Genomic DNA, 115,343 nt, shown 5'->3' with positions numbered 1-115,343 from the left:
TACTTTGGGCTCATTAATACCTCGACTAATCAGTTGATCTTTGTCCTTGATAATTGTTACTTGATAAACGGACTTCAAGTTGCAACTTTTTGAGATAGAGATAGAATAATCATTAATTTGATCAAATGGATTTATTTTGTTACAATTGGCGTTAATTTCGAGTTGGCTTCTGGCTTCAATCTGAATCGAAACTTGAAATACAACGACTTATCTTCTCCCCTAAGGATAGTTGGAGAACTGATTATCTAGTTTTAATGAATAAACGGGTTTGTCGCTGAGATAAAGGTCAGGAATAAATAAATTCAGGTTTGTTTAGTCCTTAAGATTTTAATTCAGTGATAAAACGACTCGTTTTAATCCATCAAGTCTTACTTTATCTCCTGTTAAAACAAGTTCCGCTGCTCTTGAAGTAGTAGTTTTAAATTTTTTTTAGGAGTATTGACCATGGCAATAATGAAACATGAATCAATAAAGCCATCCCCGGCTGTTGAGGGAATGAGCAGTGGCTGGATCACCATTCGCGTTGTAAATAATGATGTATACCATTACCAGATGCAGAAAAAAGAAATGTCACCTACTATTGATATTTTTGTTTCTGTCGAGGAATTTAATGAAAATCCATATCAGGCTATTGAAATAGCGATTAATGAACAGTCTAAAATCTGCCCCGTTTTATTTACTAAAAAAATGGAACGTACCAGTACCTGTGGTCAGGAAGCAACGTCTGTATTCTTTGATAGTAATCTTGCGACTTATATAGTAGAGGTCCAATTTCCATCCTCTACTGTGAACGGTGCAAAAAAAGCGGAAGGTACCGTTTATGAAAACGCCTTTGAATTACCCCAAGGAAGTCAAATTCAATCTGACCAGATGAAACGTATGGTGCTCGATGTATTGAGCTTGGAGCGTCATTTAATCGTTTCTTTGCACAAAACAAGTAAAAATTTGGAACGCCATGAAATTTGTCTTTTCAAAGAAAATGACAGCTGGTTTTATTGCCTCCCTGGGGAAGATCAAGCTCATATAGTACCAGATGTAATTTTGAAATTTAATGAGTGATACATTTATAAGATTCTAAATATCATTGCAAAGAATTTACCCACTCGTACACCACAATGGAAAGATCTATCAAGTGGAAACTATGGAGACTTGGGTATAGCACTTACCATGGAGCTATTCGAATTGATGGTTTCTGCAGGGCATATTCCCAAAGATTTTGGACTGGATTATCATTTTCCCTTGGAATTAGATTGGAACTATGATCCTACCAATCTGGCAATGGTGTTGATCCAAGGTTCGATGCAGCCAGAATCGAACTTATCCAAATTACCTGCGGACCTAATCAATAGAATTTTTGCAGACTCTGTCGATCAAAAGCCCGAAGAGGTCAGCGCTTACATAAACACAGTAAGAGAATCCGTTAAGAATACTTATGCTGCCAGTATTGTTCCCCAGCTTATTTGCAAAGGAAGCTGGAACAATACTCCAAGCATCAGTATTTCTTGTCCCAATGATCCATCCCTTATTGATAAATTTTATCAATCGAACCTGCAGCCGTTCCATCACATGGTGCATCTTGATCCGAAAAATCATCAAATTATCATGAAAAGCTCCAAGGGCGTTGGTGATCATGGTGTTTATTCAGCCAATGCTGGACATGAACTGGCTATTGCTTTTGCATCTCAGGAAGAACGGGACAACTGGGCTGAATTAATGGGTTTTCAACATGATTATTACAATCAAGGAATTGGAATCTGGGCTGATCACCCTCAATGCATCTATTTCACGCGCCGGTTTTTTCTGATTCAGGAATTAAAACAATACATTCAGGAACAATCCCAAAAGGCCGAAGCCATTGTGCAAGCACTTGATACCCTCTCAACAGAACCTACCAGCATTCTTACGAAATTTAGTCTCTTTGTGCAGCAATTTTATAGGAATGAACAAGAGGAAATGAAATCAAAGCTGAAATGCTGCAATGAGCAAATTTTAGCTGCAAAACTATTGATCGAAGTTTTAAGTAATAAAATCGATGTTAGCGAGTTAAAAGAGGAATACCCTGCTTATGTTTCAATCATTGAACAAGATGAAGGGCTTCATGATATTCTGGCACAAATTGAGGAGAACAGTTCTGCACCACAACCAATGTAACATAAAATACAAACTGAATTGGTTTTATTCAGCCATATTAATCCATAATATGGCTGAATAACTGTCCAGTCAGCACCGGTTATTTTTGCACGTTATTTGGGGGATATTCGTGAATTTGAAGCAGATAATTCAATAAACGAGCTGTAATGTAACCTATTGATTTTCTGTTTTTAATTATTCAATCTTCTTATTCTTGCATTCCTCAATGATGCCAGGAAACGACTTGAGTTTTACTTTTTGGTTGATAATCTACTAATTTGTTCGGCTATTTCGGGCTCATTAATACCACGAATAATCACTTGATTCGTTTTCTTGATGCTTGTCACTTCATAGGGAATCTTACCGCCTAAGGTTTTACCTAGATTCGTCAAGAAATCTGAGGATTTTACTCGTCGTGTCTGCTCAATTTTTTCGAGAGGAATAAGTGCATCGACACGAAGTTGACCGTCTTTGCGCAAATGGGCTGAAACTTCCGGGCCTATTAGAGATTTCAAAATGGATGCGGTCGATGTGTGAAGCTCCTCTGGTTCGTAACTATAACAATGAGCACTTATTTGATCCCATAACGCTGTATCCAACTTTGGATCGGAACTTAGAAACGTATTAATCCCCAGTGGAAAATAAGTGCCATAACCTCCTTTTGCATAGGCCGCAATCAATTCTTTGTGAACTAAAGTTTCATTAGCCGGATTGTGAATATGGAACCAAAGGAATTGATTTGCATTTTCAGCGTATCGTTTAATCATTTGTTGGAATATACAATGACCAAATCCCAGAACAACTATAACCCCGCCGTCATTTTTTTTAACTTCTTTTAAGGTATTATCAGTCAGTGTTTTTTCTCTTTTTTCAGAATTTAAACTTTTTTCTTTAAGTTGCTCAGAGACAGGTAAATCAATTCCCCCAAGTTTGAAACATTGCTCTTTCATTGCCTCAAAAAGTTCCAGTTTAGCAACAATGCTTCTTAACTTTTCAGCTTCGTGCGTATACTCAGGACGTGAAAGCGGTAGTTGCTCTACTTTTTTTACTTGTATACAGATGAGCGTTTTTATTATTGTAATATTTTGCTCCAGCGATGCTCCAGGCTCCATTCCATCGACACAAATTGTGGTATAACCTGTTTTTTTTAAATGAGGTAGATGTTTGATAAGAAATTCGCTTGTTGCTCTATCTGCATGGCTTTCATATAACACAACCGGAGGAAGCTCGTATTTGGCATACATGATAGTTCCAATCTAATTGTATTATTTCAATTATAGCAGGCCTAGGTTGATCATTTTGACCCAACATTAGGATGTTTGATTTGTGTGTTGGGTTATCAATGAAAAGAGAATGTCCATTATTATGTGATGCATGAAGGGTTCCTATAATATCTGTAGTGTTTTAACGAATGATGCTCTTCTATTAATTTATCAAGAGCATCAATAATTCTAAACATGCGAAATTGAAATTCTTGCACGATGAATCGAAACAATAAAGGAATTTTTTATTTTTAGATAATATTACAACATGAAGGTGAAGTTATTTTATCTGCATCATCTTCTTCATCTACTTCATCTGCAGCGCTCAAGATATTTAATTCATCCTGTAAGTCTTCAGGAAGATTTGTTGTAGGCAATCTATACGCTTTCACTGCAAATAAAGAGTGACTCAATAAAGAAGAAGAATAAATTGTGTTAAAACACAAAAATTGTTCTTGGTTCCATTTATGAAATGTATTACCAGTAGGTAAATTTGGAGGAATAAAATCATTACCAAGCTTTATGTAATACTCAAAAAATAAATTTAAAGTGTGGGAGAGGCAAGGGGTGATATATAAGCAACCCTTAGAAGCTCGCTCAATAATGGGGATTGCTAATCTCAATGCGTCCTGATCGGATAATCCCTGATAATTGTTTAATGCGGTATTGTAACCTGTAAACCAATAATTAGCTTCACGAATGTATTTATCATAAAGAGTGCTCTCTACAATTTCCGGAGAAAGAGTACCATATTTGGTAATTTGCAGGGTTATTGCCATATTCATGGTCCCTATCATGATTTGATCTAAACTGAGACCTGTATATTTTCCAGGTTCTTTCAATAAAGAAAGAGCTGGATTTAATACTTGATGAATAACTTCTGCACTATGGTTACTTGTGTGCAGATCAAGCTCAAGTGCTTCAATAAATTTTGGATAATATGTATTTTCTAATTCATATAAAGGGATTAAAGGCATTGTTTAAATTTAATTGGCTCAAAAGGGGGGATGATTATATTGTTTTAAAATCAAATGGTCAATTAATTACTCTCTTTGGTTATATAAATACCTACTTCGATGATCAAGATGAACGTACCATGACCTAACAATAGATAAGCCGAATCAGTATAATTTTATCAAATCTTCTTAATAAAATTCAAAAAAATTGTACGGATTACAAAAAATGTACTTAAATTTTTTAAAGAGCATGACAAAAATACTTATGAAGTCATGAAGAAATGGAGTCATTATGGCCAATCGAATCTGTTCGGCATCAAGCAGCATTACTTTAAGAGCTCGCGTAAAAAATACTCCAGGAACTTTTGGTAAATTAGCAGCGGTTATCGAAAAAGAAGGAGGGCAACTCAATGCGATTGATACTGTTCGTGTTGAGGATGGATATCAGATTCGTGATTTTACCATTTTTACATGCGGCCCAAAACATGCTGAAATCATCGTAAAGCAATTGAGTATGATTCCTGAAGTTGAGGTGCTCCAAGTTTCTGATCGAACTTTTCTTGCGCATCTGGGTGGGAAAATTAGAATTAAAGGTCGTATCCCATTAAAAACCCGAGATGATTTATCAATTGCTTATACACCTGGTGTTGCGCGAATTTGTGATGCAATTCATAAAAAACCAGAAGATGTATTTAATTTGACTATTAAAAAAAATATGGTTGCAGTTGTTTCAGATGGAAGCGCTGTATTAGGTTTGGGAAATATAGGACCTTATGCAGCGATCCCAGTTATGGAGGGAAAAGCATTATTGTTTAAAGAGTTTGCTAATGTTGATGCATTTCCTATTTGTCTGGATACTCAAAATGTGGATGAAATCGTTGCCACCATCAAACATATTGCTCCTGTATTTGGGGGAATTAATTTGGAGGATATCTCCGCTCCTCGCTGCTTTGAAGTGGAAGAACGACTTAAAAAAGAGTTGGATATCCCAGTATTTCATGATGATCAACACGGTACAGCAGTAGTACTTGCTGCTGCGATGATTAATGCACTCAAATTGGTTCAAAAAAAACTGGAACAGATTAAAGTGGTTGTAGTAGGCATTGGTGCTGCGGGTACGGCATGTACTAAAATGCTAATCAATTTAGGCGTAAAAAATATTATCGGTTGTGATTGTGACGGTGTGCTTTATCAAGGTAAACCAGGATTACACCCATCACATCAATGGTATGCCGAACATACCAATCCTAATCTTGAACAAGGTACGGTGCATGAAGTAATCAAAGGAGCTGATGTTTTTATTGGCGTTTCAAAACCCGGAGTTATTACGGCCAAAGATGTAAAAAAAATGAATAAGGATGCAATTGTCTTTGCAATGGCAAATCCTATACCTGAAATAATGCCAGAAGATGCAAAAAAATACGCTGCTATCGTTGCAACAGGGCGAAGTGATTACCCTAATCAAATTAATAATGTATTGTGTTTCCCCGGTATGTTCCGCGGTGTTTTAGATTGTATGGCGACCAGGATTAACGAAGAAATGAAGCTTGCCGCAGCTTATGCTATCGCAAACTCTATAGAAGAGCAGTATTTGAGCTGCAGTTACATTATTCCCAGCGTATTTGATACTCGTGTTGTAAAAAATGTCGCTCAAGCGGTTAAAGATGCAGCCATTAAAACAGGAGTAGCTCGTAAATTAATAAAATACAATTTTTAGCGCCATGCAGCACAAACCTTTAAAATAATCGCACCTACAGAAAGGGTGTATTAAAGACATCAATGAAAAAGGAGCGCTCTAAAATGCCAAACATTGAAATCAAAAGAATTTATGAGGCGCCTAAAAAGACAGATGGATTTAGAATACTGGTAGATAAATTGTGGCCACGTGGCGTTAAGAAAGACGATGCTGCTATTGATTTGTGGCTTAAAGAGATTGCACCTAGTGATTCGTTACGCAAGTGGTTTAACCATGATGATCAAAAATGGACGGAATTTCAAAAACGTTATGCAAAAGAATTGGAAGACAAGCACGATTTACTCGATTCCATTAAAGAAAAAGCAAAACAACAACAAGTAACCCTGCTGTTTGCTTCTAAAGAAACTGAGCACAATAATGCGGTTGCATTACTCAATATGCTTCTACATCGTATACAGTAGTATGGAAGAGAGTAGAAATACCAATAAAAAATGCATGGATTGCCTTAAAAGTGCCAAATTTAAAAACACACAGCAATAACTTCAATCTAAAGGTATTGCCGCAAATATCAAACTGATGAAATAGTAGGGCGTTGTTAAAGAAAAGGATCGCTAAAAATATGTTTAGAAGGAACTCCTGCGAGAAAGATAGTGGTTTTAAGTTTATTGGTCGTTTCTTTAGGTCCACACACATATACCCTGGTATCATGAGGATTATTGATGTGTGTTAATGCTCTTCGTTCAATTAACGCTTCAGGATAACGTCCCTGGCTTTGCACCACACAAGGGTCATAAACAAAGGAACTGAATACTATCGATAAGGATTCCAATTCTTCACGATAGTAAATGTCCTCATCGGTAAGACCGCCATGAACTAAAGTGATACGTCCTTGATGATTTTGGCTGAGTGCGCTTCTAATAATGGCAATGAGCGGCGCAAGCCCCGTACCCGTTCCAGCCAATAACATATCAAAAGTTAATTGGTCGGGATTATAGTAAAAACAACGGCCAAAAGGTCCTCTAAGTTTAACCTCCATATTCTTTTTTGCCTTACTCACAAGCCATTGCCCCATACTCCCGCCTGGATAGATTTTAACGTGTAACTCAATAAATCTTTCTTGCATAGAGAGGTTGGCGATTGAATAACTTCGCATGGTGCCTTCGGGATTAATCAGGCTAAGATATTGGCCAGGGATCCAATGTTGTAACTCGTCCACACTAAGTTTAACTTGCACCACATTGTAGTTAAGTGGTTTAAGCTCAATGATTTTCGCATTGACCTCACACTCTACGCTTTCTGGGGCAACAACTTGAAGGGCTGCTTCTGGTTGTGCCAGACATGCCAGAAAATAGCCTTGAGATTTAAGTGTTTCAGGTAATCCTTCTTGCCACGATGGATGAACTACACCATCTTTAGCTTTAATCAGACAGGACTGACATATTCCCGCCTGGCATGAGTTGGGGTAATTCACACCATGACGCAGAAGACACTGTAATACATTTTCCTGAGGTTCTAGGACATATGATTGATTGTTAAAGTCTATAATACTCATGAGCGCCCCAACACTTCATCGCGAACACTATTGGCAATAGCTGCCACTTGTTTAATATCCTCTGCTGCGGCCCCTAACTCCTTAAGCGTTGCTCCTAAATGTTCTATAACAATATCCACGTGCGTATCATTTAATCCTCGCTTGAGTAAATGGGCATGTCCTTCACTCATGCTTTTTCCACTGTAATGATTGGGTCCACCAAAGACCATGGTTAAAAAACCTTTTTGCTTCAAGATTTGTTGATCCATATCAATATCATCAAAAAAATGACTTACACGCTCATCCATTAACATTTTGCGATAAAAAATATCAACTGCGGTATTTACTGCATCTTGGCCTCCCAAGCGCTCAAATAATGACTCAAACATGGTATACTCCTTAAAGATGTATTTGCAATGCATCTTATAAAAAGAAATAATCGGAGTCAACTCACAATTTGGATTTATTTATGCAACTTACACAATTTACGGATTACTCATTACGCGCATTAATTTACATAGCCCTTCGAAAAGAGTCATGTACGATTAAGGATATAACCGAGGCTTATGATATTTCGAACAATCATATGATAAAAATCATTCACAATTTATCGAAATTGGGGCTGATTAAAACAATCCGGGGGAAGAATGGCGGTATTTTAATGGCAGCCCAACCTGAATCAATTAATTTAGGACAACTCATTACGCAGCTGGAGCCTCATTTTGATTTGGTACCTTGTTTTAATAGGGAAAAAGCCAACTGTTGTATTGCTCCTGTATGTAAATTAAAGGGGGTCTTGTATGAAGCTCAAGCCGCATTTATGGATATTTTGGGGCGCTATACTTTAGCTGATGTATTACACAACAAAAATGAGTTGTCTGTTATCTTGAACATTAAATAGGGCAGACTGGAGTTATACGATTTTTTGTGCGAGCAAAAGACCAAATAAACCTGATATGGGTCTTCCCAGTTCATCTTGTTTATGTAAATGACCTACCGATTCTTTATATTCAAGTATCGACCATCCACTGTCTTGATACACGTGATAGAGTTCTTCTTTTTGCGGAAGAAACGTGAAGAATTCTGGCAGCGAATAAAGTTCTGATTGAATGGGAAATACTAAAAAATGATATCCATCGTTTTTAGTTACTCCCTGAAGCTCGGTGAGCAATCCTGGAATGCGTTGAGGGTTTAAAAACTGCAACGTGACTGTTGAGAGAACTAAATCATAAAGTTCGGATCCAAGATTTAAGGGTTGATTTAAATCATGCAGCAGCGTATCAACCCCAGATAACGCTTCTTTCTGGACAATCTCTTCAATTGTTTCTAATGCCGGTTTGTTATGGTCAATTCCTATCACACGATGTCCCATTTTTGCCAAATAAAACAAATTTCTACCCGAGCCACAGCCTACATCAAGAATTGATGCGTTCTTCAAATGGTGTAAATAAGTCTGATAGGCATACACTAAGTCACTATGTGCTGCTCCTAATCCGTATTTTTTATTGAAATATCGTTGAGGCATGCAATAAAACTCAAGATTTGCTTTAAACGTGTCACTGATTGGAATAATTTTATGCCATGCAGCAGGGGGGATCAGTAATTGAGGGTGCTCCGTATCGATTCGAGCTCGGGAACATTCATGCCCCTGGCCATTTAGGAATACAAAATCAATAATTCCTTCCTGGAGGGAAAGCTTACCCCAAGTTCCTTCTTTGGTACTGTGTTTTTCCAAGAAAAATTTCAGTTTTCCATGGCTATCAATTTCGATTTGCTTATAGCACATTAACTCGCTGTATTCTGATATCATGATGCACCTTTTATTTCTGGTTATCGATAACTCTCTTATTGGTTGATATTCTTATTCTCAGTAAGCTCTGGTTCCAGCCTAGTTAAAAGAGTACGCTCGTTCACTAATTTATCAGCTAACTGATGATTTACATCTCGATGCCCTTCCTCATCAATACGTACGGCCAATAGCACATCTCGCAGACGTGCATCAGTAGCTAATCCCCAGTAGTTTTTAGCAATCTCGGGAGCCGGGCAATTTTCAATGCGGCCATCATCCAACTCTTGTAAATAATGGGTATAGCTAATCACTGCCTCTTCTTCAAGATAACCTACAAATCGATGGGCTGTTTTGGAAGAAATAACATACATCAATAAATATAAAACCACAAAAATAGCTTGTGCTACAAAAATAATAAATCGTTCAAACCAATTTGGTTTGGCGATATACATGAAAGTAATCAAATGCATCCGTTCATTTTCTGCTTCATCGAGCAACGTTTTAATCCAGCCCTCATCATTTTTGATTTTTCTTAAGCAACGTAGATGCAGTAATGCCGCTCCAACCATCCCAGGTACTGCCGCTACTGTTTCGAGTACTATCGCGCGATTTCCATAGCGTTTTTGAAAGAAAGTATCAGCAAAAAATCGAAAAAACTTCACAAGACCAAAGGCAAATTTATCACTGATGGTTTTAGTCGGTTTATGACTTGCTGACATGATATGCTCCTTTAGAGTATGTTACACCAGATTATTATAATAAAGATGTATTTTAAATGCAACTTTAAGTGAATACCTATCTATCAGGAGTTACGAAAAACCCCAAGGTCGAGGCAAAAAATGTTTTTAATGAGGGAGTTTAGATAGACTAAATGACCGAATTAAAAACATTTTTTAACGAAGAGATGGGGGTTTTTCGTAAGTCCTGATTATAAGAGATAGAAGTCTTGCATCGGTTCGTTTTAAACGAACTCAAGATGGCCTGCCGTTTGATGACATCTAGCTGCGCATTTTTATCGGCGGAATGGAACCTGGATGAACGTTGGGGAGGTTTAAAACACCGACTTTGAATAAATTGGAGGAGAATGCTGGATGTGCAGATTTTTTTATTTTTATCGAATTCAGATAGGATGGTTTATGTTCTTAATTGTCTAAGTATTCTAATTTATTACAAAAAATCCAGCTGATGCCATTCCATTCATCATTCTTTTTAAATGAGTCGTATTGTTGGTTTAATAACTATTAACAGCAAATCAAGATTACCCAAAATTGTTGTTTGGAGCGTTGTCCTGAGTTTTATCCTTATTCAAAGAATTAATAAACTCCTTAACACTTTCAGGGTTGTTAAGTTCAAGCTTTGCTAAATTTTGATAAAACTCTTCAACCTCAGGGGCTCTTCCACGCATCTTGTTGTGCCATCCTTTGGTAAAATCAGAGTCTGATTTTTTCCAGTCGGCTAATTGAATCACTTCAATCAATGATTGCATTGGTGAGTCAGAGTATGTTGCTATATCTTTCATTTTTTTTAAGCCATCTACGTTAGAATATGGTTCACAAAATTGGCGTATTTTCTCTAATAATTCACTGTGCATCTCTTTCATTCTAGGGTCTTGGGATTTAATTGCTGCCAAATCGGCTTTAACTTGAGAAGTGTTTGTTCTGGTTACTTTTGATTTTAGTGCTGTATCGATTTTTGAATGTAATTTCTCAAGATCTGTCCCGTTACTATAACTCGCTTTAATTTCAACTTGATTTGTCTGCCCATCTTTTTCTTTTATACTTGTAATTTTTGGTTTAACAGGAACTTTCAAAAAAATATCATTATGTGATCGTTGAGCATGATCTTGTTTCGCGCGGTTTAATAAAGGTGCCTCTGCATACTTGTATCCACTCGTATCTATATCCAGGGTAGTAGTGGAAAAAACCCCATCAACATCAGAGTCCCATTGAACATTATCATTTTTCATTAACTGTATTAATTTGGAGGCAATATTTTTATTTTCTTCTTCGATCGCTTGCTGATATTTCTCTGCCATTTCCTGTTCTTCTATTTTTTTTAAAAACTCGATAAGTTCGGAAGGCTTCGTGTATACAGCTTCATATGCAGGAGGCGACTCTTGAGTTTTAGAAAGTTTTTCCCCAAATAGCACGTTATGATGGATATTATCTTTATCATAATCTTCCTTAGCGATTTTATAGGCTACCCCATCGGCATTGGCAGTCCACTTCCCCTTAAAATTCCACGTTTCTTGCATTTTCTTATTTAAAAACTTAGCAATGTCTTGATTAATTTTTTCTCTACTCATAACAGGCTCACAGAATTAATAGAATATCTTTCATAAATATAGTTCAATTTTTGTTACTTTTGTAATCTTTGGTAAGTAGGACCTGAATTTTGCATGAGCCTAGGTGTTTCATGCTGGACTTGATGGACTTGTAGCTCAATTTCTAATATTTATAAGTGAAGATGAGATGGAAACAAGCTTAAAAAGAATCTATTTAGTATGCAGTAATTTCGCTTTTTCATTTAGTTGCCAATTAAGATAGAGGGAGCATGAAAGCCATCTATTGTTCTACCGCTTTTTCAAGATTTTTTAGGCAATTTACATGATTATCAAATAATAGGATCTTGTTGTTGCTGTTTAATAGTGTTTTTAAATTCCACAAGCAATATCATTAAATTATTTTGGGGGGCTCGATTGATTGTTTCGATATTTGGATTAAATCAATCGAGTCTGAGCCTATTAATTCCTTCAAGGATTGTTCGCGTTTAAAATCATGTTTTGTCCTATTGTTGCTATTGCAGGCGGGGATTTAATATAGGGTTTTAAGCTTCCATCGGTTTTTGCTGCTCCAGTATTGAATAAAATAATAATTCCATATTGCTGTTGCATGGTAAAGCCAAGAAAACTTCGGAAATCCTTATGGCTACCGTTTGTTACAAGCTAGTATCGCCGCGCATTTACTGAATTATGCAAGTTGGGTAAAATAATTGTATCAACAAAAAGGAGAGCTTATGAAAAATAGGAACGATTTATTTACAGCAAACCAAAGTAAAACTGTAAGTTATGGAATGAAATGAACCTTAAACTCATTTAAACCTTCTTTTCTATTTTTACGGAATTTTTCCTATTTCAGTATGTGCTAATTGAGCTATTAGCCCATGCTCGGAGTGTCATGAGGTATTTCTATTTCAAGCTCAGGATTCTTTTCCTTAATTCCCAGACACTTCAAGAAATTGTTCCACATTTCGCTAAGAAGATTATAATCTTTGGATATCGCTTCAAAAACTTCTTTTGCAATTTCACTTTTACCTGTATTGGTATAGTTCATCTCTTCTATATACATGGAATCGTTTGTGATACTTAACTCACAAGACAAGTGTCCTATTTTTTCTCTGCCAAGATCAGTAGCTGTCGGAATTTGAATTGGTGTTTCAATTTTTAACTGGATTTTGTCCTTATTTCTAACCTCAAGACTAATTTGCATTTCTTCTGTCATAGCAGTGACAACAATCCCTGACTTGGTATTATCAGAAATAAGGGATTGGAGAGGAACTACAATACCAAAAGGTACAGCTCCGCGGCCTTGAAGTAAAAGGTTAATTGTCAAATTACGCAAATTAGGATCCATGACCCCTCGTTGTAATAAACTATCGTGTAGTGCAAAAACATTGATTTTTTTCCCTTGAAGTTCAGGGAATACAGCATAACTCTCTCCACGTGTTGCTTCGGTTAATGCAGCAGCGTCATAAAAATTAATAGGGATTTCCGATTCTCCATTCGGTTCTGGCTCAGGGATTATCTCCTTAGGATGGTCAAAATCTACCCTGACACTATCCAAGAATTTTAGTTTCTTTAAAAAATTAACTACAGGTTCCTTAAACCATGAGAGCTGTTCATTAAAAAATTTATAATTATGTTTTAAATCGACTCTATCTGCCATGATTATAAAATATAAAAGTTGGTTATTATTTAATTGTATTGTTTATTTGTTAAGGAAATATTAACAACTGATGGAGCAATAGGAAAAGTTTGTCTTTTCTAATAATACAAAAAAAATTCTAAGAGATATTAATAAATTCATTAAGTTACAAATGTCTATAATTTATGGTAATTAAAAGATAATACACAATTTTTTTGATGAGCAGTGGCAGGAATTTCATTTTTTTCTGGATACTGGCTCTGTTGGTTCTTAAATAATTAATCTGAAAGTTGTTAAAAATAGATTTATTGGATTTTTAAGAACCATAGGAATAAGCTTAAGCTTTTTACATTTTATAGATTGAGGTCCTTAGTTTTTTAAACTAAGGATTGTTAGCGTTTAAAATCATGTTTTTTCCTATTGTTGCTATTGTAGGCGGGGATTTAATATAGGGTTTTAAGCTTCCATCGGTTTTTGCTGCTCCAGTATTGAATAAAATTATAATTCCATATTGCTGTTGCATGGTAAAGCCAAGAAAACTTCGGAAATCCTTATGGCCACCGATTTTTCCACAAATTACTTCTCCATTGATTGGTTCACAGACCCAAGCATAGCCTTGTCCACCGACAATTGGTTCTTGTTTTCCAATATTGGGTAGAACAATCTTTCCTGCGGGTACAGGCAGATAATTATTGGGTGCATGAGCGATTTGCATCCCTTTTAAGAGCGTTAGTTGCTTGGGATCCTGATTGGTGCTTATATTCAAATTGGCACGAATAAAGTTAATCATATCGCTTGCATTGCTGCGAATACATCCTGCACCTGCCCAGGGCACATATGGGAAAGGATTTCCTAATTGATATTCATGAGTGAGCTTGTCGATATGGTATCCAGATGCATATTGAGCATTTTGCCACTGGCTTGTATTGCAAGGAGTTGCGCCGGCAGGAGTTATGACTGGGCACGTTCCATTATGTGCTTCGTCTGGAAGACAAGCACTTGTTAAAGGCATGTTGAGAATGTTTGTAATATTGTTACAGACCCATCCATTAAAATCACCCTCCAAAACATTGGGGAAGCCATCCCGATTCATGAGTGCCTGAGTGATTAATCCTACGCTGCTGTTCGAGTAAAAATTTCGGGTTGGCAAATAATGGGGGGATCCATATACCAAGCGCACTTGTGGCTTGCCATCACCAATACAGGTAGCAAGCGCAGTATTCAGTTTATTTACATCTTTAACGAAGTTCGATTGATTTAAATTCTGATCACCACTGTTTTGATCAACGCTTGGAGCATCTGAAAAACAGAAACCTCCCGAAAAAGTAGCGAGTTCTTGATAAGTCACTGGGGACTCATGGGAGGTTAAATCAAAACTTTTTCCTACCCAACTTTTAGACGGCAGATCGGGTTTGATCGGTGACAATGGATTGATTTGTTTTTTATAGATTGAAGCACCCAGACTCGCTGTAGTAAATGTTTTAGTCACTGAGGCGAGTTCAAAAAGAGTATTTTCATCTGGAGGCGTATCGTTTAAAGCACGAAGTCCACAGCTTATATAACAAATCTGTTCTCCAGAAGCCGTTTTTTTATAAATGCCGAACACTCCTCCCAGGGTTTGTTCTTCGACAACTTTTTGATTTGCTGTATTAAATACATCGGGTGTGAAGGTTAAGGCATGTTGATATTGAGCTTGGCAAAAGGAGGTTTGCCAGCTTTTCTTTTTTAGGAGGGTACAAGCAATATCCTTATTGATATTGATATTAATCGTATTCACTAAAGGGGTTCGCCCTTGATAGTTGATCTTAATGGTAAGTGGTACTGATTTAACTGTATTGGGGGCGTGATAGGCAATAGCTAATGTACAGTTGCTCTTTGCATTGATGAATGTACCACAGCTGCCTAAATTGGTATCAACCGACGCTAATGGGCTCGATAACTTAATGCCTAAGGGCAAATTAACCTTCGTATTATTACGTACTGTGTAATATAAGATAAGTTCTTCCTGTGGTAAAACCTGTTGCGAAGGTGTGGGCGTATTAATGAACTCCACCAGTGGCGTGGCACTATAAATTTGTTCGGTAATACCAAACATCATTAAAGCAGGAAGAAGCAGGGTTATTTTTTTCATAAATAAGACTCATAAAGAATTAAAGCTTAACCCAATATAAAATGCTTGGTTATTGAGTGAAAGCTTAATGGGTTCTAGTAAATTATGATTATTTGATAATGATGAATGTGCTGTATCACTTTGCGAATAGAGATAACGAGCGAATACATCAAATTTCTTATTTAGATGCACGGCAACGCCAGCACCTGCTGCTCCTGCAAATTGGTTATTGATTTTAGCTGGAAGTCGCAAGCTGCTTACAGGTGTGATACCAGGGAGCGCCTGATCATGATAGGTTACTTTGCTTACACTTAATCCCGCACCTAATGTGATAAACGGTGAGATTCTCTCGATAGGAGAGAATAAGTACAAATCACCCTGGAGTACTAGATTGAAGATATTTCCAGATTCTTTATAGGTGTAATTAAAAAATTCTGGATCATTGAGCTCGTAAACATCCCCAGTGAATCGTGCTTGTTGATAATAAATAGCGGGTCCTATGAGGATTTTTTTAAGCAACTGGCTATTCACAGAGATATTTCTTTGAAAAGAAAATGAATAGGTTGCTTGCGTTTTCTGGTGGGAATTAACCAGTGAATCAGTAATATAATCACTGATGATAATGGTTTGGTCGTTACTTTTTGTAAAACGGCTTGCACCGACTGCAATAGAGGTGCTCCATGAACTTTGATTTGCTATGACAGAAGAGGAGAGCAAACCACAAAAAATAGAAAGCAGGTATTTAATGTTCACAAACGATCCTTCAACATAGGGTATGCATCCATTCTTATTAATCACAAAGTACTATTTTCAAAGCGTCTGAAGTGGCCTTAGATAGATCTTCAAATCAACAGACTTGTAACCAATTTAGAACTATACATCAATATACAATGCACTATCAATTTTATAAATGAGGCAAGGGTACCTTAGTCCGATTGCTACAACTCTATGCATCAGAATCGCATCATATTTTGGTTGATAAATTAATTAATTTTATGCACCTGACTCACTGGCTGTTGTGCCGGCTTGTATTGAATTTGACAATTACCTGCTCCTGTCGACTCAATGGTTATTTCATCTTTATCGGCACTAATCGTCATTAATCCCGTGTAATACGTACTCATTCCCCTAACAAAAGCTTGTGTTACGGAAGATGTTGTTGGAATGGCAGGAACAAAATGGGTCAAAACCAAATGCTTTACTTTAGCTTGTTGTGCCATTTTTGCAAGCTCTAGTGAATCAGAATGGTAGTTCTTGGTTTCTAGCGAGAATGCAGCATCCAATGTATCACCTTTTACTATTGCTTGTTGGTAGATTGCTTGATTCAATGGATTACTTAGCACTTCATTAATCAAAAGATCGGCATTTTTAGCGTGAGTAGCGAGTGTAGGAGTAACTTTGGTATCACCACTGATGACGATTTTACATCCTTTATAGTGGACGACATAACCTAGCGCTGGATAGACGGGTTCATGAGAAACTGGAAACGCGGTAATTTTAATATCTGAGGTATCATAAACGATTTTATCTTGCTTCACCGCATCCACTAATTTGGGGAGCCCAAATCCCATTTGTGGATCGAGTCTTCCTTGGCTATTTGAAGCTCGAAACATAACATCCAGTTGATAGGCTTTAGCCAATCCTTTTACAACTTGCTTGACCCCGTAGGGTCCATAAATATTGATGGGTTCGTTACGTCCATTATTCCAAGTAGCGTTAATAACCTGACCCAAGCCACTGAAATGGTCAGAATGCCAATGTGTTATAAATACATTATGAATTGTTGGGTAAGGTAATCCCATCGAAGCCAAGGTTTGAATCGCTCCTTCGCCCGCATCAAATAGCATAAACTGCTTATTCGCAATCAGAGCAAGGCAAGCTGGTTTGCGAATCTCTTGCATGGTAACTTCCGGATCTCCAGTTCCACAGAGATAAAGATGCATCTTACCATCAGTTAATAAATTCTTTTGAATAGGATTCTCTAAATACAAAGCAGCGAATGAATGGCTGGCATAAGCAAATAAAACCAAGCTAAATGTTTTTAAGCATTTAATGGGCATGGGAAAGTCCTTTAAAATTGAGAATAGGGAAAACATTCAGTCCAGTTGTAAATCTTCCAATTCCCTAATCGCCAATTTTCAAATCCCTTCAAAATCGGTTGGCAGGAAGGAACATCTAAACGAATAAACGCTACATTGACTACTGCTTTAGTCGGAATCGGTTTTCCTTTGAATGCGTTATCTTCTTTTAATTCTACTTTTAAAGTTTTTAGTGCATATAAATGTGCAATACCTTTAATTAAGTCGATATCGACCTCAATATTGGAAACTTGAAACGTTAATTTCTTAAAATTAGAAAAATTCCTTTGAGTGAAGTTTATAATATTAGTTTTACCTCTAATAGGCGTATCAAAAGAGGGAACAATTAAACAGCTTTCTGCCTTATCCAACCAGAGTGCATCGATATCTGTTATATCTTGATTTTCTAATCCGTGCACATATTGCATAAATAAATGTGATATATATTTTTTTGTTTTCTCAAGCCTGTTAAGGTAGTTCTGATGATAATCCAATGTTTCTTCAATTAGAGTTTGCGTAATGGGATTAAGCTTATTCTTTATGTGGAGTAAGCGTTGTTGTAATTCAGGGGATAGTTTATTAGGGTATTGCTGCAACATCAGCAATGCGGGCATCATTCGGCCTTCTTGTTTCTCATCTGCTAACCAATCTGCTTCTGGGAAAAAAGAAAAATATAATCCTACTGCCATCATATTGGTAATAAATCGTTGATCATTGATTGCAGTTTGAATTTCAGGATGAGCGATGTCTTTCACACCCCTATCGATTAATGCTTGATACTTTTTAGCATTATCAAATGTTGCTAACGATGTCCCTTTACGATAAAACGTTCCATTGTCAGTAATCATTCCTTGTTTGTTATCAGGAATCAACTTATCTGGATCTATTGCAATAGATGAGTAGTTCATGCTGAAAACTCCTGTAAAATCTTATCAACCATTTTTTGTAATGTCGGAGTGAGCGTTGAATATTTTTCTTTTAATCGGTTTACAATTTCTGGCGTAACTGCTTCAGGTTGTTGCGAAAAGTAAAGCAAAATAATCATTAATCTACCTTGGTGTTCGCTTTGCAACCACTCCTCCGGAGAAAAAAAACCAATGATATCCAAAGCCTTTAAAGAAGGTATAAGTTTGGATTCGGTTTCAATAATTTTTAATAGGTTGTCCTCTTGGCTGATAGGGTCAATTTGTGACAATTCATCAAAGAAATAAGCGTTAATCATGCTTACGCCATATGAAGCAGCACGAGTAAAAGTGCCATCTTTTTGCAATTCACCAATTTGGTTATCCGGTATCCACTTTATAGTCATAGAGTCTTCTCACGTAAGTTAGAGAAAATTAGCTGTAAAAAGAGAATAATTTGCAGTAATTACAATAAATTAAACTATAAGAGTAAACTTTGCCAGTTAAATAGAAAATGAAAGACCTATATCATGATGTGGTCTATAAAACCACCTCGAGATGAATTTATATACTACATTTAGATTGATAGATGAGCCTATGAGTTTCTTCAGAGGTGTCCGCAATGCCACACCCATTATATGAACAATTAAAAAGTATTATTCTGGATGATAGGCTTATCTATGATGAACAGTATGCCTCTGAAAAATTACCTTGTGGGCTAACGAACTTGCAATTTGCGGGATTACTGTTGCTAGTAGAATATGAGCTTCCACATAAGCAAAAACAAGATTTTAAAATCAATCCAGAGGTTTTTCATAAACCCGGAATTATGAACTTCGTCAAACTTAATGCACCTATTCAATTTGTTTCAAAATGCTTGAGTTAGAATATTTTGTTTCTCGATGGAGGAGTAAGAACAAACAAGATGACTATTGGCAATAAAATTAGAAATGTGATTATAATGTTTTAAGGGATAATATTTATTACATGGAAGGTGCCCAATGAGAAATATATTTCAATGGTTAATTGAATTTCTTGATGCGATTGTTGGTGTTGAGGGAGATAAACCGAACAACCGTTATCTCAATGCTTACGAAGCTCAAGAAAAATATGATGCCGGCTTGATTCGAATGCGCGAATATAATAAAGAATTTGAACGCAAGGATAGGTTTTAAGCGATAACTGAATATCATATGACTGCTATGAATTTCATCGATTTGGTTATGGATCTTTCTGTACACGTGTAGCCTGGTTGTTTGCAACTGTCTCTTGCCCACATCTGTGCCTAAGCCGCTGGATATTCGAAAAGAGACAGACTGCTTTTTCTGCGATGGGTAGAATATTTAGGGCTGTTTGGGAGTTTCATAGAGAACTAAAGTGAGTGTACTTATCTGCCAATTCATCCAATGCCTGACCGCTAACCCGATGTACTGTCCATTCATCCATTGGTTTGGCGCCGAGTCGTTCATAAAATTTAATAGCAGGTTCATTCCAATCTAAAACCCACCATTCAAAACGTCCACAATTTCTATCTTTAGCTAACTTAGCTAAGTAGGCCAGCATAATTTGTCCTATTCCACAGCCTCGTGCTTCGGGTTTAACATATAAATCTTCTAAATAAAGGCCTGGCTTTGCTAAAAATGTTGAATAATTATGAAAGAACAAAGCAAAGCTAACTGGTTTTTCATCAAGATAACCAATGATAACCTCTGCATGAGCTTTAGAGCCAAATAAAGTTTCTAACAATTGTTCCTCAGTTGCGACTACCTCATGGAGCAGTTGCTCATACTCGGCTAATTCTTTAATAAATTGAAAAATTAAGGGGATATCAGATGCTGTTGCAATTCTAATTTTTAAATCTTGATTCATTATTTTTATCCTACTATTTACTTAAAAAAGGGCGCAGCATTTTAATTCTCTTCTTAATTTATGTTGCAGGTTATTCTGCTTTTTAAGGATAAAATTATCTTTTTATTGTAACTCTATATTAATTGATATGTTGAGAAAAATGCTCATCTGCTCTCAAGGTAAGAATTTCAAATCCATCCTCAGTTACTAAAATTGTATGTTCCCATTGTGCGGATAATTTATGATCTTTGGTGACAACAGTCCATCCATCTCCTAATATTTTGACCTCTCTAGTACCCAAATTAATCATTGGTTCAATAGTAAAAGTCATTCCTGCTTGTAATTGTAATCCTGTATTGGGCTTACCAAAATGCATGACATTAGGTTCTTCCCACATTGTTCTGCCAATACCATGCCCTCCAAATTCACGAACAACAGAATATCGATTTTTCTCGGCATGCTCTTGGATTATGCTTCCTATATCTCCGAGTCGAACCCCAGGACGCACTATGGCAATGGCTTTATAAAGACACTCTTGCGTAACGGCTACTAATTTTTTAGCAAAAGGTTTTACATCGCCGATGAGAAACATTTTACTTGTGTCACCGATATAACCGTCTTTTTGCACAGTAACATCAATATTAAGGATGTCACCGTTCTTAATTATTTTATCAGAAGGTATTCCATGACATACAACATGATTAATAGAGGTGCAAATGCACGCTGGAAATCCATGATGATTTAAAGTTGATGGTATTGCTTGCAAATCTTCAATAATATAGTTCCGACATATTTGTTCCAGTCCACTGGTACTTACACCGGGTATAACATAAGGTTCTATCATTTGAAGTACTGATGCGGCCAGATTTCCTGCAACCCGCATTTTTGCTATTTCTTCATGCGTCTTCACTAACATCGTGTATTTCACCTAATGATGCTTGATTTATTAGAATTTTGAGAATTTCAGGATAAGTAATAGAAGGATTTTCTTCTGCCAATTTTCCTATTCTAATCCAGTATTCAGCTTGTGAGTTTATTGAGCGGCTCATTGCTCTAGCCATCAGCTTTGTCGCTTCATGTAGTTCATTAGAAATTTTTACAATACCCATATAGTTCTCCCAAAAAACGAATTGTATAGTGATTTAAATCAAAATACTATAATATGCTACATAATATATTTTTTGGGCTTCGAATAGAAAATAGTGGCTGTAATTGGAGCGTTATTCAGGTACTATTGATAAAATCTAAATGTAGATGAAAAGGAGTAATTTAATGATTAATCATATTGTTGTATTACAATTTAAAGCAAATTTAACAGAGTCGAATATTTCTTCTGCGCTAAATCAGTTAGGTAATTTACAAGAAATAATTCCATCTATTAAAGACTTCACATTTGGAAAAAATTGTAGCCCCGAGCAATTAAATAAAGGATTTACTCATGCATTTGTCATGAAATTTGATGATTTAAATGGAAGAGATCTTTATTTAGAGCATCCGGAGCATAAAAGAATCGCTACAGAGGTATTAGTTCCTATGTTAGAAAATGGTTTGGAATCTGCTGTAGTTATTGATTATGAATACAAATAGCAAACCCGGCAACTGTATCTGGTTGTTTGCAACCAAAATACACTTGCTGCCCGAGCCTATTAATTTAAACCCCACTCAGCAACTGGAGTTTCTGAGTATTGATTTTTAATATACTGCTCAAGCAGGCCATTAAAATCATTTTTGTGTTTCGCAAGAAATTTATCTTGCCATATACTTCCATTTTGATTTCTCTCAAGCCTGGTTTTAATTATATCCAAATAAAAATGCGCCTCCAGGATGTCAACTCCCAAATCTTCAAGCCCTTTAAAAGCCAGAGGTAATAAGTTTTTTAAAAGGGTACTCGCCTTAATCTTGCCAGAATTCCAATTCAGTCTCGCTTCTAATCCGTAACGAGCTGATTCATAAAAATTTTTTAAGATAGATTCATGAGAAATTAAAGAGGTTAAGGAGGGCAGGTTATTAGCATAATAATTAGTTATACCATAAAAAAATGCGGCATTTGCTATCATATCCACTACAGTTGGGCCAGAAGATAATACACGGTGTTCTATTCTTAAATAGGGCTCATTCTGTCGATTAAAGTCCAAAATGGGTCTGTTCCAACGGAAAATACAACTATTTTGACATCTCACATGAAACATTTGATTAATAGGTTCTTTATACGCAGCAAGCGGCAAGAGATAAGGAAAATTACTTAGGTTATTTTTAAAAATGGAAAACAAAGTGTCTTGCAAATAATTAGGTTCAAGAAAAACGGTTTTTTGCAATGGAAATGGAAAAGTATAAAGTTGTTCAAAAATGCTGATTCTTGTTTCGCTCCATAAGTGTTTCCCACAAAAGTAAGGTGAATTACTACTAAGAGCCAATAAAGGGGCTGATAATATTTGAATTATATTAAAATAATGAGTTAATTGATGTTGAGGAACTTCTATATGAAGTTGCAAAGAACATATTAATCCTTCTATAGCTAAAGATTCTGGATATAAAAGAAGATTTTCTTTTTCCCCATTTATATGAATGGACAAAGGTTCTCCTTTTCGATATTTAGCTACAAACTCATTCATTAAAAGATAAATTTTTTGGGGTGTAATATATAAATGACTAAAAAGAGCTGGATCTGCTTGAGGTATAGAGCCGATGAGCGCCAAATGATGTTGGGAGTTACAGGCCATTTCACAACATTTATTCCATAGAGATAAAATACTTTGATGTAGAAAGGATAAAAAATTATCTTTTAAAGGAAAAACAGGAGTATTAATTTCTAATTGAGCAGTTCCTGCTTCTCTTACCAATTCTTTAAGTTTTTTCGTAAAAAAATGATTATGAGGTGATAATTGATACTCCTTATCTAAAATAAGAAACTCAATTTCAGCACCTCCATTGATGGATTCAGATTTAAAATAGTCTTTTGCAAACCATTCTTTTAAAAGTTGCGTTTCAGCAACTAAATTTTTTTTAAATAATTCGCAATCAATTTTATAATTTCCAATTTTTTTAATATGCATTGCTTGGTCCTTAAGTATTTAGACTAAAGTTTTTGTAATGAAATACTTAAATTCGACTCAACCATGAAGCAATGGTTCACTGGTATAATTTGCCATTTAAATCCATTAGTTGACAATTTTTCAGAAGCAATAATTACATAATTGTAAACCGTTTCTTTTGTTGCGCTTTTTGCAAGACTCTCACTTAATGAGAAATACATTGTTTCAGGTTTGGTTCGTGCAGAAGTACAATAACGAAAAGCGACGATACGTTTCCCATCAGTGATGCAAATATTAAAGTAGCTTACTGCTTTTTTATGATATTGTTTTACTAACTCATTAATTATTTGTAATGTTTTTAGTAAAATGTTGTGTATATCATGAGAGTTTTTTATTTTTAAATTTTTTGCTAATTGCAAAAATAAAGCAAAAATCAATTCTGAGTCGGTACTTCCTTTAATCCAGCTATAAATATCATCATCTAATAAATTACTAATTTGGCGTTTAATTTTTTTGAAGAAAGGAATAAATCCGTTATGCATAAATAGCCAGTTTTTATATATAAAAGGATGGCAATTAAAATGAGAAATACCCCCAGTACTTGCTGCGCGTATATGAGCAAAAAAAAGCTGAGCCCTGGTTTTTTTTGCTATATAGGAAAAATTGCGATCATTCCACGCAGGAAAAAGTGAAGTGAATAAAGCCGGTGTCTTATCAAAAGGAGTATACCATCCCAAGCCAAATCCATCTCCATTGGTAAGAGTACGTGATTCACGAGCCAAGAGGCTTTGCTTTATAAGCGAATTGTTAGGTTTAACTAATAGATTAGCTAATAAAATATCCTCTTTTCCTATGTAAGCTACGAATCGACACATGATTATTGTCCTTATCGAGGCTTAAAACGATTCATATCATTGTAATTTTAGGAAAGGAGAAATAAGATGTCCAAAATAATATTCAAAATAGTCGCTTTTTATTCATTTGTGACGGTTAGCAGGATGTGAACGATGTCTTCTATTTCTGAAACAATGTTCAAGCATTTTATTGCGATCGGTGCTTTATCAGCAATGGTTGCTACAATTTTAGGTGCCTTTGCTGCTCATGGTTTAAAGACACAATTAAGCGAATATCAGATGCATATTTTTCAAACAGGAGTTTTTTATCAATTTACTCATAGTTTAGCTTTATTATTCGTTGGGGGGATTCTTTTGCATATTAATAACCGGTTCATCCGAATTTCAGGATGGTTGTTTGTTATGGGAATTTTGCTCTTTTCAGGAAGCTTATACTTAATGAGTGTGTTGAACGTAAAAGTTATTGGAATTGTCACTCCAATTGGCGGCACATGCTTTATCCTTGGCTGGATTGTACTGGTTTTGGGAATATATAAAACAAATGCTTAAAATGATTGGTATTATGTGCGCGCAAATTTATAGTAATTTCAGTAAATTATCCTGTTTTTAGTTTCTTTTTAAAAAAGTTGTAGAATTTATCTATCGTATTATAAACATCAAGCGATTATTTTTATGAAATTAAACCATCAATTAAAAGTCATTCTAGCCAGTGCATCCCCAAGACGGTTACAAATATTGCAAGAGCACGGGTTGAATGCCGTGGCCATGCCTGCTGATATTGAAGAAATTTTACAACAAGATGAAGGGGCTAAGGACTATGTAACTCGGTTGGCTCAAGAAAAAGCTCACACTATTTTGGTACAGTCAGCAGTAGATACTGCGGATTTCATTTTGGCGGCAGACACTACAGTGGCTTATCAAAATCATATTTTAGAAAAACCCCGAGATTATGAAGACGCGTATAGAATGTTACGTATGCTTAGTGGCAAATCCCATGAAGTCTATACTGGTTATACTCTGATTTTTTTACCAGAACAAAAGTGGTGCATTAACTATGTAACAACGCATATTACTTTTCACAAACTTACAGAGCAGCAAATTCTAAATTATATTGATTCAGGAGATCCTTTCGATAAAGCTGGGGGGTATGGCATTCAGACAGTACGTGATACATTTGTTAAAGAAATAAAAGGTTCCTATTACAATGTTATGGGCTTACCCATTGAGGAAATTTTGGAAAAAATTTCTTTTGAGTATTCTAAGGAAGCTTGACCATTGGGCTCCACTACCTGAAGTCTATGCATCTTTTAAAGCTAATTTTTATAAATGCATAATGAATTGCTGTCTACTCCTTCTGTTGAACTTGCATTAACTAACAGAACAGGAATTGGTATGTTTAGAAGGAGGATTCTTCTTTTCTTCCAAATCAAAGCCGATGATTTATAAAGTCCAATATTATGTACATACATCTAATTAAGTCATATTGGATGCCTATAATCTTTACTTAACTTTTTCTTGTTATAATGACTCATTCATTTTTTAATCTGGAAAATCAACATGATTGAGTCGATGAAAAAAGTTCTTTTGAACAACAACAAGGAAGTTTTTAAGCAAAATATTGGATCATATAGCAAGGAACGTCTCAACGAGGTTGATGAGCAAGGCAATACGCTACTCCATATTGCGGTGGAGAACGGTTCTTTGTATTTCGTAAAACACTTACTTGCGCACGGTGCGGATATTTCTCTGAAAAACAGGGAAGGGAACAGTGCATTACACCTTGCAGTACAACAAGGCTATTTTAATATAGTCAATGAAATGCTTGGAATTTCACCAGCAGCAAAAGACAGAAAAAGAAAAGAAAAATGGATCGATAAAGATCGTAGCGTTAAAGTAGCAACACTTAAGGCTTCTCAGCGTGAAGCAATAACCCTGCTTAATGTGCCAAATAATAAAGGTGAAATACCGCTTGTTATTGCGGCCAATTTAAAAGATGACCTGATTTATAAAAAACTTCTGCTACTTGAATCTGCACCTGGCTATGCAAAAAGCCATATTGATCAAGCTTTGATCCGGCGGCAAAAACACATAGGCAGTTTGCAGAGTAAAAGTCTTTGGGCTGCATTGTTAGAAACGTTTTGCCCTTCTGCATCTCTAGCAGAATTAACTGAATCGTTTGCCTATACCGGATTATTGGCTGGAGCCAGTGCTGCGGTGGCTTCGGGCTTGAATATTGCGTTTGCCATTATTTCCATTATAGGATTTAGCATGATCATGTATGCTAATTATAAGAAAAATCAATCAGAAAGAAATGCTATTCGTGAATTGGAAGAATTACAAGCGGAACTGGCTTTTCTGCAGGGAATTAGAAAAAGAATAGCAAAACTTGCCTCTCAACAGTCGTTAACTTCTGAAGAAAAAAAAGAACTGGCGTTGATGAAGGAAGAATTAACCAAGACCATACAAAAACCTACACTTGTTAAAGGCGATGAAAAAAATGCGGCTGATTATGTAACGAGGAATGATAAAATACTTGTTGCATTAAGTTCTGCTGGTAGTTTTTTATGCACATACTCAGGAGCCTTGGGTATTATGGGGCTGGGCTTGGCAGTGGGCGCCGAAATTCTTGGTACCAGCTTGGCTGCCCTTATCATTTCTGCTGGTCCAATCGGCATCGGTGTTGCTTTAGGTGTAGGATTAATACTGGCCGGAGCCCTTGCTTATTATCATTATGAAACCAGAAAACAAGGCTATATGATTTTTGGGGAGCATAGAGCCTCTATTCATAAGTTGCAGTACAATATTTATAAAGAACAACAAGATCTAGTTCATGGCTCAGATATGGTTCTTGATGACATTAATCGTTTACTGGAGACACCCCAAAAACCCAAAGAATCAATGGGTGAAAAAAAAGTAGATCAGAAAAAAACAGCTCCCAAATATCTATCCAATAGATATACTCATGGCCATAAACCAGGAGAGATTTGTTCTATAGAAACTGAGCAACTCAGTAGTCATGGCCTCATGAAAACTAGGAGTTTACCTGAGCTTTACGCTTTGGGTGAACCTTCTGATTTAAGCAACAAAGTTTTATAGCTGGGTATAGGGCAATGCTCTTTAGCTTCTGGTTGGTTTTTACGAGATCAACCGTAGTATTTTAAAATCATTTTCTTAAATCATCTCCTATAATTAATGGTGTAACTCGCAATTAATTATTGAGGTAATAAATGCTTAGTCGCGATGAGAATGATTTGCCGATAACCCAATCAACTGGTGTTACTGTTACCAGGCAGGTAAAGAAATTAACTCAAGATCCTACGTATAAGAGCGCGGATTTTTTTGATAAATGTGCGCTAGAGCCAAATTTCACGGTCGATAATGAGCAGATCACGATTCAAGCATCAAAGGCACCTCCTCCTCTTGTCAAAGCCGATGATTTAAAAATCCCCGAATTTTTATTAAATGATTTAACTCCTGATGAAATAGCAAACATTGCTAATCAACTAATAAGTTTTGCTTATGATCCGTTAAACGTTGCACATCACCTTAAAGATTTAGATGAGGTGCTGGGAAAATCAATGGAAGAAAATCAAATTGTACCCTCACAACAAAATTCACTTCCTACTTATTTAATTGCAGGAAGAGGAAACTACATACCTGGAGCTCCTCCACCTGACTATCAACCTTTGAAAAAGGGAAGGATGCTGGATACGTTATTATTAGAACGCGAGGGTTTGCGTGATGTAAATAAAAATGGATTTATCGTTAAGTTTATTGGTTTTGTTAGTAGCATGATAGCGGATCGCATTGTTTCAAGCGGTCAACTTTTTAATGAAAATAAGCAAGTCAATCGTGTTCTTTTACATGGTTCTTATACTCATCGACTATTGCTTGAAGCATTTGCCCACGCGGTAGAAAAGGGCGATATTGATTTAAATATTAAATCAGAACAGAAGCTTAATTTTGTTCAATTGTTACATATTCTGGTTTCAGTTAAAGCAAACAATGGTCAAAGTCTTTGGGAAATGGGGTTAGACTCTGTAGAGGATTCTCAACATTCTTCCAATGCGCCATTAGATTCAAAGCAATTTAGTTTTAGTTGTCGCTCACCTTTTGTTTTCAATTCCCTGTTACTATGTTTTGGTAAGGAGCTTGGATTACCTCATCTTCAAACGTATATGCTGGACAGTCATTACAAAGCTGCATATGAAATGGTTTTACGCTCCAAAGTAAAGATGGCAAAGGCAGAAAAATTGCCTCATTATTCAGAGGTTGATATTTCGAATGAAAGAATATATGAACGTTGTATGGAGTATTTTTCTATAATGGCTGAAAGTTATGGAGAGGTGGGCGGTAACACTCCATTTACAGTCGATGAATTAGCAATGCTCTCTGATGAGCGCTATATATCTTTAATGTGGGGACCAAGTGTACTGCTGAAAATATCATCCCCACAAAAACCTGGTACTTATACAGGTTGGATGGAATTTTTTCAAAATAAGAGCGGTATAAAAGAGCCTATTTCAAATCAATCTAAAAAACATGGACGCTCCGAGGAAGATGGAGAAGAGCGATATGGTAAAAAAAGGTAATGAATATTGCGGGTATTAAGTTTGGGGCTAAGGTATCTATAGGATTATCTCCTCATGTCTCAACCCCATACATTACGCTCTGATGTTCAGTTTATTGTTTATTCAATTGATTAATTAATGATAATAATTTTTTATCTTCTTTAGTTAACATGTTATCTGAATAATCAGGATTAGGTTCATACCACCATTGCTTTTTGAAGTAGTTTTGCAAGTCGGGGGAGTTGAATCGCCGGCCGTATTGGGCATAAACCGTATTACGGAGAATCTGTAATTCTTTGGCACTTAATTTTGATAAAGAGTTAATGGGATTATCTGAATTTAACACGGGATAAATCATAGTGTGGCGAACATAACTTTTCGGGGTATATAAACAAAGTTGCAAATCAACTTTAGGTTGAAAATGAGACAAATTCCATACATATTTTCTGTCTTTGCCATTACCCATAATCTTTATGCCAGCAGGTTTAGGCCTAAGATATTCTGATTTGGGATCTACCTCGGAACATAAACGTGTGGGGGTGTTGGGAATGACCTCTAATTGGGTGTGGCCAATGGTATTATCATGCCATAGTGCCCCGGTTTTGAGTACATACGAAACCCAGTGAAAACCCATCACATCATAAGTTGCACCCGTTTCATAATCATGATGAATGGAAACGGTTGCTAACGCCGGGAACGTAGTGTCCCATACATAAGCATCATTATAGTATAAGCCTTTATCCTCATTAGGGGCGATTTTCTCTTTATGGGAAGCAACAGACGTATTATCAACTCGAACTTGGAAGTTATAAACCAGCGCTTTTCCTTCACTGGTTTTTTGGCCTTGGGGAAGGGCAATTGCACTCATTCCATTATTTACTGGAAAAGGGAAGCCCATAGCTACTTCGATTTTTTTGTTTAAAGTATTTTTAAATTGAAAATCACAGCTGTAGTGCCAGGAGCCATCCCATTCTGAAGTATTTAATTTCTTACCTGTTATTATTATAACTTCTTTAACCATCTTAATATCAGGCTGCGAAACAGGGATAGGTAACGATCCATTTCCTCCCAAGGCAGTGTCGTTGGCAAATAGGCTTTTAGAAAAGAACAGAATAAAAAATAGAGATAAACGTTTTGTTTTTTTGCTTGAATAGCGATTAAGTAAATTCATGTAATTTTCCCTGAACAAGAATAGAGTACTACTTTATTTTTTTATGTGCTTTATAGCAAGAATAAGTGAGGAACCTAATCTTAGTTTTTCTTGAAATGATGATAATTATGAATAGTCTAGATGTAGGTATTTATTTATCTTCTGTGCATGAGGCGCGCACTTCACGGGATTGGATATGCTATAAATTATAGAATTGGAGAGTTTCCTGATGATATTTATAATGAAGTTTTAACATGTTTCGGTGAAAAGGAGATCATTGATCTTACAATGGCAATTATTACTATCAATAGCTGGAATCGTATCGCAGTAAGCTTCCGTAAATTACCGAGCTAAAAAATGGTAGTGAAAGGGAGCAACTGTCTTGAGCGGTTGTTACTTCCCCATGATTCGAAGTTATCTCAAATAACGCCTTTTGATTTTAAAGAACAAAAGAATAAGAAATTTTATAGATTCTTATTTTTAAAGCAATAAAATAAAAAAATCACAAAGAAATAAATGAACAGTGGTTTAATAAATATATTAAATATCAAAATCATTTGTAAAAATAAACTGTTTGAATGCCATAACATCTGACTTAGTTTTAAGATATCAAGTGGTTGATAGGGTTTGATATATAACAGTAATGCAACGTGCTGAATGATAAAAAAACCAACTATTGTACAAAAAATAGCAATCGGGTGCCTAATCGAATAGAGGATATTAAACCATGGATGTTTTTTCATTGATTTTCCTTCGATTCACTGCCATCCAATTTCTGATGATTTTATTACTGAGATGTTGAAAAAAAATGATCCTCAAAAGAACGCAAGTAAAATAGTTAAAAAATCATCATACTAGTTTTTAAATTTAAAATTCAATGCCTGGCCTCATGTGGGTATTACCTATGTGTGTTAATATCTATCCTGCAAAAATAATTGTATTTCATGGAGAGGGTGTATTATGTTTTCACGAAGTTGGTCACCATTTAGTGCTTTATTTTCAGAAACCCGTTCTGAAACCAATAATGAAGAACAATCGAATTTCCTATATGAATTAAATGCTGATGAAAAGAAACAGCTAAGGAATTCAGAAGTTAAACCAAAAATTGTTGCCCTTTATGATGAAAATAATGGTTCAAAGAATGCTGACCTGGCAATTCAGCATTTTGAAAATGATGGATTAGACGTAATCAGGGTTTCTCCAGATGAAGGATTAAATCATCCTACATTTACAAGTAATTCTATTGACGGTATTTATTTGCCTGGTGGTTCAGATATCCCTGTTGACGATGATAATGATCCGCGTACGAAGTTTGAAGGCCAACTGACACGACTGGCACGCACTCAGGATATTCCTCTTATGGGGATATGTCGCGGTGAGCAAGCTATTGGGCATCATAATAGTTTGGAGGTAAAGGATTTGTCAGATTATGAGACGCATTATGCTGGTGAGAATAACGCGAGTAATCCAGATGTAAATAATACAGTTGTTGTTGAAAAAGGAAGTCAATTGTATGCCGTATTACAGAGTGAATTTAAGGATAAGGATGGGCCTATGGTGTATTCGGTTACCTGCCTTCATCATCAACATATACTGGATAATTCAAGTCATAGTGATGTACAAATAACAGGTCGTAATAAATTTGATAATACAATCGAAAGCATTGAAATAAAAACGGGGAAATATTATTCATTTGGTGTGCAACATCATCCAGAAGTACTTATACATTCTTTTGAGAGTGCAAGAGAAGAAAAAATTATCCAGGCGGAAAAAGAAGCTGAAGAAGGCCGATATACAGCGAATTATTTTGATCCCGAGATAGCTTTAGAAACAGAAATTACATTTGCTCAAAAACTAAGGAACGCTCGTTCAGAATCAATAGATGAAAGAGCTGCCAAGGCAGAGATGCGTTTTTTTACTAAGCAAGTTAAAAAACACTTTCTTGAACAAGAGTCGAAGCAAAAAGAAAAACAACCTGGTGATGGAGATTCAAGTGTATATCATACTCTCTGGATCTAAATCTCATTACTACCATATTCCTCTTATAAGCCAAGGAAGGCAAAGAGCGAACTGTAGCAGGCAACTCCACAGCACATCATCTATAACTATTCATGATATTTCTTTTTCCCAATCCTCTTTCCTCGAAAGGCATCATCACGCCACTTAAATGTCTTGCGCGAGGGGAAGACGCGATCGAGGCAAACTCAAAGCAATGGTTTACTGAAGCTACAAAAACGTAAGAGACCTTTCCTGGTAAATTTTACGAAAAAAATTTTCAAATTGATGCTGTTCAAATAATACCAATCCGTATTGAAGTAATCTGCACTCATTGCATAGTCTCGTAGATTCTTCCCATATAAATTGTTCCAGTGCATCAAGGAGGGCATCCATCTTGTTGGGAGTACTGCACAAAATGAGCAAATACCGAATTTATAAATATTTAATAAAAATAATATGCGCTAATAATAGTTACTTAATATTCAAGGAGTACAATCTGTATATTAGGCGAGCAAATATGATTTGTTGTCTAAATTATGAATTAAGGTACGCTATTATGTTTCAGAAATTTACAGAATATTTATCCAATCTTGGCTCCACAAAAAATACAAACAAAGAGAAGCCAAAATTCGAATACACTTTAAATAAGGATGAAAAAGAACAATTAAAGCATTCGGAAGAAAAGCCAAAAATTATCATACTTTATGATAGCGAGGGAGGTACAATCTATTGCGACCTTTTGATTGATTATCTAAAAGGTAAAGGATTTGATGTTATTCCAGTTACACCCCAGGAAGGATTAGGTCATCCCGCTTTTAACGGTAGGATAGATGGTATCTATTTACCAGGGGGGCCCAATGTTCCAGTACATGATGATAGTGATCCGCGTAAGAAATTTGAAGGAGAACTTACAAAATTAGCCGAGAGTCGAGATATCCCTCTTTTAGGTATATGTCGTGGACAACAAACAGTTGGACATTATCATGGTTATAAAGTAACTGACATACCCGAAGATGCTGAGCAGCATGAACTTCATTATGAGCATTTTGATACCGTTTATAAAGAAACCCAAGATGCTACCTTTAATAATAAAGTAGTCGTTGCAGAAGGAAGCCAATTGTATAATGCGTTACATTCTAAACTCAAACATAAAGATAAGAGTAATATAGAATATAATGTTACTTGTCTTCATCATCAACATGTAGAGGAGAATCAAGATAATAACAGTCTTCGAGTTACAGGACGTAATAAATTTGATGGATTAGTTGAAAGTGTTGAAAAAAAGACAGGGAAATATTACACCATCGGTTTCCAACATCATCCTGAAGCGGTCATAAGTATTTGTGGTGAGGTAAGAAAGATAAAACTAGATCAGATAGAAAGAGACTCATTGGAAGCACTAGCTGATGTGGATCCTGTTTCGGATCCAGATGAGCTATACCGTGTTCGACACCAATGCGAGAAAAAAGAGTCGGAGGTTCTGAACGAAACTTGGAATGAAAAAGCAGCAAAAGCTGAGATAGGCTTCTTTTCAAAACAAGTGAAACAACATTATCTTGATAAAGCTCCCAAAAAAGAAGAAACACAGGATACGAACGATAAATATTATCCTCCTTGTATATAATCTTAATTTATAGCATATTTCCCGCACCAAGGAAGGTTATCAGGGGCTCTCTGTCTCAAAATAGCTTCTCTCATACGCAGCCGAATCTAAAAATACCTAAACCAATGTTTTCTGATGCTTTGTCTGAATTTGAACGGCCTCAAAAGCTTTAGATACTGAGATCGATACCGCCAGTGAGCCCATATGCACTGTTTACTTGCGTTCCGAAGTAGTGTTGTATTAATGGGATATTAGCACCCAAATAAAAGGAAACATCCTTATGTATATTTACTCTTAAGCCCGGTAATATAAAAATACTATTTCCACCACTGTTTGGATCTGTTAGCCCTGCGATATGATCTTTTGCGGCGTATTCGCCATTAAGCTCTATAATTCCATCAATGTGTAATTTATCCTGTTCACTTTTATAAAGCTCTATAACAGTCGCAAAATTATAATCAAATAGTGAGCCTATGGTTGTCTGCTGTGTACCCTCGGTACTTTGAGTGTAAATTAAATTTGTACTTAAAGAAAAGTTGTTAAATTTTTTGGAAACAATAATTCCTGCAAATGGAGTCCAGGCACCACTCCCTGGTTGATCCGATGCGGAAAATAGTATTCCATAGTTATCTCTTGCTGTGGTTTTACCCGTTGGGGCATTAATTCCAGAAAGTATAGCCAGTGAGGTGGGATACTTATCCTCATCCAACAATCGCCACATAGAGAAGAAGTTGGTATCACCTATTCCAGAAGAACTTCCTAAATCAATAATGTTTCCAATATTTGTTTCTTCATTGAAATTAACAGCAGAGATAGAGGAGTTAAGCACATAAGGTAGGCTGGCGCCAATGGTTATATTTTTTTCAAGTCCATAAAATGCCAGAATATAATTCGCAAAGTTAGACTGTTGGCTTTCGGTTAAAGGATGCTGCAAAAGGGTGGTATCAGAAAGAGGGATACTGGGGTAATATTCTAGTCTTTGACTGATACCTATTTCACCTTTATCCAGGGTATCAGCGGTTGCGGTAGTTATTGGTGCGCCGATCCCGGTAGAGTAACTAATCGATTTTTGAGGAAAACTAACTGCATATAGTTTTAAAGAAATGCAGCAGTATAAACCTATTACCCGCTTTAAAGTTTTTTTCATTTCATGAATAGTGTTTAAAGTTTTATTCTAACTTAGAATGTTGATTATGCCCAATAACCAGTTAAAGATAATAAGTAACCAATACTCAGATTGGCATAATAAAAGCGAAGCAAATGTAGCGCTGTATTAGTGCGAGAGCTGGGTTTAAGGACTGTAAATGGACTATGAGGACTTTTAAATCGCAAAATGAGTGACTAATAATAAACATTATTATATTATCGCCTTTTTTTTGCGGTGAGAAAAAAATGCCATCAAGTCAATTAGCAGTTTTATGTCAACACATTGAAAATCAAGATACCGACCATTTTGGAAAATTTTATATGTATGTCAGTTTGCTAAATACTCTGACAGCAAGAAATAAGTCATTTGCTGATGGATTACCTCAATATTCAGGGACTTTTTTCGGGGGAAAGAAAGCGCTAAACATTGGGGAAATACCCGCTGAGTTTACGAAACAATTAAATATTTATGCTCAAGAATTTATTAATTTACAGCCTCACTGGTCTAAATCACTGCATAATCTTGTTATGGCCTATATACGTAAGGGGAAGGTTTCTGACCTAATCTATATTATTGATCAAATGCTCAGTCATCTTGCGTCAATACACGGAAAGCAAAGTCATAATAATAAAATTTATGATGATATTAACTTTGCCAAAAATAAGGAAAATTTAACTGGATTCATTAAGGAAATTTCAGCCTTTAACCAGCAATTATTATCCATTACTGATAATAGTTGTAATGCGGCATTATCTTTATTGGCAGTTACTACAGGGTTAGTATTGGTTTTTACTATTGCACCTCTGATTATTAGTTTGCCACTTGTCTTGGGTGGATTGTATGGTGTCTATCATTTTGCAGCAGCAGCAATGGCACAAATAGAATCATTAGAACTTCAAATGCAGCAAATAAGTCAAAAAATGGAAAATCTACCACAAGATAGAAGTTTATTTGGTAATGTTAATCACAATGCCTTTTATACCGCGGTAATTAAACCGTTACCCTATGCAGCAATTACAGCGGCTGAGCAATTTATGGTTGATGAGTCTCAACAGGAACAATTAAAAGGCTATCGACAGGGGCTGGATTTGGCGTTTAACTCAGCTATGTTCTGATGAATCCAAGTTTTATCAGAGCATGCTGTTGCCTGCTCTGATAAATATGAAATAGATTACAACTAAACTATAATGATACATTGGATAGAATGTTCCGTATGTTCTGGAGTAATTTTTGTTTTCCCTTGCCACCGCAGTTTCTCCTTAGTAAGTATTGAAAATAAATCAAAACTATAAATGTTAAGTTCATAATTACCAGAGTAATACTTAATGAAAAATCTAAAAGATTTTTCGAAATGCAGCTACAGAGGAGAGTTGTATGGGTATACCACTTGAATCGCCACTTTATATACGCTGTGCATATATTTTATTGTTTGAATTAGGTATGATTACTCTATCAAGAAAATGAATTTATGAGTCAATTATGAAAAAATTAGTTTTTATTATGGCATTATGCTCGTTGAATGCATTTGCAGTTAATTCAGTAAATCCAAATAATAATAATTGTGACAGCATACAAGATCCTGCAGAGCGAAAGGATTGTTTTAATATTGAAAAGAAGAATGAAGCGGAAGAAAATTTTAAAAACTTTCAAGAAAATCTTCCTGATTCTTATCAAGATGATTTCTAATAAGCTAAATTACATGAATACAGGTAATGCATTAAATTGAATGGTTTATAAATCGATTTGGATTTAAGGCATTACCTACAATAAATATTCCATTTTCCCAATGTCATTAAATTTAAATGAAGACGCAAAATTTCAATTCTGATATGCATAATCCAACTTTATTTTGTTTAAAAAACTTAAGTTAATTTCTGATTGTTATGAGTTAAATTCTTAATTTTTATCAATGGTTCAAATAATTTATTTCTCAAAGAAACACTAACAAATGATTAATTTATAAACTATATATACATATAGAAGTCATTGTTATGGGTTCAAGGAGAAAATAATGAAAGTAATCGTTACATCTTCAGCATTGCTCATGTCTTTAAGTTTGGTTGGTTGCAATACAATGGATCAGGCCAGCCAATACAGCAATTCAACTGTAGGTGCCGGAGTAAAATATGGTGCTAATGTGGTAGGTACCGGGGTGGGTTTTATAGCCGATACTGGTGCTGCTGTAGGTAATGGGGTTGGTAAGGTTGTTGATACAGGCGTTGGCGTTGTAACCGAACATAAAGTTTCTTATCACAAGGCAAAACCACAATATGTTTATTACAATGGCCATCGTTATATGTTACAAAATGGTCGTTATATTCTTGTACACTAACTTTAAAAGGCTCTTCATTAAGAAGAGCCTATATAAATCTCATTGTCGAAATTTTCAAAAGCTGTGCTATCGAGTAAGAATTATTGCTATAGTTTTCTATGAATCAATACTGCATTGGTTTTATTTGATTATAAGATAGTACAAGTCCATGGATTCGTAGGTTCCTCTTTTAGTTGTACTTTCTTATTTCCTTGAGCATACATGCCATACGGATTAGGCTCTATTGGTGTTTTGGAACTTGATTTGCCTGCTAAATTTCCAAGCTGTACGCCATCTAGATATTTTTGAAACACCTGAAAGTTAGGTCCATTCTCAATATTTATTATTGGGAATACAATATGTTGAAAGTGCTGTGCCCTTTTTTCAATTTCCTCACGATATATACTGGCAATTATCTCTGGATTATTCTTAAAACTTCCACATCCCCAGGCTCCCATGATTGCTTCAGTCTTTCCTTTCAGAATTAAGGTATCAAGTTGGGCGCCGATACGACGACTTAGGTCTTTAACATATTCTCTTACAGTATTTTCATCCTTAAAGTCAATTTTTCTATCAACAAGCTCAGGAGCAGCTGATCTGAATTCATAGAAAGGAAATATTCTGTTTTTAGGAAGGAAGATATAACTCAATGTACTGTCCGCTATAAATTGTTTTCTTGATGTGAGTTCTTCAGAACTTGTTGGAATCAAAATTTCAGGTCCACGGAAGCAAATTTGAGGCTCATCATTCATAAAAATTTTATAGGCTTCAGGTACTTGTATTCCTCGTCGTATGCTTAATGATTCCAGTTCCTCTGGGCTCATTTTTTCTTGCGCACTTAACAGTTTTCTGGTTTGTTCATCATAAAGAAAACATTTTCGCGTTTCATCGTAATAAATGCCCTTGGAGAGTAATGAGCGGACACAAGATGAACGATGCCACATATTTTCTTCCTGAGCATCTCCTCCTTCTAGAGCTGCCCCCCCTGGAAATAAAGAATTGGCCATATTGAGAACAGGATATATTTTTCCATACTTTCTAGTTACTTCAAGAGCGACATCTCCAAAGTCTTGGCAAACCACTTCAACCTTATGAGGTGGCTCTACTTTTTCCTTTGCCCATAATCTTAAATTTTCAGACGCATGTGACTTTAACTCATCATATAACCTGGGATTTGTAACATGTTCTATTGTTTTTCCCATGCTTTTATAACGCCAACTATTTCCAGATAAAACACCTAATAGATAACCTGGTTTGTTGTAATAATGAACATCCTTTATTTTCGATAAATGAAGTGGATTAGGAAGGCGGCTTAATTCTCTATATGCTCTCATAAATAACTCCCTTAGTATTAGCCTCATTTGGATATTTGTAAGAAAGGTCCTGTCATATAACTGATGTGAATTCATCAACAATGATCCATAATTTTCATCATTGTTCTTTTTATGTTGTCGTTGTTATCTCACATATTGTCCTATTTGGTCAATAAAAATCTTTTGTTGAATTTAATGCCATAAAGTAAAAAAAGTGATTTTTCATCAGAAGTGATAATTGTAAAGAATAGATTCTTAATTTATATGCGCCATTTTATTTGCTGACTAAAAAAAATACAAATAAATGAGTGCTCGATCTACAAATACTTTAAATTAGCGAGTTAAATTTTTCGCCTCTGCTGACAATTGCTTCATTAGTCTACGTTCCGCTTTATGCCCTAATCCAGTAAAGGCCGTATTAAAAATAGGTACATAAATGTCAACAGACTCTAGCTTTTTTTTGTCCAATTCCCTAAAAATATGAAATTTTGAACTAATATATAAACAACTACGATATGATACTTTGTGCGTCTCGAGTTGGGTTGATGTTTTAATTTGACAATAAGAGATGCTTATTTAAAAGGAAATTATTTTGAAAAAAGTTCATGTCTGCTTTCAGCTTGTACTATTCTTGTTGCCTTTTATCTTTTGTGAAAGAGGGTGGTGTGCTCAAAGATTACCACTTTTAAGTGATTATATGCGAATAAAGACCGTCGGTGAGCCAGATTTGTCGTCAGATGGGAAATGGATAGTCTACACAGTAGAAGAAAATGTTAGCAAAACAAGCGCAATTCGAAATATCTGGATAGTATCCTACGATGGCAAGATCTCAAAACAACTCACCAATGATAAGAAAGCCAGTAATTATTTACCTAAATGGAGCCCTAATGGTCAATGGATAGCTTTTTTATCTGATAGTGATGACAGTCTTAGATTATTAAATAGACAAAATGGAAAAACTATCAGATTGACTAATAATCAGTATGAAGTTAGTGATTTTACTTGGGCCCCAGATTCCCAAAGTATCGCTTTTATTGCCAGTAAAACCAAGGACAAAGCTTCTAAAAATAAACCCATTATCATTACAAGATATCTTTTTAAAAAAGATATCCAGGGTTATCTTTACGAAAAAAGAACGCATCTTTATCGTATAGCACTGCAAAGTAAACACATTGAATTATTAACACCAGGCCCTTATGATGAATGGGCTCCAGCTTGGTCACCGAATGGAGATTATATAGCGTTTATCTCTAAAAGAGGGGCAGAACCGGATAGGAGTTATAATTCAGATGTGTATGTCATAAGCAACAAATCTGGAAGTAAGGCAATACAATTAACTGGTTTCCCCGGAGCTGGCATGGATCCTGATTGGGAATCTTCTCCCTCATGGAGCCCTGATAATTCTCAAATAGCCTATTTAAGCTTTAACAATAAGTCACCTATCTATGCACCCACGCAATTAGCAGTTGTTAGATTAGACAATCATCAAGAACGGATTGTCGTTTCTTTAGATCGTTGGTTTACAAAGCCTGAATGGTCTGAGGATGGTAAAAAAATATATGCTCTGATTGAAACAAGTAGAAATACCCATCTGAGCGAGATTGATGTACGTACCGGTGATGTCAAAGCATTAACTAAAGGGGAGCAAGTTGATAGCGAATTTTCAATAGCGCAACAGCATATAGTAGTTGTTTCTTCTGATGATCAACATCCATCAGAACTCTTTGCAGTCGAAGATACTTTGAGGCCCTTAACCCATCATAATCAAAAACTTTTAGATGAGGTACTATTTCGTCCTGTAGAAGATATTGAGTTTAAAAGCGCTGATGGAACACTGATTGAAGGTTTATTGCTCAAACCTGCAAATTACAAATCTGGAACACAATATCCCGCTCTTTTAAATTTACATGGCGGGCCCGTTTATCAATTCAGTCATGAATTTAATTTTGATTGGCAGTGGCTTGCTGCGCAGGGTTATACCATTATAGCCCCCAATCCACGAGGAAGTTCCGGAAAGGGGTTTGATTTTTCCAATGCAATTAACGCAGACTGGGGGAATCTCGATGTAAAAGATGTTCTTGCTTCTGTAGATTATGCAATTAAAAAAGGTATTGTCGACCCCAATAAATTGGCTGTGGGAGGCTGGAGCTATGGCGGCATGCTTACTGATTATGTTATTGCGAGCACTCAACGTTTTAAGGCAGCTGTTAGCGGTGCTGGAACCGGCAACATCTTGGGCAACTATGGTGTGGATCAATATACTTTAGATTATGAGTCTGAATTAGGAAAACCCTGGTTAAATGCTCAAATTTATATGAAATTGAGTTACCCATTACTGCAGGCGAATAAAATTAAAACACCAACTTTGTTTATGTGCGCTAGTTTGGATTTTAATATGCCATGTATTGGCTCGGAACAATTATATCAAGCCTTAAGATCACAAAATATACCCACAGAATTGATCATATATCCTGAACAATACCATACTCTTGATAGACCAGATTTTCAAATGGATCGTTTGCAACGATTTAAAAATTGGATGGATTTTTATCTTAAAATAAACAATTAATTCAATAATGTGTGCAAATATATGACAAAAAAGAAAGTTAAAATTTCTTATTATTTCAAGCATTGAAATTAGCCAAAATGATAGCTAATAGACTATAAATATCTATAGGGCTTCAATTTGCTTCTATAGAGTTTTTATGGATAAAGAACAATGTAATATCCTTTATGTTGATGACGAAGTGCATAATCTTACCGCATTTGTCGCAACATTTCGCCGTCACTTCAATGTGTTTACTGCTACTTCAGGACGCGAAGGTATGGATATTATGCGCCATAATAATATTCAAATTGTTATTACTGACCAAAGAATGCCTGAAATGACGGGAGTACAATTTTTAGAATCCATTATTCCAGAATATCCCAATACAATTCGTATGATTTTAACTGGATTTACGGATGTTGAGGCGATTATAAAGGCTATCAATACGGGACGAGTTTTTCGTTATATTACCAAGCCATGGGATCCTGTTGATTTAAAGATCAATATTGATACAGGTTTGAAGATGTTAAATCTTGAAAAAGAGCGCTTGTCTTTGATTGAAAAACTGAACCAAGAAGTATTATATCAAAAACGAATCATGGAGTTGTTTCAAAAATACGTGCCTAAAAATATAGTCGATGAAATTTTAAATGCTCATGGAGAAGAATCTCTGATTGGTGAATACCGTATTATTTCGGCGATGTTTGCAGACATGCGCCAATTTACTTCCATATCAGATAAGTTAGGCCCGGTTAAATCTGTGGAACTACTAAATGCTTATTTTGAGTTAATGACTCAAAAAATTCGAGAGCACCATGGCAGCGTTAATAAATTAATTGGCGATGGAATCTTGGCTTTATTCGGTGCACCAGTTTCGCACATCGATAATCAATTAAATGCTGTATTTGCAGGATTAGCAATGATCGATGCATTGAATGAATTTAATGAAAAATACTATGACGCAATTGGCTTTGAAATCGCTATAGGAATTGGCATTAATACCGGAGAGGTAATTGCTGGCAATATAGGTACTAGTGAACATATGGAATATACAGTAATTGGCGACACGGTAAATACTGCATCACGAATAGAAGAGCTAACCAAAAATACACCCAATACTTTATTAATTAGTGAAAGTACATATAAACCTATTGCTAATGAAATTCTGGTTGAAGAGATAGAACCCCAAGTAATTCGAGGTAAAGAAGAAAAAATCAAGTTATATAGGGTACTTGGAAAGAAAACATGAGCTTTGACACTTTAAAAACGTGGCAATTCTGGTACCAGAATATAGTTATCGTTTTACTTTACACAATCTCTGGGATTGTAAGTAATATTTGGATTGTTCCCAATACATTAGTGACGCCACTTTGGCTTCCATCCGGTGCAGCATTGGCTATGGTGCTATGGTATGGGAATAATATTTTTTTGGGGATAATAATTTCTGAAGTAATCCTAACTGCAACACTAGGTAACCTGATGTCTTGGCAAAATTGGATTGCCTCTACAATGGTAGGGGCTGGAGCGGGACTACAAGCAATATGGGCTGCTCGATTTATTCAACATTACACTCATACCAAAATACCTTTCTATACAGTCAGAGATGTTTTAATTTTTACCTTTGGAGGAGATTTTTTGTTGTCTCTTACCAGTTGCACTCTTGGTGTTATTTCGCTGGTTTTATTTGACTTAATTAAACCCGAGCTAATTATTACCAATTGGTTTATTTGGTGGTTAGGTGATGTTGTAGGTATTATCGTTATAACTCCCCTTATTATGACTTGGTATCATAGTAAACTTACCTTTAACTGGAAGTCACTTCTTGAATATACGATCTTAATCGCTTTATTAATCTGTACTATTGTTATGATCTATATGTTGCATTATCCTTTAGCTTATATTTTGCTTCCTTTTTGTGTATGGTCTGCTGTACGTTTTAGTGTTCGATTGGCACTAATTACGGCTTTTATAATTTCGATTTCTGTGCTCTGGCTTGAGATCCATGGCTATCAAGAGTTTAGATTTGTCGGTATTCCAACCAGCTTGGTATTTTTACAGGCATTTGTTGCCGTCATTTTTTTTACTACCTTAATCTTGTCCGCAGTAATAACCGAACGAAAAAAAGCACAAGAAGAATTACTGCAAGCAAATATCAAACTGGAATCCCGAGTGGAACAACGTACGCGGGATCTGAATAAAAAGAACATTCAACTTAATAAAGCATTAGAAACTTTAAAGCAGGCAGAGGCTCAATTAATTCAAGCAGAGAAAATGTCTTCATTAGGAGTATTAACCGCAGGGATTGCTCATGAAATCAACAATCCGGTTAATTTTATATCGGCCAATATCGGTCCATTAAAAAATGACATTGATGATATTATGCAACTATTAAAAAAATACGAAGAAATTACCCCTGAAACACCAATAAAAAATAAATTACTCGAAATTTCAAAATACAGCGAAGCTATCGATTTGGCTTGCACCCTGCAAGAAACCCATAATTTACTTGATGGCATTGAAGAGGGGGCAAGACGCACCGCAAATATTGTAAAGGATTTACGCACTTTTTCGCGGCTTGATGAGGGAGCGCTGAAACATGCTAATATTCACGAGAATATCGACTCCACCTTAACTTTATTACACAATCAATTTCGCGATCGAATTATTATTAATAAAAACTATGGTGATATTCCTGAAATAGAATGTTATCCAGGAAAAATCAATCAAGTATTTATGAATATCCTCACCAACGCAGCACATGCAATTCCTGAACACGGGGAAATTACTATTACAACCACTAAGGAACAAGATCACATTTTAATTAGTATTCGTGATACAGGCACAGGAATGACTAAAGAAACAATAAATAAGATTTTCGAACCTTTTTATACTACGAAACCAGTTGGAAAAGGAACCGGTTTAGGTTTATCTATTTCTTACAGTATTATTCACGAACACCATGGAACCATTTCAATTAAGAGTGTTTTAGGAAAAGGAAGTGAATTTATCATCACTCTACCCATTAAATATGTCAGTAACTGAATGAGTGGTCATGATTATAGTCTGGAGGTTGCGAAGCGGAACCCAAAGCGACTCTCAACGGGCTCCACTTCTTTTTAGCTTGGCTAAAATTTTTGTAGCCCGCTACCATTATTGACCGTTACATATTAGCCATTGTTAAAACAAAGTTTGGAATATTGGGTGAGCCTATGCCAACTCCATCGTTCCAAAATTGGCCTTCTGGCTCAAGGGTAAGTGATGAATCCCATCCAAAAGTTTTGTTCTTAATGGTAAATGCAGAGGCTGGGGCAGGGGTACCTTGAATTGTGGTAGATGGCGGTGGTGTTGCTCCACTAATAATAAGTGCTGGTGGAATAATAAGATTAATTGCTCTGTTGGCGAGCAAAACATCATTCATTTGATACAAATAAGGCGCTGCCTGGCCTATAGGTGTCCCTTTATTCAGTAAACTGCGTGCTTGATTTACTAAGACTAAAGTTGCCGAAAATAAAGGGCAAGCTAAGCTGGTGCCGCCATCCTTAATTTGTGTTCCATCAGCAATAATCAGTAATCCAGTTTGTGGATCACCAAGCATCGCAATATCAGGTAATGCACGACGATTTCCAAAATTACTAATAACACCATAACCACCAGCAGTGAAATTTTTAATGGAGCTCTGCCAAGCAACTGGACCATAAAATTGGCTAATGCCTCCACCAGTACCTCCACCATAGGCATAGGTGCCTTGAGACGCTTTAACCGAACCCCAGACAGTTTCAAATGCATAACGGTAATTTACATCTACAAATAAGGCAGTTGCTCCGACAGCAGTAGCATAAGCCGAGCTGGCAGGGTAATTAACTTTTGGTGCTGAAGGCCAAGTTCCAGTACATTTTTTTTGAGTACTGTACGTAAAATCGCCACAATCGCCAGAAGAAAAATTAACACTGATTCCAGCAGCAGCAGCTAATTTCAAAGTTTGTTCAAGTGAAGTATCTAAAACCTCTTCGTTCCCCCAGCTGTTAGAAATAACGTACGCATTAGAAAAACCAGCAATGGTATTTTTATTCTGAATCAACGTATGAATCACATCAGTTAATATGCTCTTTTGATCTTTACCTAGTACCAAAACTGTATTATCTCCAGGTGCTATTGTATGAGATGATTCAATATCCAGAAGGATTTCATGACTCGAAGATGAGGCATTCGGGCATGTTGTGAAGGGAGTGCCATCAGGATTAATTATTGCAAAATTCTTTGATGGTCCTGAAGTCACAAAGGGTTTTATCTTGTTTGCTTTAAAATATTGATTTGCATCCCTCAAAATTTGCTCTGGCCTATTAGTTCCACACGCATCGACAATAACTAAAGTTTGTCCTGTTCCATCGAGATGTGTACCATTAATACGAGGAATGTTGTTTAGATTATAAGTCTTTTGTAAATGCTCACCTGTGAAACCTTGCAATGAAATATCTGTAGGAATTGCAAAAGGAGTAAAAGTATTCCAGATAAAATTTAAATCATGAACCTCTTCAGAATTGTTTGTAACAGTTTCTATGTTCGAGTGAAATTGAGGAATAGTGCTAAGCCCGGTAATTTCGGCAATATATTGGGCAATTTCCTGATTTAATTTAGGCTTGCTTGCATTGGCATGAGCGATTTTGTTTTGATATCGATAATTATTGATTTGAACGTGAAGGGTTTGTTCAATTTGCGCCACTGTTCCAGTTATATGAATACTATGATTAACAATGCTTGCCTGCATTCCTTGAGAAGAAAAAAACTGTTGCACGGCTTCTTCCGCTTCTTTCTTTGGTGCAAATTCTTGTTCATAAAGGGAGGACGTTAAAAATTGATGATATCGAGAACTATTTGGATCATAAATATCTTGAACAAGCTTATCTAATTCGGTTTGATTACGTATTTTTAACCGCGCTATAAATGAAATTTTTATATTAGGCTCCATAGGTCGAATCAGGGTGGCCTCATTGAGTAAGTTTAGCCCCGGACTAGGCAAGCTCGATAAGTCACTTGCTTGCTTTGCATAGGAAGTTGTAGTCACAAAACTAAATGACAATAAAAGAAATACTACTTTTTTAAGTTTCAACATGAATTATCTCCCTATGTTATCCGAAAAAAAAGAGACTACTTATTGGACTATATGTGATAAATCCCAAATCATCTCCCGTTGTTAAAGAAAATACATGTCCATTCTGAGTTCCTGCATGGATCACGGTTGCATCTGCATTAACAAACAAGGTATAAGTTATTTGGGATAAAAGAGTCCACATGGGATTTGAATTGGTTAAGCTGTTGGTGAAATAGGCATATTCAAAATTGATGGTTCCAGGTGGTAAGGTGCTATTCGTTGAGGTTTGCCGAGTATTTACATAAAGTTGGTTACTCGTAGCAAAGACATTTTGAATAGGCACTGGAACACTTGATTCTGGACCATTGATTCTAGCCCAAGTAACTCCATTATTTATTGAATAATAAACATTGCCATCTGCACTTCCTGCATAGATAGTAGATGGGGTCAAGAATATACTGTTGACGGCTCCATTACCTGGATTTGTTGCGGTAGATACCCAAGTAGTTCCCTTGTCGCTTGAGTAGTAAACTTTTCCCTCTTGAGTTCCGACATAAATTTTCGACGTAGTTGTAACAGAGACACTATTTATTGCTGAAGTACCAGGTGCTGTTGTAGCATTCCAAAAAGTACCATTGTTAGTTGAATAGTAAACTTTACCATCTGCACTGCCTATGTATAAAGTGTTTGGTGTTACAAATATCCCATTCACTGTATTACCCGGTGATGGTACAGTTGGCGTGGCAATCCAGGTTAAACCATTATTCATAGAAAAATAAACAGAGCCGCTGGCAGTCCCTGCATATACTATTCCTGACCGCGTAAATGTAACATCTACTGTATGATTGCTATCAATATTGAATAATGTAAACGTTGTTCCACCTTTTTGCGCAGTGCCTCCATCCATTAACCATTCACTAACTTGATAACCCGCACTAGGCGTTGCCGTAAAAGTCAAACTACTTCCAGCGATGACAGTTTGTGGTGTATTGGGATTAATTTTTCCATGAGCGCCAGCAGTTGGAGTAATCAAATATTTTGTTACAGGAATTATTGTAATATTTAAAATGTTAGCTAAGGCTGGTCGATAACACTCCAATCCATTTCCTTGTTCACATACAATAGGACCACCTTTAATATTGCCTGTCAGTTTGCTTCCATTTACATGCAAATTAAGAGTACAGGATTGATGATAATTCAATTTAAATGGATTTGGACAATTTCCGGCTGAAGTGACTTGGGTAATCCCTGCCATGTGTTTCATGGACAAGGTATGTGTTTTGCGTGATTGATTCGTTATCGTATATTTAATCGTCGCTGATCCTATTGGTGTTATAGAAATTGTTGGTGGATAATTGGGATCCGGTGTAAAAGTCCACACGGGTTTACTTGCATAGCTTACTGTAAGGAATAGAAAAGCAACCCCAACGAGAAAAAGCTGGGGCAAAGTAGTTTTAAATAGTCGCATCTTCAAATCCATTTTCGGATATTTTAGTGTTTATCTTAAGTTGATTACTGATCTTAGATCAATAAAAGTTAACAATTTTTTCAATGAGTTAAAAAGGATTCGCGGGCAAAAAATATATCTTATGTAATGGGTACGCTGGCAATAAAAATAGAATATTAGTTTTCCTGAGAAGAGGAGGAAGTGCGAACAAACGATTAATGTCTACTGAGAACTCATTAAATACATAACAAATCACCATGAGCATTATTGATTTCTTTAAGGGTTTTACTTAATTACCAAAATATTTATTATAAATAGTTAAATAGGTCCCATCGGTTTCTATTTGTAACAAGGCTTTATTAATTTTATCAATGATGGCCGCATTCTTTTTAAGTGCAATTATTCCATAGCCGTTTCCCATAACAATAGGTTTTCCTACTAGCTGAAATCCTTTGAGGGCATTGTTAAGCAGATATTTGGCAACATTTTCATTTACTAAGGCTACATCGATGTCATGATTACTAAGTGCTCCTATTAATGATGTGATTTTGGAATATGCTTTAATGTTTTGTTTGGAGGTATAATTAGGTAATACATTATATTGGATAAAAGTTGCCTGAAGTGCGCCAATTTTTTTGTTTTTAATATCATCGACTGAGGTGATATTTGAATTCTTTAATGAGATAAATTGTCCTCTACTTGTTATATAGGGCAGACTGAATACGTAATTTGTTAATTGAGTTGAAGGGAGAGGGCTTGGTAAAAAAGTAATGTCGATATAACCTGAATCGAGATCTTTAAATTGCGAATCCAAATCGGTGGGTTTATAGATACATGTTGTAGCAATACGGTTACATATTTCATCCATAAGGTCGACACTAAAACCAAAATAATGATTGTCACTGTCGGTTGATGAAAAAGGCGGGGCAAATTTCAAAACGCCTACAACAAGCGGACTGCCATAAGCAAAGAGACTACTTGCTAATAGGGTTATAAAAACAATGTGCCTAAAAAGCTTCATGTTGTATATCCATATTATATATAGTTAAACTCTAGAAGGTTAGAAAAGGGTTGTCAATGAAGTCGGAGAATGAGTGTTAACATTGTTTTTTTGTATTCATATATGCAAAGAACTTAATTAAATCATCCAGATCATTATCAGATAAAAATTGTTTATCTGAACCGCTCATTCGGCCTTGTGGAAGAATGCGGACTGATTCGGGGTCACGTATAAATTTTTTTAATTGGGTGATGTTAGGATAATAATTCAATGGATTTTTTGGGCAATTCAAGTCTGGGCCGATATCGCTTTTTCCAACATGATTTATCATGTGGCAACCCTCACAATGACTAATATAAATTTTGTACCCATTAGCAATCGATGCGTTTGTTGTTTTGGGAGGCGCAAGAACGTGTTGATAATTAAGTTCTCGGCTAATTTTTATCGTTATGACACTCCATGCCCAATATTCGTTTGATATATAGGAACGCTCAGGATAAAGCCAAATAATTTCATAAGGTCCAGCCGTAAGCCCGGTATGATTGTCAATTATTGGCCATTTTGATATAGGTTCTATGGCCAGCATTGCGATGGATGAATTTTTACTACAATCCATAATTTTATGTGAAGGCACATAGACATGAAAATTATCTTTGGCTATGAACTCGATGATATCTTGTTGTCCTATATGAAAGGGGGCGAGTAACTTGCATAAAGGAATAGCTTTATGATGCATGACTCTATTTGGATAAGCGCGGTCATTATTAATCGTTACTTGGGTTAGGTCGGGGTGGGTTAGTAATTCAGATTTAGTCAAAGTAAACGATTTATTCGGAGAAGCAATTTGAAGTGCGCTGTATGATGATTCGCTCGAGGTATAAGCAGTTTTCCATATGAGCCAGAGACCAATCAATAAAAAACTATACTTTAATCCCTTCACGGTAACTCCTGGCTTTTATAGTTGTTTTATTTAGACTAGGACTTACCAAAAAAACCAAGTTGAGGCAAAAAATGTTTTAATGAGGGAGTTAGATAAAATAAGTTACTGAATTAAAACATTTTTTAACAAAGAGATTGGATTCTTTCATAAGTCCTGTAGATACAAGTGAATTACTTTTACATAGATCTGAGAATTTTTCCAGAAAAAATAGAATTACTTGTTTATTGTTTTTATTGTTATTTTTTAAAAAATATCAAAACGAATTTAAATAACTGAAGCAGTAGTTATAAATAGAGTCTTGAAAATAAAATCTTGATTTTTGCTTTCATAATCATCATAGTGCAGAGCTAAAACCTATGATGAAAAATGATAAAAACCTCCATTTGATAATAAATATATTCTTAATCAGGAGTATGAGAAATGGTTTACAAATTTCGTTTAAGCTTTGCATTATTACTGAGTGTGCCATCACTTTTATTTGCAGATGATACACTTATTTTTGCTGTTGATATCATTCGGCATGGTGATAGGACACCGATTATTCCTCTTTCAGCAGTAAATTACCAATGGCAAGAGGGACCTGGGCAGCTTACTGCCGAGGGCATGCAACAAGAATATAAAATGGGCATGCAATTTCGTAAAAAATATATTGAGCAAACACATTTATTGCCTGAGCATTACGAGCATGGAAGAATGTATGTGCGCTCCACTGATTATGAACGCACACTGATGAGCGCCCAATCATTATTAATGGGATTGTATCCTCCAGGGACAGGACCCAATACTACAGAATCTTCTCTGCCAGCTTTACCTTATGCTGTTCAGCCTATTCCTGTTTTTAGTGCTCCATCTAAATATGATGAAGTGATTATTCAGCAGATAAGTTCCGCGGAACGAGCAAAATTAATGGAGCAATATGTATACTCTACGACGGAATGGCAACAAAAAAATAATGAGCTCAAGGATAAATACCCTCTTTGGAGTGCTCTGACAGGAGTTCAAATTAAAAACTTGGCTAATCTTGAATTATTAGGCGATGCTTTATACGTTCATCAAATACATAACGCTCCGATGCCAATTGGATTGAGTAATCAAGATATCGAAACAATTATTAGCGCCAGTAATTGGGCTTTTATGGCGCAAGAAAAACCTCAAGCAGTTGCAGCTGCTTACAGTACAAAACTCATGACGAATATTGCCAATTATCTCAATATTGGTAGCCAGAAAAAATCCAAGCTAAAATATGTTTTATTATCTGGTCATGATACGACTATTGCGAGTGCATTGAGCTTTTTGGGCTCTCCCTTGGAAATAGCCCCACCGTATGCTTCAAATCTCAATTTCTCACTTTACGAACATGATGAAAATTATTATCTGGTAAAAATCACTTATAATGGTAACCCAGTTTCGATTCCAGCGTGTGGTGGGAACACATGTGAATTGCAACAATTTATAAAACTGGTGAATGGCTCTAAGAATTATTCGATTTAAGAGTCTTTTTTCTCCTTCGTGAATGCGAGGGAGGCCCATTGGTAGATATCTTATTTGCTCTGATCCGCGGCGGCAATTGGTTCCAACTTGGATTTTATAAATAACGTTCTTTAATATGTGCAAAATAATAATCAGGATTTAATGCCTCACCTGTTGCTTGCCGCAATAGTTCAGGATAGGTTAATAACCTTCCCTTTTGATGAATATTTTTTCTTAGCCAAGATAATAATGATGTAAAATTGCCTTGCTGTAATTGCTCTTTAAGGTCGGGAATTGATTTTTTTACTGCTGAAAATAATTGAGCGGCAATTAATGCTCCAAATGTATAAGCAGGAAAGTATCCAAAAATGCCTGATGGCCAATGAACATCTTGCATTACTCCATTTTTATCATCGCCTTTTGTTGATAGTCCTAAATATTTCTGCATGGATGAATCCCATACTTCAGGCAAGTCAGCGACAGTAATTTCGGAAGAAAACAATTGTTGCTCTATTTCGTAACGAAGTATCACATGTAAGGGATATGTTACTTCATCCGCATCAACACGGATTAAACCGGGTTGAACCTTTGTGTAATGATAAAAAATATTTTCTGCCGTGATATTCTCTACATCTTTAAAATAGTTCTGTGCGATAGGTACAAGAAAATGGATGTATTCCAAACTTCTACAAATTTGCATTTCAATAAACAAGGACTGACTTTCGTGAACAGCCATCCCTAAAGAATGACCGACAGGTTGCGTACTCCATTCTTTCGATAGTCCTTGTTCATATAGGGCATGGCCAGTTTCATGGGTAATTGCCATTAAGGACGATAAAAACTCATGCTCGTTATAACGTGTAGTAATGCGAACATCACTGGAAATACCACCACAAAACGGATGATGGCTTACATCCAGTCGCCCGTGATTAAAATCGAAACCCAGACGAGTCATTATTTCCATGCCAAGTTGTTTTTGCTTTTCTACCGGAAAATTTCCTGTAAGCGTTTTTATTTGTCTGGTTTTTTGTTTCTCAATGATGCTGGGAATAAGCTTGGCAAGTTCATGTTTTAATGAATTAAAAATCGGAGTAATTGTTTTACAATCTAAATCTGGGGAATACTCATCAATTAAAACATCCAAAGTAGGCTTATTAAATGTTTGTGATTTAATCTCCGCCATCATTTTTACTTTTTGAAATAATTTTTCCAGGTAAGGTTTAAACGTTTTCCAATCATTTTTTTGGCGTAATTCTCGCCAAGCTTGGCCACAAATTAAGGATTCATTAGTAAATTCTTCGACTAAATTTACGGGAATACAGGTTGCCTGAAGATACTCTTTTTCCATCCAATAAAGATTTTTTTGTTGCCATAATGATAAACTGTCAATATCTTTTGCTTGCTTTATCAAGTCACCAACTTTTTTATTAGTTAGCCAATCATGCTGAACAGCGCTTAATGTAGCTAACGCTTCTGCTCGTGCTTTACCTCCACCAGCTGGCATCATTGATGCTTCATCCCAGGAAACAATTGCCGCTAGATTTTCAAAATCATAATATTTTTTAAAATGCTGTTCTAACTGTTGGTATGCATTCATGAATGGTTCTCATTATTCTGTTTTGATTCAGGTATTTTTTAAATATATATGCATATTCACATGATTCAAATAAATTTATGTTTCGTATTTAATAAATAAAAGGAATTATTTTTTTCTTAACCGTTGATACGTACTTTGCATATTCAGGATATTTCTTGCTTAATAAAGCTTCTTCTTTTTTCGCTTTGAAATGAAAAAAAATGATTAATGCAAGCGAAGCGATTATAGAGAGTATCGAGCCCCAGAATAAACACCAGCCAACAGCCATAAGAATTATTCCGGTATAGATAGGGTGGCGTATAATACTGTAAATTCCTGAGGTCACTAACTGAGCATTGTCTATGGGGGTGACAACCGGAGTAAAAGCGACTCCTAATTGCTTTATAGCAATTATAAGAACCCACAAACCAATAATGAACAACACAGGGCCTATAATCTGCAATACCCAAATAGGGAAACGTGCGAAAGGGGTGAGCACGAGAATTGCAGTACCGATGCAGGCTTGTATTGTCACATATTTATCTAGATATTTTGCGATCATAATGGTGATTCAGATGTTCACTGATTCAATATCAACCGGATTATCAATTTATAGCCTAAAATGCTGGGTGAGTCAAAATTTCCCAATCCCTTTTTTTATAAATTTTATTTAAAATCAATTAGTTGAATTAATTGTTTCAAGATTTTTTTTCTGAAAAAGTAATACAAAGAAATTTTAATTTGTACATTTGTGCTACCAAAATTTGTAAATTAACTGTAAACTTTTCCGTGAAAAGATATGGCCGTTAGAATACGAGCTCTTTTCAGAGGTATTTTTATTATCGGAATTTTAATTATTTAATTTTAAAGGAGCAATGACATGCCTCACACACCACCAGCCTCACCTCGAGTTGGAAAAAAAACTGAAGAAGGAAAAAGTTTAAACAGTTCACAGGACAGTAGTTTTGATGAAAACAGTTTTGACGAAGGTAGTTTTGATGAAAGTGGTTTTGATGAGCGCGTTGAAGAGAATTCCGAACTAAGCGCAGATGAAAATGCCGAATTTAGCGCAGATGAAGATAATGAACAAACTTCCGAAGAGAGCTCGCAACACACTTCGGAGTCTAGCGAAGAAACACAATCCCCACATAATAATGCACAGCGAAGAAATGCTAACACGCTCTTTGGTTTTGCTCCACGTGCCCCCCAAGTCTATGTTTGTGAGCATGGCCATGTACATCTTATGGATTTTATTAATGAAAACACAATGGTTTTCATCACTTTAAATGGCGGACCAGATCTAATGCGTCTAATGGCACTTGCATCACTATTGGAGGCTCTAGGTTTAGGCGAAGAAAATGACCTGGAAGAAAATGTTGCCCAACAAACTGAGCAAAAGCAGGAAGAAGAACCAATAAAAGTGAGCGAAGGAGAAGTTCAAACAGAAGATGAGGAAAGCGAGGAAGAATACAACGAAGAATACAACGAAGAGTACGGTTACAGTTACTTCAAAATGTAAGCCGAAATTCCGCAGCCTTGGCTGCGGAGTCAACTATTAATCTAGCCTAAAAAGAACATTTCTTAATCTCATGCTTTTCTGATTTTCCAGAAGAGTCAGGATTGATAATCAACGCCAACTTCCTATATCATCGCACCAGAAAATCGCCTCTAAATATTTTAAAAAGGAATTATTAATGCATATTAAATGGATATTAATTGGATTCTTTGCTTCAGTGGCTCATGCCAATTTACCTTATTTTCCATTAGACTTTCCCAGAGATGAGGCTGCACACTATCAAAACATACCATACTCATTTGAGCACATGATTGAGTGGTGGTATTTCAATGGCAAATTAGTTACTGATGAGGGGCGGAATTTAAGCTTTGATGTTGCATTGTTTAATGCTGCTATAGAGGTAAAAGGACGTGTTTATACACAACCCATGCTCCATATGCAACTTGCTGATTTGGATAAGAAAATTGGCTATGGAGTTGCTAAAGACTATCTTCTTAATGAAGGTAAATTTGCTACTGACAAATTAAATATTATTTTAAAAAATGATTACAGCTTACAAAAAAAAGTTCAACAAGGAAAAGAGGTTTATTTGCTGAAAGCAGAGGGTCGTCAAAATAATACGGTGTTAAAATTTAATCTAACTCTGGAGCCACAAGCATCGTTTTTCTTAATCAATGAAAATGGACTGATGCCAATGGCTGATAACACCAATTCATATTATTATTCCATACCCCACTTCAAAACAACGGGAACGCTTAAACTCAATGATAAGACGTACCAAGTTAACCAAAGCCCCGGTGATGCTTGGATGGATCATCAATGGGGTGATTTCAATCTTGATTCAAATGGATGGGAATGGTTTGGGGTGCGCCAGAATAATGGAATTGTTGCCAATATTTTCCTTATTTTCAATTATAACGACAACAATGTAATTGGCGGTTTAGCAAATGTAATTCTTCCTTCGGGTGAAAAACGATTTATTTCTTATCAAGATATGGAAGTAGTTCGCGAAGATTATTGGCTTGACCCGGCATTATCAATTCTTTATCCCACTACATACAAGATTAATATACCTAGTATTGGATTGTCATTTACTAATATTGCCGCTTTTCCAGAGCAGGAGCAACATGGTTATTGGGAAGGATATTGCGAGGTTTCAGGAAGCTATAATCAGCAAGAAGTTACAGGTTTTTCTTATACAGAAATAGTTTATCACAATCCAACCTTATCAGTTCTCTCCGGTATTGAGAGTAAGTTAAGATCGGAAAACAGTGGATTTAAATTCGGCCCCATGCGGTGATTAAATCAATTTGGGGTTACTAACAATAGAAGACTGAGTGCAAATGAGATTATTAATAAAGGCAATGATGAAGCTTTTTATGTTTTTTCCTTTCATAGCGATGGTGCTTCTCCTTAAAGCTATTGTGGTTAACGGAGCCCCTGAGTCGAAAGAAATTCAACTTAAGGTAAGTCAACTTGCAGAAATCAATAAAATAGGTACAAAGGTGGACTCGTCTCAATTACCAAGTCCTTATAATGAGTTATTAACGCCACCTCTAATGACTAAAAGCATAGAAAAATATTATGCGCGCAGTGCAATTATAAAAACAATTTTTGCAGCCCAGGATCTAGATAAAAATACTTATCAACGTGCCATAGTTATGTTTATTGATAGCAATAAAGAGAGAAATCAACCTGATTTCGCACAAACAAAAAAAGAAGTGACTGTTGTTGAGTTGGCTTTTATTACAATGAACTTTAATGAGCTGCCAAATAGTATGATAGAAGAAATACTGCATACGAATACCCCTTTTGGTAAATTGCTAGGTAAGTATCAACTACAAATACTTACCCAAGATCGAACATATTATAAGATCAGATGTAACAGTGCATTGGCATCATTAATTCATTGCAATTTAAATGATTTTATTTATGGGCGCACAAATACCATTATTAGGTCTGATAATAAAAAATGGCTGGCGCATGTTGTAGAGATTTTACCTAACTCCACTAAGGGGGGTAGGTGATGGCGGATAATGCCTTCACCTTAATTCCTAATGGGCATTAAGATTAGGAAAAACTGTTGCTCCCGCGAAGGCGAGAACGCATGTTGCAAATCACTCATCACGTTTTGAAATAAATAATGAATCGATGCTTTTTGCTGCAAAGTCGCTGTTTACAACGAAGACATTCGGGTTTTATTTATCAACTAATAGGTTGGAAGATTACTCTTGGTATCATTTTGAAAATTAATTCCATGATTTAAGGGTTCGCTATAAACAAGAACCTGTTTCTCCGATGAAGCAGAAAAAACTCCATGATGCCCAAGAAGTGCAGCCACATTTTCAGGAATACTTTGAGATAGTTGATAAATGTTCCACACATCAGGAATTGGATAAGTTTGAGTTTTAATTAAATCAAGTGTATTCATTCCCGTTTTGAATGATCCATCAGCTTTTAAGCGTTGAAAACTGTTCATCCCACGAATTAACTCAGAGATAAATTCTTGGATAGTATAGCCTTCAATCATATTTGGATTATCAAGTATGGTGGGAGAAAATCCATGGCGTACCAATTCTCGATTTAAAAGGAGGTTACAAAACAATCTGCCATTGCAATCGCTAAAGGGATGAGTCAGCTCTAATTTCTTGCAAAAAATAATGATGGCATGTAATAGATCTTGTGGGTTCTCAGCATGGGTGCAAACCGTTGACTCATATTCTTCTATTATTTGCTCGATGACAGTATCTAAGCGTTCTGTTTCTATACAAGTCAATGCATCAAACCCCAAAGATCCATGCTTTGCTAATGTACATAAGTTATTAAACTGCGTTAGGTGCTCGATATAGCCAAGAAAAGTTAAAGTCCTCAATGACAGTCCAAAACTAGTCCGATATTTTCGATACATACCTTCAGTATTATTCCAAATAATATTTTTAGCACAAATAGAGTGTATTTTCTTAAAGTACTCAGGGGTTAATGGTTCTGTCATTGTTTCTTTAGTATACAACCAGGCTTGGTATAGTTGATTAATACAGCCCTTTTCGCGTGCCTCATAATTACTCCATCCTGCTTCTTGTTGATAACCATCCATAAAGAGACGCCACAATTCAATCTCAGGAAAATCCTGATAAAAATAGGCTATATTACCTTTTTGTTCAGGATGCCAATAAATTTCTAGTGAGCGTGCAAGCTCTTCTTCACTTAAAGTATTTCTCTGAAAGTGCGGCCAATTAAATTGGCCTGAAGCATACAACTCCATTACTAAGCCAATGAGCACTTGATTCCCATGTATTGCCCCAATTAATCTGCGTAACTCCAATTCGCTGAGTTTGCTTGCATATTCCCTAATAAATAAAGACAACTCTGGGATAAGTTCTTGTAATAATTCAGGAGCCTCAGCTATTTTATCCAGGGCTGAGGCTGTCCACACAGTATCACCATATTCAGTTTTTTGTTGAATTGACTTTATAAGGGATAGTGGATTTTTTTCAAAGAAAATCCGAAAGGCAAGTAGAATATTTCTTTTATTTTCCTCCGATAATTCCAAAATATAGCTTGGTAATATACCAAATAATTCGGCAATGACTGTATAAGTCTGGTGATCATCAGGCTGATTGATGGCTTCAATATCAGCAGGATCGGTAATAGAAGCAAGAATAAATTCACGTAATTCAGTTTCCTCACCACTAATGTGTCCATAACAAATTCCTCGGGCTATCAACCGCAAGGGAGTATCTAATTTAGGTGTTAATTTAAAGTTATTTAGTTTTGATTGATATAGAGGAGAAATTTTCATAAATTAAGTAAGGATTTGCGCGGGGTATTTATTGTGCAGCTAGTTGCATTATTTGTCAATGTTTAGAGTTTTCCAAACAAAATGAGCCTGAAGGGCTGATAAATTTTATTCTAAGACAATAAGGGCAAAGTATAGTTAATGATTAAATAATTAGTGAGTTTTCAGCAGATTTGTGTAATGTGCACAAGTTCACCGAAAGTTACAGTGATCCTAATTTTTTCCTATGATGGGAGAGAGGATTCTAGGTCTAGGCATAGCAAAAAACAAATTCTGGCATATGTCTCTTCTCGACTTGGGGAGAAGGTGCCCATAAGGGCGAATGAGGGCAAAGGATTGGAAGATAATCACTCTGATTTTCTTCCAATAACTATTTATGAATGCGTATTAAATGTTTATTGTGGTATTATAAAAATTCAAAATGATGTCAATGAATCGAGATTTTATATTGTCCAGATTGGGACCTCAATCATTTAATAAATATTGATGGAATGCGGTGATTTATGTTGAACCAAAAAGTAACCAAACCTTTTCTGATTATTTATATCAGTTTTTTATTTCTCGCAACTTTTTTCATCGTTCCTACCATGACAAGTTTTTATTATTACGCCTGGGGAAAACATTTAGCTTGGTCTTATTTTGACGGGCCCCCCATGATTGCCTATTTTTTCCATATTTCTAGGGCAATTTTTGGTGATACCTTCTTTTCAATTAATATCATCGGTTTTTTATGCTTGATTGTAGGTGCCTATTATATATACAGAACAGGATGTCTCTTGCACAATCAGCAAACAGGACTAATTAGTGCGCTGATATGGGTCGTTTTGCCTACAACCACAGAAAGTATTTTGGTACGTGTTTTATATGATGCCCCTTTGAATTTATTTACGATTCTGTCCTTTTATTTTTTTGCACGTTACATTTCTTACAAGCGCATTCTTGATGTGTATCTTTGTGCTTTGTTTATCGGAGCTATGATTTTATCTAAATATACTGCTGTGGTGAGTGTATTGGGACTATTGCTGTATGTTATTTTTTCCAAACAGCGGCAACTTTTTAAAAGTGTACATTTCTACTTAGCCTGTCTAACAATTATTCTAATGGTTTCTCCTGTTATCTATTGGAATATCAAACACGATTGGATATCAATTACTTATTTATTACATTTTCACAGTCAAACTCAAAATCATACTACTATATTCAATAGTCTCTTAAAGCTAATAAGTACATTATTAATCAATTATTCAGTTTTTCTATTGTTGACTGTGTTGGGATGGTTCAAGTATCGAAAAAATCAAAACACGTGCAATAACCCAGTTTTGGAGTTGACTTATGCAGTATTATTTGTCGGATTATTATTTTGGTTCATATCAACTCTATTGGGTGGAAGTGCCCGTGCAATTTACTTGACGCCACTAGGAATGAATATCGCCTTAGCAACAGGGTATTTTGTTACAAAATATAATTACCACCGTTTTTTTAAAATCAGTTATCCAGTTTTTTTAGTCTTTAGCCTTGTGATGATCGTTATTAATTCATGGCCAATCGCAACCTATATGAAAAAAGGTAAGCTTTACACCGTGCTACAACAAGCGATTAAAGAGCCTGAAATCATTAAAAAAGGACAGCCTGTAGTTGCTGGATATTATACTAATGCTGCAGCGTTGAATTTTTTTATGCCCAATGAGTCTGTTCACGCAATTCCTTGCGACGAGATTAATCAATATCAATACTGGGATGATGCTTTTTTAAAGGCACTATCCAAGGGAGAAATTGATAAAATAACCTATTTTGATTTTAAAGATACAAAGCAATGCCCAGAGCAATTTTTTAATCAATGCCAATCGGTGGCAACATTATCTCATCTTAAGATTATTCCAGTAATTCACAAATTGACTAAACCTAGGTATTTGTATGTGTATGAATGTTCATCTCCACGCATGCAATTTGCTAATGCAAAGGCATGAATCGAGGAATGTAAACACAGAAGCAATGTTGCATGAACTCGAACGTCTCGAGTTACTCCTTGGATTTATTTATTCGTTCTAATTTTTTCGATTGCGCTCGTAATCTTATAACGTAATAATACATTCTGAATTCAACTAGCCGCAAACATGTTGTGTTTGTATGGCTTTATTTCTTTAAGGATGATAAATGAAACAAAAACTGCTTATTGGATTTACAGCTGTCTCCCTGACTTTTGCAAGTATATCGCATGCTGATTTTACTTTTTATTCTGGTTCAAGTAATTGTGAAGATATTCCTGGAAATTGGAGCGGATCAGGTAAGGCTTCTAATTGGTTGATAGGGGAATGTGTCTATAATGGAGCAGGAACCGTAGGGGCTTTGGATAGTGCTGGCAATTTTCCCATTGAAGTGAATGCAGACAAACGTTCAGGAAGTATTATGTGTCCAAGACATAATACCACGAAACTGCGTGGGATTTGTGTTAATGGAACAGTGACCATTAAAACAGAATACGGTAACTTGAATGGTATTTTTTCAAAAAATTCAGGAAGCGCGAACGGAAAACTTACTGTTTCTCCAGGCATGGATGTCGATGTCGCTATTCAATTTAAGCGTGTTGGTTAAATGGTTTAATCGATCAGTAGGTGAGAGGCGTAAGCATTTACGACCTAATTACTGAGCTGCTGTATTTGGCACATCTTGCGCGAAAATAACGCTTCGGAGGCCTCATATACTAAATGTATGCTGCATTTCCTCAGCATCACTTTCGCGTAACCTGCGCTCCAAGATTCAAGTATAACCCCTGAACGATTACGCTGGGGCGAAATTTAGTAGTCTTGATCTAAATTTCACTTCACTGCGCCTAGACTTACTTTATAGCAATAAGCGCCTTTTTAGTTTAATGATTTTTTTAAAGTCACTATGTGCTGATAGGCTTCATTTATTCGTTCCTGGCTGATTTCTCCAGATTTTACTTTGGCTTCAATTATATTAATGACTTGAACTGGATCTTGTGTTGGAACAGATAAATTATTACCAAACATCAGCATATCTGCCCCAGCATTGATAGCCAATACTAAAGCTTGTTCAAGTCCATAATTATCGCTAATCGCCTTCATTTGCATATCATCAGTGATAATAACCCCTCGGAAATGGAGCTGATTTCGGAGAACATCAGTTAATATTTTATGGGATAGAGTTGCTGGCATGCCCGATGGATCTAATTTACGGTTCACAATATGCGCTGTCATAACTACACCACATGCCTCAGGCGAGTTCAATAAGAATTCATATGGTTCTAATTCATCAGTTTGCCAAGTATCTGTAACGTCCACAAAACCCAGATGTGAGTCTCTGGTAGAGCTACCATGTCCAGGAAAGTGTTTATAAGCACATTGAATTTTTTGATTTAAGAAATGATGAGAGTAAATGCTCGCATAGCGTATGACTTGCTTGGGAGCCCTCGAAAAACTTCGATCTTTTTTTCCAATAACTGGATTATTAGGGTTAACATTTACATCCAGTTCTGGGGCAAAGTCTAAGTTAAATTCTGCCATTTTTAGAGTATGAGCCATAGATTCAGCAGTAGTTCCTGCTTCTTTAGGGCTTCTTTTGCCGACCTCAGCGGCTGACAACGTTTTAGGAAATCCATATTGCGCTCCTAAACGATTGACTTGCCCACCTTCATAATCTATAGAAATTAGAAGAGGTAATTGTATGCGATGATGTTTTAAATTACCTTGTTTAGCAAAATATTGGAGTTCCTGATTCAGCTTTTTTACTTGTTCTGGGTTTTCAATATTTTTGTCAAACGTTTTTGTATGGTAGTTGTAGTCAAATAATATGACGCCGCCAATATTATTATCCTCAATTATTTTTACTATTGAGGATTGAGCATTAATTCTTTTACCCTCAAAACCAACAAGAAGCATTTGGCCAATTTTATCGCGTAAATTCTCTTCGGTTGCAATACCACCGAAACAGCTCGCGGAGTAAAACAAAGTGAGTAATAATGGAAAAAAATAATTCATATGTGGCCTGTAAGTTTACCAAAAGGCTAAAATTTTACCACTTAGGGCTGTTTTTTTCAATCTGTAGCTTATTTTGTCTCAAATAACCTAGGGTATACCTAAATGATGAGAGTTGCTATTATCTCTCTAATACATAATTAAATAGTGTAGGTATATGCTATGACTACCGTGAGTGAATACTTTAATGAGAATTGGCAACGTTATCAAAGCGCGATTAAAAATAACATGTTATTTCATCGGGAAATGTTGCAGGCGTTACAAAAATTTCTCTTGACTCATATAGGAAATCGCCCTTTTTCTTTTGTGGATGTTGGATGTGGCGACAGCAGTACAGTTGTTTCTGTACTTGCAACCACTTCCATCGAAAAATATATAGGCATTGATGCAGCACAAGATGTTTTAAAAATGGCAGAAAATACACTGGATCCACTTAATTGTGAAAAAGAGTTCATTGCAGATAACATGACGGTCGCTCTTCCTCGTTTGCCAGGTCCAGTCGATGTGATTTTCACCAGTTATGCCGTTCATCATTTATCCTTACACGATAAAAAAAATTTCATTGCTACATGCAAACAAAAATTAAACCCTAATGGCTTTTTGTTAATGGTTGATGGTGTTCTCAAACAGGATCAGACACGGGATGAATGGTTGGATGCTTTGCAATCACGTATGGTTGAAACCAACCCTGAAATCACTGGTGATGAGATTGTTGCACGGATGGAGCATCCGCGCGCTGATGATTACCCCGAACACATTGATACCTTTGCGCAAATTGCCCGCCAGCAATCTTGGAGTAATTTTCAAGTCCTTGTAGACAAGGGAATATTTGCTTTTATGACCTTTACTAAATAACCTTTTTGCCTGGATGTGGCGCAGCAAACTCGGGGATTATTGGAGCATTCCATAATCCCGGTACAGAAACTATGTAAACAATTGAGCTTTTATTGCATTTATATAGATTTTATCAATTATTCCTATAATCAGTGATGCAGGGCCTGAAGCACCACTTGAAGTTGGTCCAACGCATTCGGCATAAAAATGCACTGCATTTTTAGCAGCTAAAAATGGATCTTTGATTACAGAATTAAAAACACTAATAATTGCCGAAAGTAAATTACTTATCCCAGCTACTTTTTGCACCAGCTCAGAATCAAAATTAAATTGATCGATTCGATCTGCGCTGACTACTAGATGTCTTTTTCCACTGACAACCACTGATAGATTATATTTTTTTGATAATGATTTCGCATTTTCTATTATTACTTTATCTTCAAGAAGATGGTTGCTATCTTGGATTACTAGGTCGCCAGTCACCAAACTGGCAACTTCATTAGGATAGCCACGAATAATTGAAATTTGATGCTTTTTTATCATGTCTATTGCAACATCTGTTCGGTATCGACTTGCACCCGCTCCGACCGGATCTAAAATAATAGGAATATTTTGCTGGTTTGCTATCTTACAGATGTAATTACTTAGTTTAACAAACGCATTATCCAATTTACCTAGATTGATCACCACGGCTTTGGAAATTCCCAATAATTCTTCAACTTCCTCTTCTGCGCTACACATTAATGGGAATCCACCGATACTACGTATTCCACTTGCTACATATCCCATAGGAAAATAATTGGTGATGTTTAATATAAAAGGTTTTTGTTGTCTTATTTTCCTTAAGGCTTCATTTATTTCAGGTGTCATGAAAAAGTCCATTTTTCAATAAGGTTAATTGAAATTACTTTAGCGCACTTTTTGAATTACAACTACTGAATTGATGAGTCAAGTAAATTCTTAATACTACATACAGTGAGTATGAAAAGTACAGTTCATTTAACAGGTGATGGTTTGCTTTTTCAAGTAAGTCGAACTAAGTTTAAATTCTATGGACGGAATTTTAATCTCAAGGAGAGTATAAATGTCAAAACATAATAAATTTAAAAATGAGTCACAAGATGCACGTCGCCATGATCAACAACATTCTGCTCATTCTGATAAAATGAAACCTACTCATGAAAAATCTAAAGTAGAATCTCATCCTAATAAGAAGAAATAAATCAAAATAATTGTTATGATACAGGCCTTACCTTGCGCAAAGGTAAGGCCAATTGAAAGATTATTAATAGCAACGTAATTGACCCCAAACATTTCGCCAGCAGCCTGGATGATATGGAGCTGGTCTTGCATTAGGTCCTGGGCTATTGAGTACGCACATACCATACATATTCCTATGATATCCATGTCCGCATCCTTGAGCTGCGCTGGCGATGGACGTATAACCTACAGCAAAGAATAATGAACCGACTATAACAGTTGTACGTATTATTTTTGAAATACATGAACTTGTACTCATTACTTCCTCCTTGGTTTTACTTTTTTTTTTACTCAGCTTAAGTATAGAGTTTATTTTTTGAAATGTATAAATCTAAGCCAAATATATATATTCCGTTTCTATGTGGTTTGAAAAAAACCAAATGCCCTCGTTAAAATAGTGCTTTTTGACCCGCGCATATTCTAAGTACATGTTTCAAATTCCTACCATTCATCATCCCATAAGCTTAATTGTTTGCATGCTCCTTCTTCCTTTTTACAAAACTTCCTTATTTCTAAATCATGAGCGGGTTCAATATTTAACTGATATTTTTTTTACAAGCAAGATGAAATCGAGTTTTTAAAAGATTGGCGTATTCTCCTTCGCCACGCATACGGATTCGGAGAGAGTCATTATGACTAATTACCGATTTGGAATGTTCGGGGAATAAAAATGTTTCTAAAGGAGGAAGGATATCTTCTTCTATATCCCAGCCATCAGCAAAATGCTCACGTGTTTGTGGTTCAAATCGGCCATCTGGATTACTAAGAGCACCTCGATTTTTAATGGTCTGAGTGGGTTTCATAACGACAGGGAATAAATCAAATGCAGGCTTATTGTAACATATGCTCAAAGAAACAGAGGGAATGAATCGCAGACAGTTTTATTCTATAGGTCGGTTTATTACCGAGGCGGTCATTCTCGAAATGCAGGTTAGTTTTTCTTGTTCATTAAAGATTTTAACTTGCCAAACTTGAGTGGAACGTCCCAGATGAAGAGGGGTGGTAATTGCTGTAACTATCCCTTCTTTAACGGAGCGAATATGATTGGCATTTATTTCCAAACCGACACAAAAAAATTGATTCACATCAATAACTGAGTTTGCTGCTGTACTGGCTACTGTTTCGGACAATGCGACATTAGCACCTCCATGAAGAATACCTATAGGTTGCCTGGTGCGTTCATTTACGGGCATGGTTGCTTTTAGGAAATCATTGCCTATTTCAATAAATTGGATGCCAAGAAATTCAGACATAGTATTTTGTCCAAATCGATTGAGATCTTCCAGGGTAATTTCTTTAAACCATATAGCCATTTTTAACTCCTTTTTATTAGGGGCTTTTTCATTTCTACTATTATGTTTGCAAAATGTAAAATAACCTAAAATAAGATAAACTTTATTTATCCAAAAACCAATAAGAAATTTTTATGACAAATCAAGCATGTATGAAATGTTATATTTCGGGAAAAGTCCAAGGAGTATGGTATCGCGCCTCAGCACAAAGAGAAGCAAGGAAGTTGGATATTACAGGATGGGCGCGAAATCTGGATGATGGGCGCGTAGAAGTTTTTGCTTGTGGTAAGGTTGACAAGTTAAAACAATTTTATGCATGGTTAAAGGAAGGCCCCCAATTTGCTGTTGTAGATGAATGTACTTATGAAGAATTCATTTGGGAGGAATATCAAGGGTTTGATACCTTTTAAGTAAAACTTAATCTACCTGGGTGCAGCGAAGCGCTTTCACCCAAGTTTAGAGTATAACTTAATAAAATGTTCTATGGATTCAATTAATCGAAAGACCTGATCGGGTACAAATATTTCAAGTTGTGCAAAGACATGGATCATTCCTTTAAACTCTTCTAATTCAACAGAAACTCCTAGGCTTTCTATTTTTTTTGCAAAAGCGATTGCTTCATCAAATAGAGGATCGTATTCAGCAGCTGCAATATAGCAGGGTGGTAATAATTCCAAATGTTTAAAATACATTGGTGATGCTTGAATTCGATCTGCACCATTTTTGAAATAATTGTCAAAATACCATTTAATTTTTTCTCGTGTGAGTAAGAAACCTTCTCCATTGCGTTGATATGATTCATAGTTCATAGAGAAATCTACAGAAGGATAAATTAATGCTAATCCTTTAATCGCATGATCACCTTGTTCTTTCATTTGATGGCAGACCGAAAGCGCTAAATTTCCTCCAGCACTGTCACCTGCTAAAAAAACTTGTTGGGTATCTACTTGAAACTCTTTGAGTAACTCAACTCGTTGTTCAAAAACTGAGATACAATCTATTAGTCCTGCTGGATATGGAAATTCTGGAGCTAAACGATATCCAACAGAAATAACCACAGCATGACTGGTAACAGCAATTCGCCGGCAAAGTGCATCATGTGTATCGATACTTCCAGATAAATGTCCACCACCATGAAAATAAATAATTAAGGGTAATTTTTTTTGTGGCGCTGGATGATATATTCGTGTCGTTATCTCATGTTCAGCACATTGCAACACTGGATTGCTGATCAGAGGAACAAATAATTTGGGAAGGGCAAAAGCCTCAGCTGTCTTTTCAGCAAGATCACGCACTTCCTCAGGTATAAAGACAGCAGGTTTTGTATTGGTCAAATCCAAAAAATTTTGCAGCGATTGTGGTATATGACCATTTACCATTGCTGTCTCCCTCCACTGAGCTAAAGAGCCAAATATTTAATCTGAATCACCTGATAACACTAACTTATTATTTACTTTTAGAGTTTTTATCAATAATAGCCCAACAACAAGCAGCCAAACGATACTTAAAATAATAATAAAACTTAATAAAGGATTGACCATCAGATAGCCCATAACTATGACACCGAGTGTTGCAAAACACATATTAACAAAACTCATCATCGCTGCAGCACTGGCTTTGTCGCTCAGCGCATTAGAAGCAACAAATGAACCGCCTGAAAATAGGAAACTACTAAATAAATACAGGCTGGCAGTAATTAGGAAAAACCATAATGAAGATTGACTTCCAGTGTGCCACATCATCAATAAATTAAGTATCCCAAGGGCAACGCCAAAAAAGCCAATGGCAATGAGTCGATTTGCTGAGAAACGAGCAAGTAATTGTTTGGCAAATAATCCTCCCAAGAGCATGCCAACAATGTTGAGAATATTCCAATAACCATACTCCGCTGCCGAGAGTTTCAATAGTTCTTCTGCAATTTGAGGTCCCGCAGCAGAAAAACAATAAGATATTGCTGAACAACAGCCTACTACTAATGAAAAAATTACCAGTTTAGCAGAAGCAAGAGCAGCATAATAATCACGGATGATCGTCAAGACATGTATTGATTTGGGCTGAGTCAATGTTTCACTAAATACACAAGTTCCCCAGAGCATGATTAATCCATGTATAAGCAATATCCAAAAACATCCTTGCCAGTGAAGATATTCAGTAACTAATCCACCAATTACCACAGCGATTCCAATGCCAAGAGCAAAGGACAATACAGAATATGCCATAGCAGTTTTACGCTGAGTTTCGGGTAACCATTCATTAATTAACATGAATGTACAAGCGAGTCCGCTGGCAGCACCTAAAGCCGTTATTAACCGTCCCCCAACAAGCAACCAATAACTTCCTTGTAACAATGCGAACAAGCAAACGACGATTCCAAGTAAGTTAATCACCAGTCCAGTGCGTAGAGCCTTTAAACGTCCATATCGGTTAGCAAGTGGTGCATAAACTAATTGACCTGCTACATAACCAATCAAAAAAGCGGAAACTATCCATTCGATAATGCCCGGACCTAAAGCATATTCAGTTTGAATTTTTGGTAAAGCAGGGGTGATAATCGCTGCAGAAACTGATGCAATGGAAATGTAGTTAAGCAACCAAAAAAGATTAAATGAGGATGTTTTTTCTGTTGCACTCATGACTGTCCTTAAAGTGACTTTAAAATAAAGGGGGTTTATTGTAAGCGCTTCTTCATCTTAGTCAACATATTTCTTGGGAGTTAGTGTTTGTGATTCATCATGGAGTGGTTATGATTATAAACACAAAATGTAAGTTTAGGTTGATCTTATTCTATAGGTGCTTTGCGGAATGTCCTGACGGTTTTGTTTGTTTTATTCTCAATAATTTCACCGCGAATATCATCAAAGTGGCTATTAACTTGAATTAACATCCAGGTATAAAGCTTATCGAGATCATCTCCTGTTTGGGTCGCGACTCTTTCTTCTTTACAGTAAACATGTGCAGTAAATTGCTTGCTCATTTTAAGAATCCTTTGATCCAAACTTATATATAAGCTTAGCTATTTTTATCGGATTCACCACGTTATAAAGGGATATATTGAACTATAATTTAAATAGGAGAGTTATATATCAGGAGATTGTTATGGGTACCAATTTTTTAGCAGCAGTACTAGGTTGGTATCTGGTAATTGTGAGCCTGCTTTTACTTGTACGACGTGACATTGTAGTTACCGCAATGAGGGAATTGATGTCGCAACGAGCTGTCATGTTAGTTGTTGGTATCATGACCTTAATTATTGGATTATTAATGGTTCTTAGTCATAACGTATGGGTAATGGGATGGCCTGTCATTGTTACAGTTTTTGCTTGGCTAATACTGATTGGCGGCTTATTTAGGCTCTATTGTCCAGATACCGTATATAAAATTTGGAATAGAGTGATAGATAAATCGGAACTATTTATCACGATTGCTGTCATCACATTAATCATTGGCCTATTTTTGTTGTACAAAGTTTATTTTGGTTGATGAAATGATATAAGCTTGGGGAGCAATGAATCCTCCGAGTTTATTCTGTATTTCGCAGCTATATTTTGAGCCGCTTGGTGAAACGGCTCAAATAAGTTTGGACTAATTAATACATAAATGATCCAAGTGATGCGGATTCAGATCTGTACTCACTATAAAAATATTTCATATCCTCATAAAGCTCCTTTAATTCTTCTACATCATACATTCCTCTTTGAGCTTGTTTGTTTAACTGAATGTATGTTTCAATAAAATCTTCTATTTTGTATTTTATTTTTAAATCGCTCAGGTCTTCGGTTTTTTTGATTTCGATAATGAAATCATCCAATTCAGTTTTAATTTTTTCATACTCTTCTTTGCTTCCTAGAATTTTCACTTTAGTTTCTGATTTATTAAGGGATTGATACAATAAATAGAGTGCAAGCAAGCCAATGGGAACTAAAATAATAACTCCAAGATATACACCTGAAAGATCTGTATGAGATTGCTCATTTTGCGCACGACATACAGGCATATCCTGATCGACACAGGCTGCTATGGCAGGTGGTTGCTCTGCTGGGAGTCGGCATATCGATATTTCGGAGTTCAAGTTGGGAGGGCAAATGTCTACAGGTTGATTTTTGTTTGACTCAAAAAATGAGGGTCGTAGTTTAGGTTGGTGATGAGGTGGTTGCTGCGATTTTGGTTGTTGTAATAGCTGTAATTTTTCAGGTTCTTTGGGGGGATTCAGCCCTTTGATAGAATATTGAAATGAGATCCAGCGGTGCATCGAATCCATTAATGCATTTAATTCCTGAGCTTGTCCGGCAAGTGTTGCGAAATCAGTATCCTTCATTTTAGGACCATTTAAATGAGCAATAACATAATTGACTTGTTGTTTTAGTACTTGGTTCGTTTTGGAAAGATCCACTGTTGTGGACGGAAATTGTGCCAATGTATCTTGATTTGCAATAAAGGTATTTAACTTTGTTTGCTCAGAGGTTAACCATTTTTTGATTAAGGATAAATTTTGTTCCTCTTGAATCGCTTTATGATATGCATTTGTATTAGCGTGGATAACTTCTTCAATATGAATTGAGGATTCATCAATAAAATAGTCAATTTGTTTCAGTAATAAAGATAATTGCTCCTTAAATTGAAGAACCGTATACACTTCGCCCGCTTGCCCTAATAGATCCATAGTATGAGTAATGACTTTTTGAAACTGGTCGAGTTCATTTAAATCCGTTATTGCTTTAGCATAATTATCTAATACGTTATCTTGCATATTTACTAATTGGAAATCAGGACAGTTTTTAAGTTGGTCCGCTGTTAGGTGCAATTTAGAAATAGGGCTATCTACGATTGCGGTTGAACTTTTCCCACATTCTTTTACTGCTTGAGTAGGGTAGGCTTTTAAATCAGCAGGTTTATCGATTGCGAAGGTATAGGGATGAGGATTAACCGGATTTGCATTTAGAGCAAAATGCAATACTCTGTTCCGCGTGGTGGATAATTGTTCAATCGTTTTTGATAATTCGCCAAGGCGATCTCTTAATAATTGTGATTCAATTCTGTGGGTTAATTGCGGCTGAATTTCATCATCAATTGTACTGCGGAAATTGGCCAAAAATAATCGATCCGAACCTACAAACGGAGAGATATTTTTTTCAATAGTCCGTACGTAACGAGTGACTAACTCTAGTTGCTCGCTTGTTTGCTTGATATTTGGATTTTGACTTATTCCCTTCAGTATATGATTAAGATCCAACAAGAAGAAATTCATGGGTTGATTTAAATGATCTTGGCGTAAATCCTGATTTCTTAATAATAAATAATCACCAGTTTTTTGCATTAATTGATACAAAGCAGACCATTGCAGGCGTTGACTATCAATAGGTTGGACATGAAAATCATCTCGGGTTAAAGCGTGACGCGTCTTGAATGCATTAGAGTAAAACCAGGAATGCTCATAAACATTGATTAAAGCCTGGGAATCATCAGCGAACCAGGAACTGGGGTTAGCTAAATAATCAGGATGAATCCCTGAGTTGGCGCGTGCTTTAAGTATCCATGCTCTTTGCTCTAATTCTTCCTCGGTATAACAGGACTCTGAATGGAGCCAAAAACGAGAATGATGAGGTTGGGGTTGATATGACGCGTAATACTCCTTTTTTTCCTTTGCCATACTTCTCACTCCTTGAGATTTAGAATAACCGGAAGGTTATTGTACGGATGGTAACTAAATAGAATATTTTTGAGCCAATTAATTTGATAACATTCTTTAGGTGAATATGCAACAATAAGAATTGACATTTGGAATTGTGGTGCAGCATTCGGATTTTTGTTAAATTATATTTTTTAACTTAAATGAGTAACTTATGCCTTCTTTTGATATTGTCTCTGAAACAAACATGGTTGAATTACGTAATGCGGTTGATAATGCTGTGCGCGAAATGGGTACGCGCTTTGATTTTCGGGGTGTAGAGTCAAGCATTGAACTTAAAGAACTGACGGTGACATTACGAGCTGAAGCAGATTTTCAAGTTAGGCAATTAGAGGATCTATTCCGTAATCATTGCAGTAAACGCAATGTTGATGCTTCGGGAGTGGAAATAGAAGATGAGCCAGTGCACAGTGGAAAATTTTATTCCTTAAATATGACTTTTAAGCAAGGAATCGATCAACCAATAGCTAAAGAGATTGTGAAATGTATAAAAGATTCCAAGATTAAGGTTCAGGCGTCTATTCAGGGAGACAAAGTTCGTGTAACAGGTAAAAAGCGCGATGAATTGCAAGAGACAATCGCTCTTTTGAAGAAATCAAACATCAAATTGCCATTGCAATATGAGAATTTTCGAGATTAATTTTTGAAATACTGTCAGAAAAATTTTCTTCTATAAAATGGGGGAGAAATAGTAAGCCCCTCATCCGTTTTGTCGGCACCTTCTCCTCAAAGGGAGAAGAGACATCTGTTTGTTGAATAAAAAAACTCTATTAGTATAACTCGGTTAGTTGAATAAAAGGTTCCCTCTCCCATTATGGGTGAGGGAGATAGATATCTTAGTTTAATTCACAATTTCATCAATTTTGGCAGAAATCCTTGCTGATAAATAAGGATCTTTTTTTGCCAGGCCACGGGCTACTTTAAGTTGAGCTACCGCTGCTCTTTTTTGTCCCTCAAGAAGTAAACATTGAGCCTGAGTAAAATAGGCATAACTTTTTTGATGTGATTGCGCTTGGGCTCGAGCTAACTCGCGACACAAAGGAAGATCGTGTTTATATTTTCTGCTTCCTTTAAGCAAGATACCGGTTGCTTTCTCATTTTGATTCGCAGCCAACAAACCTTGAGCGTATGCCATAAGTGCAGCGTAATTGTCCGGATAGTTTTTTTGTATTTCTTCTAATCGAGAGAGTGCTGCTTTATGTTGGGACATTCCTGTTTCAGCTTGCGCCATAGCAATTTGAAAATAGAGATTATTATTTTCTGCCAATAAAGGAGTCAAAATAGTAGCTGCTTTTGCATAATTATTATTATTAATTAAGGTAAGGGCATGGCCATATTGACAGGCATGGGCGGGAGTTCTTTTGTTGCATTGATGCTCATAATAATCAAATAACGTCTTAGGATCTTGAGTTACAGATGTGCGGATTAATTCCTTAACTAAAGGATACTCAGGAGAATCTACATGTTTTTGGGGTGAAGATTGTGCGATACGGTTTTCTGCTTCAGCTATCCTGTCTCCATCCAGCGGGTGGGTACGTAGAATGGCAGGTACGTTTGCTGTGTAGTAATAACGTGAATTTTCCTGCATTTTTTTAAAAAAAGCAGCCATACCTTTGGGGTTATATCCAGCTTTAGTCAACATATCAATACCGATCCTATCCGCCTCTTTTTCTTTGGAGCGGGTAAAATTGATATTGTCTTGTGAGAATCCTGTTAAGGCTCCCATCATTCCAGCCATTCCAACTGTGGGATTAATTACTCCTAAAGCAGCAGATGCCAGTATGGACGCAAGCATAGGAACACGCATTTGTTTTTGATGTTCGATCATTCTGTAGAGATGATGCAAACGTACGTGTGCGATTTCATGGGCCATTACCCCAGCAAGCTCACTTTCAGTACTGGTGGTTAAAATAAGTTGTGAATTGATACCTATATGTCCACCAGGACCTGCAAATGCATTGATTTCATTTGATTTTACTATAAAAAAATCAGGTGTTTTAATATGACCCGCATGAGCAAGGTTTTTCCCAATGCGATTAATATATTGGCTTGCCAATGGATTTCGTTCTACGCTTTCTGATTGATTGATTTGTTGCACGAATTCTTTTTCCAGTTGTTCCAACTCACTGGTTGAGAATGGAGACAGACCTTCGGCAAAAGAAGGCTGGGCAAAAATACTCGCTAACAGTATCCAACATATGCTTTTCTTAATTTTCAATTTAATCATTAGGCTACTCAAAAATTGAATAATTTGTTATCATTCACACATCGTAACTACTCATCCTCTCTCGTTATCCCGCCGTTTGTCCTTTGGGATTACGCCTATTTAGTGTTGAGCAGTTACCTTGCATCATAGAAAGGTACTTAAACAATGCACAAAAAGTTTTTGCTCGCAGCACTTGAACAGGCCCGGATTGGACAAGGCCATTGCGCCCCTAATCCCTGTGTTGGCGCGGTTGCTGTGCAAAATGGAAATATTATAGCACAAGCAAGTCATGGAGGTGCAGGGACTCCGCATGCAGAACAATTATTGTTAACACAGATTCCTCCTAAAATGCCAGGGGTTTGTCTATATATTTCTCTTGAGCCATGTAATCATTGGGGAAGAACACCACCTTGTGTTGATGCGATTATTAATCATGGAGTGGAGGAAGTTGTTTTTGCTTATTTGGATCCTAATCCAGTTGTAGCTAAAAATAATTCCTCAGAAAAATTACGTGCCCATGGAATTAAGGTGACGCATTATCCTGTAGATGAAATTACCGAATTTTATAAAAGTTACTCCTACTGGACTGTAACCAAAAAGCCAAGAGTAACAGTGAAAATTGCGCAAACGCTAAATGGTAAAATTGGACGCTCGGTAGGGGAGCGTGTTATTTTGTCGAATGCTTTATGTGAAGAGTTCACGCATCAAATGCGTGCTGCCGCGGATGTGATTCTTACTACTGCCAAAACAGTGGGTCTGGATAATCCCAAGATGAACGTGCGTTTAGGCCAGGAAGAACAGGCAAAGCCTGTTGCAATTATTGATAGGCAGTTGAGTCTTGGCCTACAATCTATAATTTTTTCAACCGCGGCTCATTGCCATGTGTATCATTGCAATGAGCGAGAAGTTTCTTATCCTAACAGTACTTTGCATTTCATGCCCATGAAAAATGGAGTAATGGATTTAGATGCTGTGATCAGCCATCTTGGTGAGCAGGGATATCATGATGTTTGGGTTGAAGCAGGAGGGGCCCTTTTTAGTGCACTGCACCAAGAAAGGTTAGTTCATCGAACTTATTTATATATTGTTCCAAGTATTTTGGAGCACGATGCAATTTCAGCATACCAGCAGAGTGGGATATTTGACCGAGCGCATACTATTTCTTGGCATGCTATGGGCGACAATATGATAGCATGTCTGGATTGGCTGGAGGATTAAATGAACACTGGATCAAATGAGGTCGCGTTATGAAGTATTCATTAGCTACAATAGAACACGCAGTGGAAACACTCAAAGCCGGTAAAATGGTTATTTTAATGGATGATGAAGATAGGGAAAATGAAGGGGATCTGGTTGTAGCCGCTGATTATGCAACGCCAGAAGTAATTAATTTTATGTCTCGTCATGGTTGTGGTTTGATCTGCTTGTCTATGGCTGATGAACTAATTGATAAATTACAATTACCAATGATGGCGCAAAACAATAGGTCTCCTTATGGTACTGCATTTACTGTATCTATTGAGGCCGCAGAAGGTGTATCAACAGGTATTTCCGCTAAAGATAGGGCTCAGACTATTAAAGTCGCAATTGCTGCTGAGAGTGGCCCTACTGATGTTATTTCTCCAGGACATGTTTTTCCTTTGCGTGCCAAGAAAAAAGGCGTTTTAGAACGTCCTGGACAGACAGAGGGTAGTGTTGACTTAGCAAAACTCGCTGGTTTAACTCCTGCCGCTGTAATTTGTGAAATTATTAACGAAGATGGCACCATGAGTAGACGTGATGAATTGGTTGCATTTTCCGAAAAATATAATATTCCTCTGGTAACGATTAAAGATTTGATAGAATATCGAATTCGTCATGAAATGTTAGTCAAAGCGGCTGCTTCAACACGTATTCCTTTGCAAGACAAAGGTGATTTTAATATGACTGTTTTTGCAAATGAACTTGATTGTGCAGAACATTTTGCATTGGTGAAGCCGCCTATATTTGCTAATCGCGCGCCTCTAGTGCGTATTCATTCGGAATGTATTACAGGTGATATTTTTGGCTCTTGTAAGTGCGATTGTGGCAATCAATTGGAACAGTCTTTGTCCCTGATTGCGGCTGAGGGTGGTGTTTTAATCTATTTACGCCAGGAAGGGCGAGGAATTGGTTTAGCAAATAAACTAAAAGCTTATGCCTTGCAGGAGCAAGGTTGGGATACCGTTGATGCGAATCATCAACTAGGTCTTCCTGCAGACAGCAGAAATTATGCAGTTGCCTATCAAATAATTAAATATTTTGGTATTGATGCAATAAGATTATTAACCAATAATCCATCAAAAATTGCTGCTGTTGAATGTTATGGAGTAAAGGTTATGGAGAGAGTGCCTTTAGAAATAGAACCTACTAAGGAAAGTCACAGATATTTAAAAACTAAGAAAGAGAAAATGGGGCATTTATTGGCGATAACTTAGGTCAGTGTTTTGATTCGTTTGTAGCCACGGTATATTGTAGCCTGGGTGCAGCGTAACGGAACCCGGGTCTTAATAAATCCAAGTTCCGTTACGCTGCACCCAAGCTACAATGGAATCCGAATTCTCTATTTCTCTACTGAACAGTACTTAATTAGCAGGATACAAGGTCAATTATGACAAATTTTATTTTTATTACAGGTGGTGTGGTATCTTCCTTAGGAAAGGGCATTGCAGCTGCGTCGCTCGCTGCAGTTCTCGAGGCACGTGGTCTTAAAGTAACACTGATTAAGCTTGATCCCTATATTAATGTTGATCCTGGAACCATGAGTCCATTCCAGCATGGGGAAGTTTTTGTGACCAATGATGGTGCAGAAACAGATCTGGATTTGGGGCATTATGAGCGTTTCGTAAATTCAACTATGACAAAACGTAATAATTTTACTTCAGGGAAAATTTATGAAAATGTCATTAAAAAAGAAAGAAGAGGGGATTATTTAGGCGGAACGGTTCAGGTCATTCCCCATATTACTAATGAAATCAAACGATGCATTAAATTGGGTGCTGATGGTTTCGATGTGGCAATGGTTGAAATTGGTGGAACTGTAGGTGATATCGAATCATTGCCTTTTCTTGAAGCAATTCGTCAAATGCGAGTTGAATTAGGTTCCCAAAGAACTTTATTCATACATCTGACGTTAGTGCCTTATATTGCCACTTCTGGTGAGACGAAAACAAAGCCAACCCAGCACTCAGTAAAGGAATTGCGTTCTATAGGTATTCAGCCGGATATTTTGATTTGCCGCTCAGAAAAAGCTTTGCCTATGTCAGATAGAGCAAAAATTGCATTATTTACCAATGTGGAAAAAGAAGGGGTTATTTCGCTCGAAGATGCGCCGAGTATTTATCAAATTCCAAGAATATTGCATGAGCACGGACTCGATGAAATTGTTGTGAAAAAATTGGGACTTGATGTAAAACCTGCCGATTTAAGTGAGTGGGATCGTGTTGTGGCAATGAGTGCCGTTCAAACCGCGACTGTAAAAATTGCTATGGTCGGAAAATATATTGAATTGAATGATGCATATAAATCGATTAATGAGGCTTTACTGCACGCTGGACTTCATACTCAAACAAAAGTCGAAATTGTTTATTTGGATGCTGAGTTAATTGAAACTCACGGTGCTTCGCTTTTAGAAGGTATTGATGCGATTCTTGTCCCAGGCGGTTTTGGGGAGCGTGGTGTTGAAGGTAAAATTAAAGCTATCCAATATGCTCGAGAGCATAAAGTTCCTTTCTTGGGAATTTGTTTGGGAATGCAAACCGCAGTTATCGAATTTGCCAGAAATGTTGTTGGTTTAAAAGAAGCAAATTCTACTGAATTTAACAAAAATACCCCATATCCTGTCCTTGGATTAATTAATGAGTGGATGGATGCGGATGGTTCAAAAAAACTTCGTGATGAACATGGTGATTTAGGTGGTACAATGCGTTTAGGGGCGCAAATGTGCCAATTAGCAGAGGGTACATTGGCACGTAACGTTTATGAAAAACCTCAAATAATAGAGCGCCATCGTCATCGTTATGAGGTTAATAATAAATATGTAGAAAGCTTGGTTGAACATGGGTTGATTATCTCCGGACGTTCAGCAGATAATTCTTTGGTTGAAATGATAGAATTATCCGATCATCCCTGGTTTTTGGCATGCCAGTTTCATCCAGAATTTACATCGACTCCAAGAGCAAGTCATCCACTGTTTAAGCAATTTGTACTTGCTGCTCGCAAAAAACATCAAGGAAACAATCAAGAATGAAATTATGTGGATTTGAAGTAGGTATAGATAAGCCTTTATTTTTAATTGCTGGACCGTGCGTCATTGAAAGTGAAGAACTGGCTTTGGAAACCGCGGGTTATTTAAAGGAAATCTGCAAGCAATTGCAGATTCCTTTTATATATAAATCTTCGTTTGATAAAGCAAACCGTTCTTCTATATCCAGTTACAGAGGCCCTGGTTTTGAAAAAGGATTATCTATTTTAGAAAAAGTAAAAAATCAGGTGGGTGTTCCTGTTTTAACTGATGTTCATGAAGATACTCCATTGTTGGAGGTATCGAGTGTTGTGGATGTGTTACAAACTCCAGCGTTTCTATGCAGACAGACTAATTTTATCCAGAAAGTAGCATCGATGAATAAGCCTGTTAATATCAAAAAAGGGCAATTTTTAGCTCCTTGGGAAATGAAACACGTGATTGCCAAGGCAAAGGCATGCGGTAATGAGCAGATTATGGCATGTGAGCGTGGTGTAAGTTTTGGATATAATAATTTGGTTTCTGATATGCGTTCTTTAGCCATTATGCGAGAAACTGGTTGTCCTGTTGTCTATGATGCAACGCATTCGGTGCAGTTGCCGGGAGGAAATAATGGGGTTTCAGGTGGACAACGCGAGTTTGTTCCTGTTCTTGCTCGTGCTGCAGTAGCTGCAGGTATTTCAGGATTGTTTATGGAAACTCATCCTGATCCAGATAAGGCCTTGAGTGATGGTCCTAACAGTTGGCCTTTGGCTAAAATGAAACCCTTGCTGGAGTCATTAAAGGCGTTGGATAAAGTATATAAAAATACAGGGGAAATTGAGTAATCAATTTCTTCCTTCTACATCCCATGGGATTGGCATCATGCTATAATATATTTAAACCGTTCTTTTGAGCATATTATGAAAAAGTCTAAATGGCATGAAATTAAAAAGCTCGATACTCAAGAAAAATTGAGTAACGATGAAATTAATTATGATCCTATCGATACTAAAAAGGAATTAGATGAGATCGGGAGAATTTCTTATGATCCAATCGATACTCGACATGAAATGGAAGTTCTTACTAATACTCGCGTGGGTGCAACAGTTCTGCCTGCGCAACTGATGAACCAGAAAAATCCTTTAGATCCTATTGATACACCTGCTGAAACCGAAGATTTTGAGCCCAATGCCCCAAAACTTCGCTAATCTGTTACATTATTCTGATTTTTAGTCGCTTTTAATTGCTCACTATTTTTTAAATTTTTTAACCATTTTTTTTTCAGGGTTGGCTTTATGTAACTGGCGTAAAAACATGATAAATTGGGTACTATTGCCTTTATCTGCTTGCTTCCAGTAAACGCGACTTGTTCGCATGTTTAAAGCACCAAAAATTGTTTTCCCCCAGCGGCATTTTTCCGTATGAACTACTTTTGACATAAGGTTGATTTGAAAAATGTGTTTCATCCAAAAACAAGACTTCGATGTCTGACGGATTGTTTTGCTCAATCGACTCAACAATCTCATTAATACGAGATTTTTTTTCTTCTACACAAGGGGCATTTTTAGGTAATGTCTTAGAAAAACGTTTATAAACATAGCCCAGACGATTGAGCGATTTGACAATAGTGTTATCACACTCATAAGCCTTGTTTGCTGAACCTGTCTTTCAATACATTGATTTACCAACCCGCTTCTTGATAACCGTAGTCTTGAGGGACTGGCTGAGTAATTCTTCAAGCTGGCCTTCAATAGCAGGGGCTTTTTGCGCTGTGCGACCCGGTGGCTTTCTAGTTCTTAAACCTGCTGGCCCTTCTTGCAAATAGCGGTTAAGCCATAGTCGTATCGTAATGATGTTTCTGTCCAGGTAGCGTGCTATCTCTGGAGCCGATTTACCACCCGCAGACAGAAAAACATAGTGAGCTCGTTCACCAATATTCGTATTTTTTATAAGGCGAAGGCGCTGCAATTCGGAGCACTCAGATTCAGTTAAGGATATCCTTATCATTCTTTACACTTCAATTTATTAAAACGTGTGCCAAGGGTACATTATTTCTATGATTTGCACTGGATATTTAATGAGGGCTGCTTAGTTATGAATGAATCAATGCAGTACGAATTCTAAACTTACATCTGGCTGTTGCGTTACAAAAATACTTACATTCCAGCTTGAAATGACCAAGCAAAAGAAACCCCTGTATAGATTTGTTCTTGATGATCCAGATAAGTCATAAGCGTCGTGCCCTCCCAGATGGGTTGGTTTATTCCTTGATCAGTTAACTCAGTTTTATTATTTTCTCCATATACTTTCCATAAGCCATTGTGATGCTTGAAGCTCAGTTTCGTTTGATCATGGCCCAATCTGGCAAGAACATGTACCGATATTTTTAATTTATATTCTTCTCTAAGAGCAGAGGCAAGACGATTTGCAAAAGAAGTTATCGTTACGTTATCAAAAAAGGTTACTATCAAATAAATATCGGTAATAGATGCGGGTAATTTATTGATGATTAATTCATGTGCTAATAAATCTGGAAATAAATGATGAACATTAGGAATGTCGGCCATTAAATCAACAATGAATAACTTATTATCCTTAATCTGCTCATTCAATACATAGCCTTGTTTATAAACAACAATGTTTGATTCAGGCTGTTCTTTCGAGAGAGACTTCACAAAGTCTTTATTTATTTCATTATCTATTATCAGCATCATCATAGGATCACCATCTACTTAAGTTTAGGACTTTCAGCTTGAAACTCATCATTTTGATCACAAATACCTTTCAATTCCAGTAATGCTGCTTTGGTTCTCTTAGTTGCACATACTTCATTGGTTAAAAGAGCCACAACGCTGTTTTTAAGGGTGGAATCTGGTTTAAGAACTTCATCACGAAGCGAATATAAATCACTTAATTTCTTATCTTTAGTCTCGATACCAAGAATGAAATCCGGTACCCAACTGTCCTTTACTGAATGCTTTTCAATTTCCAACTCGGCAATTCTATTGTTAACAATAATAAGAGCTTGTTTTCTTGCTGCTGAAAGAGATTCTTCTAATTTAAATGAATTAGGAGTGATGCAATAGTTTTGATTGCTATCCAGAGCAACTCTTATATCAGGATATCTGCTGGAATCCTGGTAGTATTTATCATTAATATGCGTTTCAATATTCGTTCTATTTATCATGAGTTTGTACAATTCAGAACGAAGGCTACCTATACGCTTTTCTAATTCCATACTGTTTGCCCCAGCAGTTTGAGTTTGTAATTGTTTTAGTTCCGTCCTTATATCATTTATTCTTCTTTCAATAGGATCTGTTGCTTTTTTCATTTCTGCATCATAGGCATTCTTTTGTCTTGCAGGTAAATATCTAACAGTGATCGATTTATCAAAATTTGGAAGTAATTTCATTCCGCTGGCTTTTTCTTTTATAGCCAGATCATTGACTGCTTTAATCGTGATGTTTAGATAATTTTTCTCATAAAGATATTTGGCTACCTTAGTTGCGTAGTTTTGATTATTCTGTAGAAAACCAATCTCACAACCTATTAAATCAATGGTAACCTCTTTATCTTTGGACAAACCATGTTTTATGAGATTTTCTGCAAAGGCCTCGGGGGAGAGCAATTGTTCTCCAAACTGTTTCTGAGAGGCATGTCCAAAGCAAGTGATTCTGGTTTCCTCTTTAAGCAGGTCCTTTGAAGGTTGTTCCGTAAATTTCCCAATTTTTTCGTTATATTTTTTGGCAAGATTACTACCATGATAATTTACGGCATCGTCATTGGGATCCATTAATATAATCATTTTTAAACTGAACGTGTATTGGCATATTTAAAGTATAGACGTAAAGTCTATGATCGAAATGGCAGGTGGTTGGACACATGAATCTATGAATTATGTGTATCAGAAGAATAGGGGGATAGTTGGATAAGTATTCTAATGGACAAGAACAACCCAATCCGAAGGATTATATTTTCTTTACCATTAAATCGGTTGTTTGTCCTATAAAGGCACCCTCTGTGGGGCATAATTATCTACCTCTATAAATCCTGCCTTGCTATAAACATGTTTCGCTCGAGGATTATTCTTATCGGGATCAATAAAAAAAGTATCCGCCAGAGGATCAACAGATTTGTTATAAAAACTGACAAATTCAATTAACGTTGGTGCAGCGAGGCCTTGGCCTAAATATTTTATATTTCCTATACCAAAATCAAGACCAATGGTATGACCTGAGGGTGACAAATTACTTCTATGAACATCGGATAACTTTTGATCTGCTTGTAAATATCCGAGAGAACAAAGCAAAACGGTATATTATCAACTAAGCCAATCCAATACTCTGTTGTACCATAGAAATACTGTTGTTTTCTGCCACGAATAAAATTTAATAAGCAGCCCTCATTAAATATCCAGTGCAAATCATAGAAATAATGTACCTTTGGCACACGTTTTAATAAATTGAAGTGTAAATAATGATAAGGATATCCTTAACTGAATCTGAGTGCTCCGAATTGCAGCGCCTTCGCCTTATGAAAAATACGAATATTGGTGGACGAGCTCACTATGTTCTTCTGTGTGCGGGTGGTAAATCGGCTCCAGAGATAGCACGCTACCTGGACAGAAACATCATTACGATCACCAGCAGGAATGTATTCGATTGTTGTCCCAATTGAATTCTTATTGCCCCAAGCCATTTGCCATGGACGTTCATCAAATGCAATTTTTAATTTTTCATAGTTCTTTATTTGCGGATCTATGGGCTCATAATCGGTTGTCGAATTACAATAAAGGACATCTTTATACAGGTAGTATCGCACGCACTGATTATCATTTTCCGGAGTGACCTTAACCAAATTGTTTATAGAAAAAGGAGCGCCTATGGCTATAGAGCTTATTATAGCGAGAGTCCAAAGAAATAGAATCTGTCTGACCATTTGATACAGGACGATTTTTATTCAGGTACGTGTATAAAGAATAGCTTATAAATATGAAATAGTTAAAATGAATAAGTTTCTAAATATTCATAAAATGGCATTTAGCTGTTAGATATAATGAACTAGCGAATTTTGCTCTTGAGAAACTTGAGGTCAGGGTATTTTAAAATTTGGCTCATTGGTTGACTAGATTTGGAGTTTTACAGAATGAAAACCTGTATTCAGAGAAGTAGACCTCCCCTGATTGTAGGAGAGGTCGAAAAAACTTAACTGATATCACTCATAGTAGATACGGCATGATATCCTGCATCAACATGTACTACTTCGCCGGTAATTCCTGACGCTAATTTAGAGCATAAAAATGCTGCAGTATTGCCAACTTCCTCAATTGTAACGTTTCTGTGGAGCGGGGTAATATTAGCATAGGCATTTTGAATTTTCCGGAAATCTTTAATTCCAGCCGCAGCAAGTGTTTTGATTGGTCCTGCAGATATAGCATTAATTCGAATGCCTTTAGAACCTAGGCTTGAAGCTAAATAACGTACAGAAGCTTCAAGGCTTGCCTTGGCAACACCCATAACATTATAGTTAGGTACTGCTTTTTCGGCGCCATAGTAACTTAGGGTTAACAGAGAACCTTCAGTACCTTCCATCATAGGTAAAGCAGCTTGCGCCAGACCTATTAGACTGTATGCACTGATATCATGAGCAATTCTAAAGCCTTCACGAGTGCAAGATTCTACAAAATCTCCACTAATTTGATCAGCTGGAGCATAAGCTACTGAATGAATTAAGATATCCAAGTGATCCCAATGCTTGCGGAGATTTGAAAAAAGGGCTTTGATTTCCTCATCATGAGCCACATCACAAGGAAAGGTCAGTGATGAATTGAATTCAGCTGCCATTGTTTCCACACGGTCTTGTAAACGTTCATTTTGATAAGTAAACGCTAATTCGGCTCCTTGCTCATGAAATGCTTTGGCAATACCATAAGCAATAGATCTATTGCTAGCCAGCCCGATAATGAGTGCTTTTTTACCCGCTAAAAATCCCACCATTCTCTCCTCAATTAATTAACATGAGTCCGGTACAAAAGGCATTTTAATGTCTTTTATATCGCTAAACGAATGTTATCCCATAAAATGTTAGCATTTATACGGGATCCAGTTTAAATAATTAAATTCGATATGAAAAATAAACTTATATTTTCATATTGAACGCTCATTGATTAGTATGCAATGCTAACAATTCACGCATCTTAGCCTGAATCATTTCAATAGCAATCCTGTTTTCTCCTCCGCGAGGAACAATAATGTCTGCATAGCGACTGGATGGTTCAATAAACTGCAAGTACATGGGGCGTACTGTTGTTTCATATTGATGAACTACTGATTCAAAGGTTCTATGTCGTTCAACCACATCTCTTTTTAAACGTCGGGTTAAACACACATCGAGCGGAGTGGACATAAAAATTCGGATATCCATTATTTCGCGTAACTCTTTATCGCTAAAGAGTAAAATACCTTCAAGGATAATAATGGCATGTTGTCCCACTGTTCTGGTTTCAGGCAAACGCATGTGCTTGGAGTGAGAATAAATTGGAATTTCAACTGGTCTACCATCTCTTAATTGTCGTAAATGTTCGCAAAGCAAAGTATGATCAAAAGAGTCAGGGTGATCGTAGTTTATTTTTTCTCTTTCAGGGAAAGGCAAATGGCCATTATCTTTATAGTAGGCATCTTCAGAAATAACTACTACTTGTTCCGAGCCAAGTTCATTAACGATCGTATTCGCTAAAAGACTTTTACCTGATGCAGAAGGGCCTGAAATCCCAATAATTATCGCTTGTTTGTTCATGATGATATCGTTAGAAATTTCGTGCAAATACTAAAGGTTTTTTGCGTTAAATTCAATCTTTAAATTAGGATTTACTTATAATAGCCCTGGTTTATAGAGCGATAAAATCCATAAATTCTATAATATAAGTTTAGCTGATTTCTATAGTTAAAATTTAGCCCTGGGTGTAGTGATGTAGATCCAGGGCTATATTTTTAATTAAAAGCAGATACTACTTCCTGTAAGGGGTGTCCGGTAGCTGCAGATGGATTTCTTATCATCAGTACCGCAGATAAAGTAGGGGCAATGTCCGTGGTGTAAGTCGAACGAAATATACGTTGCGCTTTAAAATCCGGATGGACAAATAGTAAAGGGACATAACTGTCATATTGCCAAGGACTGCCATGAGCAACGCGATCTTTACCTTTAGTACCATATGATTGATTTGGGGGTTGAATGAGGTAAAGATCTCCAGACCGATCTGGAAAATACATTTTATTAACTTTAGCGGTAAGCCAATCTTGTTCAATATCTCTAATTGGCAATGCATATGCTTTGAATATTCCTGGTTGCAGGGTTAACGCACGCGCAAGATAACGTTGTACCTCATTCAGTTCTATTTTATGTTTATCTATTATCTTATGATTTAGATAGATATACGGCGGGGTAATCGACATTAGTGTTTGTTCTGGAAGCGCGTACCGCTCTTTTAATGTGGCACGAATGTATTGTTCCATTTGCGGGATATTAATGGGATTAATTTCATCCATATGATGCGCTTTGAGATAGGTTGGTCCATCATTTACACCATGATCTGCAGTAAGTACTATAAGCGTGTTGTTGAGTCCTACTTGTTTGTCAATAACTGCAAAAAGATGTGCCAGAGTTTTGTCTAATTCTAACAAATTATCTTCTGATTCAAGGCTATTGGGGCCAAATTGATGGCCAATCGCATCAACGCCAGAGAAGCTAATACCCAAATAATCAGTTTTTCCAGAAGATTGTCCTAATCGCTCTTCAGTTAAAAGTCGTTCTGCAAAATCTGCGGTTAATTGATCTGCTTTAGGTGTTCGAGACAATGATTTAAAGTATTCGGGGCTAGGAGCTTGAGTTATATGATGTGGAAAGGTTTGACCAAAAAGCTCATCCTCATGATGGAAAACAGGGGAATTAGCATTTATATATTCAGATTTAGAACGGCTAAGATACCAATCGTAGTCTTGTGGATGATAATTTTTATTCCAATTATTAACCCATTGAGGGTATTGGCTATAGTAGTAAGTACTGGTAATAAAACCACCATTGGTTGTGTCAAACCAATACGCTTTACCCGTATGGCCCGCAAGAGTTATTGCCGAACGATCTTTTAAAGAAACACCAAAAACACGTCCTTTTTGGGAGAGTACGACTTCATCGCTTAACGTTGAGACATATAAATTCCTAGGCGAGCGTCCTGGAATAACAATACGTGTATGAGGTGTTTGCAATATATTAGTTTTTAAATCTTCCATGCAATAGACCATTTGCCGTGATTTTCGGTCATACCATTCGTTATTAACAACGCCGTGTAGGGCTGGAAAACTGCCCGTTGCAACAGTAGCATGTCCTGCACACGTAGTTGTATTGGCATGTGGGTGATGCGTATTATGATAATCAATGGCATGATTTAATAAATAATTAAATCCTCCATTCCCAAATTGTTGCTGATGTTGAAAGATTAAATCACCACGCAATTGATCGATTACCAGTTGCACAATCAATTTGGGTTGATGAATTTGCGCATATGTGTTGAGACAATTTAGAAAAAGAAAAATGGAACAGAGGTATTTTTTCATAGCTTATCCTGATGCGGAATAAAAGAGGTAAATTAATCAACAGGGCATAAAAATGCAATCAAAAAGGTAAATTTAAAGATTTTATCCATTTTAAAATGTCTTCAACATTGGGCGGAGGTGCGGAGAGAAGAATTTATTTCATGAGTACATAATCGAACTTATATACTCTATGTTATTGACTTTTATAGATTAAAAATTAATTAAGGAGTAAAAGGAAATTACATGACTGGCTTTATGAATTAGTTTAAACTTCGCGTTGGAGTAAATTTTACTAATCCCGATTCATGGAGTTTAAGGAGAACAGAAATGGGTTTTCAGTATGTCGAATATGCTAAATTGGCAAAATACATTAGGGAGAGTATTGCAACTGAATTAAAAAGTCATAGCTTGGATGAAAAAGACATACCTAAGTCATTAAGGCTTCTTTCCATTAGCCATCCTGAACGAGCTATTCAGTGTAAATACTTACGTGCGATTCTCAGCTGTCTTGAACAATCCGACATTAAAGATGATAAAACACGTGTACTTAATGCAGCAGCATTCTATATTCGTGCTCAAATTCATAAAAGTTATCAAGGAACTGTAACTCCATATTTTTTGGCTCCCGAAAACAGTACTCTATATAATGCATTAACAACATCCCTCAATCTTACTCTGGACAATTTCCCAGACTCTAAAGATTTGATTGATATGTATGATGCTTTGAGTAATTTTATGCATGCACAAGTGTATATAGACTCAGATCCAAGAAAAGGTTATCTCCCCCCCAGTAAACAGCCTTTTTCAAGTAAAAAAATTAAGGATTATAAAGTAGAAAAAGTGCTGCAAGATTTGGTAAAAAAAGTAGCGGACTACAGGGCTAAAGAGATTGATCAGACAAAGGAACAACAGTTGGTAAAAGACTCTGATATAAAAAATCGTGCAAGAATGTTTTCAGATAAGACCCCACCTGAGTTGGGTGCTCCTAATAGTAAAGACTCTATGGAGCCTATCAGCAAAACTCTTTTTGCCAATGGCAGCCTTTAATCGGTATTGGTTTACTAAGAGTAACCAGGTGCAGTGAAGTGGGGCCTTATTTTTCGGAACTCCTTCGCTGCATCAAACTAGGATAAGTTCTCGAATTATAATTGTGGCTCTGATATTTTCTTTTGGTGTTCTATGGGGTAACCCGACATAGCCCAATCAATAATACCACCATCTACTGAATACACTTCTTGATATCCTAAATCTATTAAGGATTGTGCGGCAAATAAAGATCGAACACCCCCTTTGCAGTGTAAATAAATGGGTTGATTTTTATTAGGAAATTGATCTGCAATAGAAGATGTAATGAGATCTTTAGGGATGTGGATTGCCCTAGCAATATGGAATTCTTGCCATTCTTCCAATTCTCTAACATCAATTAAACAAAGATTGGGATCGTTCTCCATCATTTTTTTTAGTTGATGTACATCAATTGTTTTAATATTAGGGTTGGTCATAACGAATCTCTCTTATTGTGGGTCTCGTGATTGTGGAGTGGTGGAGTAGCCAATAAATTGTTGCCGTGAAAACACCTCCTATCAATGTCGCGAATGCCCAGGTAGCAGCAGAAACTAAGACTGGTTTTTGCCCCGTTCGATTCATATTTCCTGCATCGTGGGCTACCGCACCAGCAAAAATCAAATGTAAAATACCATTGATAATCATCATGATATATAAAAAAGTTTGTATTTGTGTGGAAAATTGTTGTATTAGCTCATTGATCATGAATAGGGTTCCTTTAGTTGTTAATCAATGTTAGTTGGACTTTTTAAACCAAACAAAACTCATTTTTTAGTAGTATCATGAAATTAATAGATTTTGTCAGGCATAAAAATCGAACTTGCAATATAATAACAGAAAATTAATAAGATCTTTTATTTCTGTGTTAACCCCGGTAACATCATCGAAAAAAATAGAAAGAGAGAAAGAATGAATACACATGAAATCCCTGTTCCTCATTTGACTACAGCACACTCTGGGCCATTGTTTCATGTGGAAAAAATTGTTTTAAATCAAATAGCAGCAATTGAGACGTGGTTTAGGCACCAATGGAAAGAAACTCCTCCTCCTTTAACTTCATCGGTTGACTTGAGGCATGCAGGATTCAAATTGGCGCCTGTAGATACTAATCTATTCCCAGCTGGGTTTAACAATTTGAATCCGGAATTCCTTCCCCTGTGTATTCAGGCAGCACAGTCTGTTTTAGTTGACTATGTTCCAGATTGCACACGTATCTTATTGATTCCAGAAAGTCATACACGCAATAAGTTTTATTTAAAAAGTCTTAATGTATTACGAACTATTTTTATAAAAGCGGGCTTTGTCGTTCGCATTGGTAGTTTGGACCCTGAGATTAAAGAACCTACGGAAGTTGTCCTTGAGGGGGGCGATACGCTCCTGTTAGAACCTATACAGCGTGAGGGTGACCGCGTTGGTCTGGCTAATTTTAATCCATGTTTTCTTATGCTGAATAATGACTTGTCTCAGGGTATTCCTGAAATTTTACAAGGAATAAAACAAAAGATAAGACCTACAGCACAATTAGGTTGGTCTTCGCGCTTGAAATCAAGTCATTTTAATTTTTATGAAGAAGTTGCGATGGAGTTTTCCGAATTAGTAGGGATGGATTCATGGTTAATCAATCCTTATTTTAGTGCTTTAGAAGGTCTGGATTTTATGGCCCAGGAAGGTATCGACAGATTAGCCATCGAAGTTGAGAAAATTCTCACTTTAATGAACGATAAATACGCAACCTACGGAATAAAAGAGAAACCATTTGTTGTAATTAAGGCCGATAATGGCACTTATGGCATGAGCGTAATGATGGTGCATGATGCAGAAGACGTACATAAATTAAATAGAAAACAACGTACAAGAATGTCGACCAGCAAAGGTGGTCGAAAAGTGGATAGGGTAATTATCCAAGAGGGTGTATATACTTTTGAAACCATGCCAAACGGTTCTGTCGCCGAGCCAGTAGTGTATATGATTGGTCAATTTGTGGTTGGTGGATTTTACCGGGTTCATCAAGAACGTGGTATTGATGAAAATCTGAATGCTCCAGGAATGCATTTTGAACCTTTAGCTTTTGCTCAGGCGTGTAACATGCCTTGTGATGATTTAACCGAGGTAGATGAATCCAATCGTTTTTATGTATATGGGGTTATTGCCCGCTTAGCAGCTCTTGCTGCAGCAAGAGAAATTGCAGCTATTGGAGGTGAATAATGAAACTGGCTGTGTTGCTGGACCCTTTAAATCAATTAAAACCATATAAAGACACGTCTCTGGCTATGATCAAGAAAGCTCAAGAAATGGGTTGGTCTTGTGTTGTTTTTACCCAAGAAGATTTGTTTTGTAAGGAAGGACGGGCCTTCGCACAGGTTTCTGATTTAAGTATCGGTGATTTGAACAGCAAAGATTGGGCTACGATTAAAGATTCATATGAAAAACCTTTAGGTGAGTTTGATATCATCCTGATGCGCAAAGATCCTCCTTTTAATACAGAATACATTTACACTACATATTGTCTGGAACTTGCAGAACGTGAAGGAGTTCTTGTAGCCAACAAACCCCAAAGCTTGCGTGATGCGAATGAGAAGTTTTTTACTTTAAATTTTCCTCAGTGTTGCCCAACTACACTGGTTTCGCGAAATATTAAACGGTTGAAATCATTTTGGGAGGAACACAAACAGGTTATTTTTAAACCGCTGGAAGGAATGGGTGGTAACTCTGTATTCCATGTGGAGGAGCAAGGAAAAAATTTAGCGGTTATTTTAGAGGTCCTAACAAAAAATCAAACGCAAACGATTATCGCCCAACGTTATATTGATGAAATAAAAACCACTGGTGATAAACGCATTTTATTAATTAATGGCGAACCTGTTCCTTATGCATTGGCACGTATTCCTGCACAAGGAGACTTACGAGGTAATTTAGCTGCAGGTGCACGCGGTGAAGTAGTGCCTATTACAGCTAGAGACCGCTGGATTTGCGAACAAGTAGCCCCCACTCTCAAGGCTAAAGGTTTGTATTTTGTTGGGATTGATGTGATTGGTGATTATTTAACAGAAATTAATGTTACAAGTCCAACCTGTTTACGAGAAATAGAAGCAGAAACAAAACTTGATATCGCAGGTGATTTTTTACGTTGCCTTGAGAAGATATGTCGTGCTTAATAAAAAAACCCTTTTAAAGTAGCCTGGGCGAAGGCCAGGCTACAAAGTATTCAAGTACCAATATTATTCATCTACATAATCATTACCAACTTCTACAGCCGCTTCCTGATCGGCTTTTTTATCATCAACATAAAGAGATCCAGTATCTTGATCAGCACCTGTGATGAGATGATTGCGATATTGTAAATACGCATCTCTCATAAAGGCATATTTATCCAAAGCCTCGTCCATTATTTGCTCAGTATCTAACAGTTGTGAGCGTAAATCCACTGTACGTAGAGCTAATAAACTGTAGACTACTGCATCATTATTAATGTAAACATAGGGGCTATATAGCGCAAATTGGAATAACCATCCTGCTCCGTCTCGAAGAGTACTTGGACCTAATAAGGGAAGCATTAGGTATGGCGAATTTTTATCGCCCCATTTAGCTAAAGTAAGACCTAAATCATTTGAATGAGGAGGTAAGCCAAAGGTTTTGGCTACATCAAACAAGCCACCCACACCTAAGGAAGAGTTTATAATGAATCGCCATGAGTCACGAATTGCCCATTTTCCATCAGCCTGAAGAAGATCATTTCCTACGGATGGAATAAGATCCAGGTTGTTGTAAAAGTTATTTATACTCTTACGAACAGGAGCAGGTAAAACAGCCCGATATGCTTTTGCTGTAGGCTTCAAAATTGCATTGTCTAAGGCTGTATTAAACTTATATACTTTGCGGTTAAAGGGTTCAAAAGGATCGGCGGGGTTAGTTCCCTTACAAGCACATCCAGTTAAAGCAAGACCACCGGTAAAACTAATGATGATTGAAAGTAATCGCATGATTTTTTTTATTATTTGACTTAATAAACGATGTTACACGAGTTTGATGTTCTTGCAAACAATCATAGTGATACGTACAGTCGTTGATGTTTTGATTAAAATGTATTTTTGATCCAGAGGTAAGCCCAGAGCAACAGGATATATACAAGACCGAAAGGTCTAATGCTATTTATTAGAATTTTAGCAAAAAAGTCACTGGCCCATCATTGCATAAATGAACTTGCATGTCGGCACCAAAACATCCACTTTGTATATGAGGATATAACTGAGCCGCCCGTGTCAAGAGATTGTCAAATAATTGGCGACCCAGTTCAGGTGGTGCTGCATTTGAAAAACTGGGACGCAAGCCTTTTTGGGTTTCGGCCATTAAAGTAAATTGAGGTACTAATAATAAACCACCTTGAACATCTTTAAGGCTTAAATTCATTTTACCTTGGCTGTCGCTAAAAATACGATAATTGATGCACTTCTCTAACATTTTATTGATGTTATGGTCTGTATCATCGGGTTCAAATCCACAGAGTACCAAAAGCCCCTGATCTATTTTTCCAACTGTTTCGCCATCAATATCTACACGGGCATGTGCTACTCTTTGGATTACAATCAACATGCATCAAGTCCTTGTTTGGAAATTTCTTTACTTGCATAAATTAGAGCGTCAATGATACCTGATTCTCTATCTGAATGACCTGCATCTCGAACTATTCTTAAATTGGATGCCGATATTGCTTGATGCAATTCAAATGCACCAGCCAGGGGCGAAATTAAGTCAAAGCGACCATGTACGATGTATGTTGGGATATGTCGTATTTTATGAACATTGTTCATTACCTGATTTTCTTCAATGAAAAAGTGATTATTGATGTAATGAGATTCTAGAGTTGCAAGAGCCAGAGCAAAATGAGGATCGCTGAATTGATCAATGACATATAAATGAGGATGTAAACTGCTGCAACGAGCTTCCCACAATGCCCATGATTTTGCCGCACTCATGCGCGCGAGTTCATTGGGTCCTTGCAAGCAATTGGCATAATATTGGGGTATTTTATCCAGCATGGTTTCAGGGACACTGCTAATAAATTCTTGCCAGTAATCAGGATAAACCAGATTGGCACCATGCTTATAGAACCAGTCAAAATCTTGCTGTCTTCCCAAAAAAATTTGATGCAGTTGTAGTGCTTTAATCTGTTGCGGAAATTTTTGAGCGTAAAGTAAAGCAAGTAACGAACCCCATCCACCTCCAGACAATACAAATTCGGATAGTGCTAAAAAATCTCTGATGGCATCGATGTCATCTAATAACAAACTGGTCGTATTTTCACGAACTTCCAGGTGAGGGGTAGAGCGCCCACAGCCGCGTTGATCAAAAAGTATGATTCGATAATGTTGAGGATCAAAAAAACGTCTGAGGTAACCATCTCCGGAAGAAGCACCAGGGCCTGGATGTAACACAATAACAGGCAATCCATCAGGATTTCCTGTTTCTTCAATATAAAGTGTATGCAGTGCACTGACTTTTAATTCATGTTGCGCATAAGGTTTAATTGATGGATAGAGTGAGTGCATTTTAGTCCTTTAGGAATTTTTGTTTTGCCATATTGTAATATTTTGCGCTGGGAATCGTTTGAAAGCAATATGTATACGCGTTAGCGTAAAAAAACAAGATTATAATTATAATTAGTATAGCTTCTATTTTCTTTCCCTTGCCGGATAGTAGGATCTATTAATAGAATACACCATCGATTTTTTCCTGGAATTTATTTATGACTCTTGCTGCAATTCTTAAAGGACTGAATGAGCGACAACGCGAAGCAGTTACTTCACCGCTTGGTAATACGCTGGTCCTTGCTGGGGCAGGCAGTGGTAAAACGAAAGTTTTGGTTAGTCGCATTGCATGGCTTATTGAGGAGGAGCATCTTTCACCGCATGGAATTTTGGCCGTAACGTTTACTAATAAAGCCGCTGGCGAAATGAGAGCGCGCCTAAATAATATGTTGAGTACCCCTGTATTGGGATTATGGGTAGGTACCTTTCATGGGTTGTGCCATCGCTTGCTCCGTCGACATTATCAAGAAGCACATTTGCCCGAGCTGTTTCATATTTTAGATTCCGAAGATCAAGCGCGCCTGATTAAACGCGTGATTGCCTCATTAAATCTTGATTCAGAACAATGGCCAGTGAAACAGGCTCAGTCGTTCATTAATGGGCGCAAAGATGAAGGACTACGACCCCAGCACGTCCATACTTTGTCTTATGGGCCTGGTAAAACGTTACTCAATATTTATAATGCATATGAACAAGCCTGCCAGACCGCGGGAGTAATCGATTTTGCGGAATTGTTATTGCGGACCCATGAGTTATTACGTGATAATCCGGAAATTCTTAATCATTACCGTCAACGTTTTCAAGCCATATTGGTGGATGAGTTCCAGGATACTAATACGATTCAATATGCATGGATACGCCTTCTTGCTGGTGAACATACTGCTGTTTTGGCGGTCGGAGATGATGACCAATCGATTTATGGTTGGCGAGGAGCTAAAGTCGAGAATATTCAGCAATTTTCTCAAGATTTTAAAAACACACAAATTATTCGTTTGGAGCAAAATTATCGTTCAACAGCAACAATACTCGATGCTGCCAATGCTTTAATTACACATAATAATTCACGGATGGGAAAAGACTTATGGACGAATGGCGCAACTGGAGAAAAAATTATAATCTACAGTGCCTTTAATGAGCTGGAAGAAGCACGCTTTGTCTGTGAACGTATTATGATGGAAATTAATCAAGGCGTAAGTGCTGATGAAATTGCTATTTTATATCGTTCGAATGCTCAATCCAGGGTTTTAGAGGAAGCATTATTACGTGCTGGAATTGCTTATCGTATTTATGGTGGATTACGTTTCTTTGATCGAGCAGAAGTGAAAGATGCTTTAGCTTATTTGCGTTTATTGGTGAACCCGGATGATGATAATGCGTTTGAGCGTATCGTTAATTTTCCAACTCGGGGAATTGGTGAAAAAACGCTAGATGATTTGCGTCATTACGCCAAATCGGAACAATGTTCTTTATGGCATGCTGCTAAAACATTATTGCAATCAGGTGAAATGGCTCAACGGGCAGGATCTTCATTGGCAAAATTCATTCAATTAATTGAACAATTGCAACAAGATACCGCAGCAATGGAATTGGACGAACAGTTATCTATAGTAATTCAGCAGAGTGGATTGTATGCTCATTTTAGTAAAATCAAAGGGGACAAATCGGAGTCTCGTCTAGATAACTTACAAGAATTAATCAATGCGGCAAAGCAATTTCGTTATGAGCAAGAAGAGGAGGAAGAAATTCCTCTGGTGAATGCATTCCTGGCACATGCTTCTTTGGAGGCCGGAGAGATGCAAGCTGAAGAACACGAGCGTTACGTCCATTTGATGACCTTACATGCTGCTAAAGGCCTTGAATTTCCCATCGTATTTTTAGTAGGAATGGAAGAGGGGGTGTTCCCAGGGAAACAGTCTTTGGATGAGCCAGGACGTTTGGAGGAAGAGCGTCGGCTATGTTATGTGGGGATGACGCGTGCCATGCGCAAACTGATTATGTCATATGCTGAAATACGAAGACAATATGGGCGAGAAGAGTATCATCGGCCTTCACGATTTTTAAGGGAATTACCCCAAGAATTAATTGATGAGATTCGTATTAAAGCGAAATTTCAAGCCCCCGTTATTACGCGAAATAAACCTTCTGTGGTGCCAGAAACCTCAGGGTTGTCTTTGGGACAAAGTGTGACTCATGCAAAATTTGGTCAAGGTATCGTATTAGCAGTTGAGGGTAGTGGGGCACATACTCGTGTCCAGGTGAAGTTTAGTGAGCACGGTGTTAAATGGCTTGTTTTAGCTTATGCTAATTTAGCTGTAGCGATGTGATTAATTCTAAAATTCCTGGGTTCCGCAGAGTGTACCCAGGCTACAATAAATCTTATGATTTGGGTCACAAAAATTAATGCTAACTAAGGGTACTTGATTGCGCTCAAATGAACTGATTTTATGGCACCGAAATGCAGTGTGTGCGAAGCATGTAAGTATCGGAGTGCATAAAATCAGTTCATTTGAGCTCGAGATAGTAGAATTGTAAACGGGCCCTATTGAATTTTCCTCAAGCGGATGCTAGGGTGCCGGTTGGAAAGTTGTTGGTATTATGTAAACTATTAAATAAGGGGAACTGTGTGAAATTTACAAATTTATTAACAGTAGGAGCGCTGACAGCATCTTTAGTATCACCTGCAGTTATGGCAGCAGATACCAATAATACAACTCCTATGTCTGATACACAAAAAAAGGAAATTGAAAAAGTAGTGCATGACTATTTAGTAACTAATCCAGAAGTACTTTTGGAAGCTTCTCAAGCGTTACAACAAAAACAACAGCAAAATATGCAACAACAAGCTCAATCTGCAATTAAAGAAAATACTGAGCAATTGTTTCAAGGTAAGACTACAGTTGTAGGTAATCCAAAAGGTAATGTAACCATAGTAGAATTTTTTGACTACCAATGTATTCATTGCAAAAAAATGTCACCAATCATTGATAGTTTGGTTAAAAAAGACAGTGACTTGCGAGTTATTTATAAAGAATTCCCAATTTTTGGTAAGAGCTCTGAATTAGCTTCTAGAGCTGCTTTAGCTGCTGGTATGCAAGGTAAATATCAAGCAATGCATAATGCATTGATTTCTATTGATAAGCGTTTAAACGATCAAATCGTTATGGCTACTGCTAAGTCTTTAGGTTTGGATATGAAGAAATTAAAGACTGATATGCAAAGTAAAGAAGTTACTGCAGCTTTGGATGCAAACCGTGAATTAGCAGAAAAGCTACACTTGATGGGAACTCCTGCATTTATCATTGCTTCAACTCCAAATGGTCAATTTAAACCAGGTTCTGAACCCTCATTTATACCTGGTGCTGCCAGTGAAGAGTCGCTGCAAGAGTTAATTAAGAAAGCAGCAGGTAATTCGTAAATAATTGCAGTTAAATACAAAAATAGCCTGGGTGAAGCAAAGCGGAGCCCGGGTTTTGCAGGGTACAAATTTCCAGGGTTCCGCTTCGCTTCACCCAGGCTACATTGAGATTTTCATGACAAAACCATCTACATTTCAGGATATTATTCTTACTTTGCAGCAATATTGGGCTGCTCAGGGATGTGTTATATTGCAACCTTTTGATATGGAAGTTGGCGCAGGAACTTTTCATCCAGCAACTTTTTTACGAGCAATAGGCCCTGAGCCTTGGTCAGCTGCTTATGTACAGCCCTCTCGAAGACCTACTGATGGTCGTTATGGAGATAACCCGAATCGAGTGCAACATTATTACCAATTTCAAGTGGTACTCAAGCCTTCTCCTTTAGATATACAAGATAAATATCTGGATTCATTGCGTGCCCTGGGAGTTGATCCTTTGGCAGATGACATTCGGTTTGTTGAAGACAACTGGGAATCACCTACTTTAGGTGCCTGGGGTCTGGGTTGGGAAGTTTGGCAAAATGGTATGGAAGTATCCCAATTTACCTATTTTCAACAAGCAGGTGGTTTGGCGTGTAAACCTGTAACTGGCGAGTTGACTTATGGTTTGGAGCGTTTGGCTATGTATATATTAGGGGTGGACAACTTATTTGATCTACCTTGGAGTAATACACCGAATGGCACTATAACTTATGGTAATGTGTTCCATCAAAATGAAGTGGAGATGTCTGCTTATAATTTTGAACATGCTAATGTAGAAGAGTTATTTAAACAGTTTGATTATTATGAAAGTGAAGCGCAAAAGTTAATTGAGTTACAATTACCGCTTCCTGCTTATGAAATGGTAATTAAAGCATCGCATTCATTTAACTTACTCGATGCACGTAAAGCAATATCTGTTACTGAAAGGCAGCGTTATATCTTACGCGTAAGACATTTATCAAGGGCAGTAGCGCAAGCTTATTATCAGGCACGCGAAGCTTTGGGCTTTCCTATGCTTAACCAAAAGGTGTGTGATGGTCAATGATTTTATTTTTGAATTAGGTTGTGAAGAGTTACCTTCTGGTTCGGTTTGGCCTCTGGCTGATGAATTTGCTAATCAGTTATTGGCTTCATTGGATAAGGCACAATTGAGTTATGGAGAAGTAAAGCGTTTTGCAACACCAAGACGTATCGCGATTGCTATCTTTGATTTGCAAGAAGAACAAAAAAGCCAAAACGTGACACGTCGAGGTCCTGCTGTAGCGGCTGCTTATGACAAGGAAGGAAAACCTACACAGGCCTTATTAGGTTTTGCCAAATCATGTGGAGTAGAAGTAGAGCAACTGTCTCAAGTTCAAACAGAAAAAGGGGATTGGATTGTTTTTGAAACACAAAGTCAGGGTAATAAAAGCAAAGATTTGCTACCTGTCTTGATTAATCAGTCTCTGGCTGCTTTGCCAATTGCTAAACCCATGCGTTGGGGAGCAGGGGATGAAGAATTTGCACGACCTGTTCACTGGGCAGTGATGCTTTATGGGGATAAAGTTATAGAGCATACTATTTTAGGAATTAAAAGTGGCCGCGACAGTAGGGGACATCGTTTTCATCATCCACAACACATTGCAATTAACTCTGCACAAAGTTATGAATCGCAAATGAATGAAGCATTTGTTGTTGCTGATTTTTCTGCTAGAAAGCACATGATTAAAAAGCAAGTAGAGGAGTTAGCCGCATCCATTAAGGCTACAGCGATTATGCCTGAAGATTTGCTTGATGAAGTAACCTCAATTGTTGAGTGGCCTCAGGCTCTGATGGCGAATTTTGAAAAAGATTTTCTAGAGGTTCCTGCTGAATCATTAATTGCTTCAATGCAATCACATCAAAAATGTTTTGCTCTAAAGGATAAGCAAGGGAAGTTACTGCCTCATTTTATTACGGTTTCAAACATTGCTAGCACCAATCCTCAACAAGTTATTTTAGGAAATGAAAAAGTAATGCGAGCGCGTTTAAGTGATGCTGCATTCTTTTTTAGACAAGATAAAAAATTGCCTTTAAGTCAGCGTATACCGGGCACAGAACAGGTTGTTTTCCAAGCAAAATTAGGTAGTTTAAAGGATAAAGCATTACGAATTGAAGCCATGATGGCGTATTTAAGTTCTGCGTTACATTTAAGTTTACATCAGGCACAACGTGCAGCACAGTTGAGCAAATGCGATTTGCTAACCGGAATGGTGGGGGAGTTTCCTGAGCTGCAGGGATTAATGGGATATTATTACGCACTAAACGATGGCGAAGATCAAAGTGTTGCTCAAGCTTTAAATGAACAATATATGCCTCGTTTCGCTGCAGACAGTTTACCTGAATCTGATTTGGGTTTGACTCTTTCACTAGCAGATAGAATCGATACTTTAGTTGGTATTTTTGCCATAGGCCAAAAACCTTCAGGAGTAAAAGATCCATTTAAATTGCGCCGTCATGCCCTAGCTGTTGTCCGATTACTCATTGCAACATCAGCACAACTCAACTTAAGTACCCTGATTGAGCAAGCAATAATTCATTATGAAGCTCAAATAACTGTTGAACCTAATTTATCGGATGAGTTGAAATCTTTTATTTTGGATCGGTTACAATCCTTTTATCAAGGCCAAGGATTAAGTGTTGATTTAGTGAACGCCGTGCGAGCTCGTCAGGATGATTGGTTGTATGATCTAGATAAGCGTTTAAGTGCTTTGCAATTATTTGTAAAATTACCGGAAGCTGCTTCTCTTTCTGCTGCCTGCAAGCGCGTGAACAATTTACTTTCACAGGCAGGAAGACAAACTTTATCGCCAGTGAATGAGCAACTTTTCACTGAGGAGCCGGAGAAGTTTTTATATATACACATTAATCAGATTGAACGAGCAGTAGAGACTTTATACCGTTCTGCCGACTATGGCCCATTATTGAAGTTACTTGCCAGTCTTAAAGAACCGGTTGATCTGTTTTTTGATAAAGTCATGGTAATGGTTGAGGATCAGGCAATAAAAGCCAACCGTTTAGCGCTTTTAGCACGTTTGCAGGATTTATTGCAGGGTGTTGCTGATATTTCATTGTTGCAGATTGGGTAAAACATTATCTTGGATGTGAGCTCTGGACCACTGCCATTATAAGAAAAAATTGTCATTCCTACCTTCGCGGGAATGACAAAAATTCTTAACTTAATGGCAGAGAGGCAATCCCCAGATGCAATTGAAATAATTCTTACGGTTATTAAATATGATCAATATTTCTGTAGTAGGTTATGAACATGAAAACCTGCACGACAAGGCAAAGGCACTCGCAGAGGAATTAAGTTTTGGATTAGACAAAAACGCTAGTCTTTGTCTTTTTGTTACTGAAGATAAACTGACATTAAAGATCCCTGGATTTTCCCCAATTTTTGCTGAATTCAGCGCCGCATTTTGGAGTAAAAGAAAGTCTGAGGGAAAGAAACAAGGATTAGTCCGTGCCTGTAAACCATCTTCTGGACTTAAAATTATTGATGCAACGGCAGGTTGGGGGCGTGACTCTGCCATTTTAGCCAGCTTTGGCGCGGAAGTATTGATGCTCGAACGTCATCCTGTAATGGCTTCCTTATTATCAGATGCTTTATTACGCCGAACTGAGTCGGACCGACAAGAACTGAATTTGATGTTTCATGCTGGCGATGGTTACTCCTATTTAAGTTCATTAACGACCGACGATTATCCTGACATTATTTATATTGACCCAATGCATCCTGAACGGAGTAAATCCGCATTGGTAAAAAAAGAAATGCAAGCGTTACAACAAATAATCGGCGCAGATGAGGATGCACTGGAATTAATTCAATTGGCGATAACTCGTACGAAACAAAAGGTCGTTGTAAAATGGCCACAAAAAGCAAAACCATTATTACCAGCAAATGCCGCAGTAGAGGGAAAAACAGTTCGGTTTGATATCTATTTTTCTAATTTAAGATAAATTAGTAATGGTAGCCTGGGTGAATTGAAACAAAACACGAAGAATTAGATAAGCATCCCGGGTTTAGCCTTCATTTCACGTTAGGCTACACTACGAATCTAACCGAACTCTGCAAGTTCATCGCGGAGGCGCTTTTCTTCAAACAAATCCTCTATTCGTCTTCTTCGTTCCAATTTGGTCGAAGGACTTGTTTCTGGAGTTATGATCGTTTCGATACTAACTTCTTCTATGTCGTTTACTTCTTCCTCAAATTCACTAGTATTCATAGCCATCTCCTTAGCTTAACCCATAGTGAACTTAATAAAATAACAGAAAAGGTATTGAAGGAACAGTGGAATTTTTTGAGCATCATCTTGCGAACACGGCAAAGACGTGTACCTGGTCTGATCAGTACAGAAAATCTGAAAGACCAGGTCAGTTCTTAATTAAGGGTTATTAAGAATTGTTTTAATTTCTACTTCTTGTTGTTGTTCTAACTCTTTATCAATTGCGTTTTTGCCTTTATCTGTCCTTATTTTATTTCTGCCCTCATCTAATTCAGAGCGAAATTTTTTGGAAGTTTCTTCGGGCACAGTTTCCTTAGGGGCATTTTGGAGTAACTTTGCAAGTTTATCACGTCGTTCTTTCGCATGCTCATGAAGTACTTTCAATTCACTGGGGGTAAAGAGTGTTGTGGGATCAATCTCTTTCCCTTCTCTATCTTTAAGTACAATACCTTTTACAGCTTTGTCGCCTTTTGACTCTTCTCCAGGTAGTGGCCCTGGCGCAAAACCACTTTCAAGCGCGGCTTCATAGGCTTGTCTGGCTCTTTGTTTTTGAGTTTTCGGATCATCAAAGTTAATGGTTAAGGTGATTGCGTCAAATCCTGAGGCTCGTACAGCCTGAGCCATAGTTAACATATCTACCTTAGGATTCTCTTGGCGGCTTAAATAGTAAAAAGGAGAAAGTATACGGGCTGGCATCTCCACACTCCAAATACCAGGCTCATTTTCTTTTCCCTTAGTGTGTTTTATCTTCGCTCCTGATAAGGAAATGATAAACTCTAAGTCTTCTGGATTTATGGTAGATATTGTTTTTTCTTTAACATCGATTGTACCAGTTGTTAACTCCTCTGGCCGAGTTAAATTACGTCGTTCACGATTTTTTTCCCTTGCTTGCTCCATTTCCAGCAGCATTTTGTCTTTATCTTTTTGGCTAAGTTGATTGGCCCAACTTTCTAGTTGGCCAGAAAAGAGGATCTGCTTTTTTTCAAGAGCGGATGCTTTGTCGAGTGTTGTAAGGTTTTCTTGAGTCACCTTATTAAAGGCGCCGAGTTGTTCTGAATGTTTTTTTTCTAATTCGGCTATTAACTCCTTTTTTACTTTTTCTGCTTCATCAGGGTCTTTACCTAAAGCGTTTTTGAAATCAGTCATGAATGCAGAGTTCTCAAAAGTTTCTTTAAGTCGCTTCACTTCCATTTTCTGTTGGGCTATTATTGCATTTTTTGCATCCTGGTTAATTTTTTCAAGTTCTCCTCGAAGCAATTCGATTGAATATCCAGGAACTTGACTGACTCGCTTTTTAAAGGCTTCAATTGATTCTTGATACTTCTCTTGAGCAGGTGCATAAAATTTTTCGGGAGTAAATACCTCATTGAGCTTATTTCTAACTGTATCTTTCGCAGTAGAGTCGCTGCCCTTAAGTGCTTTCTCAAGAGTGTCGCCTTCTTCTGGGCCTATTTGTATTTTAAAGCCTTTATGATCTTTGATTCGCTTATTGGTATACTCTTCAAAGGCCTGTAAACCAAAAGTAAGATCTTGAGTTAATGTAATATCATCACGATACTGTTGATAAATTTCTTCTAGTTTTCCAGGTGCGAATTGACGTTTCCTATATTGAGAGTTAAGCAAATTAAAAAACGCTTGTCTGTGTGAAGGCATAGATTGTACCTCAAGAGCTTTAGTTCTTATAAAGTATAACACTTTTTCATTAAGATAGAATTAAGATCTGAGTAGCGTTTTGATTGGAAAATCAAGAAAAAATCTAAAAGTCCTAATTTGGTGTCGCGCAGTGAAATCCGGGGTTCTGTCCAGTTATTTTATTCAGACCACGGGTTTCATTGCGCGCACCCAGGTTACTCTACCAAGCTGGAATAGCTGAGTCTCCAAATAAAGTTTTAGCTTTTTCTTTGACTTCCTCGGAGTTTAACGCTTTAACAAAGAGTTCCAATTGTTCTTTTTTGGGAGAGCCACTGCGAATAACAATAATATTGGCATAGGGTGAATCTTTGTCCTCACTAAATAGAGCATCGTGAGAAGGATTCAATCCTGCAGGTAAGGCAAAAGTAGTATTGATAACTGCTGCATCCACATCGGGTAAGACTCTGGGTAATTGTGCTGCATCCATTTCTTTGAACTGCAGATTGTGTGGATTTGTTGCAATATCTTTTAAGCCAGCATTTTGAGTCGTTTTCAATGTAATTAATTTTGCTTTTTCCAATAGTTGCAGGGCACGCATTTCATTGCTGGGATCATTGGGTAGGGCAATCATCGCTTTTTCTGGTAACTGGTTTAATGCATTGTACTTTTTCGAATATATTCCCATGGGATAAACAAACGTTCTGCCTATCGCTTCCAGGGTATAGCCATGAGCTTTAACCGCTGCATTAAGATAGGGCAAATGTTGGTAGACATTCGCATCCAGGCTTCCATCCTGTAATGCTTCATTAGGTAAATTGTAATCATTGAATGTTACAATTTTTATGTTTAAGCCATACTTATTTTTTGCTACTTCTTGTGCTGTTTCAACCAGTTCTGTTTCGGGTCCCGCAATGGTTCCTATTACCAGAGTATTCGGTGAAGGCTTGTTGCATGCAACAAGGCTGAATAATAAAACGCAATAAGCTAAAATCCGCATTTAAAACTCCAAAAAAGTGATTCAGATCAATTATGTAAAAAACGTTTTGCCAGATAATCTCCGACCATTTGGGTTAGTTGTACCATCACAATTAAAATGATTACTGTAGCGATCATGACTCCAGCATCAAAGCGTTGATAACCGTAGTTAATGGCCAATGTACCCAAACCACCGGCACCAACGGTTCCTGCCATTGCTGAATAATTAACTAAAGTAATGGCTGTCACCGTAATGGCATGAATTAATGCTGGTTTGGCCTCTGGCAACAAGATATGCAAAATAATCTGTCTGGTGTTTGCGCCCATTGCATAACCGGTTTCAATAAGCCCTGAAGGTAAACTACGATAAACATTATCTACCAGTCTGGCAAAGAAGGGGATTGCACCAAGAGTAAGAGGCACTATTGCAGCATTGATTCCGATCGAAGTACCGACTATGAGCCGAGTGAATGGAATGATCGCTACCAATAAAATAATAAAAGGTATGGAACGTGCCATGTTAATCAGACCTGATAATGCTTTATGCACCTTCGGCATGGGCTTAATGTGGCCGGAGGAGTAGAGCCAGGTTCCTAGGGGTAAGCCGAGTAGTACAGCAAATAAGGTACTGACTGATACCATATATAATGTTTCAGTTGTTGCAATGAATAAATCATATGCCATTGGGAAGGACATAACCTAAAACCTCCACAGTTAATTTGGCTTGTTCACAGCGTTCAATGAATGCTTCGAGTAAAAATTGATGTGCAGTTAATTCAACAACTAAAACACCACAGGTTACTGTATCGTAACGGTCTATATTGGCGAGTAAGATGTTAATATCCAGATTTAACTCACGACTTGTTCGACTAATAAATGGTACTGTTGCTTCTTCCCCCTGAAAAAACAGACGCAGTAACGGTTTGTCGGTCACATAGTCAGCAAGTCTTTTGGTGAGGCAATCAGGCAATTGTGGACTCAACTGAGCATAGAGCATGCTTCGCGCCAGGCTGTCTTTTTTATTAAATACATTCGCCAGCGCAGTAGTTTCAGCCAGTTCGCCATCGACCATCACTGCGAGTCGGTTGCAAATACGTTTTACTACATCCATTTCATGGGTAATAAGCACTATAGTGATGCCATAAAGTGCATTAATTTTTTTAAGTAAAGCTAAAATTGAGTCTGTTGTTTCTGGATCCAATGCTGAGGTTGCTTCATCGCAAAGCAGAATTTTAGGTGAGCAACTTAAGGCACGGGCTATAGCAACTCGTTGCTTTTGACCTCCACTCAGCTGGGCTGGATAGGCCAGTTTTTTATCGGTTAACTCGACAATGGGGAGTAAGTCTTCAATTTTATTACGAATGGATTCTTCATCTATCCCCTGAATGCGCATAGGAAGCGCAATATTGTCGTAGACATTTTTTGAGTTGAGTAAATTGAATTGCTGAAAAATCATTGCCATTTTGTGGCGAGCTAGAGCTAAACTCTTTCTTGAAAGACTTGTCAAATCTTGGCCATCAAGGATGACATGGCCTTCATCGGGCCGTTCTAGAAGATTAATACATCTTAATAAGGTTGATTTTCCTGCACCACTTTTTCCAATGATTCCGAAAATTTCACCTTCTTGGATAAATAGATTAATGTCACGTAGGACAGGTTTACCCGAAAAGGATTTGGTTAATCCACTTAATTCAATCATTATTATAACCTGAGATTATGCTGCGGGCGGGAGACTTAGAGGAATGCAATCATATCCGCTTTAGCCGTATTTTCAAAAAAGAACCCTTTTTTGAGCGTCCGCAAGCTGAATTTCAAATCGACGCCATTTCAATATTATACACAAATTGTGAGCATAAACAACGTAGAGTTCCTGATTTTAATGGTACTTTGAGGTAAATCGGAATAAACGATTGACTTGGTGATTAAAGTAGCTTGGGGGCCGCGCAGCAAATCTCGGGATCCATAGTCAACCATCCCCGGGGTTTGCTGCGCGACCCAAACTACAAAGCATCCACTCTATTTTTTATTTTTGTAGTTCTTCACGATCTTTAAAATAATCTAGCGCTTGGGGATTTGCCAGAGATTGTAAATTATTCACAGGTAAGCCATGAACAACTTGTCGGACAGCTAGTTCGACTATCTTGCCACTGATTGTGCGAGGGATATCTGCTACTTGCACTATTTTTGCTGGCACGTGTCTTGGTGAGGCATTATGACGAATCGTTAAACGTATTTTATTCATTAATTCTTCTGTAAGTTCCAAGTTGTCACGTAATTTAACAAATAAAACAACACGCACATCATCTTGCCAATCTTGGCCAATCACTATGCTATCAACCACTTCATCTATTTTTTCTACTTGGCGGTAAATTTCAGCAGTACCAATACGTACTCCTCCTGGATTTAAAACAGCATCGGATCGTCCATAAATAATCAATCCATTATGGGCTGTAATTTCAGCAAAATCACCATGGGCCCAAACTCCAGGAAAACGCTCATAATAAGCACGCTGATAAGCCGTTCTATCAGGATCATTCCAAAAACCTACAGGCATGGATGGAAAGGGGGCGGTACAGACTAATTCCCCTCGTTCTTCACGAACGGACTGCCCCTGCTCATTAAAAACTTCAACCGCCATACCTAGACCCAAACATTGTAATTCGCCTCTGTAGATTGGGAGGATTGGATTACCTAAGGCAAAACAGGAAATGATATCTGTGCCACCTGAAATAGAACAAAGCTGGACATCATTTTTAATTTGCTCATAAACGTAATCATAGTTTTTGGGTAGAAGCGGTGAACCTGTTGAGAGAATGCAGCGCAAATGACTTAAATCAAATTCATCTTTAGGTTTAACTCCTGATTTTTCTACTGAAGAAATGAATTTGGCACTGGTACCAAAAACAGTCACTTGCTCTTCAGCAATAAGTTTAAATAAACGATTATTTTCGGGGTAGGTAGGCGAGCCTTCATATAAGGTAAGCGTTGTCCCTAATGCCAGTGCAGAAACGGTCCAGTTCCACATCATCCATCCGCACGTAGTATAAAAGCATAAGTTGTCAGTAGGGCGCAAATCTGTATGCAATCCTAATTCTTTTATATGCTGCAATAAGGTTCCGCCTGCTCCGTGGATAATGCATTTAGGTTTTCCAGTAGTCCCTGATGAGAACATAATGTAGACAGGATGCTCAAAGGGTAAAGCAACAAATTCACAATGACTTGCAGGACGAAGAAAGTCATTCCAATATTGTGCTTTGGGAAATGCAGAACTATCTATGGGTTCTTTTATATTAGGGCAAATGACGATTTGCTTGAGCGAGGGAATGGCATCGTTAAGTTGTTTGATTTTTTCCATCCCACTATGTTTCTTGCCTTGATATTGATGTCCATCACAGATAAACAATATCTTGGGATCAATTTGGCCCAGTCGATCAATTGCAGCTTGTGCGCCAAAATCGGGTGAGCAAGAGGACCAGATTGCTCCTAATGAGGTAGTAGCGAGCATGGCAATAATTGTTTGCGAAGTATTTGGCATTAAAGCAGCTACTCTATCACCAGCTGTAACTCCAACAGCTTTTAAACCTGCTGCGCATTGTGCAACAAGTGCATATAATTGCTCATAGCTAATTACTTGTTTGTCGTTATCTTCATTAATACTAATTAAGGCTGGATGTTTGTCTTTGCGCGATAACAGTTGTTCAGCAAAATTAAATTGCGCGCCCGCGAACCAATGTGAATTTATCATTTGATCATTCTTAGAGTGATTCAAGATTTGATAGGGTTCTGTATCAAACTGTACATGAAAAAAATCACAAAGTGTTGGCCAAAAAGAGTCTGGATGTTTGGTGGACCAGGTATGCATATCTTGATAATTTTCAAAAATCTGGGCGTTTTTTTTGGCAGCGAACTCCATAAATTGCCACATCCTACTGTCTTTAGGGTGTTTGGGCTTCCATACGGTTTCATTCATGTTTCATTCTCTCTTATTTATTGAAACGATTGTACGTTAATTCTCATACTTCATATCAGCTATGGTCAATGTAATTTAGATAGTCTAAGAGAAGTGGTTGTAATTTGGATAATGTGCTAAGTACAGGGATTTGCCAACATTGCATTTGCGACTTTTGATTGATTTTTACGTCCTAATATCTTGCAGATCATGTCGCCAGCCGCCACAATCTTAAATATATCTACCCCAGTATTTATCCCTAGACCGTGCATTAAGTATAAAACGTCTTCAGTGGCAACATTTCCGCTGGCTCCACGCGCATAAGGACAACCACCAAGTCCTGCAACTGAACTATCAAAGCGGTGGACCCCATGCTGTAAGGAAGTATAAATATTAGCTATGGCCTGGCCATAAGTGTCATGAAAATGCATCGCTAATTGATGCAGCGGCAACAGTTTTAGCACGTGTTCGAGCAAGAGATGGGTTTGATGTGGCGTTCCAACACCAATCGTATCGCCTAATGAGATTTCATCGACACCTAAGTCTAATAACCTTTTTGTTACCTCAACTACTTTTTCGGGAGCCACACTTCCTTCATAAGGACAACCAAGGACACAGGAAATATAGCCTCGTACTCTGATATGGCTCTCTTTGGCTAAAGCGAGGACAGGTTTAAAACGAGAAATGCTTTCCTCAATTGAACAATTAATATTTCGGTGGTTAAATTGTTCGCTTGCTGCGGTAAATACAGCAATTTCTGTAACACCTGCTTCTAATGCTTTGAGCATACCCTGTTCATTAGGAACCAGCGCAGAATAATGAATGGATGGTGCTTTGTCTATAGCCCGAAATACTTCATTATGGTCTGCCAACTGTGGAATTGCTTTTGCAGATACAAAACTGGTTACTTCGATATATTGCAGGCCAGATTCACTTAACAAATTGATTAATTCAATTTTGTGTTTGCTCGACACAAAAGAAGACTCATTTTGCAAGCCATCGCGAGGGCCTACTTCTATAATGGTTACATTTTGTGGATAGTCCATAATTATCTCTTTTAATATTCCCAAGGCAGTAGTACGTGCTGGCGGAGAGCTGTAATTACATGCGAACATTGGTGATTTTGGCTTCAGCCCGTTTGATACTAGTAACCACCTAACTTAAGAATCTGCTTCACTTAATGACAGTAATTCCTCTCCTTCATTTACCTGCGCTCCTACAGCATAGAATATATCCAATAAAATGCCATCAGTCGGGGCATGAATGGTATGTTCCATTTTCATTGCTTCTAATACAATTAAACGCTCACCTGCTTTCACTTTTTCACCAATATTTTTTAAAACTGCGACCACAGTAGCTGGCATTGGTGCTGTAAGTTGCCCTTTATGAACAGTGGTTTGTGTGTCAAGTGTCTCCCAATTAAACCGTTCAATAGTAATTTGCCCTTGGCTCGTATACAAGGTTAGAGATTGCTTTTTATTTTCAATTGTAGCGTGATAATTTTGTATCTTGGTTTCAATACGAAGTTTATTGCCAACTAAATGAGCATGGATCAAATGTTCTTGTGTTTTAAATTGCACCTTAAAATGATTTTTATTGATTGGAGTGATAAATGCTTTAATCACCTCATCCTTATCTTTATAGCGCCATATCCAATGACTTGATATTTGAGATTGCCAGGAAAATGTTTCTAGTAATAATGGATCTTGAAAAGAATTCACATTGTGCAAATAATCAAAACTTACAGCCATGAGTAGGGCGATTTCACTATCTGGACTTGGGAGTTTAATTTCTTCTTTGCTTAAAAAATCAGTACTGAGTTCCGCGCGTCTGAATTTTGAGTGTTGGCAAATAGCTTGTAAAAACGGAATATTCGTTTTTACTCCACCAATAAAATACTGGGATAAGGCATGTTCCAATCTGGATAGTGCCTGATCACGATTTGCTCCCCACACAATAAGCTTGGCAATCATTGGGTCATAGTACATGGTAATTTGTGATGAACGTTCTACCCCCGTATCAATGCGTATGCCATCCCCTGAGGATTCTTGCAGAAAGTGGATTTGTCCTATTGATGGAATAAAATCGTGATGAGGATCCTCGGCATATATGCGACATTCTATTGCATGACCCTGTGCTTGAATTTTATCTTGTGGCAAAGGTAACGCTTCATTAGCCGCAATTTTCAATTGCCAGGCAACTAAGTCAAGCCCGGTAATCATTTCAGTTACTGGGTGTTCCACCTGTAATCGAGTATTCATTTCCATAAAATAGAATTGTTCTGAGCCATCTACTAAAAATTCAACAGTTCCTGCGCCGCTGTATTTGATAGACCGTGCTACTTCGCAAGCCGCTTCGGCGAGTTTTTGTCTCAATGAAGCAGATAAATTAGGCGCCGGAGCTTCTTCAATAATTTTTTGGTGCCGACGTTGAATGGAACAATCACGCTCAAATAAATGAACTACATTGCCATGATTGTCGGCCATGATTTGTAATTCAACATGTCGAGGATGGAGTACCAATTTTTCTATAATCATGGTGTCATCAGCAAAACTCGCCATGGATTCACGTTTTGCTCCAGCTAAGGCAGCACTAAATTCTGATTCATGGTGAACTGCGCGCATTCCTTTACCGCCACCACCATTGGCTGCTTTAATTAAGACAGGAAACCCTATTTTTTTTGCTTCAGCCAGTAATTTGTCTTCTGCCTGTTCACTGCCATGATAGCCCGGGGTTAAAGGGACTTTAGTTCGTTCCAGCAATTGTTTGGCTAATTGTTTTGATGCCATTGCCTCCATTGCTTTTACAGAAGGGCCTATAAAAATAATACCCGCTTCGTTACATGCTTTAGCAAACTCGGGGTTTTCAGATAAGAATCCATATCCAGGATGAATGGCTTGTGCCCCACATTCCTTGGCGACATGAATAATATTAGCAATATTTAGATAGCTGTCTTTAGCAGGTGCATCACCCACAAAATATGCACTGTCAGCACTGCGTACATGAAGACTGTCTTTATCAACCGAGGAGTAAATAGCCACTGTGTGTATGCCCATAGAACGAGCAGTTTTGATAATTCTGCACGCAATTTCACCGCGGTTGGCAATAAGAATTTTATTAAACATTAGTGCCTCATTAATTTAACTTTTATAAGCTCGCATTCATTATCTAACGTAGTCTGAATTCTTTGCATCCAGGCTATACCAATAAACGACCAGAGACCCAAGATATCTAGCTCCAATTTGGTTTTTCTTTCTTTAAAAATGCATTAAGTCCTTGTTGTCCTTCAGTAGATACTCTTTTTTGAGCAATCAAAGAGGCAGTGTAATAGACGAGTTCCTCATTTATTGTTTTATTTGCTACATAGCTTGCCAGTTGTTTTGATGCTTTGACCGCTTCGGGCGCATTGTTGCTGATTTGTTTTGCATAATTGAGCGTGAATTCCAACAAATGTTCCTCAGCAACACAATGTTGTACTAAATGTAACGACAACGCTTTGGCTGCATCAAAAATTTCAGCACTCATGAATAAGGATTTAGCGCTACGCTCTCCAATGGCTTGAACTACATAGGGACTAATTACTGCAGGTATCAAACCCAATTTAACTTCTGAAAAACAAAAGCGCGCTGATTGAGATGCGATAGTAATATCACATGCTGCAGCAAGTCCTGCGCCACCACCAAAAGCAGAACCATGGACCATGGCTAAAGTGGGTTTGGGGCTTTTATTTAAAGTGTACATTAGATTACCAAGCACCATGGCATCTTTTAGATTTTCTTCTTCAGTATATCGTGCCATGTTTTGCATCCAGCCTAAATCAGCGCCTGCAGAAAAATGTTTTCCATTGGCTTTAAGGATAATGACTCGGACATTAGAATCGGCAATAGCCGCATTAAGCTGACGTTGCATTTCTCCTAAAAGCTGATTATCAAAAGCATTATGCTTGCTCACACGATTTAGAGTGAGTAGACACAAGTGTTCATGAATTTCGTACAACAAGTCGCTCACCTGTATGCTCCTTACATGCGAAATACGCCAAAGCGTGTTGGCTCGATTGGGATATTTAATGTTGCTGATAAACCCAGACCTAATACTTTGCGTGTATCCTGGGGGGCAATGACCCCGTCGTCCCATAATCGGGCACTGGCATAATAAGGATTTCCCTGCATCTCATATTGAGAACGTAATTGCTCCTTAAAACGTTCTTCTTCAGCTAAGGGCCAATCGCTTCCTTGTTTTGCCAATTTGTCTCGATTCACTTGTGCTAATACATTAGCGGCTTGTTCTCCACCCATAACTGAAATACGAGAGTTAGGCCAAGACCAAAGAAAATTAGGGTTATAGGCGCGTCCACACATGGCATAATTACCCGCGCCAAAACTACCGCCAACAATTACAGTAAATTTTGGAACATTGGCATTGGCAACAGCGGTTACCATTTTGGCGCCATGTTTTGCAATACCTGAGGCTTCATATTTAGAACCAACCATAAAACCGGTGATATTTTGCAGAAAAAGTAAAGGAATTTTACGTTGGCAACAAAGTTCTATAAAGTGAGTTCCTTTCAATGCGCTTTCACTAAATAAAATGCCATTATTTGCAATAATGCCTATAGGATAACCATATAAATGGGCGAAGCCACAAACCAGCGTTGTACCAAAAAGCGCTTTAAATTCATCAAACTCGGAACCATCAACAATACGTGCAATAATTTCGCGAATATCAAAAGGTTTTCGAGGATCAGTAGGTATTATACCGTTAAGTTCCTTACTGTCATAAAGTGGTTCAACCGTATCTATGCGCATTAATTGATGTGGTTTTTTGCGGTTCAAATGACTAATAGAAACTCGTGCCAGATGAAGCGCATGGCCATCATTTTCTGCATAGTGATCTGCTACGCCCGAATGCCGACAATGGACTTCTGCACCACCTAATTCTTCGGCACTGATGACTTCACCTGTTGCTGCTTTGACAAGAGGTGGGCCGCCAAGAAAAATCGTGGCCTGATTTTTCACCATGATTGATTCATCAGCCATAGCTGGTACATATGCACCACCAGCTGTACAAGATCCCATAACTACTGCGATTTGTGGAATATTTTGCGCAGACATTTGAGCCTGATTGTAAAATATTCGCCCGAAATGATCGCGATCAGGAAATACTTCATCTTGATGGGGCAAATAAGCTCCTCCTGAATCGACCAGATAAATGCAGGGCAAATGATTTGCTAGAGCGATTTCTTGGGCTCTTAAGTGTTTTTTTACTGTTAATGGATAATAAGTGCCGCCTTTTACAGTGGCATCATTGACTACAATCACACATTCAATACCTGAAACCCAGCCAATTCCTGTGATAATCCCTGCAGCGGGGACTGCATCATCATAAACTTGATACGCTGCAAGCTGGGAAAGTTCAAGAAAAGGGCTTCCTGGGTCGAGTAGTTGTTGTAATCGTTCTCTTGGTAATAATTTACCATGTTTTAAATGACGAGCTCGAGCTTTTTCGTCGCCGCCTAGAGCAATATGTTGAATTCGACTTTTTAACTCATCTACCAAGGCTTGCATGGCTGCCTGGTTTGTCTTGAATTCTTGACTGCTTGTATTAATTTGACTGATTAATTTTGCCATGCCTATCCTCATCGCACCAAAATATCGCTTAAAACGATGATTGTCCAAATAATCCAGGTTACGGCAATAAAGTGTGGCATATCCCCACCTTTTATAAGCCTATAAGCAAGTGCAGGAATGGCGGTAATTATTAGAGGCAACAGGACAAGAACGAGAATTTTTCGGATAACAAGCCCCCAGCCCGTTTGGCTGAATATAGGAGTTAATTTCAAATTAACATAGGTAAAAAATACATCAACATAGACAATAATAAGATGAGCATATTTCGCAAATAGAACTACTAAAATACTCATTAGCAGGTAGATAAGACTGTGTCGTAGCATGAACATCCTTTTTTATTAAAGATCCCCTCTCCCATAGAATGGGGTAGGGGACGTTTTGTTTTAAATTAATTCAATTGCCATTGCAGTTGCTTCACCACCACCAATACATAATGAAGCGACCCCACGTTTTTTACCCTGATGCTTTAATGCATGTATTAGAGTAACCAAAATACGCGCACCAGATGCACCGATAGGATGACCCAAGGCACAAGCTCCACCATGAATATTAACTTGTTCTGGGTTTAACTCAAGTTGTGTCATAGCAGCCATTGTTACTACCGCAAATGCTTCGTTTATTTCATAAAGATCCACATCATTTTGTTTCCATGATGCTTTATTCATCACTTTGCGAATCGCATCCACAGGAGCTGTGGTAAACCACTCAGGCGCTTGCGAATGGCTGGCATGTGCAACGATGCGAGCAATTGGTGTGATGCCGCGTTTTTCTGCTTGTCCAGCACTCATTAAAATCAGACTTGCTGCACCATCAGAAATAGAGCTTGAATTAGCTGCAGTAACGGTTCCGTCTGCTTTAAAAGCAGGTTTTAATTGGGGTATCTTGGACATTTTTGCTGCATCAGGACCTTCATCTACATTTACTGTAATATCACCTTTACGTGTATTAATAGTTACTGGAACAATCTCATCCTTAAAGGCACCACTTTCTATTGCTTGTAATGCTCTACTCATGGAGCGAGTAGCAAACTCATCTTGTTGCTCTCTGCTAAAATGAAAGTGACTGGCTGTAGCTTCTGCAAAGACGCCCATTAATTTCCCTCTGTCATAGGCATCTTCTAATCCATCGAGGAACATATGATCTTTTAACTCTCCGTGTCCTAACCGGTATCCTGAGCGTGCTTTACTCAAAAGATAAGGTGCATTACTCATGCTTTCCATACCGCTTGCAAGAACAATATTGGCAGTCCCTGCTCGAATTAAGTCATGAGCGAGCATTACGGCTTTCATTCCTGAGCCACACATTTTGTTGATTGTGGTTGCTCCTGAAGAATTAGGTAATCCAGCTTTAATTGCTGCTTGTCGTGCGGGAGCCTGACCAATCCCGGCTGATAAAACACAACCACTGATTACTTCATCTATTTCTGCTGGGCTAATTCCGGCTTGAGACAGGGCAGCCATATGTGCAATTGCGCCTAACTCTGGAGCTGAAAGAGCGGATAAATTGCCTAACATGGCTCCCATGGGTGTTCTTTTTGCCGCAACGATTACTATGTCATTCTGTTCCATTTTCATTCTTCCTTATGCTGTTTCTTTAAAAAGTTCTCGTCCAATAAGCATTCTTCTGATTTCAGAAGTACCAGCCCCTATTTCATACAATTTTGCATCACGCAGTAAACGTCCTGTAGGATACTCATTAATATATCCATTACCACCAAGAATTTGAATTGCTTGCAATGCCATTTGTGTTGCTCTTTCAGCCGTATATAAGATCACGCTTGCAGCATCTTTGCGACTGACTTTACCTTCATCACAAGCTCGGGCGATGGCATATAAATAGGCCCTTGAGGCACCCAGGTCAGTGTACATATCTGCTAATTTACCTTGGATGAATTGAAATTCACCTATGGGTTGTTCAAATTGTTTACGTTCATGTACATAAGGTAAAACAACATCCATACAGGCCTGCATAATTCCTACTGGACCTGCGGCCAAAATAGTACGCTCATAATCAAGCCCACTCATTAATACTTTAACACCTTGATTCACTTCACCCAAAACTTGTTCAGCAGGGACTTCACATTGTTCAAATACCAATTCACAGGTATTTGAGCCGCGCATTCCTAGCTTGTCGAGTTTTTGAGCGGTTTTAAAGCCGGGCATACCTTTTTCAATCAGAAAAGCAGTGATTCCTTTACTCGCAGCCTGTTTGTCTGTTTTGGCATAAACGACCAGAACATCGGCATCAGGCCCGTTGGTGATCCACATTTTGGTGCCGTTGAGAATATACTTATCGCCTGCTGGACGAGCATGTAATTGCATACTGACTACATCAGATCCTGAGTTGGATTCACTCATAGCGAGAGCGCCAACATATTCTCCACTAATGAGTTTAGGCAGATATTTTTGTTTTTGCGAATGATTACCATTTAAATTGATTTGATTGACGCATAAATTGGAGTGAGCACCGTAACTCAGGCCTATAGAGGCAGACGCCCGCGAAATTTCTTCCATTGCGATGACGTGGGCAAGATAGCCCATATTGGCACCACCATATTCTTCACTGGCAGTAATTCCCAATAATCCCATTTCACCTAGTTTTCGCCATAAATGATTGGGAAAAGCATTACTTTCGTCAATTTGAGCAGCAAGTGGAGCAATTTCAGCACGAGCAAATTGGTAGACACTGTCGCGCAACATGTCGTAAGTTTCACCGAGTTGATAGTTCGGTCCTGTGTACATAGCTGACTTCCTGTTGTTGTAACTACTAATCTGTTGCAAGTTTTAAATGACTGCTAAAACTTGGTTTATGTTAATGCAGAGTGTGTAGTCTGTTGATTTTTATAAATGTGTTAGACTATACCCAATCAAGTTGAAGATGCAAATAGAATTTCTCAGATCTTTTTTCCTATTGAAAAAGTTAAAGAAATGATTTGATGAACCAATTCAAATAACCCTTGGTGAAATGAGCTTTTAGGGGATTGCACTGCATGATCTAAGTTAAAGTGGGAAGCTATTAGATATTATTTATTTTGTTATTGAGTTTGCAGAATAGGAGTGTTTTTTAAATGCTCCTTTACCTGATTTAAAAAATCGCCTAATCTTAGGCCAATGGAAAAACTACTGAGCTTTCAAAGGTAGTTACAGCCAAAGTTTCAGCGTTTAGTTTTATCTATT

The 115,343-nt window shown here is 37.2% G+C and carries 110 protein-coding genes; 44 read left to right on the top strand and 66 right to left on the bottom strand.

Translation table 11 applies throughout. From position 1 onward, the window contains the following. Positions 1 to 444 precede the first annotated feature (444 nt). Entirely contained in the window at positions 445 to 1,059 is a 615-nt protein-coding gene (locus ELY20_RS04580; RefSeq protein ID WP_110141370.1) for a hypothetical protein, read from the top strand. 90 nt (positions 1,060 to 1,149) lie between these two features. Next, the gene (locus ELY20_RS04575) at positions 1,150 to 2,151 is read left to right on the top strand and encodes a hypothetical protein (protein ID WP_126955321.1); all 1,002 of its coding nucleotides are present in this window, start codon (positions 1,150 to 1,152) and stop codon (positions 2,149 to 2,151) included. Between the two features lie 230 nt (positions 2,152 to 2,381). Here the strand turns inward: ELY20_RS04575 and ELY20_RS04570 are convergent, their stop codons facing one another. Beyond that, complete coding sequence (locus tag ELY20_RS04570; RefSeq protein ID WP_110141372.1) at positions 2,382 to 3,374, bottom strand: hypothetical protein; 993 nt, start codon at positions 3,372 to 3,374, stop codon at positions 2,382 to 2,384. Between the two features lie 269 nt (positions 3,375 to 3,643). Next, entirely contained in the window at positions 3,644 to 4,369 is a 726-nt protein-coding gene (locus ELY20_RS04565; RefSeq protein WP_110141373.1) for a hypothetical protein, read from the bottom strand. A gap of 271 nt (positions 4,370 to 4,640) precedes the next feature. Between ELY20_RS04565 and ELY20_RS04560 the strand changes: the two genes are divergently transcribed. Together ELY20_RS04560 and ELY20_RS04555 are read left to right on the top strand one after the other, a co-directional pair. Next, positions 4,641 to 6,065, top strand: a complete 1,425-nt coding sequence (locus ELY20_RS04560; protein WP_110141374.1) for an NAD-dependent malic enzyme — start codon at positions 4,641 to 4,643, stop codon at positions 6,063 to 6,065. 83 nt (positions 6,066 to 6,148) lie between these two features. Beyond that, positions 6,149 to 6,505, top strand: coding sequence for a DUF488 domain-containing protein (locus tag ELY20_RS04555; RefSeq protein WP_110141375.1), 357 nt, complete (start codon positions 6,149 to 6,151; stop codon positions 6,503 to 6,505). A gap of 134 nt (positions 6,506 to 6,639) precedes the next feature. Here ELY20_RS04555 and ELY20_RS04550 read toward each other — a convergent pair whose 3' ends face one another. Both ELY20_RS04550 and ELY20_RS04545 read right to left on the bottom strand, forming a co-directional pair. Continuing rightward, positions 6,640 to 7,596, bottom strand: a complete 957-nt coding sequence (locus ELY20_RS04550) for an FAD-binding oxidoreductase (RefSeq protein WP_110141376.1) — start codon at positions 7,594 to 7,596, stop codon at positions 6,640 to 6,642. After that, entirely contained in the window at positions 7,593 to 7,964 is a 372-nt protein-coding gene (locus ELY20_RS04545) for a group I truncated hemoglobin (RefSeq protein WP_165831563.1), read from the bottom strand. Before ELY20_RS04545 ends, ELY20_RS04550 begins: the two co-directional genes overlap by 4 nt. An 80-nt stretch (positions 7,965 to 8,044) precedes the next feature. Between ELY20_RS04545 and ELY20_RS04540 the strand changes: the two genes are divergently transcribed. Continuing rightward, positions 8,045 to 8,476: an Rrf2 family transcriptional regulator gene (locus tag ELY20_RS04540; RefSeq protein ID WP_110141378.1), complete on the top strand. Its 432-nt coding sequence runs from the start codon at positions 8,045 to 8,047 to the stop codon at positions 8,474 to 8,476. 12 nt (positions 8,477 to 8,488) lie between these two features. Here ELY20_RS04540 and tehB read toward each other — a convergent pair whose 3' ends face one another. The 10 genes from tehB to ELY20_RS04490 form a co-directional block, all read right to left on the bottom strand. Continuing rightward, on the bottom strand, positions 8,489 to 9,385 hold the full coding sequence (gene tehB, locus ELY20_RS04535; RefSeq protein ID WP_110141379.1) for an SAM-dependent methyltransferase TehB: 897 nt from the start codon (positions 9,383 to 9,385) through the stop codon (positions 8,489 to 8,491). A 35-nt stretch (positions 9,386 to 9,420) separates the two neighbouring features. Beyond that, on the bottom strand, positions 9,421 to 10,083 hold the full coding sequence (locus ELY20_RS04530; RefSeq protein ID WP_110141380.1) for an alternative oxidase: 663 nt from the start codon (positions 10,081 to 10,083) through the stop codon (positions 9,421 to 9,423). Between the two features lie 539 nt (positions 10,084 to 10,622). Beyond that, positions 10,623 to 11,669 (bottom strand): hypothetical protein, encoded by a 1,047-nt coding sequence (locus ELY20_RS04520; RefSeq protein ID WP_110141381.1) that lies wholly within the window; start codon positions 11,667 to 11,669, stop codon positions 10,623 to 10,625. A 447-nt stretch (positions 11,670 to 12,116) separates the two neighbouring features. Further along, complete coding sequence (locus ELY20_RS16745) at positions 12,117 to 12,257, bottom strand: hypothetical protein (RefSeq protein ID WP_158618862.1); 141 nt, start codon at positions 12,255 to 12,257, stop codon at positions 12,117 to 12,119. 262 nt (positions 12,258 to 12,519) lie between these two features. Beyond that, a complete protein-coding gene (locus tag ELY20_RS04515; RefSeq protein ID WP_110141382.1) occupies positions 12,520 to 13,308 on the bottom strand; it encodes a hypothetical protein in 789 nt (262 codons plus the stop codon). A 361-nt stretch (positions 13,309 to 13,669) separates the two neighbouring features. After that, a complete protein-coding gene (locus tag ELY20_RS04510; protein WP_110141383.1) occupies positions 13,670 to 15,418 on the bottom strand; it encodes a serine hydrolase in 1,749 nt (582 codons plus the stop codon). A 9-nt stretch (positions 15,419 to 15,427) separates the two neighbouring features. After that, positions 15,428 to 16,150, bottom strand: a complete 723-nt coding sequence (locus ELY20_RS04505) for an outer membrane beta-barrel protein (protein WP_158618861.1) — start codon at positions 16,148 to 16,150, stop codon at positions 15,428 to 15,430. A 230-nt stretch (positions 16,151 to 16,380) separates the two neighbouring features. Then, positions 16,381 to 17,457 (bottom strand): MBL fold metallo-hydrolase, encoded by a 1,077-nt coding sequence (locus ELY20_RS04500; RefSeq protein ID WP_110141385.1) that lies wholly within the window; start codon positions 17,455 to 17,457, stop codon positions 16,381 to 16,383. An 11-nt stretch (positions 17,458 to 17,468) separates the two neighbouring features. Next, entirely contained in the window at positions 17,469 to 18,383 is a 915-nt protein-coding gene (locus tag ELY20_RS04495) for a hypothetical protein (protein ID WP_110141386.1), read from the bottom strand. After that, a complete protein-coding gene (locus ELY20_RS04490; protein WP_110141387.1) occupies positions 18,380 to 18,784 on the bottom strand; it encodes a hypothetical protein in 405 nt (134 codons plus the stop codon). The genes ELY20_RS04495 and ELY20_RS04490 overlap by 4 nt, the downstream gene beginning before the upstream one ends. A gap of 215 nt (positions 18,785 to 18,999) precedes the next feature. Between ELY20_RS04490 and ELY20_RS04485 the strand changes: the two genes are divergently transcribed. Next, complete coding sequence (locus tag ELY20_RS04485) at positions 19,000 to 19,263, top strand: hypothetical protein (RefSeq protein WP_110141388.1); 264 nt, start codon at positions 19,000 to 19,002, stop codon at positions 19,261 to 19,263. A 115-nt stretch (positions 19,264 to 19,378) separates the two neighbouring features. Further along, positions 19,379 to 19,552 carry a hypothetical protein gene (locus ELY20_RS16860; protein WP_165831564.1) on the top strand — a complete coding sequence of 58 codons (174 nt, stop codon included), beginning with the start codon at positions 19,379 to 19,381 and terminating at the stop codon, positions 19,550 to 19,552. 187 nt (positions 19,553 to 19,739) lie between these two features. Here ELY20_RS16860 and ELY20_RS04480 read toward each other — a convergent pair whose 3' ends face one another. The 3 genes from ELY20_RS04480 to ELY20_RS04470 form a co-directional block, all read right to left on the bottom strand. Next, positions 19,740 to 20,246: a GNAT family N-acetyltransferase gene (locus ELY20_RS04480; protein ID WP_110141389.1), complete on the bottom strand. Its 507-nt coding sequence runs from the start codon at positions 20,244 to 20,246 to the stop codon at positions 19,740 to 19,742. Positions 20,247 to 20,364: 118 nt separating this feature from the next. Continuing rightward, the gene (gene map, locus ELY20_RS04475) at positions 20,365 to 21,141 is read right to left on the bottom strand and encodes a type I methionyl aminopeptidase (RefSeq protein ID WP_165831565.1); all 777 of its coding nucleotides are present in this window, start codon (positions 21,139 to 21,141) and stop codon (positions 20,365 to 20,367) included. Further along, positions 21,122 to 21,334, bottom strand: coding sequence for a ParD-like family protein (locus tag ELY20_RS04470; RefSeq protein ID WP_058468834.1), 213 nt, complete (start codon positions 21,332 to 21,334; stop codon positions 21,122 to 21,124). Before ELY20_RS04470 ends, map begins: the two co-directional genes overlap by 20 nt. Before the next feature lie 163 nt (positions 21,335 to 21,497). Between ELY20_RS04470 and ELY20_RS04465 the strand changes: the two genes are divergently transcribed. After that, positions 21,498 to 21,812: a Dabb family protein gene (locus ELY20_RS04465; protein ID WP_158618860.1), complete on the top strand. Its 315-nt coding sequence runs from the start codon at positions 21,498 to 21,500 to the stop codon at positions 21,810 to 21,812. 59 nt (positions 21,813 to 21,871) lie between these two features. Here the strand turns inward: ELY20_RS04465 and ELY20_RS04460 are convergent, their stop codons facing one another. After that, on the bottom strand, positions 21,872 to 23,278 hold the full coding sequence (locus ELY20_RS04460) for a glutamate-cysteine ligase family protein (protein ID WP_110141392.1): 1,407 nt from the start codon (positions 23,276 to 23,278) through the stop codon (positions 21,872 to 21,874). 23 nt (positions 23,279 to 23,301) lie between these two features. After that, positions 23,302 to 24,132: a class II glutamine amidotransferase gene (locus ELY20_RS04455; protein ID WP_110141393.1), complete on the bottom strand. Its 831-nt coding sequence runs from the start codon at positions 24,130 to 24,132 to the stop codon at positions 23,302 to 23,304. Between the two features lie 132 nt (positions 24,133 to 24,264). On the opposite strand from ELY20_RS04455, the gene ELY20_RS04450 reads away from it, so the two are divergent. The 4 genes from ELY20_RS04450 (at position 24,265) to ELY20_RS04435 (ending at position 28,703) form a co-directional block, all read left to right on the top strand. After that, complete coding sequence (locus ELY20_RS04450; protein ID WP_233590488.1) at positions 24,265 to 24,660, top strand: DUF423 domain-containing protein; 396 nt, start codon at positions 24,265 to 24,267, stop codon at positions 24,658 to 24,660. 123 nt (positions 24,661 to 24,783) lie between these two features. Continuing rightward, the gene (locus tag ELY20_RS04445; protein ID WP_110141394.1) at positions 24,784 to 25,383 is read left to right on the top strand and encodes a Maf family protein; all 600 of its coding nucleotides are present in this window, start codon (positions 24,784 to 24,786) and stop codon (positions 25,381 to 25,383) included. A gap of 285 nt (positions 25,384 to 25,668) precedes the next feature. After that, the gene (locus tag ELY20_RS04440) at positions 25,669 to 27,207 is read left to right on the top strand and encodes an ankyrin repeat domain-containing protein (protein ID WP_110141395.1); all 1,539 of its coding nucleotides are present in this window, start codon (positions 25,669 to 25,671) and stop codon (positions 27,205 to 27,207) included. Between the two features lie 131 nt (positions 27,208 to 27,338). Further along, positions 27,339 to 28,703, top strand: coding sequence for a hypothetical protein (locus tag ELY20_RS04435; protein WP_110141396.1), 1,365 nt, complete (start codon positions 27,339 to 27,341; stop codon positions 28,701 to 28,703). A 91-nt stretch (positions 28,704 to 28,794) separates the two neighbouring features. Here ELY20_RS04435 and ELY20_RS04430 read toward each other — a convergent pair whose 3' ends face one another. Then, entirely contained in the window at positions 28,795 to 29,853 is a 1,059-nt protein-coding gene (locus ELY20_RS04430; protein ID WP_110141397.1) for a YARHG domain-containing protein, read from the bottom strand. Positions 29,854 to 30,792: 939 nt separating this feature from the next. Between ELY20_RS04430 and ELY20_RS04415 the strand changes: the two genes are divergently transcribed. Both ELY20_RS04415 and ELY20_RS04410 read left to right on the top strand, forming a co-directional pair. Then, complete coding sequence (locus tag ELY20_RS04415) at positions 30,793 to 31,851, top strand: gamma-glutamyl-gamma-aminobutyrate hydrolase family protein (RefSeq protein ID WP_110141400.1); 1,059 nt, start codon at positions 30,793 to 30,795, stop codon at positions 31,849 to 31,851. A 535-nt stretch (positions 31,852 to 32,386) separates the two neighbouring features. Continuing rightward, the gene (locus tag ELY20_RS04410) at positions 32,387 to 33,454 is read left to right on the top strand and encodes a gamma-glutamyl-gamma-aminobutyrate hydrolase family protein (RefSeq protein ID WP_110141401.1); all 1,068 of its coding nucleotides are present in this window, start codon (positions 32,387 to 32,389) and stop codon (positions 33,452 to 33,454) included. Between the two features lie 148 nt (positions 33,455 to 33,602). Here the strand turns inward: ELY20_RS04410 and ELY20_RS04405 are convergent, their stop codons facing one another. Continuing rightward, positions 33,603 to 34,580 (bottom strand): transporter, encoded by a 978-nt coding sequence (locus ELY20_RS04405; protein ID WP_110141402.1) that lies wholly within the window; start codon positions 34,578 to 34,580, stop codon positions 33,603 to 33,605. 245 nt (positions 34,581 to 34,825) lie between these two features. Here ELY20_RS04405 and ELY20_RS04400 point away from each other — a divergent pair, with 245 nt between their 5' ends. From ELY20_RS04400 to ELY20_RS04390, 3 genes are all read left to right on the top strand, one after another. After that, complete coding sequence (locus tag ELY20_RS04400; protein ID WP_110141403.1) at positions 34,826 to 35,695, top strand: hypothetical protein; 870 nt, start codon at positions 34,826 to 34,828, stop codon at positions 35,693 to 35,695. A gap of 364 nt (positions 35,696 to 36,059) precedes the next feature. Continuing rightward, positions 36,060 to 36,266 carry a hypothetical protein gene (locus tag ELY20_RS04395; protein WP_110141404.1) on the top strand — a complete coding sequence of 69 codons (207 nt, stop codon included), beginning with the start codon at positions 36,060 to 36,062 and terminating at the stop codon, positions 36,264 to 36,266. A 325-nt stretch (positions 36,267 to 36,591) separates the two neighbouring features. Next, entirely contained in the window at positions 36,592 to 36,912 is a 321-nt protein-coding gene (locus ELY20_RS04390) for a hypothetical protein (RefSeq protein ID WP_110141405.1), read from the top strand. 128 nt (positions 36,913 to 37,040) lie between these two features. On the opposite strand, the gene ELY20_RS04385 is transcribed toward ELY20_RS04390, so the two are convergent. Continuing rightward, complete coding sequence (locus ELY20_RS04385; protein ID WP_110141406.1) at positions 37,041 to 38,225, bottom strand: poly(ADP-ribose) glycohydrolase domain-containing protein; 1,185 nt, start codon at positions 38,223 to 38,225, stop codon at positions 37,041 to 37,043. Between the two features lie 676 nt (positions 38,226 to 38,901). On the opposite strand from ELY20_RS04385, the gene ELY20_RS04380 reads away from it, so the two are divergent. From ELY20_RS04380 to ELY20_RS04370, 3 genes are all read left to right on the top strand, one after another. Further along, positions 38,902 to 40,773: a S9 family peptidase gene (locus tag ELY20_RS04380; protein WP_199739182.1), complete on the top strand. Its 1,872-nt coding sequence runs from the start codon at positions 38,902 to 38,904 to the stop codon at positions 40,771 to 40,773. 136 nt (positions 40,774 to 40,909) lie between these two features. Continuing rightward, on the top strand, positions 40,910 to 42,001 hold the full coding sequence (locus tag ELY20_RS04375) for an adenylate/guanylate cyclase domain-containing protein (protein ID WP_110141408.1): 1,092 nt from the start codon (positions 40,910 to 40,912) through the stop codon (positions 41,999 to 42,001). Further along, positions 41,998 to 43,794 (top strand): MASE1 domain-containing protein, encoded by a 1,797-nt coding sequence (locus ELY20_RS04370; RefSeq protein ID WP_110141409.1) that lies wholly within the window; start codon positions 41,998 to 42,000, stop codon positions 43,792 to 43,794. Before ELY20_RS04375 ends, ELY20_RS04370 begins: the two co-directional genes overlap by 4 nt. Positions 43,795 to 43,912: 118 nt before the next feature. On the opposite strand, the gene ELY20_RS04365 is transcribed toward ELY20_RS04370, so the two are convergent. The 4 genes from ELY20_RS04365 to ELY20_RS04350 all read right to left on the bottom strand — a co-directional run bounded on the left by ELY20_RS04365 (position 43,913) and on the right by ELY20_RS04350 (position 49,228). After that, complete coding sequence (locus ELY20_RS04365; RefSeq protein ID WP_110141410.1) at positions 43,913 to 45,862, bottom strand: S53 family peptidase; 1,950 nt, start codon at positions 45,860 to 45,862, stop codon at positions 43,913 to 43,915. Between the two features lie 16 nt (positions 45,863 to 45,878). Further along, entirely contained in the window at positions 45,879 to 47,309 is a 1,431-nt protein-coding gene (locus ELY20_RS04360; RefSeq protein ID WP_110141411.1) for an InlB B-repeat-containing protein, read from the bottom strand. 268 nt (positions 47,310 to 47,577) lie between these two features. Further along, positions 47,578 to 48,309 (bottom strand): transporter substrate-binding domain-containing protein, encoded by a 732-nt coding sequence (locus tag ELY20_RS04355; protein ID WP_110141412.1) that lies wholly within the window; start codon positions 48,307 to 48,309, stop codon positions 47,578 to 47,580. A gap of 76 nt (positions 48,310 to 48,385) precedes the next feature. Then, positions 48,386 to 49,228, bottom strand: a complete 843-nt coding sequence (locus tag ELY20_RS04350; RefSeq protein WP_110141413.1) for a c-type cytochrome — start codon at positions 49,226 to 49,228, stop codon at positions 48,386 to 48,388. 420 nt (positions 49,229 to 49,648) lie between these two features. On the opposite strand from ELY20_RS04350, the gene ELY20_RS04345 reads away from it, so the two are divergent. Then, positions 49,649 to 50,719: a histidine phosphatase family protein gene (locus ELY20_RS04345; protein ID WP_110141414.1), complete on the top strand. Its 1,071-nt coding sequence runs from the start codon at positions 49,649 to 49,651 to the stop codon at positions 50,717 to 50,719. A 94-nt stretch (positions 50,720 to 50,813) separates the two neighbouring features. On the opposite strand, the gene ELY20_RS04340 is transcribed toward ELY20_RS04345, so the two are convergent. Together ELY20_RS04340 and ELY20_RS04335 are read right to left on the bottom strand one after the other, a co-directional pair. Further along, positions 50,814 to 52,295, bottom strand: a complete 1,482-nt coding sequence (locus ELY20_RS04340; protein ID WP_110141415.1) for a carboxypeptidase M32 — start codon at positions 52,293 to 52,295, stop codon at positions 50,814 to 50,816. Between the two features lie 88 nt (positions 52,296 to 52,383). Further along, positions 52,384 to 52,836, bottom strand: coding sequence for a methyltransferase family protein (locus ELY20_RS04335; protein ID WP_110141416.1), 453 nt, complete (start codon positions 52,834 to 52,836; stop codon positions 52,384 to 52,386). Between the two features lie 318 nt (positions 52,837 to 53,154). On the opposite strand from ELY20_RS04335, the gene ELY20_RS04330 reads away from it, so the two are divergent. From ELY20_RS04330 to ELY20_RS04320, 3 genes are all read left to right on the top strand, one after another. Beyond that, the gene (locus ELY20_RS04330) at positions 53,155 to 53,793 is read left to right on the top strand and encodes a hypothetical protein (protein WP_110141417.1); all 639 of its coding nucleotides are present in this window, start codon (positions 53,155 to 53,157) and stop codon (positions 53,791 to 53,793) included. A 175-nt stretch (positions 53,794 to 53,968) separates the two neighbouring features. Continuing rightward, positions 53,969 to 55,090, top strand: coding sequence for a lipocalin-like domain-containing protein (locus ELY20_RS04325; RefSeq protein WP_110141418.1), 1,122 nt, complete (start codon positions 53,969 to 53,971; stop codon positions 55,088 to 55,090). Between the two features lie 43 nt (positions 55,091 to 55,133). Next, complete coding sequence (locus tag ELY20_RS04320; RefSeq protein WP_110141419.1) at positions 55,134 to 55,817, top strand: hypothetical protein; 684 nt, start codon at positions 55,134 to 55,136, stop codon at positions 55,815 to 55,817. A gap of 182 nt (positions 55,818 to 55,999) precedes the next feature. On the opposite strand, the gene ELY20_RS04315 is transcribed toward ELY20_RS04320, so the two are convergent. Further along, entirely contained in the window at positions 56,000 to 57,520 is a 1,521-nt protein-coding gene (locus ELY20_RS04315) for a Fic family protein (RefSeq protein ID WP_158618859.1), read from the bottom strand. 569 nt (positions 57,521 to 58,089) lie between these two features. Between ELY20_RS04315 and ELY20_RS04310 the strand changes: the two genes are divergently transcribed. Both ELY20_RS04310 and ELY20_RS04305 read left to right on the top strand, forming a co-directional pair. Further along, positions 58,090 to 59,553 (top strand): glycosyltransferase family 39 protein, encoded by a 1,464-nt coding sequence (locus tag ELY20_RS04310; protein WP_110141421.1) that lies wholly within the window; start codon positions 58,090 to 58,092, stop codon positions 59,551 to 59,553. Positions 59,554 to 59,740: 187 nt separating this feature from the next. Further along, on the top strand, positions 59,741 to 60,178 hold the full coding sequence (locus ELY20_RS04305) for a hypothetical protein (protein ID WP_110141422.1): 438 nt from the start codon (positions 59,741 to 59,743) through the stop codon (positions 60,176 to 60,178). 269 nt (positions 60,179 to 60,447) lie between these two features. Here the strand turns inward: ELY20_RS04305 and ELY20_RS04300 are convergent, their stop codons facing one another. Next, positions 60,448 to 61,584, bottom strand: a complete 1,137-nt coding sequence (locus tag ELY20_RS04300; RefSeq protein ID WP_110141423.1) for a glycoside hydrolase family 3 N-terminal domain-containing protein — start codon at positions 61,582 to 61,584, stop codon at positions 60,448 to 60,450. Between the two features lie 159 nt (positions 61,585 to 61,743). On the opposite strand from ELY20_RS04300, the gene ELY20_RS04295 reads away from it, so the two are divergent. Further along, on the top strand, positions 61,744 to 62,436 hold the full coding sequence (locus tag ELY20_RS04295; RefSeq protein ID WP_110141424.1) for a class I SAM-dependent methyltransferase: 693 nt from the start codon (positions 61,744 to 61,746) through the stop codon (positions 62,434 to 62,436). A 69-nt stretch (positions 62,437 to 62,505) separates the two neighbouring features. Here the strand turns inward: ELY20_RS04295 and ELY20_RS04290 are convergent, their stop codons facing one another. Continuing rightward, the gene (locus tag ELY20_RS04290; RefSeq protein ID WP_110141425.1) at positions 62,506 to 63,285 is read right to left on the bottom strand and encodes a hydroxyethylthiazole kinase; all 780 of its coding nucleotides are present in this window, start codon (positions 63,283 to 63,285) and stop codon (positions 62,506 to 62,508) included. A gap of 214 nt (positions 63,286 to 63,499) precedes the next feature. Here ELY20_RS04290 and ELY20_RS16855 point away from each other — a divergent pair, with 214 nt between their 5' ends. After that, a complete protein-coding gene (locus ELY20_RS16855) occupies positions 63,500 to 63,637 on the top strand; it encodes a hypothetical protein (protein ID WP_165831566.1) in 138 nt (45 codons plus the stop codon). Positions 63,638 to 63,700: 63 nt separating this feature from the next. Here ELY20_RS16855 and ELY20_RS04285 read toward each other — a convergent pair whose 3' ends face one another. From ELY20_RS04285 to ELY20_RS04275, 3 genes are all read right to left on the bottom strand, one after another. Continuing rightward, positions 63,701 to 63,934, bottom strand: a complete 234-nt coding sequence (locus tag ELY20_RS04285; RefSeq protein WP_110141426.1) for a GCG_CRPN prefix-to-repeats domain-containing protein — start codon at positions 63,932 to 63,934, stop codon at positions 63,701 to 63,703. 277 nt (positions 63,935 to 64,211) lie between these two features. Beyond that, a complete protein-coding gene (locus ELY20_RS04280; protein ID WP_233590487.1) occupies positions 64,212 to 64,478 on the bottom strand; it encodes a hypothetical protein in 267 nt (88 codons plus the stop codon). A 78-nt stretch (positions 64,479 to 64,556) separates the two neighbouring features. Further along, complete coding sequence (locus ELY20_RS04275; RefSeq protein WP_110141427.1) at positions 64,557 to 64,988, bottom strand: hotdog fold thioesterase; 432 nt, start codon at positions 64,986 to 64,988, stop codon at positions 64,557 to 64,559. Positions 64,989 to 65,101: 113 nt separating this feature from the next. On the opposite strand from ELY20_RS04275, the gene ELY20_RS04270 reads away from it, so the two are divergent. Beyond that, positions 65,102 to 65,377, top strand: a complete 276-nt coding sequence (locus tag ELY20_RS04270) for an acylphosphatase (protein WP_110141428.1) — start codon at positions 65,102 to 65,104, stop codon at positions 65,375 to 65,377. A gap of 36 nt (positions 65,378 to 65,413) precedes the next feature. On the opposite strand, the gene ELY20_RS04265 is transcribed toward ELY20_RS04270, so the two are convergent. The 3 genes from ELY20_RS04265 to ELY20_RS04255 form a co-directional block, all read right to left on the bottom strand. Continuing rightward, positions 65,414 to 66,346 (bottom strand): alpha/beta hydrolase, encoded by a 933-nt coding sequence (locus ELY20_RS04265; RefSeq protein ID WP_110141429.1) that lies wholly within the window; start codon positions 66,344 to 66,346, stop codon positions 65,414 to 65,416. A 36-nt stretch (positions 66,347 to 66,382) separates the two neighbouring features. Further along, positions 66,383 to 67,600, bottom strand: a complete 1,218-nt coding sequence (locus ELY20_RS04260; RefSeq protein WP_110141430.1) for an MFS transporter — start codon at positions 67,598 to 67,600, stop codon at positions 66,383 to 66,385. Positions 67,601 to 67,746: 146 nt separating this feature from the next. Continuing rightward, positions 67,747 to 67,941: a hypothetical protein gene (locus ELY20_RS04255; RefSeq protein ID WP_110141431.1), complete on the bottom strand. Its 195-nt coding sequence runs from the start codon at positions 67,939 to 67,941 to the stop codon at positions 67,747 to 67,749. 122 nt (positions 67,942 to 68,063) lie between these two features. Here ELY20_RS04255 and ELY20_RS04250 point away from each other — a divergent pair, with 122 nt between their 5' ends. Continuing rightward, a complete protein-coding gene (locus ELY20_RS04250; protein WP_110141432.1) occupies positions 68,064 to 68,447 on the top strand; it encodes a hypothetical protein in 384 nt (127 codons plus the stop codon). Between the two features lie 106 nt (positions 68,448 to 68,553). Here the strand turns inward: ELY20_RS04250 and ELY20_RS04245 are convergent, their stop codons facing one another. After that, positions 68,554 to 70,614: a hypothetical protein gene (locus tag ELY20_RS04245; RefSeq protein ID WP_110141433.1), complete on the bottom strand. Its 2,061-nt coding sequence runs from the start codon at positions 70,612 to 70,614 to the stop codon at positions 68,554 to 68,556. 193 nt (positions 70,615 to 70,807) lie between these two features. On the opposite strand from ELY20_RS04245, the gene ELY20_RS04240 reads away from it, so the two are divergent. Then, positions 70,808 to 71,293, top strand: coding sequence for a YajQ family cyclic di-GMP-binding protein (locus tag ELY20_RS04240; protein WP_110141434.1), 486 nt, complete (start codon positions 70,808 to 70,810; stop codon positions 71,291 to 71,293). A gap of 201 nt (positions 71,294 to 71,494) precedes the next feature. Here the strand turns inward: ELY20_RS04240 and ELY20_RS04235 are convergent, their stop codons facing one another. Further along, the gene (locus ELY20_RS04235) at positions 71,495 to 72,880 is read right to left on the bottom strand and encodes a M48 family metalloprotease (RefSeq protein ID WP_110141435.1); all 1,386 of its coding nucleotides are present in this window, start codon (positions 72,878 to 72,880) and stop codon (positions 71,495 to 71,497) included. Positions 72,881 to 73,024: 144 nt separating this feature from the next. On the opposite strand from ELY20_RS04235, the gene ribD reads away from it, so the two are divergent. The 5 genes from ribD (at position 73,025) to ELY20_RS04210 (ending at position 78,310) form a co-directional block, all read left to right on the top strand. Next, on the top strand, positions 73,025 to 74,077 hold the full coding sequence (ribD, locus tag ELY20_RS04230) for a bifunctional diaminohydroxyphosphoribosylaminopyrimidine deaminase/5-amino-6-(5-phosphoribosylamino)uracil reductase RibD (protein WP_110141436.1): 1,053 nt from the start codon (positions 73,025 to 73,027) through the stop codon (positions 74,075 to 74,077). 29 nt (positions 74,078 to 74,106) lie between these two features. Beyond that, positions 74,107 to 75,315 (top strand): 3,4-dihydroxy-2-butanone-4-phosphate synthase, encoded by a 1,209-nt coding sequence (gene ribB / locus ELY20_RS04225; RefSeq protein WP_110141437.1) that lies wholly within the window; start codon positions 74,107 to 74,109, stop codon positions 75,313 to 75,315. A gap of 173 nt (positions 75,316 to 75,488) precedes the next feature. Beyond that, positions 75,489 to 77,126: a CTP synthase gene (locus ELY20_RS04220; protein WP_110141438.1), complete on the top strand. Its 1,638-nt coding sequence runs from the start codon at positions 75,489 to 75,491 to the stop codon at positions 77,124 to 77,126. Continuing rightward, the gene (gene kdsA / locus ELY20_RS04215) at positions 77,123 to 77,947 is read left to right on the top strand and encodes a 3-deoxy-8-phosphooctulonate synthase (protein ID WP_110141439.1); all 825 of its coding nucleotides are present in this window, start codon (positions 77,123 to 77,125) and stop codon (positions 77,945 to 77,947) included. The genes ELY20_RS04220 and kdsA overlap by 4 nt, the downstream gene beginning before the upstream one ends. Before the next feature lie 75 nt (positions 77,948 to 78,022). Beyond that, positions 78,023 to 78,310 (top strand): hypothetical protein, encoded by a 288-nt coding sequence (locus ELY20_RS04210; protein ID WP_110141440.1) that lies wholly within the window; start codon positions 78,023 to 78,025, stop codon positions 78,308 to 78,310. A 42-nt stretch (positions 78,311 to 78,352) separates the two neighbouring features. On the opposite strand, the gene ELY20_RS04205 is transcribed toward ELY20_RS04210, so the two are convergent. The 9 genes from ELY20_RS04205 to ELY20_RS04165 all read right to left on the bottom strand — a co-directional run bounded on the left by ELY20_RS04205 (position 78,353) and on the right by ELY20_RS04165 (position 85,711). Beyond that, positions 78,353 to 78,541: a hypothetical protein gene (locus ELY20_RS04205; RefSeq protein WP_110141441.1), complete on the bottom strand. Its 189-nt coding sequence runs from the start codon at positions 78,539 to 78,541 to the stop codon at positions 78,353 to 78,355. A 229-nt stretch (positions 78,542 to 78,770) separates the two neighbouring features. Continuing rightward, positions 78,771 to 79,109: a helix-turn-helix domain-containing protein gene (locus tag ELY20_RS04200; RefSeq protein WP_110141442.1), complete on the bottom strand. Its 339-nt coding sequence runs from the start codon at positions 79,107 to 79,109 to the stop codon at positions 78,771 to 78,773. A 149-nt stretch (positions 79,110 to 79,258) separates the two neighbouring features. After that, positions 79,259 to 79,819: a hypothetical protein gene (locus tag ELY20_RS04195; protein WP_110141443.1), complete on the bottom strand. Its 561-nt coding sequence runs from the start codon at positions 79,817 to 79,819 to the stop codon at positions 79,259 to 79,261. Positions 79,820 to 79,830: 11 nt separating this feature from the next. After that, positions 79,831 to 80,895 carry a hypothetical protein gene (locus tag ELY20_RS04190; protein WP_110141444.1) on the bottom strand — a complete coding sequence of 355 codons (1,065 nt, stop codon included), beginning with the start codon at positions 80,893 to 80,895 and terminating at the stop codon, positions 79,831 to 79,833. Positions 80,896 to 81,105: 210 nt separating this feature from the next. Then, positions 81,106 to 81,348: a GNAT family N-acetyltransferase gene (locus ELY20_RS04185; protein ID WP_110141566.1), complete on the bottom strand. Its 243-nt coding sequence runs from the start codon at positions 81,346 to 81,348 to the stop codon at positions 81,106 to 81,108. A gap of 245 nt (positions 81,349 to 81,593) precedes the next feature. After that, complete coding sequence (locus ELY20_RS16850; protein WP_199739184.1) at positions 81,594 to 81,923, bottom strand: hypothetical protein; 330 nt, start codon at positions 81,921 to 81,923, stop codon at positions 81,594 to 81,596. Between the two features lie 383 nt (positions 81,924 to 82,306). Next, entirely contained in the window at positions 82,307 to 83,098 is a 792-nt protein-coding gene (locus tag ELY20_RS04175; RefSeq protein WP_110141445.1) for an enoyl-ACP reductase FabI, read from the bottom strand. A 163-nt stretch (positions 83,099 to 83,261) separates the two neighbouring features. Then, positions 83,262 to 83,897, bottom strand: a complete 636-nt coding sequence (gene udk / locus ELY20_RS04170; protein ID WP_110141446.1) for a uridine kinase — start codon at positions 83,895 to 83,897, stop codon at positions 83,262 to 83,264. Between the two features lie 194 nt (positions 83,898 to 84,091). After that, positions 84,092 to 85,711 carry an alkaline phosphatase family protein gene (locus tag ELY20_RS04165; protein ID WP_110141447.1) on the bottom strand — a complete coding sequence of 540 codons (1,620 nt, stop codon included), beginning with the start codon at positions 85,709 to 85,711 and terminating at the stop codon, positions 84,092 to 84,094. Positions 85,712 to 86,017: 306 nt separating this feature from the next. On the opposite strand from ELY20_RS04165, the gene ELY20_RS04160 reads away from it, so the two are divergent. Then, positions 86,018 to 86,737, top strand: a complete 720-nt coding sequence (locus ELY20_RS04160) for a hypothetical protein (protein ID WP_110141448.1) — start codon at positions 86,018 to 86,020, stop codon at positions 86,735 to 86,737. A 95-nt stretch (positions 86,738 to 86,832) separates the two neighbouring features. Here ELY20_RS04160 and ELY20_RS04155 read toward each other — a convergent pair whose 3' ends face one another. Together ELY20_RS04155 and ELY20_RS04150 are read right to left on the bottom strand one after the other, a co-directional pair. Continuing rightward, positions 86,833 to 87,192: a rhodanese-like domain-containing protein gene (locus ELY20_RS04155; RefSeq protein ID WP_110141449.1), complete on the bottom strand. Its 360-nt coding sequence runs from the start codon at positions 87,190 to 87,192 to the stop codon at positions 86,833 to 86,835. Next, positions 87,179 to 87,460, bottom strand: coding sequence for a hypothetical protein (locus ELY20_RS04150; RefSeq protein WP_058467828.1), 282 nt, complete (start codon positions 87,458 to 87,460; stop codon positions 87,179 to 87,181). The genes ELY20_RS04155 and ELY20_RS04150 overlap by 14 nt, the downstream gene beginning before the upstream one ends. A gap of 204 nt (positions 87,461 to 87,664) precedes the next feature. Between ELY20_RS04150 and gshA the strand changes: the two genes are divergently transcribed. After that, on the top strand, positions 87,665 to 88,960 hold the full coding sequence (gshA, locus tag ELY20_RS04145) for a glutamate--cysteine ligase (RefSeq protein WP_110141450.1): 1,296 nt from the start codon (positions 87,665 to 87,667) through the stop codon (positions 88,958 to 88,960). Beyond that, positions 88,960 to 89,910: a glutathione synthase gene (gshB, locus tag ELY20_RS04140; RefSeq protein WP_110141451.1), complete on the top strand. Its 951-nt coding sequence runs from the start codon at positions 88,960 to 88,962 to the stop codon at positions 89,908 to 89,910. Before gshA ends, gshB begins: the two co-directional genes overlap by 1 nt. Before the next feature lie 63 nt (positions 89,911 to 89,973). Here the strand turns inward: gshB and ELY20_RS04135 are convergent, their stop codons facing one another. From ELY20_RS04135 to pip, 3 genes are all read right to left on the bottom strand, one after another. Continuing rightward, positions 89,974 to 90,735, bottom strand: a complete 762-nt coding sequence (locus tag ELY20_RS04135; RefSeq protein WP_110141452.1) for an MlaA family lipoprotein — start codon at positions 90,733 to 90,735, stop codon at positions 89,974 to 89,976. 172 nt (positions 90,736 to 90,907) lie between these two features. Further along, positions 90,908 to 91,345: a D-aminoacyl-tRNA deacylase gene (gene dtd / locus ELY20_RS04130; protein WP_110141453.1), complete on the bottom strand. Its 438-nt coding sequence runs from the start codon at positions 91,343 to 91,345 to the stop codon at positions 90,908 to 90,910. Further along, a complete protein-coding gene (pip, locus tag ELY20_RS04125; protein WP_110141454.1) occupies positions 91,339 to 92,301 on the bottom strand; it encodes a prolyl aminopeptidase in 963 nt (320 codons plus the stop codon). Before pip ends, dtd begins: the two co-directional genes overlap by 7 nt. A 197-nt stretch (positions 92,302 to 92,498) precedes the next feature. Here pip and uvrD point away from each other — a divergent pair, with 197 nt between their 5' ends. The 5 genes from uvrD (at position 92,499) to ELY20_RS04100 (ending at position 99,718) form a co-directional block, all read left to right on the top strand. After that, on the top strand, positions 92,499 to 94,664 hold the full coding sequence (gene uvrD / locus ELY20_RS04120; RefSeq protein WP_110141455.1) for a DNA helicase II: 2,166 nt from the start codon (positions 92,499 to 92,501) through the stop codon (positions 94,662 to 94,664). Between the two features lie 299 nt (positions 94,665 to 94,963). After that, a complete protein-coding gene (locus tag ELY20_RS04115) occupies positions 94,964 to 95,755 on the top strand; it encodes a DsbA family protein (protein WP_110141456.1) in 792 nt (263 codons plus the stop codon). A 115-nt stretch (positions 95,756 to 95,870) separates the two neighbouring features. Beyond that, entirely contained in the window at positions 95,871 to 96,782 is a 912-nt protein-coding gene (glyQ, locus tag ELY20_RS04110) for a glycine--tRNA ligase subunit alpha (RefSeq protein WP_110141457.1), read from the top strand. After that, on the top strand, positions 96,772 to 98,844 hold the full coding sequence (gene glyS, locus ELY20_RS04105) for a glycine--tRNA ligase subunit beta (protein ID WP_110141458.1): 2,073 nt from the start codon (positions 96,772 to 96,774) through the stop codon (positions 98,842 to 98,844). The genes glyQ and glyS overlap by 11 nt, the downstream gene beginning before the upstream one ends. A gap of 148 nt (positions 98,845 to 98,992) precedes the next feature. Next, positions 98,993 to 99,718, top strand: a complete 726-nt coding sequence (locus tag ELY20_RS04100; RefSeq protein WP_110141459.1) for a class I SAM-dependent methyltransferase — start codon at positions 98,993 to 98,995, stop codon at positions 99,716 to 99,718. 98 nt (positions 99,719 to 99,816) lie between these two features. Here the strand turns inward: ELY20_RS04100 and ELY20_RS16845 are convergent, their stop codons facing one another. The 13 genes from ELY20_RS16845 to ELY20_RS04040 form a co-directional block, all read right to left on the bottom strand. Continuing rightward, positions 99,817 to 99,984: a PA3496 family putative envelope integrity protein gene (locus tag ELY20_RS16845; RefSeq protein WP_165831567.1), complete on the bottom strand. Its 168-nt coding sequence runs from the start codon at positions 99,982 to 99,984 to the stop codon at positions 99,817 to 99,819. 159 nt (positions 99,985 to 100,143) lie between these two features. Further along, on the bottom strand, positions 100,144 to 101,637 hold the full coding sequence (locus ELY20_RS04095; RefSeq protein WP_110141460.1) for a hypothetical protein: 1,494 nt from the start codon (positions 101,635 to 101,637) through the stop codon (positions 100,144 to 100,146). A 199-nt stretch (positions 101,638 to 101,836) separates the two neighbouring features. Beyond that, a complete protein-coding gene (locus tag ELY20_RS04090; RefSeq protein WP_110141461.1) occupies positions 101,837 to 102,613 on the bottom strand; it encodes a MetQ/NlpA family ABC transporter substrate-binding protein in 777 nt (258 codons plus the stop codon). Positions 102,614 to 102,639: 26 nt separating this feature from the next. Next, positions 102,640 to 103,287, bottom strand: coding sequence for a methionine ABC transporter permease (locus ELY20_RS04085; RefSeq protein WP_110141462.1), 648 nt, complete (start codon positions 103,285 to 103,287; stop codon positions 102,640 to 102,642). Continuing rightward, positions 103,265 to 104,290 carry a methionine ABC transporter ATP-binding protein gene (locus tag ELY20_RS04080; protein ID WP_110141463.1) on the bottom strand — a complete coding sequence of 342 codons (1,026 nt, stop codon included), beginning with the start codon at positions 104,288 to 104,290 and terminating at the stop codon, positions 103,265 to 103,267. Before ELY20_RS04080 ends, ELY20_RS04085 begins: the two co-directional genes overlap by 23 nt. A gap of 324 nt (positions 104,291 to 104,614) precedes the next feature. After that, on the bottom strand, positions 104,615 to 106,561 hold the full coding sequence (locus ELY20_RS04075) for an acetoacetate--CoA ligase (RefSeq protein WP_110141464.1): 1,947 nt from the start codon (positions 106,559 to 106,561) through the stop codon (positions 104,615 to 104,617). A gap of 116 nt (positions 106,562 to 106,677) precedes the next feature. Then, positions 106,678 to 107,586 carry a hydroxymethylglutaryl-CoA lyase gene (locus ELY20_RS04070; protein ID WP_110141465.1) on the bottom strand — a complete coding sequence of 303 codons (909 nt, stop codon included), beginning with the start codon at positions 107,584 to 107,586 and terminating at the stop codon, positions 106,678 to 106,680. A gap of 114 nt (positions 107,587 to 107,700) precedes the next feature. After that, entirely contained in the window at positions 107,701 to 109,665 is a 1,965-nt protein-coding gene (locus ELY20_RS04065; RefSeq protein WP_110141466.1) for an acetyl/propionyl/methylcrotonyl-CoA carboxylase subunit alpha, read from the bottom strand. Positions 109,666 to 109,771: 106 nt separating this feature from the next. Next, positions 109,772 to 110,548 (bottom strand): enoyl-CoA hydratase-related protein, encoded by a 777-nt coding sequence (locus tag ELY20_RS04060; protein WP_110141467.1) that lies wholly within the window; start codon positions 110,546 to 110,548, stop codon positions 109,772 to 109,774. A gap of 11 nt (positions 110,549 to 110,559) precedes the next feature. After that, on the bottom strand, positions 110,560 to 112,167 hold the full coding sequence (locus ELY20_RS04055) for a carboxyl transferase domain-containing protein (protein WP_110141468.1): 1,608 nt from the start codon (positions 112,165 to 112,167) through the stop codon (positions 110,560 to 110,562). Between the two features lie 8 nt (positions 112,168 to 112,175). Further along, a complete protein-coding gene (locus ELY20_RS04050; RefSeq protein ID WP_165831568.1) occupies positions 112,176 to 112,490 on the bottom strand; it encodes a hypothetical protein in 315 nt (104 codons plus the stop codon). 60 nt (positions 112,491 to 112,550) lie between these two features. Further along, complete coding sequence (locus ELY20_RS04045; protein ID WP_110141470.1) at positions 112,551 to 113,735, bottom strand: acetyl-CoA C-acyltransferase; 1,185 nt, start codon at positions 113,733 to 113,735, stop codon at positions 112,551 to 112,553. 12 nt (positions 113,736 to 113,747) lie between these two features. Next, complete coding sequence (locus ELY20_RS04040) at positions 113,748 to 114,908, bottom strand: isovaleryl-CoA dehydrogenase (protein ID WP_110141471.1); 1,161 nt, start codon at positions 114,906 to 114,908, stop codon at positions 113,748 to 113,750. Positions 114,909 to 115,343: the final 435 nt, after the last annotated feature.

The organism is Legionella qingyii (genome assembly GCF_003990155.1).
Lineage (GTDB): Bacteria > Pseudomonadota > Gammaproteobacteria > Legionellales > Legionellaceae > Legionella > Legionella qingyii.
The sequence above is the reverse complement of the archived record's forward strand: the minus strand, read 5'-3'. Positions and strand labels throughout refer to the sequence as shown.

Bases quoted from the DNA above. Each gene is read 5' to 3' on its own strand.
- ELY20_RS04580 (WP_110141370.1), top strand. From the start codon at position 445: ATGGCAATAATGAAACATGAATCAATAAAGCCATCCCCGGCTGTTGAG.
- ELY20_RS04570 (WP_110141372.1), bottom strand. From the start codon at position 3,374: ATGTATGCCAAATACGAGCTTCCTCCGGTTGTGTTATATGAAAGCCAT.
- ELY20_RS04565 (WP_110141373.1), bottom strand. From the start codon at position 4,369: ATGCCTTTAATCCCTTTATATGAATTAGAAAATACATATTATCCAAAA.
- ELY20_RS04560 (WP_110141374.1), top strand. From the start codon at position 4,641: ATGGCCAATCGAATCTGTTCGGCATCAAGCAGCATTACTTTAAGAGCT.
- ELY20_RS04555 (WP_110141375.1), top strand. From the start codon at position 6,149: ATGCCAAACATTGAAATCAAAAGAATTTATGAGGCGCCTAAAAAGACA.
- ELY20_RS04550 (WP_110141376.1), bottom strand. From the start codon at position 7,596: ATGAGTATTATAGACTTTAACAATCAATCATATGTCCTAGAACCTCAG.
- ELY20_RS04545 (WP_165831563.1), bottom strand. From the start codon at position 7,964: ATGTTTGAGTCATTATTTGAGCGCTTGGGAGGCCAAGATGCAGTAAAT.
- ELY20_RS04540 (WP_110141378.1), top strand. From the start codon at position 8,045: ATGCAACTTACACAATTTACGGATTACTCATTACGCGCATTAATTTAC.
- tehB (WP_110141379.1), bottom strand. From the start codon at position 9,385: ATGATATCAGAATACAGCGAGTTAATGTGCTATAAGCAAATCGAAATT.
- ELY20_RS04530 (WP_110141380.1), bottom strand. From the start codon at position 10,083: ATGTCAGCAAGTCATAAACCGACTAAAACCATCAGTGATAAATTTGCC.
- ELY20_RS04520 (WP_110141381.1), bottom strand. From the start codon at position 11,669: ATGAGTAGAGAAAAAATTAATCAAGACATTGCTAAGTTTTTAAATAAG.
- ELY20_RS16745 (WP_158618862.1), bottom strand. From the start codon at position 12,257: ATGCAACAGCAATATGGAATTATTATTTTATTCAATACTGGAGCAGCA.
- ELY20_RS04515 (WP_110141382.1), bottom strand. From the start codon at position 13,308: ATGGCAGATAGAGTCGATTTAAAACATAATTATAAATTTTTTAATGAA.
- ELY20_RS04510 (WP_110141383.1), bottom strand. From the start codon at position 15,418: ATGAAAAAAATAACCCTGCTTCTTCCTGCTTTAATGATGTTTGGTATT.
- ELY20_RS04500 (WP_110141385.1), bottom strand. From the start codon at position 17,457: ATGCCCATTAAATGCTTAAAAACATTTAGCTTGGTTTTATTTGCTTAT.
- ELY20_RS04495 (WP_110141386.1), bottom strand. From the start codon at position 18,383: ATGAACTACTCATCTATTGCAATAGATCCAGATAAGTTGATTCCTGAT.
- ELY20_RS04490 (WP_110141387.1), bottom strand. From the start codon at position 18,784: ATGACTATAAAGTGGATACCGGATAACCAAATTGGTGAATTGCAAAAA.
- ELY20_RS04485 (WP_110141388.1), top strand. From the start codon at position 19,000: ATGCCACACCCATTATATGAACAATTAAAAAGTATTATTCTGGATGAT.
- ELY20_RS16860 (WP_165831564.1), top strand. From the start codon at position 19,379: ATGAGAAATATATTTCAATGGTTAATTGAATTTCTTGATGCGATTGTT.
- ELY20_RS04480 (WP_110141389.1), bottom strand. From the start codon at position 20,246: ATGAATCAAGATTTAAAAATTAGAATTGCAACAGCATCTGATATCCCC.
- map (WP_165831565.1), bottom strand. From the start codon at position 21,141: ATGTTAGTGAAGACGCATGAAGAAATAGCAAAAATGCGGGTTGCAGGA.
- ELY20_RS04470 (WP_058468834.1), bottom strand. From the start codon at position 21,334: ATGGGTATTGTAAAAATTTCTAATGAACTACATGAAGCGACAAAGCTG.
- ELY20_RS04465 (WP_158618860.1), top strand. From the start codon at position 21,498: ATGATTAATCATATTGTTGTATTACAATTTAAAGCAAATTTAACAGAG.
- ELY20_RS04460 (WP_110141392.1), bottom strand. From the start codon at position 23,278: ATGCATATTAAAAAAATTGGAAATTATAAAATTGATTGCGAATTATTT.
- ELY20_RS04455 (WP_110141393.1), bottom strand. From the start codon at position 24,132: ATGTGTCGATTCGTAGCTTACATAGGAAAAGAGGATATTTTATTAGCT.
- ELY20_RS04450 (WP_233590488.1), top strand. From the start codon at position 24,265: ATGTCTTCTATTTCTGAAACAATGTTCAAGCATTTTATTGCGATCGGT.
- ELY20_RS04445 (WP_110141394.1), top strand. From the start codon at position 24,784: ATGAAATTAAACCATCAATTAAAAGTCATTCTAGCCAGTGCATCCCCA.
- ELY20_RS04440 (WP_110141395.1), top strand. From the start codon at position 25,669: ATGATTGAGTCGATGAAAAAAGTTCTTTTGAACAACAACAAGGAAGTT.
- ELY20_RS04435 (WP_110141396.1), top strand. From the start codon at position 27,339: ATGCTTAGTCGCGATGAGAATGATTTGCCGATAACCCAATCAACTGGT.
- ELY20_RS04430 (WP_110141397.1), bottom strand. From the start codon at position 29,853: ATGAATTTACTTAATCGCTATTCAAGCAAAAAAACAAAACGTTTATCT.
- ELY20_RS04415 (WP_110141400.1), top strand. From the start codon at position 30,793: ATGTTTTCACGAAGTTGGTCACCATTTAGTGCTTTATTTTCAGAAACC.
- ELY20_RS04410 (WP_110141401.1), top strand. From the start codon at position 32,387: ATGTTTCAGAAATTTACAGAATATTTATCCAATCTTGGCTCCACAAAA.
- ELY20_RS04405 (WP_110141402.1), bottom strand. From the start codon at position 34,580: ATGAAAAAAACTTTAAAGCGGGTAATAGGTTTATACTGCTGCATTTCT.
- ELY20_RS04400 (WP_110141403.1), top strand. From the start codon at position 34,826: ATGCCATCAAGTCAATTAGCAGTTTTATGTCAACACATTGAAAATCAA.
- ELY20_RS04395 (WP_110141404.1), top strand. From the start codon at position 36,060: ATGAAAAAATTAGTTTTTATTATGGCATTATGCTCGTTGAATGCATTT.
- ELY20_RS04390 (WP_110141405.1), top strand. From the start codon at position 36,592: ATGAAAGTAATCGTTACATCTTCAGCATTGCTCATGTCTTTAAGTTTG.
- ELY20_RS04385 (WP_110141406.1), bottom strand. From the start codon at position 38,225: ATGAGAGCATATAGAGAATTAAGCCGCCTTCCTAATCCACTTCATTTA.
- ELY20_RS04380 (WP_199739182.1), top strand. From the start codon at position 38,902: ATGCGAATAAAGACCGTCGGTGAGCCAGATTTGTCGTCAGATGGGAAA.
- ELY20_RS04375 (WP_110141408.1), top strand. From the start codon at position 40,910: ATGGATAAAGAACAATGTAATATCCTTTATGTTGATGACGAAGTGCAT.
- ELY20_RS04370 (WP_110141409.1), top strand. From the start codon at position 41,998: ATGAGCTTTGACACTTTAAAAACGTGGCAATTCTGGTACCAGAATATA.
- ELY20_RS04365 (WP_110141410.1), bottom strand. From the start codon at position 45,862: ATGTTGAAACTTAAAAAAGTAGTATTTCTTTTATTGTCATTTAGTTTT.
- ELY20_RS04360 (WP_110141411.1), bottom strand. From the start codon at position 47,309: ATGCGACTATTTAAAACTACTTTGCCCCAGCTTTTTCTCGTTGGGGTT.
- ELY20_RS04355 (WP_110141412.1), bottom strand. From the start codon at position 48,309: ATGAAGCTTTTTAGGCACATTGTTTTTATAACCCTATTAGCAAGTAGT.
- ELY20_RS04345 (WP_110141414.1), top strand. From the start codon at position 49,649: ATGGTTTACAAATTTCGTTTAAGCTTTGCATTATTACTGAGTGTGCCA.
- ELY20_RS04340 (WP_110141415.1), bottom strand. From the start codon at position 52,295: ATGAATGCATACCAACAGTTAGAACAGCATTTTAAAAAATATTATGAT.
- ELY20_RS04335 (WP_110141416.1), bottom strand. From the start codon at position 52,836: ATGATCGCAAAATATCTAGATAAATATGTGACAATACAAGCCTGCATC.
- ELY20_RS04330 (WP_110141417.1), top strand. From the start codon at position 53,155: ATGCCTCACACACCACCAGCCTCACCTCGAGTTGGAAAAAAAACTGAA.
- ELY20_RS04325 (WP_110141418.1), top strand. From the start codon at position 53,969: ATGCATATTAAATGGATATTAATTGGATTCTTTGCTTCAGTGGCTCAT.
- ELY20_RS04320 (WP_110141419.1), top strand. From the start codon at position 55,134: ATGAGATTATTAATAAAGGCAATGATGAAGCTTTTTATGTTTTTTCCT.
- ELY20_RS04310 (WP_110141421.1), top strand. From the start codon at position 58,090: ATGTTGAACCAAAAAGTAACCAAACCTTTTCTGATTATTTATATCAGT.
- ELY20_RS04305 (WP_110141422.1), top strand. From the start codon at position 59,741: ATGAAACAAAAACTGCTTATTGGATTTACAGCTGTCTCCCTGACTTTT.
- ELY20_RS04300 (WP_110141423.1), bottom strand. From the start codon at position 61,584: ATGAATTATTTTTTTCCATTATTACTCACTTTGTTTTACTCCGCGAGC.
- ELY20_RS04295 (WP_110141424.1), top strand. From the start codon at position 61,744: ATGACTACCGTGAGTGAATACTTTAATGAGAATTGGCAACGTTATCAA.
- ELY20_RS04290 (WP_110141425.1), bottom strand. From the start codon at position 63,285: ATGACACCTGAAATAAATGAAGCCTTAAGGAAAATAAGACAACAAAAA.
- ELY20_RS16855 (WP_165831566.1), top strand. From the start codon at position 63,500: ATGTCAAAACATAATAAATTTAAAAATGAGTCACAAGATGCACGTCGC.
- ELY20_RS04285 (WP_110141426.1), bottom strand. From the start codon at position 63,934: ATGAGTACAAGTTCATGTATTTCAAAAATAATACGTACAACTGTTATA.
- ELY20_RS04280 (WP_233590487.1), bottom strand. From the start codon at position 64,478: ATGAAACCCACTCAGACCATTAAAAATCGAGGTGCTCTTAGTAATCCA.
- ELY20_RS04275 (WP_110141427.1), bottom strand. From the start codon at position 64,988: ATGGCTATATGGTTTAAAGAAATTACCCTGGAAGATCTCAATCGATTT.
- ELY20_RS04270 (WP_110141428.1), top strand. From the start codon at position 65,102: ATGACAAATCAAGCATGTATGAAATGTTATATTTCGGGAAAAGTCCAA.
- ELY20_RS04265 (WP_110141429.1), bottom strand. From the start codon at position 66,346: ATGGTAAATGGTCATATACCACAATCGCTGCAAAATTTTTTGGATTTG.
- ELY20_RS04260 (WP_110141430.1), bottom strand. From the start codon at position 67,600: ATGAGTGCAACAGAAAAAACATCCTCATTTAATCTTTTTTGGTTGCTT.
- ELY20_RS04255 (WP_110141431.1), bottom strand. From the start codon at position 67,941: ATGAGCAAGCAATTTACTGCACATGTTTACTGTAAAGAAGAAAGAGTC.
- ELY20_RS04250 (WP_110141432.1), top strand. From the start codon at position 68,064: ATGGGTACCAATTTTTTAGCAGCAGTACTAGGTTGGTATCTGGTAATT.
- ELY20_RS04245 (WP_110141433.1), bottom strand. From the start codon at position 70,614: ATGGCAAAGGAAAAAAAGGAGTATTACGCGTCATATCAACCCCAACCT.
- ELY20_RS04240 (WP_110141434.1), top strand. From the start codon at position 70,808: ATGCCTTCTTTTGATATTGTCTCTGAAACAAACATGGTTGAATTACGT.
- ELY20_RS04235 (WP_110141435.1), bottom strand. From the start codon at position 72,880: ATGATTAAATTGAAAATTAAGAAAAGCATATGTTGGATACTGTTAGCG.
- ribD (WP_110141436.1), top strand. From the start codon at position 73,025: ATGCACAAAAAGTTTTTGCTCGCAGCACTTGAACAGGCCCGGATTGGA.
- ribB (WP_110141437.1), top strand. From the start codon at position 74,107: ATGAAGTATTCATTAGCTACAATAGAACACGCAGTGGAAACACTCAAA.
- ELY20_RS04220 (WP_110141438.1), top strand. From the start codon at position 75,489: ATGACAAATTTTATTTTTATTACAGGTGGTGTGGTATCTTCCTTAGGA.
- kdsA (WP_110141439.1), top strand. From the start codon at position 77,123: ATGAAATTATGTGGATTTGAAGTAGGTATAGATAAGCCTTTATTTTTA.
- ELY20_RS04210 (WP_110141440.1), top strand. From the start codon at position 78,023: ATGAAAAAGTCTAAATGGCATGAAATTAAAAAGCTCGATACTCAAGAA.
- ELY20_RS04205 (WP_110141441.1), bottom strand. From the start codon at position 78,541: ATGTCAAAAGTAGTTCATACGGAAAAATGCCGCTGGGGGAAAACAATT.
- ELY20_RS04200 (WP_110141442.1), bottom strand. From the start codon at position 79,109: ATGATAAGGATATCCTTAACTGAATCTGAGTGCTCCGAATTGCAGCGC.
- ELY20_RS04195 (WP_110141443.1), bottom strand. From the start codon at position 79,819: ATGATGATGCTGATAATAGATAATGAAATAAATAAAGACTTTGTGAAG.
- ELY20_RS04190 (WP_110141444.1), bottom strand. From the start codon at position 80,895: ATGGATCCCAATGACGATGCCGTAAATTATCATGGTAGTAATCTTGCC.
- ELY20_RS04175 (WP_110141445.1), bottom strand. From the start codon at position 83,098: ATGGTGGGATTTTTAGCGGGTAAAAAAGCACTCATTATCGGGCTGGCT.
- udk (WP_110141446.1), bottom strand. From the start codon at position 83,897: ATGAACAAACAAGCGATAATTATTGGGATTTCAGGCCCTTCTGCATCA.
- ELY20_RS04165 (WP_110141447.1), bottom strand. From the start codon at position 85,711: ATGAAAAAATACCTCTGTTCCATTTTTCTTTTTCTAAATTGTCTCAAC.
- ELY20_RS04160 (WP_110141448.1), top strand. From the start codon at position 86,018: ATGGGTTTTCAGTATGTCGAATATGCTAAATTGGCAAAATACATTAGG.
- ELY20_RS04155 (WP_110141449.1), bottom strand. From the start codon at position 87,192: ATGACCAACCCTAATATTAAAACAATTGATGTACATCAACTAAAAAAA.
- ELY20_RS04150 (WP_058467828.1), bottom strand. From the start codon at position 87,460: ATGATCAATGAGCTAATACAACAATTTTCCACACAAATACAAACTTTT.
- gshA (WP_110141450.1), top strand. From the start codon at position 87,665: ATGAATACACATGAAATCCCTGTTCCTCATTTGACTACAGCACACTCT.
- gshB (WP_110141451.1), top strand. From the start codon at position 88,960: ATGAAACTGGCTGTGTTGCTGGACCCTTTAAATCAATTAAAACCATAT.
- ELY20_RS04135 (WP_110141452.1), bottom strand. From the start codon at position 90,735: ATGCGATTACTTTCAATCATCATTAGTTTTACCGGTGGTCTTGCTTTA.
- dtd (WP_110141453.1), bottom strand. From the start codon at position 91,345: ATGTTGATTGTAATCCAAAGAGTAGCACATGCCCGTGTAGATATTGAT.
- pip (WP_110141454.1), bottom strand. From the start codon at position 92,301: ATGCACTCACTCTATCCATCAATTAAACCTTATGCGCAACATGAATTA.
- uvrD (WP_110141455.1), top strand. From the start codon at position 92,499: ATGACTCTTGCTGCAATTCTTAAAGGACTGAATGAGCGACAACGCGAA.
- glyQ (WP_110141457.1), top strand. From the start codon at position 95,871: ATGACAAAACCATCTACATTTCAGGATATTATTCTTACTTTGCAGCAA.
- glyS (WP_110141458.1), top strand. From the start codon at position 96,772: ATGGTCAATGATTTTATTTTTGAATTAGGTTGTGAAGAGTTACCTTCT.
- ELY20_RS04100 (WP_110141459.1), top strand. From the start codon at position 98,993: ATGATCAATATTTCTGTAGTAGGTTATGAACATGAAAACCTGCACGAC.
- ELY20_RS16845 (WP_165831567.1), bottom strand. From the start codon at position 99,984: ATGAATACTAGTGAATTTGAGGAAGAAGTAAACGACATAGAAGAAGTT.
- ELY20_RS04095 (WP_110141460.1), bottom strand. From the start codon at position 101,637: ATGCCTTCACACAGACAAGCGTTTTTTAATTTGCTTAACTCTCAATAT.
- ELY20_RS04090 (WP_110141461.1), bottom strand. From the start codon at position 102,613: ATGCGGATTTTAGCTTATTGCGTTTTATTATTCAGCCTTGTTGCATGC.
- ELY20_RS04085 (WP_110141462.1), bottom strand. From the start codon at position 103,287: ATGTCCTTCCCAATGGCATATGATTTATTCATTGCAACAACTGAAACA.
- ELY20_RS04080 (WP_110141463.1), bottom strand. From the start codon at position 104,290: ATGATTGAATTAAGTGGATTAACCAAATCCTTTTCGGGTAAACCTGTC.
- ELY20_RS04075 (WP_110141464.1), bottom strand. From the start codon at position 106,561: ATGAATGAAACCGTATGGAAGCCCAAACACCCTAAAGACAGTAGGATG.
- ELY20_RS04070 (WP_110141465.1), bottom strand. From the start codon at position 107,586: ATGGACTATCCACAAAATGTAACCATTATAGAAGTAGGCCCTCGCGAT.
- ELY20_RS04065 (WP_110141466.1), bottom strand. From the start codon at position 109,665: ATGTTTAATAAAATTCTTATTGCCAACCGCGGTGAAATTGCGTGCAGA.
- ELY20_RS04055 (WP_110141468.1), bottom strand. From the start codon at position 112,167: ATGGCAAAATTAATCAGTCAAATTAATACAAGCAGTCAAGAATTCAAG.
- ELY20_RS04050 (WP_165831568.1), bottom strand. From the start codon at position 112,490: ATGCTACGACACAGTCTTATCTACCTGCTAATGAGTATTTTAGTAGTT.
- ELY20_RS04045 (WP_110141470.1), bottom strand. From the start codon at position 113,735: ATGGAACAGAATGACATAGTAATCGTTGCGGCAAAAAGAACACCCATG.
- ELY20_RS04040 (WP_110141471.1), bottom strand. From the start codon at position 114,908: ATGTACACAGGACCGAACTATCAACTCGGTGAAACTTACGACATGTTG.